The organism is Halorhabdus rudnickae (assembly GCF_900880625.1).
GTDB classification, from domain to species: domain Archaea; phylum Halobacteriota; class Halobacteria; order Halobacteriales; family Haloarculaceae; genus Halorhabdus; species Halorhabdus rudnickae.
The window spans coordinates 1,462,143-1,572,992 of record NZ_CAAHFB010000001.1 but is presented as its reverse complement, the minus strand read 5'-3'; the positions used below and the strand labels follow the sequence as shown (position 1 = coordinate 1,572,992).

The following is a 110,850-nucleotide window of genomic DNA, read 5'->3' as shown; positions in this document are numbered from 1 at the left end:
GTGCCGGCACGAGTTCACCGGTCGTTCTTTCCGTCTCTCGTGATCGGTTTTGCGACCACCAGAACAGCCGGCTCACTCTTCGAGACACGCCGCCACAACGCGCAGCAACTGCTCACCGCGGACCTCGTCGGCGAATAGTGGCACCCGACGGACGTCGTGACCCCGGAAGACGTCCTGGGAGCGTTCGAGTGCCGTCTGTTGGACGTCCCAGCGGCGCTGGCAGAACTCACACGTTTCGAGGTTCGGCGAGACGTACCAGTCGGTCTCGACGTCGGCCACGTCCGCCAGATCCTCCATCACACGGTTGACCACGATCGTCCCAACGGGGATATCGAAGGCGGCCAGCCGCTCCAGCAGGCGTTCGGACTCCATGACGCTCAACTCTTCGGGGACCATAACGACGCGAAAGTCCGTCTTTTCGGGGTCTTGGAGGATCGTCCGCAAGCGCTCGATGCGCTCGCGGAGGACGCGCAGGTCGTCCAGTCCCTCCTCTAGGTCTTCCTCGTCGGAGTCGCCGAACATGCTGGTGATCGTGCCCATCATGCCGCTCATTCGCTCGCGCAAGGAGAGCAGTTTCCCGACCATCGTGTCCATGACTTCGGGGAGTTCGAGCAACCGGAGCGTGTGGCCGGTCGGTGCGGTGTCGATGACGACGCGGTCGAAGCGCTCGTCGTCCAGGTACCGGATGAGCAGCCGGATTGCCGCAGCCTCGTCGGTACCCGGCATCGCGTTCGTGAAGGGGTCGGTGACGTCCTCGCCCAGCAGTTGGCCGAGGCCGCCGAGTCCGCCGTCCTCCAATCCAAGCGGATCGTCGCCCAGCGCGGCCTCGGGATCGATCTCGGCGGCATAGAGGGGCATGTCCTCGCGGATCTGTGCCGGCTCGGCGGGAATCTCGCTCTCTAAGGTGTCCGATAGCGAGTGGGCGGGGTCGGTCGAGACGACCAGCGTCGCAGTCCCGTCACGGGCGCTCGCCAGCGCGGTTGCGGCGGCCATCGTCGTCTTGCCGACGCCACCCTTCCCGCCGTAGAGGACGTACTCCGACCCTTCGATCCCCGTCGGGACGACCGACTCGTCGATGTCTTCGACGGCCTCGACGTCGATGTCGTTCATGGACGCGCCTTCCCGGCCCGGCCTTGAGAACTTCTCGGTCGTGGCACGCAGGGGTTCGGGTCGTCTCTGTCCGCTGTCGGTCCCTCTCCCCCGTGCTTGCGACGGCTGGAGTCGCATGCGGACTCGGGTAGACGGGAATTGCTTGAATCGGGTGGATGGGGATCGATCGAATCCGAAGCGTTATGGGTATGAATATGATATGGATATGTATGGCCGAAGGCGAACACAGGAAAGTCGGGGAGCGCGGACAGGTAACGATCCCTAAAGCACTCCGTGAGCGGTTCGACATTACAGGTGGGGACGAGGTCGTGATTTACGAGGATGAGGGCAAACTCGTCATCGAACGGCCAGTCTCGGAGGCAGAGCTGGCGGAGGGGTATCGGCAGCGAGCGAAGCGAGATCGAGAGATCGCGTCGGAACTGCGTGGGGTCTCGACGGAGGCCGACGAGACCCTCGGCGACGTCCCGGAGTGGTAAGCGATGCGTGTCCAACGGGGTGACATCGTCATCGTGGAACTTGATCCGACACAGGGCTCCGAACAGCGCGGGACCCGTCCGTATCTCGTCGTTCAGAACGATGTCGGGAACGCGAACGCACCAACAACGATCGTCGTGCCGTTCACGACCGCGTTCGACGACCAGCTGTATCCCTTCGAGGTACTTGTTTCAGCTGCAGAGGGGCCACTCCGTGAAGATTCGGTCGCGCTCTGTAGTCAGATTCGGACGATCTCGATCGAGCACCGAATCCGTGAGAACCTCGGGTCGATCCCGGACGAGCGCATGGCGGAGGTGGATACTGCACTCGAATACAGCCTCGGTCTCGTCGAGATCTGATTGCTCGGACGTGGCTGGGTGGGTGAGCGTATCAGTGGACCGTAACGCCGATTTGCCCCGGTGAAATCGGGTAACCACTGCCAAGATAGAGATGGTTGCGACAGGCAGTGCAAGATATAGAGAGTTGGTTCAGCAGGGCTCTTTTCTTTGTTCCAAGTCGAAGTGATGACCCAACTGGCACTGTGGTTGCGAATAGTTCACTTCGTGTGGCTGGTTATCCGTCGTGGTGTTGTTCTTCAAGTTGTTCTGCTTGCACTTCTATTTGGGCAAGTTCTCGCTCGGCACCGGAATCACTCTTGCCATGTGCATATCGTACCGATGCGTCAAGTACTGACGGAACAAACCGGGAGTCTTGCCTCTGTTCGTCATCGTTGCCCTTGCGATGGATGTGGGAAGCGAGCCATTTCAGGGCAGCCCGGAACATGCTTGTGATACGGACTCTTGTGGGATAAGCGTTCAGCCAATCGTCTTACTAACCGATTCACGATCCTCCTTTTCAGCGCAAGACCCCTGCCGATATATGCTGTGTACCTCGCACGGGACTCTTCTGAAGGGTCGGGTAGACAGTCCGTGTGAACTGCGCTCGCATACAGCCTCGGTCTCGTTGAACTCTGACTGATTGGCTGTGGTTTGGGGGAGCGTAGCAGAGAACTGTAACGCCGATTTGCCACGGTGCAACTGGGGAGAAATGCTTCAAAGATTGTTACGAAAAGCAGTGCGAGATCTAGAGGATGCAGTCAGTAACGTTTCAAGCCAGAAAGAACGTCTCTACATTACCCCCGGGTTCCGGTCGACCGAACAGTCTCGTTGTAACAACCTGGATCACCGCCACAGGTTACGATTGGCCCACCGAGAACGAGTAGCGTCGCTCCCGTTCCACTCGCATCAGTCTCGTCGCGAACTGTTGTCCGTTCTGTGGAAGCGACCATCGTATAGCCACCCTCCAGGGCAGATACGTTTCGTGTCGTGACGATCCACTGTCCGTCGGGCGTCAATCGACGAGATTCGTTGATGATTGGGCCGTCTCCATGTATGTCGATTGTCACGGTGACGTTCTGTGTCTCACCGTACCCGTTCTCCACGACGAACCGGTACTGACCGTGGTCGTCGGGTGTCGTGTCTGTGATTCCAACACACCCTGAACAAAGAACGAAAGCAGCGACAAGTATGGAAAGCGGTGGTGGATTTGACATATTTGGCGTATGCCTGGCTTGTGCATTAACCCTTCCGCGCGCCAGAGGTCGTCAGTGTGCCTCAAAATTTGTCACCCTCGCCCTGTAGCGCGCACGAAATTCTTAATAAAATACGGATTGTATCCTTGTGGAAAATATCGGCTGATACGCTTTGGCTTGGAACGCTTTGTGAGTACAGCGACCAATGAGTCACCGCTCCGCCCAGAACCGATCGATCTGGTCGGGCAGAAACTCCGGGCTCATCGTGACGAACTCCTCGCGTTCGGCCGGCGAGAGATAGCCATAAACCGAGTGACGCGCGTCGGGCGTGTAGCGTGCGCCGACCAGCGCCCGAACCCCAACCTCGTCGGCCCCGCGAATCACCCGCCCGATCGCCTGGCGGGCGCGCCTGACCGCCGGGATCGTCAGCGCGTACTCGAAGGCGTGGTCCTCGCCGAAGACGTCGCCGTAGGCGCGCTGGACGGCCCGGACGCGCGGCGAGCCGATGTTGACCAGCGGAACTCCCACGACCGCCGCAGCCCGGAGCTTCGCGCCGTCGTAGTCGACGCCCTCGGTGAGCGTCCCACGCGTACTCGTGACCAGGACTTTCCCCTCGCCGCCGAAAAAGTCCCGTTTGAGTTCCTCGGTTGCCTCATTACTCGAGGACTCGTCGACGAGGACGGGTTTTTCGACGATATCATCGAGATATGCGCCGGCCCAGGTCGCCTCGCGGTAGTTTGGCATCGCGATCAGGACGTTCCCCGGGTTGCGCGCGATCGCCCGGAGGACGTGAGCGTACTCGTCGCGGGTCGGGTTCCACTCGCTGCCGAGGGGATCCATCGACGCCGGATCCCCCCGGTTGCGGGCAGTGAAGGGGGTCGCGTCGACGATCCAGCTCGCGCGATTCTCCGGCGGAAAGGAGAGCCCATACGAGCGGGTGAGGACGGGGCGACCTTCGCCGTGCTCGGCTTGCCCGTCTCCATCGTCGCCGTCGGCCAGCGCGTCCAGTCCCGCGACGCGGGTGAACACGTCGAGTGGCTCCAGGGTCGCGCTCATCAGGATGCCGCCGCCCACGTCGTCGAAGATCCGGGCCAGCGGTTCGGCCGGCAGGCAGTCGAACAGCGTCAGCCCGGCTGTGTACGTGCCGCGCCAGCCCTCGATTCGCTGGTCGTCCCGCGGGGCGTGTTCGAGTTCGATCTCCCGGAACGCCGTCGCGTGATCGGCCTCCCACCACCGGCGGGTGATCGCCCCCGCGGCTGCGACGACGGGCGTCCGCGAAATCTCGAGGTCTTCCAGCGTCTCCTCGACGGCAAGCCCGACCGTATCGAGCTGTCGCCAGAACCCGCCGTCGTAGCCCGCCCGCTCGGCCCACCGGGTGAGTTCGTCGGGTTCGGGCGTCTCGGGATCCCGGAGCGGAACCTCTAGGTCGTGTTCGGGCAGGACGCTCTTGTCGGTCCGCCAGGAGCGACCGACCTCCGCGTCGAGATGCTCGGCGACGCGGTCGTCCAGCCAGCCCAGTAGATCATCGAAGAAGTCCTGTGCCTGATCAACGACGTCGAGGGGAACGTCGTGATCGCCCAGTCTGGCCCGGACCTCGCGTTTGTGATCTTGGCTCTGGCGTGCTCGGGAGAGCAACTGGTGGCAATCGTTGCGGGCCTGGACGATCGTCTGTCGTCCGAGACGATCCGACAGCAGGTCCCGGACGCGCCCTTCTAGTCGGTGGGCTTCGTCGACGATCACGAACGTCCGTTCGTCGAGGATCGATTCGATCAGCGGCCGCGAAGCGGGATCGAAGAGGTGGTTGTAGTTGCCGATCACGACGTCGGCGGCCTCGGTCAAGACTTTCATCGCGCGGTGGGGGCAAGTCCCCCGTTCGACCGCGCCCGGGAGGTACTCCTCGGCCGTCAAGACGTGGTTTTCGCCGGCGGCGAATCCGATCGGCGAGCCCTTGTTCCGGGCGAACCAGTCGGCTTCGAAGGGACAGTAGAGTGGCGGATCTTCGCCGCCGATGTCCTCGGGGGCAGTCGGTTGCGTCCGGCGATAGGGTGACTCGATGCCAGCCGTCGAAAGCGCCCCGGCGACGGCCTGCTGGCCGATCCCACCGGACCGGGCCGCCTTCGCCAGGTCGCTGGCGACCTGTGGGTCCCACCATACGTCGTCGATCTTCGGGCTGACGGCCGCTTGGGCGACCGGCCGATCGTCGCTCGAGCCGTCGCTCTCGACCAGATCGGCGGTGTTCTCCCGGAGGTCCTCGCACCGATTCTGGACGCTCACGTCGGGCGGGAAGACCTCCTCGCGGCCGTACGGACAGAGATCGCGCTTGCCGACGAGGGCGACGCCCGGGAGGGGGATATCGAGGCCCGCGTTCAGCCGCCGGAGGTCGGAAACGAACTGGCGGCGCTGTTGTTTGACCGGCGTCACGACGAGGACCCGTTCGTAGTCTCCGTCGCGGACGAGCGTCGCCCCCGCTGTCAGGGCGGCCATCGTCTTGCCGGTCCCGCAGGGTCCTTCCATCGCCAGGAATCCATGGCTGTGACCCGCACGTAGTGCAGACTCGATCGCGTCGGCCTGGGCGTCGTATGGCTCCTCGAAGCCGAACACTTCTCGCCAGGCGGGCGCGGCCGACTCGGAGGACTCCGCCATCGGTACCGACTGTGTCCCCGGTGGGTTTGAACGCACGGGTTCCGAACCGTGACAGTTTCCGATAAGGATATGAAGTGCTGTGGCGATCTACCGGATACGAGTGTCCACGTCTGCCGACGCCGTCCGAGCGGTCCTCGAGGAATCGGGGCCGGACTACGAGTCGTTCTCCTATCAAGAATTGACGGGTGGGACGCGGTCTGACGTCTACTTCGTCACGCTCGAGTACGAGGGGCGCGACTACGAGGTCGTCGTCAAGTTCGCGCCGGAGACCGGCGATACCTTCGCCGTCGAACCGTTTCTCCACGAGTTCGTCGCCGAGCGCACTGACGTTCCGCTGCCAGGTATTCTTGTCTTCGAGGCGGATCCCGATCGGGACATCCCGCCGTACTTCGTCACTGAGCGGATACAGGGCGCCAACCTCGATGAGTCATTCGAGATGCTCTCTATCGAGGAACGCGGCCATATCATGGAACAGGTCGGGACGATTCTGGGGGACCTCCACTCGACGATCGCCTTCGAGGGCTATGGCCGCCTGGACCGCTCTCAGGGTCGTCTCGTCGTCAGTAACCTCTCGGCCGACTGGCGGGAGTACTTCGGGGCGATGACCCGCGATCACATCGATCGACTGGGCGAGACCATCTTCGAAGACCTTCGGGACACTGCGCGGGAGTGTCTCGAGGCGAACCTCGAGTCGGTCCCCCGTCAGGGGGTACCCCGCCTGGTCCACGACGACTTCCGGCCGGGGAATCTCCTGTTTGATGCCGGCGAGCAGCCCTCGATCACCGCCGTCCTCGACTGGGAGCAGACGCTGGCTGGCGATCCCCTGTACAACCTCGCCCAGGTCGAGTTCCTGTTCGTCGACTCGGTCATCCGCGATCCCGATGAATGTGAGCGAATGCGCAAGCGCCTTTATCAGGGTTACCGGAGCGAACGGCCGTTCGAACCCGACACGACCTACGCCGCCTGCAAACCGCTCTATCAGTTCTCCACCCTCGTCTGGCGGATGGCGGGATTCGAGGCCCTCTACGGCGAGGAAAACGACCTCACACAGTCCCGTGCCGAGGCCTATTACCGCCAACAGTTCGACCAGCTTGCCTCGTCGCTGAGGGCGGATCCCTGACACTCAGCCGTCGAGATATTCCCGGAGACGTTGGATGCCGACATCGACCCGTGGCGTAAACATCGAGAACCTGAGCCACTCGGCCCGCGCTTGGCCGAGGGCGACTCCTGGCATCGCCGCGACGCCGGCCGAGTCGATCAACTCGAAGGCCCCCCGACATCGTCGAAACGCGCCAACACGTAGAACGCCCCGTCAGGGTCGTGATACTCCGCCCCGATGGCGTCTGGCCCGTCCGTGAACCGGTCGATCCGCTCGCGGACGCGCTGTCGGTTGCTCGCGTACCACTCCGGGGTCGTCGTCTCCAGCGCGTGGGCAACGGCGTACTGGGCCGGCCGGCTCACCACCACGTTCGTCAGCAGGTGCCGAGTACGCGCCCGTTCCCGGAGGTCATCGTCTGCGAGGACGGCGTACCCGATCCACAGGCCCGTTGCGGCGAGCGTCTTCGAGAACGAGTTCGTGCCTCGTCTCTGCCGGATAGGCCGCGCCGGTCGGGTTGTTCGGCGTCGTGACGACGATCGCGGCCGTCTCCTCGCTGGCCGCTTCACGGACAGCGGTCGGATCGAGCTGACCGTCTTCGGAAACGGGGACCAGCCGTGGTTCTGCACCGAGCACGCTCACACGCCCGGCGTAGTACGGATAGACTGGGTCGGTCAGTAGCACCTCCTCGCCGTCCATTGCGTCCAGAGCGGTGGCGGTCGCGACGCGATTGGCCTCTTCCCGCACCGCTGGTGACCAACACTTGCTCGGGCCGGACATCGCGGCGCTTGGCGATTGTTTCCCGGAGCGCCGCGATCCCCTCGCTGGGCGGATAGCTGTAGGCGCTCGCGTCCCTGTTCGTGAACGCTCGCAGTCCGTCCCTGAGTCCCGGTGGCGGCCCCCAGTCCGGGCTCCCCCATGTCTACAACGTCCCGGTCAGCACCCGCCGCGTACTCCATGACGCGGTAGAACTGCGGCGTCTCGTAGTCCATGGACGAGTTGCACGCCGCCGGGTTTGTCTTTTCGTTCGGGACCGGGTGGTCTTTTGGGCGGGGGCGACCCATCCCCAGACATGACCGATACCGAGTCACCGATCGAGGAACGCGTCGGCGACGTACTGCGAGACCGCGAGGCGACCGTCGCCGTCGCCGAGTCCTGTACCGGTGGGCTGATCGGCTCGCTGCTGACTGACGTTCCCGGTTCCTCCGAGTATTTCGACCGCTCGCTGGTGACCTACTCTTACGACGCTAAACTCGAGGAACTGGCGGTCACCCGCGAGGCTCTCGACAGTGAGGGGGCCGTCAGCGAACCGGTTGCTCGCCAGATGGCCAGAGGCGTCCGCGACCGGGCCGGGACGACCTGGGGCGTCTCCACGACGGGGATCGCCGGGCCGACGGGCGGGACAGACGTCAAGCCCGCCGGGACAGTTTTCATCGGGATCGCCCGCGCCGGACCGTGGGACAGCGGCCAGTCCGCGGCGGCCGTCCGGCGCTACGAGTTCGACGGGTCCAGAACGGAGATCAAACGGCGGATCGCCGAGCAAGCACTGCTCGATCTCCTGGCGGCTATCGAGGACGGTGCGCCGTGATCAGCGAGGCCGAACGTAGTGAGGCCTCGAAACAAGCGAGCGGTGACGAGAGGAACCGTGATCAGCGAGGCCGAACGTAGTGAGGCCTCGAAACAAGCGAGCGGTGACGAGAGGAACCGTGATCAGCGAGGCCGAACGTAGTGAGGCCTCGGGACAGCGGAGCGGGGAGGAACGACCCGTGATCAGCGAGGTCGACCGCAGGGAGGCCTCAGAACGGAGAGCGGGAAGCATGACCCGCTTGCCGCGCTCACGAGTGAGAAACTCTTAGGTCCCTGCCGCCGTCCGATCGAACGATGAACAAGCGCGGGCACGTGCTGAACGCCTTGCTGTTGAGCCTCGGGATCGGCTATCTGCTGGAACCGTCAGGCGACGTCGCGACCGTCGAGATGATCGCGAAAGTGTCGGTGCCGATGGTCCTCGGCGCGCTGTTCCCCGACGTGGATACGGCCTTCGGCCCGCATCGGAAAGCCTTGCATAACCTCTTTGTCCTGGGCGTGATCGCGGCCTATCCGGTGTACTTCGAAAACCTCCAGTACGTCTGGATCGGCGTCCTCTCGCATTTCGGTCTTGATCTGTTTGGGACGCGCCGTGGACTCGCGTTGCTGTACCCGTTGTGGGACAAGGAGTTCGACGTGCCGATCGGTGTGCGGGTCGACAGTAAGTATTCGACGGCAATGATGCTCGCGGTGACGGGCTTCGAACTCGTCGTCGCCGCGGCTATCATCTATCGGGTGCCACAGTTTGTACTTGCGGAGGGCGCTCGAATGGTCGGGCTGTTCTGAAAGCGATGTCCACTTGCCAGTCGGGAACGATCCCGTGTCCGGCGATCAGTGGTCGCCCGCCTCGAGTGCGCGCTCGAAGGCGGGCGATCCCTCGATCGCGCTGAACGGCTCGGGCGGTGTCGGGTCCTCCGGTCGCTCCGCCAACTGCCGGTACCACCACTGGACATCGTGCCACTCTCCGTCCTTGTTGCCGACGGCTGGGAATGTTCCGACCGGCTCGAACCCGTGTTTCGCGTGTAATCGCACGCTCGCGGGGTTCGGGAGCGTCACTGCCGCGGACGCGTTGTAATAGCCCTGTTCGGTCAGCAACGCCAGGAGGGCGGTGTACAGCGCAGTCCCGATACCCGAGCGTCGTGCGTCCTCGGCGACGTAGACTGTCAGTTCAGCCGTCCAGGCGTAGGCTCCCATCGACCGCCGGGGGCTGGCCGTCGCGTATCCCAGTATCGTGCCGTCATCGGACTCGTAGACGAGCCAGGGATACTGCTCGCGAGTCGTTTCGATGCGGTCGGCCATCTCCGCGGTCGTCGGCGTTTCGGTTTCGAAGGAAATGGGCGTCGATTCGACGTATGGCGCGTAGATGGAACAGATCGCGGACGCGTCCGTTGGCGTGGCAACGCGGAGGGAACCCTGCATGTACGATTGGTTCCGGGCAAAGCTTGTATGGCTCTCGATCGACGGATCGTCCGGAAGCGTTCGGGGCGCCGGTCCGTCCCCACAGGCAGCCCGCCTGCCGTCAGTAGACTGCTGCATCGTCGAACCGTCCATCGTAGGCCGGATCGTCCGGATGGGTCGCCTCCCGGCCCGAGAGCAAGAGGCGGTCGGCCTTCTTCCAGGAGTTCTCCCACCCCAGGTGGGCGAACTCCAGGGCACACCGACCGTGGTGGGCGAGATCCGGGCGGTGACGTGGCGTTCGCCAGACACCGTTCTGGAGTGTCTCGACCAGTTCCCGTTCGTCGTGGATCGACCGGTCGAAAGTCGTCCAGGCTTCACCGACAGTTCCCCGAAGATGTGCGTACGAGGAGGCGTACTGCGGCAGATCGGTTTCGACTGCGATGGTCCGTGCCCGGCGGTTGTGGGAGGGCCAGTGCTTCGGATTATACGTCTCGACGGCGTCGATCACGTCTCGATAGCGATCGACCACCTCGGCGTCGAGGCTCACGTTCAGAAACGTCGGGTGGGGGACGAGGACGGCCGCATCTTGACGTTCGAACTCCCGCATGGCGGCCTCAAGCGTGATGAAATCCGGGACTGGCTCTGCCAGACCGATCGCGAGGACGTGCCGGCGTTCGCGCCAGGAACCCGTGAACACCTCGCGACCGGGGACGACCAGCAACTCCTCGTCGGAGAAGCGCTCTGCTGTTTCCCTGATCGCCGGTAGTCGCTCGAAGTGCGGGGCGTAGACCAGGACGTCGAGCCCGCTGGCTTTCGCCTGTCGAACGACCGACTCGTCGAGTATCTTTACGTGGGGATCGACCGCCGTCGTTGTCACGTCCCGTGGTATCCCGCCGTCACCAATAGCCGTTCTGATTCTTGTCGGTGTGGATGACCCTGGAGCCCGGCGAATGTCGGGTCTCCCTCCCGAGAAAGGGTTTTCCGCTCGTCGACCCGAACGGTATCATGACCCACGACTGTCCCGCAGTGGGGCGTCGACGCTTCATCGCGGCGGTCGACGGCACGCTGACGGCCTCCCTGGCTGGATGCCCGACCGGCAGCGAGACGACTGACGCACAGACGCGCTCGTCGCCCACGGACAGAGAGTGCCGCCAAAGAGGCGAAACCAGTTGCTCACAGCTATCGACGACCACTTTTCCGATCCATTCGATGTCGAACGAACGACCGAGGCGTTCCTGGACACAGTCGGTAGTCGATCGGGACGGCCGGGGTGAGTACCCCACTCAGGACGGACTCGTTCTGGTGACGATGTTCGCCAATCGATAGGTGGGTTTTTTACGCTTGGTAGCGCGTACCCCCGGGTATGACAAGCTGGGAATGTGCGCTCGAAGGTTGCGGTGAAGGCTTCGACCGGGTCGAAGACCTGATCGTCCACCAGTCGACGAGCCACGAGCGCATCGAGTGTTCGGTCTGCGGGACGGTTCTCCCAGACGGGTACTTCGCAATCCGTCATGCCTTCGAGGAACACTCCCGAGCGGAGTACGTCCGCGCCTACGACGCCAGTGCCGCCGAGGTGCGCCGACGTGAAAAGGTCAAAGATAGCATCGAGACTTCCGCGGACATCCGTGAGATCGTCGATCGCCTCGAGGACGGGGACGACAGTCTGTGAGGGTGCCTGCAAATACTTTTCCCGAGGGCCGCGCTACCTCGTAGTATGTACGTTCGTGACGCGCGAAACCGCGACGAGGCCTGGTTGCTCGATCGCATCGAGGAGATGGAACTGGACGAGACGGCCTTCCGTTCGCGGGACTACGTCATCGCGGTCGACGAACGCAGTGACGAACGGACGGGTTTCGGCCGGATCCGTATCCACAAGGACGACGACGGCGACGTCTGTGAGCTGACGAGCATCGGCGTCCTCCCGGAGTGGCGCGGTCAGGGCGTCGGTGCTCACGTCGTCGAACGCCTCATCCAGGAAGCTGGCGACCAGGACTTCGAGATCGTCTACTCGCTGTCCGGCGAACCGGAGTATCTCGGGCAATTCGGCTTCGAACCGATCGACGAGGACCGACTCCCACCGAGCTTGACCGACCGTCTGGAGACGAAGCGAGACTCTCTGGAACCCGATGCCGTCCCGATGCGTCTCGCGACTGAGGACTTCGAGATGCCCGGTCGCCTTCGGGAAGTGTTCAAGTCCGCGGACGCCCGAGAGGGCGACGACGAACCCGAAGAATCCGCCGAGGACTTCGGCATCGACCCCGACGAAGCCACCTACAAGTACGATACCGGTAGCTGACACCGTTCTCCGTTTCCCTGTCTTCTTTCTGGCCCGACCAATTGCAATAGTGCTCTCCAGGAACGGTTCACGACTAAACGACATCCGTAATCACTAGGTTATATAACCCAGTAGTACATCGTGACGATCGACGATGACAACACAACTCCAGCGCGCACGCGACGGACAGATCACGCCAGCCATGCAGCGAGTCGCCGAGCGGGAGAATCACGACCCGGAATTCGTCCGTGAGAAGGTTGCAGACGGTGAGGCAGTGATCCCCAACAATCACGAACACGACTCTCTGGACCCGATGATCATCGGGACGGACTTCTCGACGAAGATCAACGCCAACATCGGCAACAGCGAACCGGAGAGTGACATCGAGACCGAACGGGAGAAACTCCACACCGCAATCGAGTACGGTGCCGATACAGTGATGGATCTCTCGACGGGCGGGGACATTCCGGAACTCCGGGCCGGTCAGATCGAACACTCGCCGGTCCCGCTCGGGACGGTTCCGATCTACGAGGCATTGAAGCAGGCCGGATCGCCGGAAGACCTCACTGCGGAGCTCCTCTGCAACGTGATCGAGTCCCAAGCTCGGCAGGGCACCGACTACCAGACCATCCACGCGGGCATCCTCCGGGAGCATCTGGCGTTGACCGACGGGCGGATCACTGGCATCGTCTCGCGTGGGGGGTCGATCCTCGCCGAGTGGATGGAAACCTACGGTGAACAGAACCCGCTGTATACACACTTCGATGAGATCTGTTCGATCCTCGCCGAATACGACGTGACGATCAGTCTGGGGGATGGCTTGCGGCCGGGCTCGCTTGCCGATGCCAACGACGACGCCCAACTGGCCGAACTGCGGACGCTGGGCGAACTCACCGAGCGCGCTCAAGAGCACGGCGTCCAGGTCATGGTCGAGGGGCCGGGCCACGTCCCGCTTGACGAGATCGGCGAGCACGTCCAGTATCAACAGGAGGTCTGCAACGGTGCGCCCTTCTACCTGCTCGGGCCGCTGGTGACCGACGTCGCGCCGGGGTATGACCACATCACGAGCGCGATCGGCGCGACGGAGGCCGCCCGCCACGGCGCGGCGATGCTGTGTTACGTCACGCCAAAAGAGCACCTCGGATTGCCCGATTCCGAGGACGTCCGGGACGGCCTGGCGGCCTACCGGATCGCCGCCCACGCGGGTGACGTTGCGGCGGGTACGCCAGGCGCGCGCGACTGGGACGACGCTATCTCCCAGGCCCGATACGACTTCGACTGGCGCGAGCAGTTCCGGCTGGCGCTGGATCCCGATCGCGCCAAGGACTATCACGACCAGACCCTGCCCGAGGACAACTACAAGGACGCCCGCTACTGCTCGATGTGTGGCGCGGAGTTCTGCTCGATGCGGATCGATCAAGATGCGAGAGACGGTGGCGAGATGGACGACCTCGATGCGGGCGTCGACCTCGCTGATTCCCCGGCCGCCGAGGTGAATCTCCCGCCGACGGGCACACACGACACCAGCGGCTTGCCGACGGTGCCCGAGGCGCTGTGTGACCACGCCGAGGATGTAGCGAGCGACGACTGAGCGAATCACGGCAAAACCCGTCCCGAAACCAACTGTTACCCGCCACTCGCAGTAACCGGCGGTATGTCCCAAAGCGACCCCGACGCCCAGCGAAACGTCCTGGGCGACCCACTCGAACCGTGCAGCAACACGCTCTCGACGGGCTATCAGCGCGACGGCCACTGCACGGCGGTTCCAGGTGACCGCGGAGAGCACCACCTCTGTGCGAAGATGACCCAGGACTTCCTGGAGTTTTCCCGCGAGCAGGGCAACGACCTGATCACGCCGCGACCGGAACTGGACTTCCCGGGACTCAATCCCAAAGACCACTGGTGTCTCTGTGTGGGTCGGTGGTTGGAGGCCCACGACGCTGGCGTCGCGCCGCCGGTCGTCCTCGAAGCGACCAACGAGACGGTCCTCGAAGAGATCGACTTGGAGACACTCCAATCTCACGCGGTCGAGGAGTAACTGCTCGCATCGAGGGGAAACACACTGTGGGTTTCGATCAGTGTCGTCGGCGTATTACTTCTCTTCCAGTAACGAGCGGGCCCGCTGTACGTAGCTGTTCGCCTCCCAGCTACGGGTTCCACTGATTTCTTCGAGTAGTGTCCGTGCCTCGTCACTCGACAGTTCGCCGGTTCGAACGAGCACTGAAAGCAGGGTCGGCGTCGTCACGAGCCGAGTATCGGCGAGCGACGCGTGAATCAGGCCGAGCTGATTGAACTCGTCACAGAGCAACAGCGCGGCGTCGCGATCGTTCGCGAGGGTGACGGCGGCGTTCTCACCGTCGTCGAGCGGAAACGTGGCGTCGAGATCGATCGACTGCGTCTCGAACTCCGCAGCCTGGTTGAGCACGGCGGTCGCTCCACGTCCGTGAACGTCGTCGTACGAGGCAATGTCCCGGAGTTCCGTGAGAACGACTGTCGGGACTACAACTTCGTAGCGAGTGAGACACAGTGTTAGGGGATCGACATCCCTGTCAGCGACGATGCCGAGACTGACCAGGGCAGAGGCGTCGGCGACGAGCATCGACATCTATACGTCGGCAACCTCGTCGATGAAATCTTCGTCCAGTTGCTGTTTCAACACGCGGAGGTTCGCCGCTTCCTCGGCACCGACGAGTGATTTGAGCTGTTCGAACGTGATCTCGTCGTCGTAGTAGGCGGCTGCGATCTCCTGGGTGAGCGCGTCATCGTGGGTTGCCTCCTGAAGGTATTCCCGGAGCGCAGTCACGAGGACGTCCGTCCGATCCTCCCCGAGGACATCCGCGAGTGCGTCGGTCCGGTCGACGAGCCGGACCGGCGCCCGGAACTGGACACGCTTCCTATCTGTACTCATCGTGTGTACATTGTGAGCCATCTTACTTAGCCCTTGGGAGCATAGGGGTCTCTGGGCGAGCCTGGATTGTCAGCGGGCAGCCCCACCTTCCCAACTAGTCAGTCAAATCGGGAACGTCTCTTCTCGCTCCCGACTGACCGCCTCAGGTTCGACCGTTTCACCGTCGACCTCAACGGCTTGCCCGTTCGCCAGTTTTCCGAACTTCGGCCCTTCCGGGACGCCTGCCTTTGCCGCGAGTTCGGGATCGAACGCTTCCTTGTGCGCGAGGACACGATCGTCTTCGACGATAACCTCGTCGTAGTCCGTCCGTAACACGTCGGCGAGCGCCTCGACTAGTTGTTCGCGGTCTTCGCTGTCGGCGACGACGGCTCGATCCCCGACGAGCGTCGCACTCTGTTCGGTGGTGAACGCGAGCGCGCCGCTCTCGACGGCCTCCCGGGTCGCCTCGCGGTCGATCCCCTGTGCTTCGTCCAGTAACTCATCCGGCATCTCGACGACCTCGAAAGTCCCATCGTCGCTCCGGGACTGATCGCCGAATCGTAGCCCGTCCGCGACAGAGACCACTCGGTTTTCGATGCGACGAGCAATGGGCAGCGGGACACCGTCGACTGCCCGGAGCCACGTTTCGCCGACGGTTTCGTACCCCAGCTCGTCGATCGCTCGTTCGAGGCGTGGACGGTTGCCGTCGATCAGGGCGTACTCGGCCGCGCTCTCTTCGAAGGCCGCTTGGAGGATGTCTTCGCTTTCGAGCGGATCGCCCATCTCGTCGAGGCCCCAGTCGGCCGCGATGTGGCCGACCGCCCAGTCGGTTTCGCGGACGATGCGCTCGAAGCGGGGGACGTAGTGGTTCCCGTCGAACCCGATGAGGTGCCGGCGGGCGCTATCTTCGCCGTCTTTCTGGGGGGCGTCGGCCGCGACGCCACGCAGATCGAGGATCGCCCGCGCGACCGCTCGGGCGGCGTCGGGGTCGTCCCACTGGTCGGGGCCACTGCCGACTTCGACGAACAGCGAGGGGACGCCCACGTCGGTTGGGCCGTGGTGAGTACACTCCATCCCGACTTCGTATCCTTCTGGGGCGTGTTCGGCCAGCGCGTCGAGAACGCGGCTGTGAGCGTTCGGAGCAGCGCGGGCAAGATCACGGTTTGCGCCGCCGTACTCGGCCGCTCCGAAGTTGCCCGTGTGGTGGGCGGTCAGCAGTGGGCCGGTCTCCCCCGAGTGCCGGGACGCAAAGACGACGAGATCCGGATCGTCGAAGACCGCGGCGACCCCGTCAACTTCGAGGTGCCACTTCTCGAAGACCCGCATCTCGAACCCGTCGGTGCGATAGATCTCACCACCGCCCGCGGCCGGCGCTCGCTCGTCGTCGTGCTCGATTGTCCAGTCCGCCACGTCGAGGAGGTGATCGTAGATGTGTTCGGAGGCGCGATCTTCGGTCGAGACGACGATGCCGACGGTTCGCGTGGCACGTCCGGTCATCGTTCCTCGATCTCGAAGTCACTCCGGCGACCGAACGCCGTCTGGATCACCTCGTATGTCATGGCGAGCATCTCTTTGACTGCCTGACGGCGGTAGAGGAACATCGCGAGACCGATGAGGACGTACACGGCCGTATAGCCGAGCAGGATCTGGTGGCTGACGGCCTCGGGATTCGGTAGCGAGAGTACGTTCAACACCACGAACTCGGCTACCACCTGTGAGACGAACAAGACGAGCAATCCGACCGCCTCACGGAGGCTGATGTTGAAGTTGACCAGGATCGCCAGCGCGAAGAACGACTGGGCGGCCGTAATCCAGATTTCCAGACTCTGTTTGTAGTCGAACGCGAGCGTTCCGAGTCCCCCCTGTGCGACGCTATAGACGACCGCCAGCGTCCCGATCAGCAGCGTCCACTGGTTGAGCTTCGAGGAAATCAGGGCGTTGAATCCGGCCGAGGACCGGGCCTTGTTGACGAGATAGACGACCACGATCAACTCGGGGGATTCGCTGGCCAGCGGTGCGATCCACTGGATCATGAAGAACTTCGGGACGCCGTACTGGAGCCCGAGTTCTTCGAGCCCGTGGGCGAAGGGCTCGACGGCGATCAGGATCATGATGCCCGAGTAGATGAACAGCCCCATCACGGTCGCGATCCGCTTTGGCTTTCGGTAGGCTTGGAGGTAGCCGGGCACGCCGATCTGTTCTTCCTCTGTTTCGATGCCCGAGCGAATGATGATCAGGATGTAACTCACGTACAACCCGACGAGGACGACGGTGTCGATCAAGTCGATCCCGCCGCCCAGCGGGACGAGAAACGCCCACAACGTCGCCAGCCAGAGAAACGTGATCTCGGTCGTCAGCGCCTTGTCCAGGGTCACGATGTCGGCGAGAAATCCGTCCCGGAATTCGACGGATTCGTCCCGGACTCTGTAAGCTCGATAGACAGTGAACAGCGCGATCCCGGACCAGCCCAGGCCGATCAGGATCCGGTTGGCTCCGGTCATGTTGGCGATAGCGAGATTCCCGGCTTCGGCACCTGCCGCCGTTCCGGACTGTGCGCCAGCGTTCCAGGCGTAGAAGGCGTCGACGGCGTACTCCGGAGCCACGGCCAGCACCGCGAGGACCGCGAGTGCGAACGCCCGGGGGACGTCTTTCTCGGCTGTTTCGGCACCCCACGCGAGCAGGAACGACGCGCCGACGACGGCCAGCCCGGTCACCAGCACGGTCAGCTCCGTCGAGAGGGCAATCCCGGAATCGATCGGCATCCATTCGAGTGTCGCCGCGATCCGCGACAGCTCGACGACGACCCACGGGATCGTCAATGCGACTGCGGCGGCGACTGCCGTTAGTGGATGGCGTAGACGAGACACACTGAGTGGTTACCCCTCCGAAAATAATGTCTTGCGGAGTTGCTCTTCCCGTGCTAACGGCTCACATACTGTCGGACGCCCGAGCGAGCACGGTATCGGTTCTCGGTGACAACCGCCGCGGTTTTGACGATCCCGGCCGTCACCCGGTTCATGGACGTCTATGGACTCATTGGGAATCCCGTCGAACATTCTCTCTCGCCGCCCATGCACGAAGCCGCCTACGACGAGCTGGGAATCGACGCTCGCTACGTCACCTTCGAGCCGGCCGAAGGCGCAGCCGGCGAGGCAGTCGACGCGGCGGCGACGCTCGGACTTGCCGGCCTGAACGTCACCATCCCGTTCAAACAGGCCGTCCTCGAGGCGGTCGAGCCGGACGATCTGGCGGCCCGGATCGGCGCAGTCAACACGATCGACTTCTCCGGTGATCGACCGACGGGCCACAACACCGATGCGATCGGTGCCGTGCGCGCACTCGAGGCCCACGACGTCGATTTGGAGCGGGATGCGGTCGTCGTCGGTGCTGGCGGGGCCGGCCGGGCGGTCGCGTTCGGTCTGGCTACGGAAGGGATGGACGTCGCGATCGCCAATCGAACCGTACAGAAGGCCCACGACCTCGCGGCGGACGTACCCGGCGCGAGCGGTCACGGCCTCGACGCCCTCCCCGAACTGCTTTCGGGGGCGGACGTGCTGGTGAACGCGACCAGCGTGGGGATGGACGAGGATCGCTCGCCGGTCCCGACCGACGCACTCCACGGAAATCTTGCCGTGCTCGATGCGGTCTACAGCCCCATTCAAACTCGCCTCCTCCGGGAGGCTGCTGAGACGGGCGCGACGACGGTCGACGGCGCCTGGATGTTGCTCTTCCAGGGCGTCGAGGCGTTCGAGCGCTGGACCGGACGGGACGCACCTGTCGATGTGATGAATCGAGCGCTACGTGGACGCCTTTAAGTCCCGGCGCTCGTATCACCGCACATGGGACTCATCGAACGGATCAAAGTCGCCCTCGGGCTGGCGCCCCGTGAGCCCACACGTGCTCGCCAAGAGGGAGGGTCGACTGGCCAGGACGTCGCTGTCACGGTCGAACACGAACCCAACACCGAGACTGAGGACGCGGTGAAGGGAACCGGAACGGACGTGGAGGGATCCGCCGAGGGGACGGCCGAACCGGCCGCACAACCGAACGAGTCGACCGAAGACGACGAATCGGCGACTATTGGGACTGGCGACGACGAATCGGCGACCACTGCAACTACCGACGACGAGAGTACCTCGACAGCGACTGCCGATACCGACGAACGTGCGTCGGTAGCCACCGATGACGACAGTGAGCCGACGAGCACGGACGACACTGAAACCGAGGCGGAGGATGAAGATGAGAGTGAAGGGACGGCGGAATCGTCCGAAGAAGCCGTCGACGTCCAGTCGATCGACGGGATCGGCCCGGCCTACGCCGAACGGCTCGGCGAGGCCGGTATCGAGGCCGTCGCGGACCTGCGCGAGGCCGACGCCGCGACCGTCGCCGAGGACAGTGGGATCGCGGAGGGGCGCGTCTCGACCTGGATCGAGCGGGCAAGCGAATAACGCAGCGACCGCAACACGATTGTTCTCTCGATCCGTCTGGGCGTCCAATGAGTGAGCCGCGAGTGGTGACCGACCGGTCGACGTTCCGCGAGGTGGCGGCCGATGCGGGTCCGGCCGATCGCGTCCCCGTCGAGGCCCGTGTGACAGTCCCCGACCCCTTCGACGCCTACCGACGCGCACGTTCGAATGAGGGTGGTGCGTTCCTCGAGGCGAGCGGCGGCGCCGAGGGATGGAGCTATTTCGGTGTCGATCCCGTCGAGTGGCTGACCGTCGGTCCGGACGGGGACGCGATCGACGCGCTCGTTGATCGACTCGACGGAGCGGGCCTTGTCAGGGGCAATTGTGGGGTTCCCTACCCCTGTGGTGCGATCGGGTGGCTCTCCTACGATGCCGCCCGCGAGATCGAGGACTTGCCGGCCGATGCCGAGCGCGACCGGGATCTGCCGCGTTTGCAGGTCGCCTTCTACGATGCGCTCGTCGCCTGGCGCGAACCTGCCGACTCGCCGGTCGAACTCCGCGTGACGGCCTGTCCGCGCCTCGGCGACGGGTCGGCCGCTGACGGGGACTGGCATCGCAATGTCAGCGGGACGGATCCCGACGCCGCCTTCGAGCGCGGTCACGAGCGGGCGCTGGAACTCGCCCGGCGAGCCCTCGATGGCGATCGCGCTGCGACGGAACCACCCGATGACGGACCGGTCCGGTTCCAGAGCGACTGCGGGCGGGCGGCGTTCACCGACCGCGTCGAGCGGGTCAAACAGTACGTCCGCGACGGCGACACCTTCCAGGCAAACGTCTCCCATCGGCTCCGGGCGCCGGCCGCGGTCCATCCGGTCGAGACCTTCGCCGCGCTCCGCGAGGTGAACCCGGCGCCGTACTCGGGCCTGCTGGAGTTCCCCGACGTCGATCTCGTAAGCGCGAGCCCCGAACTCCTGCTCCACCGGGACGGCGATCGACTGGTGACCGAACCGATCGCGGGGACCCGACCGCGAGGCGAGACGCCCGCTGCAGACCGCACACTCGAAGCCGATCTCACCAGCGACGAGAAGGAACGCGCCGAACACGCCATGCTGGTCGACTTAGAGCGCAACGATCTCGGGAAAGTCAGCGTGTTCGGGAGCGTCGACGTCCGGGAGTACCGACGGGTCGACCGCTACTCGGCGGTGATGCACCTGGTCTCGCTGGTCGAGGGGCGACTCCGTCCGGAACGGGACCTGGCTGACGCGATCCGGGCGGTCTTCCCCGGCGGGACGATCACCGGCGCGCCCAAGCCCCGGACGATGGAAATTATCGATGAGGTCGAGGCCACGCGACGGGGTCCGTACACCGGGAGTATTGGCATCTTCGGGTTCGACGACCGAGCGACGCTCAACATCGTCATCCGGACGCTGGTCCGCTACGACGAGGAGTACCACCTCCGGGTCGGGGCGGGAATCGTTCACGACTCCGTGCCCGACCGCGAGTACGACGAAACCCTCGATAAGGCACGTGCGCTGGTGAACGCCGTCGGGGACGCGCTGGATAGCGAGGTCAGTGTCGTCGACGCGGGCGACGGTCCCGGGGTGGATCGGACGTGACCGGGCCGATTCTCGTAATCGACAACTACGATTCGTTCGCGTACAACCTCGTCCAGTACGTCGGCGAGGCCCTGTCCGACCGGATCGATCTCGAACTGCGACCGGCTGACCCCCGAGAGGCAGTCGTCGTCCGGCGAAACGACGCGATCGACGCGCCGGAGATTCGGAATCTCGACCCCGCCGGGATCGTCGTCTCACCGGGGCCGGGCACACCAGCCGAGGCGGGGGTCTCGCAGGCGGTCTTCGAACTCGACTATCCGGCGCTTGGGGTCTGTCTCGGCCACCAGGCGCTGTGTTCGGCAAACGGCGCGGCGGTCGGCCACGCACCGTCGGTCGTCCACGGCAAGCCCTCGACGGTGACTCACGACGGCCGGGGACTGTTCGCGTCGCTGCCCGATCCGATGGACGTCGGTCGGTACCACTCGCTGGCGATCGACCACGAGGCGTTGCCGCCAGTGCTCGAAGAGACGGCTTGGACCGACGACGAGGCCCGCGTCGTCATGGGCGTCCGCCACCGCGAGCACCCTCACGTCGGCGTGCAGTTCCACCCCGAGAGCATCCTGACCGACGCCGGCAAGCGACTCGTCACGTCGTTTTGCGAGCGGTCACTGCGAGGTGACTTGGCGTGACCGACGACTGGTACTCCCACGTCGACGGCGAGATCGTCCCGGCCGAGGAGGCGACCGTCAACGTGCGCGATCGCGGGTTCGCCTACGGCGACGCGGCCTTCGAGACGCTGCGGGCGTACGGCGGCGAGGTCTTCGCCTGGGACGCCCACGCCGATCGACTCGAACAGACCTGCGAAACCTTGGGCTTCGCGGAGGCGATCCCGCCCAGGGAGGACCTCCGCGAGCGGATCGAAGAGACGCTTGCGGCCAACGACCTCGCGGATGCCTACGTGAAGCTCTCGATAACCAGGGGAGTCCAGCCCGGGAAACTGACACCCGAGCCACGGGTCGACCCCACGATCGTCGTCACGGTGTCGGAACTTCCCCGGGGCGGCGTCGACGGGACACCCGTCCACGACGGTCCGGCGACTGTTGTCACCGTCGATCGGCGACGGGTTCCCGACGCCGCGATCCCGGCCGACGCCAAGACCCACAACTACCTGAACGGGATCCTCGCGCGGCTGGATCTTCGCCGTGGCGGCGAGGGGGCCGACAGTGGACCGGCTGACGAGCCAACGGCGGACGAGGCACTCTTGCTGGACGAAGGGGGCTCGCTAACGGAAGGCGCGACGAGCAACCTCTTTTTCGTCGCGGACGGCGTTCTCCACACGCCCAGTACCGACCTGCCCATCCTCCCTGGCGTGACCCGCTCGATCGTTCTCGAACTCGCCCGCACAGAGGGTCTGCCAGTCGAAGAAGGGTTCTATCGGCCGGAGCGACTCCGATCGGCCGACGAGGCGTTCCTGACGAACACGACCTGGGAAGTTCGTCCCGTCGAAACGATCGACGGCGAGGCAGTCGGTGGTGGCCCGATCACCGAGTTGCTCGGGCGACTGTACGACCGACGCGTCGAGCGCACGTGTTACTGACGCCGTACGGCCCCGCTACTCGATCCGGAACGCCGGCGGTGTCACGTCCTCGCTGTGACAGTCCGGACATCGACTCGGAACGTTCAACCGGTCGTCGAAGTCGGTGAACCCACAGTCAGCGCACTCTGGCGGGGCGACCAGCAACTGCTCGTCGGTCTCCTCCAGAGATGCGGCGATGTGCTCGATGTGTTCCAGGGTGGTTGGCGTCGAAAGGGCAAATTCCGCGGCCAGCGCGGTCGCCGATAGCGCCTCCTCGCGCAACTGGTCGGTGATCCGCTCGCGAGTCGTCCGTTCCATGCCGGGGGGTCGGGGCGCGCGGTCAAATCCGTTCGGTTCGACGGCGAACCCCGGTGTCGGGGCGTTCCGACGGGCTTTTTAAGCGCGCCCGGTTTCGAACGTGTATGGCAGATTTCACCGTCGCCGTGGCCGACCCGGAGGCCGGCGACACCTACCAGGTCGAAGTTGAGGGACAGGACGCCAACCGATTTGTGGGCCGCGAACTCGGCGACGAAGTCGAGGGCGACGCGGTCGGGCTCGGCGGGTTCACGCTCGAACTCACCGGCGGCTCCGACGACGCCGGCCGCCCGCTGCGCGAAGACGTCCGCGGCACGGATCTCAAGTCGATCCTGCTTGAGGGCGGAACTGGTTTCAACCCCGAGCGCGACGGCCAGCGCAAGCGCGTCACTGTCCGTGGCCGGGAGGTCAGTGATGCGGTCCGCCAGCTCAACGCCCGGATCGTCGAGTACGGTGACGGCGACGTCGACGAACTCCTCGGCGCGGAATAGCCCTGCGGGCGTTTTCTCGATTGATATTCGCGCGAAACCCTCAATACTTGGCCGTTCGTATCGACGGGCAGACAGGCCCAAGTCATGTCGGAGTCAGTCATCGCCGATTTCGTCGCTAAATTCAACTCGGAGAAGACTGCGCGGGCTGAACCGACGACCGGACGGGTCCTTCTGAGTCAGAAACGGCTGGTACTGGCTGCAGACGAGTCCAAGACGACGATCCCACTCTCGAACGTCTTCGATGTCGCTGTCGGGCACGTCCCGCCGGGCCTGGGTGATTTCTTCGATTCGACGGTCACGATCGCCTTCGAGAAGGGCGACCGGCGGCTCGTCGCCGTGATCGAATCCGACGACGCGAAAATCGAGAAGTTCTCGACGGTACTGTTCAAGGCGCTGCTCAACGGCACGGACACGACCGTCAAACATCCCGCCGAACTCGGCGGGCGCGTCACCGACGCGGAGTACACACCGGCTAAACTCGCTTTGGAGCCCAAGGGCGTGCGGTTCAACCGCTCGTCGGATTCCTTTACGATCTCGCTGTCGGCTGTTACCGAATTCAGCAGAGATACCAGGGAAATCGCCGGTTCCAGCCGGGCGACCATCGTCGTCAGGCACATGCCCGACGGGCAGGCGATGACGACGGTCGCCGCCCTCCCCTCGTCGCGGAAGCTCTCCTTGCTGGGTCGGTACCTCCGGCTCGAGTATTCGGACTTGATGGGCGAACTCAAGGACATCGAGCTTACCAACGCCGAGAAAGAGTTGTTGATCGCCGTCTACTCCGCCGGCGACATGGGGGGCGTCTCGCTGGCGAACGTCGTCGATCGGGACGCAAGCGAAGTGACCATGCTCGTAAACGACCTCGAAGCCGATGACTTGGTCACGACGACCGACGACGGGCCGGTGCTGACATCGAAAGGGCGGGTCGTCGTCAACCGGCACCTCGATGATGTTAACGACTGACCTCACGTCGCAGTGGGTACGTTTCAGACGGGGGTGAGGCGTGTCTGCCGGACGACAACCTTACTGATCGGCGCTGGCCTCGCTGGCGATCGAGCGCCCGCGTGGTTTGAGATCGACTTCTCGGCGCGTTCGTACTTTCTCGACGACGCCTTGCTCGGCGAGCCGTTCGAAGACGTTCTCGACTTCCCCCACCTCGAGCCCGACGAAGTCCGGGATCTCGAACGGCGAGACACCTGTATAAAGCGCCATCAGCACCTCGCGTTCTGCCTCGGAGAGATCGATGTCCGACTCGACGTGCTGGTCACCCGACCGCAACAGCGACGCCAGGACCGAACAGTCAGTTGGGGACCCCGAGAGGTAGGTCTTCACACTGGTCCCCTCGATTGCGTGTTCGGCCTCGAGGACGGACCGTTCGTTCCCCCTGACTGTCCGCTCAGTTTCGTCGACAGTCCCGACGTCGTCGAGTTCGATCTCGACGAACTCGCCGCTGGAGATCGCCAGTTCGACGGCGTCCTCGCCCACTTTGATCCGGGCCTTCTCCCAGTCGGTGTCCTGTACGACGCCACCTTTTACCGCGGGGTGTTTCGCCAGTACTACTTGCTGGTCCAGACGCGCACCGAACAGTGCCTCCGCAAAGGCCTCCTCGTCGGCCGGCGCGAGCAACAGGACGTTCCGGCCCGCCTGGATCGAGATGTAGCCCGAAACCTGTGCGATCGCCTCGGTGACGTTCTGGCGAGTCCTGATGCTCTGGATGTCCGAGACGGGGATGGTCTGCTTGCCTTCGTTGCTCGCCAAGACGAGTCGCTTATTCGAGAGGACCAATCGTCCAGGGATCCACTCAACGTCGTTGCGTTTCCGCCCGTCTTTGACGACCTGGACGAACCGGCCCTTCGTGTCGGCGAGCGTGTGTTCGCCTTCGCTCATCGATCTCCCGGCCCTTTCCCGATCGTTGGCACCCTGCCGTATTAACCTCTCGGCCGGCGACGGAGTTTCTATCTGATACGGATACCTCGATCCGGGGCGATCAGATCAGCGTCGTTCCGACGAGAGCGGATTCGATCTATATCTGGCCGCTTCGGCGTGGAGACGATGGCGGAGATCGACGACGCGTTGACGTTTGGCCCAAACTCGACAACATCCAGCCGGAGTGTGAGTGAAAGCGACCGTCGGGCTAGGGATCCGCGGGGTTTTTGCACGGACCGGGCGAATCTGCGAACAGTGAGCGACCCGATCTCGACCGGCTGTGACGCTGTCGACGACCTGCTCGGCGGTGGACTCGAACGCGGTGCCGTCACGCAGATCTACGGCCAACCCGCTGCCGGGAAGACGAACTTGGCACTGAGTGGGGCCGTCGAGACCGCTGTGGCAGGTGCGTCGTCGCTGTATCTCGACACCGAGGGCGTCTCGATCGATCGCCTGGAACAACTCGCCGACGCCCGCGGCGATGTTGAGGACCTCGCTTCGCGGATCATTCTCACCGAGGCCCATACCTTCGAAGAACAGCAGGAGGCCGTCCGGGACGCCGAGGAACTCGCCACACAGGTCGATCTGATCGTCCTGGACAGTGCGACGGGATTCTATCGGCTGGAACGCACTGAACAGGAAGACGGCGAGGCCTTGCGGGCGGTCGCCCGCCAGATCACGCACCTCCTCAGCTTGGCCCGCAAGCACGACCTCGCCGTCGCCTTTACCAACCAGGTGTTCAGCGATCCCGACGGCGACCGGGCGCGCCCCCTCGGCGGCCACACGCTCAACCACTGGTCGTCGGTCGTCCTCCGACTGGATCGGTTCCGTGGGGGCAAGCGTCGCGCCACGCTGGAGAAACACCACGCGAAGGCCACTGGCGACACCGCACGCTTTCAGATCACGGACACGGGGATGGCCGGCGTCGAGGACGGCTAATCGCGTCCGTCTCCCATCGGATTTTTGTGTGAACCGCCTGAGAACAGTGCATGGATCCCCACGAGGATGCCTATGGACAGTCAATCCGTGACTACCACGAGCACGGAACGGGGTTCGAAATCATCGAGCGCGACGACGGGCATATCGCGCCGTCGCGGGGACCGGCGATGTACTTCGGTGACTACGATGACTGGGGTACGGACGAACAAACTGCCCTCGGCCACCTCCGGGAGTCAGTCCTCGACGTCGGTTGCGGTGCGGGACGACACACCCTCTACGCAAAGCAGCAAGGCCACGAAGTAGCCGGCATCGACGTTTCGCCTGGCGCCGTCGCGGTAAGTCGTGACCGCGGCCTCGACCGTGTCGAGCAATGTGACGTGAGCGACGTCGACGAAGCGTTCGATTCTGACGCCTTCGAGACAGTACTCATGCTCGGAGTCAATTTTGGACTGGTTGGGACGGGGGAGACTGCACCAACGGTTCTGTCCGCTCTCGCGACGGTGACAACGCCCGACGGCTGGATCCTCGCACAGAGCCGGGATCCACACGACACCGACGAGCCACAGTATCAGGAGTATCACGCGTTCAACCGGGATCGCGGTCGACTCCCTGGTGCGCTCAGGATACGAGCGCGCTACAAAACCTATGCGACGCCGTGGTTCGACTACCTGCTCGTCTCGCCGACAGAGATGGACAGGGTTCTCGCGGAGACCGATTGGGCGCGGACGGAGACCTGGCAGGGCGAAGGCGGGCTGTACACTGCGATGCTGGAGAAAGAGAAGTAACGGGAGGGCATACGCGGCGCTCCGTGCCGCGCCGCGTTTCGCCGAGCGCCTGTGGCGCTCGGATGTTTTTGGCCGAGCTTTTTGCGAGGCGGGTTCCCGCAGGCTCGCTTTGCGAGCCGAGGAAACCCGCCGACGTAAAAAGGTCGTCTCTAGTAGATCAGGGCATCGTCGTTGTCGACCATGTACAGCGTCCGGGCGGCGATGTTGACGGCGTGGTCGCCGACGCGTTCGAGGTCCCGGATCGTCAACAGAAGTCGGGAGACGTCGCGCATCAGACCCTCGATCTCGGCCTCGCTGGTCTCGTCGTCGATCTCGCGTTCGATGAGGTTCCGCATGACCGTGTCGGAGGCGTCTTGACACATCATGTCGACCTCGTCGTCACGCTCACCGATCGTATAACAGAGCTCGGTGTCCTCCTCGGCGTAGGCCTCGATGGCCTGTTTGTTCATCTCGACGACGCTGTCACCGATCGATTGCACGTCGACGTCAGGAGCGAGATCCTGTTCGGCCTCGATAGCGTACTCGCCGAGATTGACGGCGAGGTCACCGACACGCTCCAGATCAGTGATGATCTTGAAGCTGGCGGCAATAAAGCGGAGGTCGCCGGCAACCGGCTGCTGGAGTGCGAGCAAGTTAACACACTCGCGTTCGAGATCGAGATAGAGCTGATTGATTTCGTCGTCACCGTCGATGACGTTGCGAGCGAGGTCGTCGTCTTTCTTCTCTAAGGCATCCAGGCCCGTCTGCAGACGGTCGCAAACGACCTCACTCATGTAGAGGACGTCTTCCCGCAGTTCGTCGAGTTGTTCCTGATATCCTTCACGTGGCATGCTTTGAGTTGTGTGAGTCGATCCTAAATATGTTGTTCTTTTTTAAACGATTCGCGCCGGGTCGGTCACAGCCGACGAGAACGCATGTTACCCAAACTTGCCGGTAATGTAGTCTTCGACGCGCTGGCTGTCGGGATTCTCGAAGATCTTCTCGGTATCGTCGTACTCGACGAGTTCGCCGCCGGTGAGGAACACGGCGGTTCGATCGGAAATCCGGGCGGCCTGCTGCATGTTGTGGGTGACGATGACGACGGTGTAAGACTCGGCAAGTTCTTCGATGAGGTCTTCGATTTTCGAGGTGGCGATCGGATCGAGGGCACTGGCGGGCTCGTCCATCAGAATCACTTCGGGATCGACGGCGATGGCGCGCGCGATGCACAGACGCTGTTGTTGCCCGCCGGAGAGATCCAGCGCCGATTCGTCGAGTTGGCCTTCGACCTCATCCCACAGCGCGGCCCGTTTCAGTGCTGTCTCGACTCGCTCGTCCAGGTTTTCGGTGTCGTCCTGGATACGAAGCCCGTAGGCGACGTTATCGTAGATCGACTTTGGGAACGGGTTGGGGTGCTGGAAGACCATCCCGATCTTTCGGCGGAGCGCGACGGAGTCGACGTCGTCGTCGTAGACGTTTTTCCCCCGGAAGCGCAACTCACCCTCGACGCGGGCGGCGTCGATGAGGTCGTTCATCCGGTTGATACACCGGAGGAAGGTCGACTTGCCACAGCCCGAGGGTCCGATCAGAGCCGTGACGCGGTTCTCCGCGATCTCGAAACTGATGTCGTCGAGGGCCTGGACATCGTTGTAATAGACGTCGAGGTGCCGCGATTCGAGGACAGTCTCGGCAGTGCCGGCAGTGGTCGTCGCCTCAGTCGCGATCGAGCGAGAGAGGTGATCGTCGCTGGTCGGGTCGGCCGTTTCACTCTCCGCGAAATCGCCGGTCCCGTCGCCGGAACCGACGATCGTCGATTGATCGGTGCGATCGTCCGCGTCGCTCACATTGTTTTGTGTCATGGATTCACGCTCGCTCGAACTTGTTTCGCAAGATGATCGCGGTCGCGTTCATCACCAGCAACACGACCAGCAACGTCACGACGCCGGCGGCTACTACACCGTAGCGGAAGTCAGCTTTCGGCTCGAACGCCCAGGTGTAGATCTGCCGGGGCATCGCACTCCCGAGGTCGAAGAAACTGTTCGGGGCTATCCGAACAGAGGCCGCGATCCCGACCAGGAGGAGCGGAGCTGTTTCGCCGATCGCCCGGCCGAGCGCCAGGATCGTCCCCGTGAGGATACCGGGGATCGCCTCGGGCAAGACGACGTTTCGGACTGTCTGCCAGCGGGTCGACCCCATTCCGTAGGCGGCCTGGCGCTGTGAATCCGGGACCGCCTCGATGGCTTCCTGAGCAGAGATGATCACGATCGGCAGGATGAGCAGCCCAACTGTCAACCCACCGACGATGATCGAGCCATTCGGCAAGTGCACGTAGCGGACGAACACGGCCAACCCGAGCAGGCCGTAGACGACAGATGGAACGCCCGCGAGATTCGCGATGTTGATCTCGATCACGGTCACGAACTTCCCCATCGGCCCACTCGAAGGGGCATACTCCTCCAGGTAGATTGCCGCCCCCACGCCGATGGGGAACGTCGCCACGATGACGACGAGCAACAGCATGATCGACCCGACCAGGGCCGGGTAGATCCCCGCGAGTGTCGGCTCGGTGTTGGGCACACTGGTGAGATATGCCCAGTCGAGCCATACTTCCGGCCCGGCGAAACTCAGCGCGTCAGTGAGGACCACGCCCAACAGTGCCCCGGCAATCAGGACGACCGGGAATACGAGGCCGGATACTCCTCGACCCCGGCGATAGATCCCTTCGACGTAGACCCCGACCGGGACAGCCGTCGTCGTGTAGACGATGACCCAGGTCGTGGCTGCGATCCCGGTCAGCAGTTCGAGCGTGAGCGTGCCTAGCCCGCCAGCGAGGATCAGTCCCCCGGCGAACGCCCCGTCCCGCCGGCTCTCACGTCGGCGGCCGACGAACCACCCCGCCAGGGCAGCGACTGGCAGCGTCAGTGTCCCGAGCAGCTGCAGCGACGGCAGCGGGAGCAGGGGCGACTTCAGAATCAATTCGGGAAGGCTGACAACTCGCCGGGTGAGACCGACCAGCCGGGCGACCTGCGTCGGCGGCGTCCCGAACAGGATGGCGACCCCGAGCAGCGGCGCGAGGAGTAGTCGTTCGAGGCCGGCGTTCGGTCGCACTCTGGTGTGTGCGACAAGGGCGACGACCAGCGCGGCGACCCCGATCGCGAGCGCGAAGTACTCCTTGATCGTCAGCAGTTCCGCGAAGACGACGCCTAGTCCGCCGGCGAGTAGCAGCCCGACAATCGGGAGCCCGGTCGTCGTATAAGCGACCTCGCCCGCCGGGCCCTCTGCCCGAAAATAATAGTACGCGCCGAGCGCGACCGCCGGGAGACCGACCGTCGCGAGGAAGACGAGATGCCAGCCCGGGTCGGCCGACAGCGGTCTAAACGCGTCGTTGGCGACGTACAGCAGGAGAACGAACACCGAGAGGAGCCCGATCGAGGTCGCTGTCAGACACAGCGCTTCGAAGACTCGGCCGCGAGTCTGGCTCACTTCACTGTCTTCACCGTACCAGCCGACATCGGTGGTCGCCATCAGACGATCACCTCCACGGGTGCCTTCCGGTGTCCGATCATTCGTATTCCTCCCGATAGTGTGCGGCGATACGGTTGCTCACGAGGTTCATTGCGAACGTGATAACGAACAGCGTCAGGCCGATGGCGAACATGCTCCGGTAGATCGGCCCCGCGGCGTTCTCGGCGTTGACAAGATGGATCATCGCGGCCGTCATCGGTTGGTTGGACTCAAAGAGGTTCGCCAGCGGATCGGCGAGATCGAGCAGTTGTGGGCTCTGACCCATCGCAACGGCGACGATCATGGTTTCGCCGATGGCCCGCGAGAGCGCGAGGATGAACGACGAGAAGATACCCGAGACGGCCGCCGGAATCACGATCCCCGTCGAGACCTCGTACTTCGTCGCTCCCAGGCCGTAACCTGCTTGCCGAAGCGAATCCGGGACAGCGCTCATCGCGTCCTCGCTCAGACTCGAGACCATCGGGACGATCATGATCCCGACCATGATCGAGGCGCTGAGCACGTTAAACGTGCCGACTGGGAGGCCAAACGCGGCGAGGAAGGGAGTCACGTACACCAGCGCGAAGTACCCGTAAACCACCGTCGGAATCCCGGCCAGTATCTCCAGGGCGGGTTTGAGAACAGATCGCATCCGCGAGCTGGCGTATTCAGAGAGGTAGGTCGCTGCGGCCAGGCCGATCGGGATCGCCACCATCGCCGAGAGGACCGTCACGAGGAGCGTCCCGGTGAGCAGCGGCAACACACCGAGTTTTTCCTGGTCGATAATCCATTCTGTCCCGAAGAAGAACGCGGCGGGATCGTAGCCGGCGAAGAACTCCAGGGCCCCACTCGTCAGCACGACGACGATTCCGATGGTCACAAGAATCGAGACTGACGCACAGGCAAAGAGGAGATAGCGGTAGATCCGTTCACGACTTGCCTCGTCGGGTGGCGTCGTGATCGCCGTCGCGGTGTCGGTATTGCCCGTCCCCGTCGTCACGTCCGTGCTCATCGATCCACACCTCCCGTGGGTGGGCGATGGACGGCGATCATGGTGTCTGGAGAACGAGTTTCGCGAGGTTGTCGTCTCTGGTTGCTTCGCCGATCGGGACGTAGCCGACCTCACTCACGAGGTCGGTCGCGGCGTTTTTCAGATAGAAGGAAACGAAATCAAACACTTCGTCCCGCGCGAGGGCGTCCCGGTTAACGTAGATGAACAGCGGCCGAGTCATCGGATATGACCCGGTCGTGGCATTTTCCAAGGTCGGCGCCACGCACCCCTCGTTCGATCCATCGTCGACCGGGACCGCCTTCACCCGGTCGCTGTTCTCGCTGTAGTAGGCGTATCCGAAGTATCCCATCGCGTAGGGATCGTTCTCGATGCCCTGGATGATGATGTTGTCCTCCTCGGTCTGCTCGTGGTCCGGCGTGTGGTTGTATTCCTCGCCCACGACGTGGTTGTTAAACCAGTCGTACGTTCCCGAGGTCGGGGCTGGGCCGAACAGTTTGATCGGCTCGCTCGGCCATTCCTCGCGCACGTCCGACCATTGTTCGACACCGCCGTCCCGCCAGATTTGGGACAGTTCCTCGTAGGTCAGGCAGTCGACCCAGTCGGCATCGTTGTTGACCGCGACGGTCAGGGCGTCCCGACCGACCTGGAACTCGATCGGCTCGACGTCGTTGTTCCCACACGAGGTCCTCTCTTCGTCAGTGATCGGCCGGGAGGCACCGTTGATGTCCGAGGCTCCCGGGCAGAAGTGGTTCTTGAACCCGCCGCCAGTCCCTGTCGGGTCGACGGTGACGTTGACGTCGTGTTCGATCATGAATTCCTGGGCCATCAGGTCCGAGATCAGATAGACCGTACTCGAGCCCTTGACTATCACTTGGCCACCGCCACTGTCGGGTTCCGAACGGACGTTCTCCACGCAACCGGAGAGGGACGCGACGCCTACTCCACCGGCTCCGAGGAGGAAATCCCGTCGAGAAACCGTACACGCGACATCGCGTGCCATTATTAGTCGAAGGCTCCGGAGTAGATAAATATGCTACTATTATCGCTATGATCTATATATAGGTATATATAGTCCAATGGCGTCTGGTACGCTACGCACTGGTCGACGGGTCAACAGCAGCCCTCTTCCGGATTTGATCGACAGCTGTCCCGGACCTTCGGCCCCTAGCCCCCGCTCGGACTGACGCCGGATCGGATCGGGAAACGGGCCAACAGACAGTGTTTTTGTACTTTGGCAGCACTCATTGTACTTCCGGCGCGGTTCCGTTGTAGATGTCGGCGGAACGGTAACCGAAGTCTCCAGCAGCCATGGCCGTTCGCATTCGGCCGGTCGTCACACGACTCATAGCAGCATATATTGATATATAGTAGTTAATAGCAAAAATATATAGATATGGAATGATTTATTGCTCTCCTCCGGTTCACTACAGCGTATGGAGACCCGCAAGGTCCAGGTCACGGGTGGCTCCACGTACACGGTGTCACTACCGAAAAACTGGGCGACAGACAACGAAGTAAGCGCAGGCAGTATCGTCGAGTTCCACTCCGAGGAGGATTTCTTGTTACTCTCACCGAAGGACGAGGAGGAGCGGACACAGGGGACCCTCGACGTGAGCGGGCTGACCGAGGAGACGGAGTTGACCCGCGCGGTGATGACGATGTACGTCAGCGGGTTCGACATCATCGAACTAGAGGCGAGTCGGATCACGGCGGCCCAGCGTCGCGTCATCCGGGACGCCACGCAGGGGCTCGTCGGTCTGGAAGTAATCGAGGAGACGGGCGAGCGCGTCGTCCTCCAGGATCTGCTGGACTCTTCGGAACTGTCGGTCCACAACGCTATCACGCGGATGCGGCTGGTTTCGCTGACCATGTCTGCCGACGCGGTGACGGCGCTCGTCGAGAACGACGCCGACCTCGCCCAGGACGTCATGGAACGCGACGACGATGTCGACCGGCTTTGGTACATGGTCTCGCGGGTATTTCGAACCGTGCTCCGGGACCCGACCACGGCTACCGAGATCGGGTTCCCGCGGGAGACGGTCTTTGACTACCAGTCCGGTGCCCGGCAACTCGAACGCATCGCCGACCACGCGAACAAGATCGCCGGTATCGCGAGCGAGGTCGGCTCAGTCCCCAAAGAAGAGGCGGCGGCCCTTCGAGAACTCCAGGAGATCGCGATCTCTGTCCCCGAGACTGCCATGGACGCCCTGTTGAGCGAGGACCCAGATGAGGCAGTCGAACTCGCCAACGAGGCGCGAGGGCGCATCGACGAGGTCGATCGAAAGGCCCGTGAGGTGGACAACCTCATTCTGGAGTTCGACGACCCACAGCGTGCCCAGCGGCTCGGGCTCGTCGTCGACTCGTTGACCCGGACCGCCGATTATGGGAGCAATATCGCCGAGAGCGCCCTTCAAAAGGCCGCACCGAAACCATCGTAAGCGCCCATATCGGTTCTCTATTACCGGAAAATCAGGCGTAAAGCCCCACCCTCAACGAGCGCCGGGCGTCCGATGCATCGGACGCACAAGCGAGTAGGGTGGGGATACGCGCCGTAAGCTTACTTTGGCTTTCACCGGACTGTGCCTGGCCGGATATTCCACCGAGATGGAAATACTTTTGTTTGTGAGATAACATAGATTACGCATGGCGAATAAGGTCGCCACACGCACCTTTCGGGCGAGGATTCTCAATCACTCGCAAGTGCGTGACGATCTCGATTCGCTCGGGTTCGCCGCCAGCAAGCTCTGGAACGTTGGTCGCTGGACCGCCCAACGTGTCTGGGACGCTTGCGGCCAGATTCCCGGCGCTAACGCGCTCACGGCCTACCTCAAAAAGCACGAACGCTATGCGGACTTGCATTCACAATCCAGTCAACGAGTTCTCCAGGAACTCGGTGAGGCGTTCACCAGTTGGGTCGGCAAGCGCGAAAACGGGGACACGAAAGCGAACCCGCCCGGATACCGCAAACGCAACGGCGACCACCCACGCTCGACGGTCACGTTCAAGCAGGCGGGCTTCAAACACGACGCCGCGAACAACCGTCTCAGGCTCTCGAAGGGCAAGAACCTGAAGGACGGGTGGTCAGACTTCGTCCTCTGTGAGTACGAGGTCATTGGACCGCCCGAGACGGCCATCGAGAACGTCCAGCAGGTTCGTGCCGTGTACGAGCACGGCGAGTGGCGATTGCACGTCGTTTGCCAGGTCGAAATTGACTCCCCAGACGCACCCGGTGACGATGTGGCCGGGATCGATCTCGGCATCTGTAACGTCGCCGCCGTATCGTTTGGCGATGAATCCCTGCTGTACCCCGGTGGGGCGCTCAAAGAGAACGAATACTATTTCGCCAAGAAGAAAGCCAAATGCGACGATTCTTCGTCCCGTGAAGCTACCCGTCTTGACCGCAAACGAACGGGTCGCCGGACGCACTTCTTGCACACGCTTTCGAAAGCAATCGTCGAGGAGTGCATCGAGCGTGGCGTTGAAATGATTGTCGTGGGCGACCTCGCGAGCATCCGCGAAGACGACGAGAACGGCGAGCCTCGCAACTGGGGCGACCACGGCAATCTCGATTTGCACGGCTGGGCGTTCGACCGCTTCACGTCGATGCTCACCTACAAGGCCGAAGAACGGGGCATTGAGGTCGAACTTGTCTCCGAGCGAGACACGTCGAAGTCGTGTTCGGCGTGCGGTCGAAGCGCCGACAGCCAGCGCGTCGAGCGTGGGCTGTACGTCTGTGAGGAATGTGGGCTGGTCGCCAATGCTGATAGTAACGGGGCAGAGAATATCCGACAAAAGGTACTCCCGAATCCTCAACAGGATAGGGATAACGGCTGGTTGGCACAGCCAGCGGTTCGCCTGTTCGACCGTAGCGAGGGTCGTTTCGCCCCGCGAGAACAGGTCATGAACCGCGAACCGTAATATCCCAACTGCGGTCGGGAATCCCCGTCCTCAGCGAGCGCCCGAATGGGCGCGAGCAGGGCGGGGAGGATGTCAAACCCTCCTGCACCCGGAAGTATGCAACGCCGGACCGATATGTAGTGGAGTTGATCCGACTGGCGCGTTCCGATACCCATTAGAGCGTCCCGTTATTGCCAGTGTCATGGCGTTGCGTGCTGTCTACGAAATCACCTGTGAGCACTTGCCGTTCGTCTCGGTCGCAGCCAGCGTTCCTGAGACGACACTCCAGGTACAGCTGGTCGCCAGCCAGGACGAGTACACGCCGTTCGTCGTCACGGTGACGGCGGGGGCGGCGTCGGCCGTCGAGGCAGCCTTCGACAGTAGCTCCTTCGTTGCCGGGTATACGCGAATCGACCACGCCGAAGATCGGCCACGGTACAAGGTGCTCCCGGCTGTGAGCATGAGCGAGCAGTTCCCAGCGGCGTTCGACGTTGGCGGCCTGCAAGCGCTGGCGGACAACGGTTCCGTGATCGACTGCAATCGCGTGACTTCGACCGGCTGGATCCAGTCCGGTCGGTTCGCGAGCCGGGAGACTGTCACCGAGATTCGTGATTTCTGGGAGCACAACGGTGCCTTCGAGTTACGGAAGCTGGAGAGGGTGTCCGACGACCGAGCAGCTGATGCCGTGACCGAGCGCCAGCGCGAGGCGCTGCTGGCGGCACGGGAGATGGGGTACTTCGACGTGCCACGAGACGCAGCATTGGCTGATGTCGCAGCCAAACTCGACATCAGCGCGTCCTCACTCTCCGAACGGCTCCGCCGTGGGCACCGCTCGTTGATCGCGGCGTCTCTCGACGACCCGGACGGGTGATCGTCGGCGCAGCTTCCGTCCCCGACTTGAACGGCCGCATGACTGAGAGTTAACGGTTACTCTGCTCGCCCCTGACTGGTCGATCCATGCAGACTGTCAGATCCGCAGACGGCACACCCATTGCATACGAACGACACGGCGAGGGGTCGCCGCTCATCCTCCTGCACGGATCAAGCGCCGACCGCCACAGTTTCCGACCGCTGCTCCCACATCTCGCCGACGAACACACACTCGTCGTTCCCGACCGCCGTGGCCGGGGCGACAGCGGCGATGGAGACGACTACAGTCTCGACCGTGAGGTTGCGGATCTCCAGGCCATCGTTGCCGATCTCGACGAAGCCCCTGCCGTCTTCGGCCATTCATTCGGCGGGCTTGTCGCGCTGGCGGCCGCACCGAAACTCGACATCCGTCGGCTCGTTCTGTATGAACCGGCCCTCCTCGTCGGAGAGTATCGCGACGACGATCTGGCTGATCGCCTGCAGGCCCACGTCGACGCGGGCGAACGCCGCGACGCACTCAAGCTGTTTATCGAGGCAGGTAGTGGAGTTCCCGACGCGACTCTCCTCCCGTGGTGGCCGGAGGACGCACCGTTCGATCGTGTCGAGACCATCGTCCGGGAGAGTCGAGCTGTCGAGGACTACCGACTGGCTGAAGACCATGGGATTGAGATGCCGACTCTGCTCTTGAGGGGGGACCGTGGCCCGGAACACCTCCGGAACGCGGTGTCGACACTCGCCGATCGACTACCCGACGCTCGAACGACGACACTCGACGGCGTCGGGCACATGGGCCTCGAATCGGCACCTGAACGGGTCGGCGATGCTGTCGCTTCCTTCCTCGATACGTGACGCCAGGACCATGCTGCCCTCGACCCGCCTGTCGGACCTATCGCTATCCGGCTCGATCGTCTCGAAAATGTCGAAATCGGGTTACTCGAGGCGTTCGGCGTTGACCTGCCCGTCCTGTCCGGGACGGGAGGTCACGCGGGCCTCGCCCTCGCTCGTCTCGATGACTGCGCCTTTGGTGATGATGTTTCGCCGGACGTAATTTGGATTGGCGGGGTTCTCGACGACGTTCTCGATCTCGGCGGCGACAGTGCCCTCGTCCGTGGCGACGCTGGCGACGTCGGTTGCGACGGCCCGGACCTTCTCGGTGCCGCCGCGTGCGTCGACGACCTTGAGTTTCCGCTCGCCGACCTGGGTTTCCGTCGGTTCGTCACCGAGTTCGTACTTGCGCTTGTTTCGGGAGTGTCGGCGTCGACCGCCGGTTCGCTTGCGCGTCGAGCGTCCCTGGAATTTCATACCCAAGAGAAGTGCCAGGATATACTTCAACCCCTCGAATCCAGGCCGCGATCGCCAGGTTTAGGAGCGAAAGCGGCCCATCTCCGGGCGATGAGTCTCCGGACAGCCGTCGCAGCCCCGTTCGTCGGGGACGGGACCGATACGTTGCCGCGTAGCGACTTCGTCGTCGACCTCTCGCTCGATCGAGACTGGTTTTCCCCCGAACAGGCCAAACGGCTGATCGACGTCGCCGCCAGCGAGGGATTGCTCGCCATCGAGGAAGACACGCTCGAACTCCAGTTCGACCACGCTTCGGTGACGGTCCCTCCGGAATACGCCCCCGACGAGTCGATCCTGCGGGAGCGTTCGACCTTCGAGCGCGTGCTTGATTCGGTCGTCGCCGAAGGGGTCGACAAACAGGAAGCGGTCGCCGCGATCAACGCCCTCCAATCCGAACTAGCGATCACCCTGGAGGCCGCGGCCGTCCTCTACGCCCGGCGGCGCGGAATTGACGTGGGATCGGCTACCGAACGGGCAATCGAGGAGATTTGAGATGGTCGAGGATCGCATCACTGACGGGGAGCGGATCGCAGAGGTGTTTCGTGCGGAGATCGCGGGCCGTGAGACGGGCGGACTGGATCGACTGTCGATCACCGAGGACGGCACGACGACTGTCCTCCTCGATGGGGCACCGCTGGCGACGGTCGAACCGGGGGAAAACGGTCTCGAGATTCGGTTCCAGCGGGCAAAGGAGATGGTCCGAACGACTGCCGGGGACGCGGGACTCGAAACGCGGTCGGAGAATGGGCCGGTTACGATCGTCGTCGAATCCGCGGCGGCGACCAAACGCGCGACGGATCTGCTTGCGACGATCGCCGAGCGGATCGAGTAGCCGCCGCGGGCGACTGAGAGCTACAACGTTTCGAGTACGTCGAGGAGTTCTTCGTGGAGTCGATCCCGCTCGATGTGTGCGTCTGCACGTGGGTGTGGATCCGGACCGCCCGGGTAGAGGATCTGGACGGCGCGCATACCGGCCGCGAGCGCACCCTCGATATCCGCCTCCGGTTTGTCGCCGACGTAGACTGCCTCTCCAGATTCGACGCCCAGCGCCGCGAGGACCGCTTCGAAGGTCGCCGGGTCCGGCTTGCGGGTCTCCATCGTTCCGGTCACGACGGTCGCGTCGACGAGGTCGGTCCACCCCAGCGCGTCGAGTTTCGAGCACTGGGCGCGTTCGGGGCCGTCGGTCAGGACGCCGACGCGGTAGCCGGCACCGTTCGCGAGGGTCGACAGCAGTTTCTCGGCCCCCTCGACAGGTTCTAAGTGTTCGTTGACGATGCCACGGTAGGTCTCGGCCAGGTCGTGGGGGTCGACGGGTTCGTCCTCGTATATTGTCTCGAAAATGCGCGCGCGTGTCTCGCCCGTTACGGCCTCGCGGTGGGCGTCTTCGTAGGTCCCGTACTCGATCGGTTCTAGTCCGGCCTCGCCGACCGTGTCCGCAAGCAGTGTCTGGCGATCGCGCGCGGTCACGGCAAGCGTCTCGTCGAGGTCGAACACCACCGCCGCGAGTGTCATCAGGTGTTCCTAACCCGACGGGCCTAATTGAGTCTTCCCGTTCGTGGCGATCGGCCAACTGTTCGCTAGCGGTCCACACGACCGATGGGCTCCCTGCCTCGCGACCGACGGGAGTGCGCCCCTCGGGACCGATGGAAATACTTGAGTCGACCGCGCCGGTGGCCCCAGGTATGGACTTCTTCGAGCGATTGGCCGCCCGGATCGACGCGACCGAAAGCGTCGTCTCGGTCGGACTGGACCCCGATCCCGACCGCCTGCCCGAGCATCTCTCCGAGAAGGACCTCCCGCGGTGGGCGTTCAACCGCCGGGTCATCGACGCGACCCACGAACACGCCGCCGCCTACAAGCCCAACGCTGCCTTCTACGAGGGACCGGACGGCTGGCGTGCCCTCCAAGAGACGATCGCCTACGCCCACGGCAAGGGCGTGCCCGTTCTGCTGGACGCCAAACGCGCGGACATCGGTAATACGGCCCGCCAGTACGCCACGGCACTGGACGAGGACGGACTCGACGCCGACGCGATCACGGTCAACCCCTACCTCGGTCGGGACTCTCTTGAGCCCTTCTTGCAGCGCGAGGACGCGGGCGTGTTCGTCCTCTGTCGGACCTCGAACCCCGGTGGCTCTGACCTTCAGGACCTCGAACTCGCCGACGGTGAAGCGCTCTACGAGCGGGTGGCCGCGCTGGCCGATCTCTGGAACCGCAACGACAACGTCGGGCTGGTCGTCGGCGCGACCGCGCCCGAAGAACTCGAAGCACTCCGCGAGCAGGTTCCCGACCTGCCGTTCCTGGTGCCCGGCGTCGGCGCCCAGGGCGGTGACAGCGAGGCGGCGGTCGAACACGGACTCGCCGAGCGACCGGACCTCGCCACGCGCGTCGGACTGGTCAATTCTTCCCGTGGGATCATCTTCGCCGGCGAGGAAGCGGGCGGGCCGGGTGAGACAGATCCGGACGCCTACTATCGGGCCGCGGGAGACGCTGCCAAGCGTCTCAAACGCCGGCTGAACCGCCACCGGGACACCTAAAAGCGTCACGACGAGTTGCCGATATTGCAGTCTATCACACCCATCGGTGTTCTGGAGGGTCATTGGACTGGTCGATGACAACCGTCTCCACTCGGTCGGTGCCGCGACGGATCGTCGGCGTCGTGGCGACGGAGCGAACGTATCGCAACCTGGCGTATCTGTTCTTGCGGTTTCCACTGGGGATCGCGTACTTCTCGCTGTTCCTCACTGGGATCGTTCTCGGGATCGTCTTGCTCCCGCTGCTCGTCGGGATTCCGATACTGATCGGCGTCCTCGGGGCCGCCGATTACGCGGGCGTGATCGAGGCGCAGATTGCCACGGCACTGCTGGAGGTTGAGGCGACCTGGGAGCCGACCGACGTCGGTGAATTATCAGTCGTCAAGTACGCTAAGACGGTCGCGACGACGCCCCGAAACTACGCCCTCGTGGTGTACTTCCTGGCGCAGTTCCTCGTCGGCATGGTCGCGTTCATCGCGCTCACGACGGGACTGGTGCTTCCGCTGGCGTTGCTGGTCGCGCCCCTGGTCTACTGGCTGCCGGGCGTGCGTTACCAGTTGCTGGGCGGCGACGGTTCCATGGTCACGCTCGGTCCGATGTCGATGGAGACATCCGTCGGATCCGGCGGGTTCGATATGGTGGTCATTGACACGTTGCCGGAAGCACTCATCGCGTCGGTCGTCGGCGCGCTGGTCTTGCTGGTCGCGCTGCACCTGTTCAACGCCCTCGCCCGCCTGTTGGGGCGGCTCACGGTCGTGCTCTTCGACTCTGTCGATCAGGGCCAGTAGGTGTGACCGTCTTCAGACACGATCAGAACTGGTATGTGTCGCCGTTTTCCGGCTGGTCGTTTCCGTTCGTCTGTCTGCCACCGCCGACTTCGCCGGCACACTCGACGCAGTACCCGAGTGAGGGCTCATAGTGGCGCTCACAGACGAGTGAGCCACACCGATCGCAGGTGTACTCGGCGTTTCCCTCTCCACAGACCGCACAGAGGCCGGTGGCGCTCATATTGGGTGTTCGACACCGGGACGTTTCAATACTCGGGGCTTACGACACGGTCTCCAGTGCGGCACCGAGCACAAGCCCGACCCCGCCGAGCGCGGTGAGATAGAGACCAATACCCGGCGACAGTGCCTGTCGTGCGAGTTCGGCCCCCGCGCCGCCACCCTTGACTCCCATCGCCGGATCGACGATGTAGTACAGCGCTACGGCCGCAGTGAGGCCGCCCAGAATGCCCACGGCAATCTTGTTGATCCGATCCCAGGGCCGTGCCACCACGAGCGCGGCCGCGATGATCGCAAACGCCAGGGTGAAGACCCCGTCGCCGTCGATCCCGCTGACAGTCACGCTCGTCCCCAGGATCGACGCAGTAATCCAGGGCAGAAAGGCCGCGATCACGACGACGACCGCGCTCCCGATCGAAAGCTGTTCGCCACGCGAAAACTGGAATCTGGAATTCGTTCGTGTCTGTGACATTGGTCCTGTTATTGACCGGCGTTCTCGCCAATCACGTATATAGCTGGGGTATTCTCCCGGTATCGTCCGTGCACAACCGTCTTCGACGATCACTCACGGATCGAATAGCCATCGCTTAAGCGTCGCCACGCGAAGCCATCGACAGAATGTCTTGGCTCGCTGTGATCGCGACGGCACTCTGGGCGATGTTGCCTGCCTACGTCCCGAACAACGCCGCAGTGCTGGCTGGCGGCGGCCGGCCCATCGACGGTGGTCGATCCTGGGGCGGGCGGCGGGTACTCGGCGACGGCAAGACCTGGCGCGGGACGGCCGCAGGGACGGGTGCGGGGACCGTCCTGGCGCTCGCCCTCGACGCGCTTGCCCCGGCTGCGAGCGATGCACTGGGAATGCCCCTCCCGGGATTTCCCCTCTCAGCGGCCGTCGCCCTGGCGCTGGGCGCCATGCTCGGCGACGTCGCCGCCTCGTTCATCAAACGCCGCCTGGACAGGGACCGCGGCGCGCCGGTCCCCGGACTTGACCAGCTCGACTTCGTCGTCGGTGCGCTGGTGGCCGCGGCGCTCGCCACCCCCGGCTGGTTCGCCGATACGTTCACGTTCCCGGTGATTGCCGTCGTGATCGTCGCGACGCCGCTGTTGCACGTCGGGACGAATGCCATCGCCTACGGTCTCGGACTGAAGGACGAGCCGTATTGAGTAGCTGGCAGGGGAGTGTTCTGCCGCCTACACCTCTGAGGGTCGAGCGGTGGGGTTATCCCGCTCGACCGTGGAGACCGATCCAATGAGTAGCCGAGCCAGCACGCTGACTCTGGCGACACGGGGATCGGATCTCGCGCTCCGGCAGGCCGCGACCGTCCGGGACGCCCTCGCCGGTCGCCGGCGCGAGGTCGAACTCCACGAGGTCGAGACCGCCGGCGACCGGATCGACGACGAACTCATCCACCGCCTGGGCAAGACGGGCGCGTTCGTCCACAGTCTCGACGAGCGCGTCCTCGCAGGTGAAGCTGATGCGGCCGTCCACTCCCTGAAGGACGTGCCCACCGAGGACCGCGAGGGCCTGATCGTCGCCGCGGTTCCCGAACGCGGTCCCGCCGGCGACCTCCTGGTCTCTCCGGATGGAGTCTCGCTATCCGACCTCTCGGAGGGCGCGACTGTTGGCACGTCAAGCCTGCGCCGGCGCGCCCAGTTGCTGGCCGAACGGCCCGACCTGGACGTCCAGCCGCTCCGGGGTAATGTGGACACCCGCGTCGAGAAACTCCTCGCGCCGACCCTCCACGCGGAGCACGAGGCCCGCGTCGAGGCCGAAGAAGCCGAGAACGGGGACGACACAGACGACGAAGGCGACGCGGACGAAGAACCTCAGTTCGAACGGACCGTCGAGGAGTGGTTCTCCGATCTCGCCGAGGTCGAACGCCGGGCACTGGAACGCGATGTCGACACCGAGTACGACGCGATCGTCCTCGCCGAGGCCGGGATGGAACGGCTTGGGCTGATCCATCACGTCGAGTACGAGCGGCTCCCGCCCGAACAGTTCGTTCCCGCGCCGGGACAGGGGACTCTCGCCGTCGTCGCGAGCGACGAGGCAGTCGTCGAGCGGATTCACGAGACGCTCGACGACCCCCGAACGCGCGTCGAGGCGACCGTCGAGCGGACCATCCTCGAGGAACTGGGCGGGGGCTGTGTCGCCCCGATCGGCGTCCGGGCTCTCTTCCAGGGCCGAGTCGTCACGACGACCGCTCGGATCCTTTCGCCGGACGGCGAGGAGGAAGTGGCCGATCGCCGGACGCTGCCAGTCGAGAATCATCCGGAGGCGGCCCGCGAGATGGCGGCGGACCTCGCCGACCGCGGCGCAGCCGAGTTGATCGAACGTGCCCGTGAGGACGCGGCGGGGGATTCGACGTGACTGGCGACGTCGGGACGGTCTACCTGGTCGGCAGCGGCCCCGGCGACCCCGAACTGTTGACGGTCAAGGCCCGCCGGTTGCTCGAAGAGGCCGACCTCGTCATGCACGATAAGTTGCCCGGCGAGGACATCATCGAACTCGTCCCCGCCGAGGCCCGCGTCGACGTGGGCAAGCGCGCCCACGGCGACCGGACGCCCCAGTCCGAGATCAACCGCCGGCTGGTCGAACGCGCCCGGGAGGGCAAGACGGTCGTCCGACTGAAGGGCGGCGACCCGACTGTCTTCGCCCGCGGTGGCGAAGAGATGGCCTATCTCGCCGACCACGACGTCCCCTTCGAGGTCGTGCCCGGTGTCACCTCGGCGACCGGCGGCCCCGCAGTCGCGGGCATCCCGCTGACCCACCGCGAGTTCGCTTCCAGCGTCACGGTCGTCACCGGTCACGAGGACCCGACCAAGGCGGAGTCGGCTGTCGACTGGGAGGCGCTGGCCGCGACCGGCGGGACGATCGTCGTATTGATGGGTGTCACCCGGCTGCCCGAGTACACCCGCGCGCTGATCGACGCCGGGATGGATCCCGACACGCCCGCGGCGCTGGTCGAGCGCGCGACCTGGGACGGCCAGCAGGTCGCCACCGGGACCGTCGAGACCATCGTCGATGCCCGCGATTTGGTCGGGATCGAACCGCCGGCTGTGACGGTCATCGGCGAAGTGGCGGGCGTCCGCGAGGACGTCCTGGAGTGGCTGGGGGGATACGAGTGACTGCCCAACGATCTGGAGCGGGCGCAAACGACGGTTCGACTCACCGACCGCGCGTCGCCGTCTTCCGGCCCGACGACGACCGGCTCCGGGACGCAGTCGCGCTGCTGGACTCGCTCGGTGTCAAGCCGGTCGCCGACTCCATGCTGGCCGTCGAGCCGACCGGGGCACTGCCCAGAGACGACGCGGCGTTCGTCGTGTTCACGAGCAAGACCGGGGCCGAACTCGTCGCCGAGGAGTGGACGGCCGGCGAGGAGACGGTGTGTGCGATCGGTGAGCCGACGGCCGCAGCGCTCCGGGAGCACGGGATCAGCGTCGATGTCGTCCCAGAAACGTTCTCCTCGACGGGGCTGGTCGACGCGCTGGGTGACAGCGTCGACGGATCGCGGGTCGAGATCGCCCGGAGCGATCACGGCAGCGACGTGCTTCCCGAGGGGCTGTGGGACGCAGGTGCCTACGTACACGAGACGGTCCTCTACCGACTGGTCCGGCCGGACGACGCGGGCGAGTCCGTGCGGCTGGCCGCCGAGGGCGATCTCGACGCGGCGCTGTTCACCTCCTCGCTGACCGTCGAGCACTTCCTGGCGATCGCCGACGAGCGCGGTCAACGTGAGGCCGCGATCGAGGGGTTGCGTGCGGCGGTCGTGGGAACCATCGGCGAGCCGACCCGCGAGACGGCGACCGACCACGGGATCGACGTCGACGTGGTTCCCCACACGGCTGACTTCGAAGCGCTGACCGAGGCAGTCCTCGATCGGCTGGAAGGGGAATAAGCGTCCGTTTTCGGTCACCTCACGGCCCAACAGTTAATCTACCACCGTCTGAAGGGGCTCCCATGGCGGACGAGATCGACGACATCGACGAATTACCGGATGCGCCCGCGGCACTGGCCAGGACTACCCCGACGTGTGGGACGCCTACGCCGACCTCGGGGAAACCTGTTCTGCGGCCGGCGGGATCGACGGGGAGACCAAACGGCTCGTAAAACTCGCCCTGGCGGTCGGCACCCAATCGGAGGGCGCCGTTCACTCACACGTCCGGCGGGGCCTCGAGGAAGATGTCGATCCCGAGACCCTTCGACAGGTTGCGATCCTCGCGATCCCGACGATCGGCTTCCCGAAGGCCATGGCTGCCCTCACCTGGATCGACGACCTCGCGGAGTAAGGTCCCGACCGCGAAACTGTGAGTGTTCCCGATAGCGAGACAGATCTAGACGGTGTTCCCGCCGAGGACGATTGAGTCGGCTTATCGTAACTCAATGTTCTCTGATACGATGACGGCTACTGATCGTTTCATCCCGGCCTGAGAGAGTCCTGATCACTCCGTTTCTTTTTGACATACAATCACATTTTGTTGTCCTTGTATTCTTCTTACGATTAATATTTAAGGATAGACGATGAGCATTCGACCATGCCACATGGCCAAGACGTCGAAGCGGAAAACGACCCGACGAGTAGTTCTACCTACGAGTGCCTCCAGTGTGGTGACATCGTCGAAGCCAAGACCCATCCTGGAGCCTGTGACTGCGGTGGCGACTATCAAAACCGGGCGAAATCCCTGGAGTAATTTTTCTTGCGCTCCGTCCGGCATCGGATACCTACCCAGGAGAGCGCAGTCCGCGATCGGACAGTGGCGTCACGCCAGACATGTCTTGAGCCGACGAGGGCATCTCCGGAACGATGTGGTTCGAGGACCGGTGTCGGTGAGACAGTCGATACGGCGATCGCGAGCGGGAGTGACCGGGCGGTAGTTGGCCGACCCACGAGATCGGTGACGACAGATACAACCGAATACGGGCAGCAGCGTCAGCATTCGAAACAGGGGTCGGACAATCAGGCAACCCCGGACGGGCCTAGCTGTGGATGCCCATCGCCTCGATCTGCTCCTGGTAGCGGTTACGGATCGTGACTTCCGTCACCTGAGCGACGTCGGCGACTTCACGCTGAGTTTTCTTCTCGTTGCACAACAGAGAGGCGGCGTAGATCGCGGCGGCGGCGTAGCCCGTCGGGGACTTCCCCGAGAGCAGGCCCTTCTCGGCGGTCGTCTCGATGATCTCGTTGGCTTTCGACTGGACTTCCTCGCTCAGTTCGAGTTCGGAGCAAAAGCGGGGGACGTACTTCTTGGGATCGACTGGTTCCATCTCGAGGCCGAGTTCCTGTGAGATGTATCGATAGGTTCGGCCGATCTCCTTGCGCTCGACGCGGGAAACCTCGCTGATCTCCTCTAGACTCCGCGGGATACCTTCCTTCCGACAGGCCGCGTACAGCGCAGAGGTGGCGACGCCCTCGATCGAGCGCCCGCGGATGAGGTCTTCGTCCAGCGCCCGGCGGTAGATGACGGATGCGACCTCCCGGACAGATCGGGGGACGCCCAGCGCGGAAGCCATCCGGTCGATCTCACTCAGAGCGAACTGGAGATTGCGCTCGCCCGCGTCCTTGGTCCGGATGCGTTCCTGCCACTTTCGCAGTCGGTGCATCTGGCTGCGCTTCTTCGAGGAGATAGAACGGCCGTAGGCGTCTTTGTCTTTCCAGTCGATGGTCGTCGTCAGTCCCTTGTCGTGCATCGTCTGGGTCGTCGGCGCGCCCACGCGGGACTTCTCTTGGCGCTCTTGGTGGTTGAACGCCCGCCACTCCGGTCCCGGGTCGATGCTCTCCTCCTCGACGACCAGCCCGCAGTCCTCGCAGATGATCTCGCCCCGATCCCCGTCTTTCACCAGGTTCTCAGAGTTACACTCCGGACATTCCCGCACCCCCTCTTGTTCGTCTTGCTCGGTCTCGGATTCACGCTCGCGCTCCCGCTGGCGGGTGGACCGTGTCATCGCACTTTTATAGTAGCATCTTCACCTAACTTAAATGCTTGGTGTTTTTGTCGCCACTTGTCATATACTGCTGGTCGGAGGGGGCGACCGGGCCACCGGCTTGGATGCAAGGATGCATGCGGCGATCTTATCGGGCGTCCCGACCGGAAACGTCTAACCCGTCGACAGAATAAGCCCGGCCGATGCCGGTCATCGAGTGCGACCCATCGGCCGCCCGCGATCGCCTCCGGGACGGGGGGGTCGAGATCGAACCAGGCAACACTGATCACGAGCGCTGGCGCGCGAGTCACGCGGGTGCGACTGCCGTCGCCTACGACGGGAAGGTCGTCGTCCAGGGTGGCGATCCCGAACGTCTCGTGGGACTGCTGTCCGACGACGGGGGACGCGCCCACGTCTACGTCGACGGCGCATCCCGGGGCAACCCTGGCCCCGCGGCGATCGGCTGGGTGGTCCTCACCGGCGAGGGGGGGATCGTCACCGAAGGGGGCAAGCGGATCGGCCGCGCCACCAACAACCGGGCGGAGTACGCGGCGCTGATCCACGCCCTGGAAGTGGCCGCCGAGTACGGCTTCGACGCCGTCGAGGTCCGTAGCGACTCCGAACTCGTCGTCCGACAGGTTCGCGGCGAGTGGAACACGAACGACCCCGACTTGCGCGAACGGCGGGTTCGCGTCCGGGAGTTGCTCGATGGCTTCGAGTCCTGGTCGCTCGAGCACGTCCCGCGGGAGGTCAACGAACGGGCCGATCGGTTGGCCAACGAGGCGTTCGAGGATGACTGAACCGGGTGAACACTCGAGTACGGACGAACTCCCAGTCAACGTGGTCGAGACGGCAGAGCGACTCACGCGCCAGGCTCGGCGGGCCGACGCCGAGCGAGCCGAAGCCTACCGCAAGCGCCGTGACGAGACCCTCACACGGTACGGTTTCGAGGCGCGTGTCCGTGACGGTGTGGACGGGGATGTCCTCGTCTGCTACCCCGCCGAGTGGCTCGCGGACGGCGAGGTCGTCCTCGAGCGGATCGACGACCGTTCGCGCGCAATCGAGCGCCCGCTGGAAGGCGGTGACGATGACTGGGAAGCCGTCGAACGGGACAACAGCGCCCTCGTCGAGCAAGTCGCTGACCAGCACGGTCCCGTCCACGGGGCCAACGTCCGTGCGTTTGCCGACTTCATGGGAAACCACCACGCCACCCGGATCGCCCGTGCAACCCCCGAACACGTCGTGGAGTTCCGCACGGAGTATTACCCACGTAACGTCTGGCCGAGCGACCAGCAGCGCACCGTCCTGGTGGAGTCGCTCCGGTTGGCCTTCGATGTAGCGGGCGTCGATCGGCCACCGATCGAGTGATGCTGGGTCGTGGGGAGATGAAGTCGTACCGACGGCTGGTCGTGCGAAATCATTACCACGGTCTGATGGCGAAAACGCCACTCAAACCGTTGTCAGAACGTCTTATCGGGCCGCTTCGAGAAGGTCTTCGAAGTCTTCGGCTCGATCTTCAGTCTGGATAATCTTCGCAAGTTCCCACTCGATCTGCTCGAGGAGGACCTCGTAGCCCTTCTCGGTGAGACCGTACTCGTTGGTCCGCTTGTCAAGTTCGCTTTTCTCCACCAGATCCATCTCGACGAGGTCGTCGAGGTTGGGATAGAGCCGCCCGTGGTTGACGTCCGAATCGTAGTAGGTCTCGAGTTCACGCTTGACCGCGAGCCCGTAGCGGGCCTCTTCGGCCAGGATGACCAAGATATTCTGCTGGAACGCGGTCAGTTCTCGTGCGATACTCGGAGCTTCTATTTCGCTTTGCGCCTCTGACATGGTTGGATGAATGTCATCACGACATTTAACCTTTGTCAACTGTACCGACAGTACGCGAAATTTCTCTTCTGGTATTTTGTCGTTATGACCTCGGTGGCTGGGCCCCATTTCGGGACTCGAAAGGCATTTTTTTCGGCCTGCCGGAGGGGGATGTGATGACGAATCTTTGGACCGATCTCGAGACCGGACCGAACCCGCCAGAGGAGATTTACGCAGTCGTTGAGTGCCTGAAAGGCGAGCGCAACAAGTACGAGTACGACAAAGACGTGCCTGGCGTCGTGTTGGACCGTGTCCTGCACAGCAACGTCCATTATCCCAGCGACTACGGGTTCATTCCCCAGTCGTATTACGACGACGAGGACCCCTTCGACGTGCTCGTCCTCGTCGAAGACCAGACGTTCCCGGGCTGTGTCATCGAGGCTCGCCCAGTCGCACTGATGAAGATGGACGACGACGGCGAACAAGACGATAAGGTCATCGCTGTCCCGACCGAGGATCCACGGTACGACCACATCGAGGACCTCGAAGACATCCCCCAGCAGACGCTGGACGAAATCGACGAGTTCTTCGCGACCTACAAGAACCTAGAGGAAGGCAAAGAAGTCGAGACGCAGGGCTTCGAGGACAAGCAGGCTGCGATGGACGCGATCGAACACGCCCAGGACCTTTACGAGGACAACTTCGCCTAACGCGAACGCTGTACGGTCGTCGCAGTGTTTTTTCCGGCCCGTGATGTTCCCCGGTTATTGCTTCCCGCTCTACGCATGCGGTATGATTATGGGTAATTATTTGGGTAGTGCGACCGTGGGTATGAGTGTGATGGCAGCAGAACGCCCCACGGTCGGGATCGCCCACTTCACCGTCGTCCCGGAAAACTTCAGACCGGCCGAACCGGCGCCCACCTCGGACGGCGAGCGAACGGACCGAGACGACTGATCGCGCGATATTTGCCGGTGTCGCGGTGAGCCGTTGCCTTCGTCCCCTAGAAGAACCTTCTTGTGTCACTCTCGTGTACCGCGGGGTATGGGTCTGTTCGATCGGATACGCGGCGACGACGATCCCCGGGTCGCCTTTATCGGTATCGACGGCGTCCCCTACAGTCTGATCGCCGACAACGAGGAGCGCTTCGAGAACCTTACTGCGATCGCCCAGGAGGGCGCCGGGGGGGCCATCGACAGCATCGTCCCACCGGAATCGTCCGCCTGCTGGCCGTCGCTGACGACCGGCGTCAACCCCGGTCAGACCGGCGTCTACGGCTTCCAGGATCGCGAGATCGGGTCCGCCGAGACGTACGTCCCCATGGGGCAAGACGTGCAGGCGACCCGGTTGTGGGACCGTGTCCAGTCGGCCGGCCGCGACGCGACAGTGCTGAACGTCCCGGTCACGTTCCCGCCCCAGCGGGACGTCCAGCGGATGGTCTCGGGCTTTCTCTCCCCCGGCGTCGAGAAAGCGGCTTACCCCGACGAACTCCGGGATACTCTCAAAGACAACGACTACCGAATCGACGTCAACGCCAAACTCGGCCACGACGACGACAAGACGGACTTTCTCGATGACGCTTACGAGACGATCGAGAAGCGCTACGAGGCCTTCGAGCAGTATATCGACGCCGACGATTGGGACCTCTTTTTCGGCGTCTTCATGACGACCGACCGGGTCAACCACTTCTTGTTCGAAGACTACGAGACGGAAGACGAGTACTACGAGGAGTTCCTAGCGTTCTACGAGACGGTCGACGACTACATCGGTCGCCTGCGCGAGCAGTTGTCCGACGACGTGACGCTGATCGTTGCGAGCGACCACGGGTTCACCACGCTCGAACACGAGGTCCACTGCAACGAGTGGCTCCGAGAGGAGGGCTGGCTCGAGTTCGATGCCGACGACCCCGAGGAACTGGCCGACCTGGACGAGTCGACGAAGGCTTACTCGCTGATTCCGGGGCGGTTCTACGTAAATCTCGAGGGCCGGGAGGCCAACGGCGGCGTCGCCGAGGAGGAGTACGACGAGGTCCGGAACGAACTCAAGGCGAAACTCGAGGCCTGGGAAGGGCCCGACGGGACCCCCGTCGCCGATCGCGTCGTCACCAAGGAGGACGCCTTCCGTGGCGATCACGCCGACATCGCACCTGACCTCGTCGTGATCCCGAATCACGGTTTCGACCTGAAAGCTGGGTTCAAGGGGAGCGAGGCGGTCTTCGACGTCGGCCCGCGGAACGGGATGCACAGCTTCGACAACGCCTGCTTGTTCGTCGACGACGATGACGTCCGGATCAACGACGTGGATCTGTACGATGTCGCGCCGACCATCCTCTCGCTACTCGAGGTCGAGTACGACCGGACGGAGTTCGACGGGGCCAGCCTCGTCTGAGAGTGAGTACTGACGCTCTGTACCGCTTCGACAGTGCGAATGCGTGCGGTCGATGTGGAACTGATCTACAGTAATCACTACGAGGGCGGCGGCTGCCGAGAGACGGTCGATCCCGATCACGGGGGGCAGTTTTTTGCAGTGAGGCGTCCTATCAGGGCCAAGATGGAGATCGATCTGGACCCCGAGACGGTCGACTCGCTGGCCGAGGAAGCCGCCGAACGCGGGTTCGAGTCACCCGAGGCCTACGCCAGGTGGTTGCTGGAACATCGGCAGTCTATCCTCCGGCCGCCCGGCGAACAGCTGGAGTCCCGACTCCAGCGCGTCGAGGGCGAACTCGAACGAATGCGCCGGACACTCGAGGACGGCTTTGCGTCCGAGATAACGGTCGAGTCCGGTACGAACGGCCTCTCGGATACCACTGAGGAGGGCGAGTGGTTCGACGAGGGACGCACGGCCGGAGATGAGAGTAGTCAGGCGTCCGCCGACGAGTTCGGTGAGACGTCTGCCGAGGATTCCCCTGTTGAATTCGGTGAGACGTCTGCCGAGGATTCTCCTGCTGAATTCGGTGAGACACCTGCCGAGGACCCCGCCGACGAGTCCGATGACGCGGCGGACGGGTCCGTCTCGGAGTTCGCGTACTCGGACCAGCTGGAGCCGCCAGCCGACGAGCCGGCGGCGGAGGCGTCGGTCGAGGAAGAACCCGAAGACGCGGCCGACGACGACGAGATTGCAGAGGCGCTCGCGGAGGTCGAACTCGAGGACGAGGAGCAGGCCTCTGGGGAGGAACCGGGTGAGGGCGGCGAAGACGGGAGCGATAGCAGATCCGACGCGTGAGCGTCGGTCAGAAGAGGTCCTCGAGTTCTTCGTTGCGGAAGTCGGTCTCCTCCTGTGGTTCCTGTGACGCTTTGGCAGCCTCCGCCGCGCGGTCCATGAACTGTTGCATTCGCTCGGATCGTTCGACGCCGCCAAGTAGTACGAGTGCCGCCAGTCGATCGGTCTCGAGCGGAAAGTCCCCGCCACGGACCTCCAGGCTGCCGGTCTCGTCCTCGATCCACCGACGGGCTCGCTCGACGCCCTTCCGGGAGATCCGATCCGGTTCCCCGGCGATGACTAGCAGTGCCGTCTCGGCTTTGACGGCGTTGGGTAAGCTCGTTCCCGTCAGCAGGGCGTTGCGCGTCAGGCTCGTGATCGTGTTGACGTTGTTGGCGCCGTCCGTGCTCGCCTCGGCGCTGGCGTAGCCAAGCGCCGCGACTCCGCCCGGTTTGAGGGTGTTGATTATCTCGCTGGAGTCGACGACGCTCTCGCCGACCCCTTCGACGACCTCTCCCGAGGCGAGCAACAGCCCCACACGCTGGGCGATGTGATCGTTGATCGTCTCGAAGCCTTCGCCGATACTCTCTCCGGAGCTTTTCCAGGCGTCGTTGTCGATCAGCAGCGTCGCGTCGGCCTCTCGTGCGACGGTCTTCAGCGACCGACCGGCGTTGGCCTGGTAGATGGCTCCTTCGCCGCGACCTGGGAGCACACCGAGGACGTAGACCGGGACGTCGTAGATACGCTTGAGTTCCTTCGCCAGGACCGGCGCGCCGCCACTGCCCGTCCCCCCGCCGAGGCCGGCGACGATCATGATCGCCTCAGCCTGGGACGTGACCCGGCCGTCGAGACCGTCGAGAACTTCGTTGGCTTCCGACTGCATTATCTCGGCGCCGAGTTCGTTGTCGCCGCCAACGCCGTGGCCTTTCACGCGATCCTGTCCGATCATCATCGTGTCGATGTCGAGAGACTGGAGGTCAGCGTTGGCCGTGTTGACTGCCATTGCGTCCTGGACAGCACCGAAGTCCAGTTCGTAATCGTGGGTTGCGAGCGCCTGGGTAATCTTCCCCCCGGCCTGCCCGAGACCAATCGGGACGACCTTCATAGGAGCATGGTTGGGACAATCTATATTCAAACCTGGGTCTCGGTTTCTTTCGTCCCAGATGTCCCCGGCCCGATTGCGGTGTGCCCACGACGGCAGGGCGAGCGTCTTCTGGATCTCGGGGACATCTCATCGGCCACCGGATCGCGCGGCCCTGTTCCATCAGACACACTGGAGTGCCCTCTCGAGTGCGTCTAATGCCGCGGGGGCCCGCTCAGCGATCGCGGGGGACAACCCTTCCCCGAACCCCGTCTCAGCCGGCTGGATACCGACGACGCGGATCGCCGTCTCCGTCTCCGCCAGCCCGTCACCGAGTTCGAAGAGTTCGAAGAGATCCGTGGCGTGTGTGCCCCGTCGATCGACCATCTCCGTCGCGTCTGCGGGATCGAACACGTCAATCTCACCCGCGTCACCGCCGAAGTCCACGGCGTCGACGATCACGACGCCCTCGTAGTCCATCACAACGTGGACCAGATCGAACCCCGCGTCCCCGAGGTCGAGACAGTCCACCGACGGGAGATCGCGATCGCGGAGGCGCGCGAGGAGCGCGGGACCAACGCCGTCGTCACGGCGGTACGGGTTCCCCAGCGCGACGACAGCGCGATCGGCACTCATGGTCGATCGTGTCGCGTCTGGACTACGACAGCCCTCATGTCTCGTCACCGACGAACTCGACGTCGAGGTAGTGCGTCGAGCAGGAGATACACGGATCGTAGGCCCGAACGAGCATCTCCAGGGTCAGTTCGATGTCGTCGTCGGGCTGATCGATGATCTCCGGTACGAGTTTCTCCATGTCTTTCTGGATGTTGGCGTGGTTCTGGTTGGTGGGGATGACGCAGTTGGCCTCCGTGACGTCACCTGCGTCGTCGTAAGTGTAATCGTGGAAGAGGATGCCACGCGGCACCTCGACGGCGCCGATGCCGCGACCCGCTTTCACATCGATATCGGGCGTATGGTAATCCGACTGCGGGGCGAGCCCATCGGCAAGCAGTTCGTCGAGTAGCCGGATCGACTCCTCGACGAGGTGGGCCGTCTCGACCAGCTGGGCCACGTTGTTCATGTAGGGGTTGTGGCAACCCGGTTCTAGCCCGACGGACTCGGCGACAGCCGTGGCTTTCGGCGAGAGCTGCTCGTAGTTATTGTTCACCCGGGCCAGCGCTCCGACCATGTAGGAATCACGGGCGTGGCTGGTGAACTTCGCCGTCGATTGCTTGGAGACGTGCTCGTTGACGATCGACTCGTACTCGGCGAGCGCGAGTTCGCCCTCGTCCGAGGAGTAGGGCACGCCGTCGTAGAAGGCGTACTCGTCGGGATGGGTCAGCGAGATGAACTCCGTCTCGCGAGTGAAGTCGGGCAGTTCGTCGGCCAGGCTGACCAGCAGGTCCGTGACCGCCTCGACGTCCTCCCAGGACGCTTCCAGGCCGTTCCTGACCGTTTCGAGTTCGGTCTCGGTCGGGAGTTTCGAGAACCCGCCCGGGATCGGTCGCTGGGCGTGGACCGACCGTCCGCCAACGACTTCGGTCAGGTCGTTGCCCAGCCGGTGGAGCCGGACGACTGTCTCGACTTCCTCTTCGTGGGTCTCGGCCATGGGAACGACCGACTTCTGGCCCACCAGATCGGGCAGTGCGAGATAGCCGAGGTGCAGCACGTGGCTCTGGAGCATCTCGCCGTAGAGGCCGAGCTTCCGGAGTTTGACGTCCTGTTCGGAGACTTCGATGTCCATCGCGTCCTCGGTCGCTTTCAGCGCGGTCAGCGTGTGACTGACCGAGCAGATCGCACAGATCCGCGAGACGATGTGGTGGGTCTCCTCGTAGCTTCGGTCGACCACCATCGACTCGAAGAAGCGTGGTGATTCGACGACCTGCCACTCGCAATCTTGTACGTCACCGTCGGTTGCATCGACGACGATCTTGCCGTGGCCTTCGACGCGAGTCACCAGATCACCGTCGATCGAGACGTTCTTGCTCATTGTTCGACCTCCTGGGCCACCGGTTTGCCGGTCTGCTCGCGTTGCCAGCCCCAGTAGAGCTGGTAGTCCTCGACGATGTCCTCGGCCGTCAGGCCGTGCTCTTCGAGGACCTTCGTGTAGGCGTCCTTGCTCGGGTCGGCGACCATGCCGCGGCATCCCCAGCAGTGAGTTCCCTGTGAGACACAGGTCGCACCACACCCGCCGCGCGTGATCGGGCCGAGACAAGTGTCGCCGCGCTCGAAGGCACAGGTGTTCTCCTCGAACTTGCACTCGACGCAAACGGGGTGGTTCGGCAGCGTCGGCTCGGCCCCGTTCAACAGCGCCGTGACCGCCTGGATGAATTCCTCGCCGTCGATCGGACAGCCCGGGATTTCGTACTCGATGTCGACGAACGCACTAGCCGGTTGGGCCGCCTCAAATGAGTCGAACAGCTCGGCATCGGGGTCGTCGAACAACGTCGCATCATCGCCGTAGACACGCTCTTTGGCCGTCTCGAGTTCCTGGTGGTTCCGCAGCGCGTTGATCCCTCCGAAGGCAGCACACGATCCGATCGCGATGAGGATGTCGGCGTTCTCGCGCACGTCGCGCAGGCGCTCGGCGTCGTGAGGTGTCGTGATCGAGCCTTCGACGAACGCGATGTCGTAATCATCGGAGTGTTCGGACATCGCTTCACGGAAGCTGACGACCTCGACGACATCGACCAGGTCCAGCAGTCGTTCTTCGAGGTTGATGACCTGTAACTGGTCGCCCTCACAGCCCGCGAAGTCGAAGAAGGCGACGCGTGGCTTCTCGCTCATAGGCCTGCCTCCTCCTTGTCGCGAACTTCCGGGTAGTTGAACACCGGGCCGTCCAGACAGACATACAGTTCGTTGATCTGGCAGTGACCACAGAGTCCACGACCACAGTGCATATTGCGCTCCAGCGAAAGATAGACGTTCTCGTCGGGGACGCCCATGTCGTCGAGTTCCTCGAGGACGAACTGGTACATGACCGGCGGCCCACAGACTAGTACGTTCGTGGACTCGACATCGATGTCCACGTCGGGGATGACTGTCGTGATGACGCCAGTGTTGCCGTCCCACTCTACGTCATCGGGACACTGATCGACGGTCTCGAGGTACGCCATGTTGTCGGACTCAGCCCACTTCTGTAATTCGTTCGGATAGAGCTGTTCGGTCGGCTCCTTGCAGCCGTAGACTGTTGTCAACTCGCCGAACTTATCGCGTTCGTCCAGCGCGTAGTTGATCATCGACCGGAGCGGCGCGAGGCCGATCCCTCCGGCGATAAAGAGCAGATCCGAGCCCTTGAGTTCCTCAGGATCAAAACCCGAGCCGTATGGCCCGCGTATTCCGACCATGTCGCCGGTCTCCATCGCGTGCAGCGCGTTGGTCACGTTCCCCACAGCACGGATACACAACTCGAAGGGACCGCCCTTGGTCGGCGAGGACGTGATCGAGAACGGCGCTTCGCCGACGCCGGGGACGAATACCTGGACGAACTGTCCAGGCTGATGCCCGAGTTCCTGGCCCTCGGGGAGGTCGATGACAAACAGTTTATCGTCGTCAGTAACCTCGTCGATCCAGACGATCCGTCCCTCGATCGGCTGGAATTCGTTGCGGCCGATTTCGAAGCTCGGTTGCGTACTACTGTGCATGGGCCTGGGCCTCCTGGTAGAGCTCGTTGTAGACCTCACAGGGATCGGCCACGTCGGCGACGCAGTGGCGGGTACATCGCCCACAGCCAACGCAGGCGATGTCGCCGTAGCGTTCGTATATGTACCATCCTTTGCGCATGAATCGATGGCGGTGGCGCTGGGCGATCTCTTCCCGGAAGTTCTCACCCTGGGCGACCGTCGCGAAGTCTTCGAGGAGACACCCATCCCAGCGGCGCTCCTGTCGACCGCTATCGCCCTTGAGGTCCCGAACCATGTCTACACTGAAACAAAAGCAGGTCGGACAGACCACGTTGCAGGTGCCACATGAGAGACACTGTTCAGCGTAGTCTTCCCAGAAATCCATGTCGTCGTAGCTGTCTTCGAGCAGCGTCGGGAGTTCCGCCGGGGGGAACTCCAGTTCTCGGTCGAACGCTTCCTGAAGGTCTGCCTCGATCTCCGCGACGCGCTCGATCTCTCGGGCGGTTGCGTTCCTGGTCGGGACCGACTCCAGCAACTGATCGCCCTCGAAGGTCCCGATGTCCACGGCAAAGGAGTCACCCAGCTCGGTGAGCATGAGGTCGTACCCACTCTCAACTGTCGCCGTGCCCATACTCGCGGCAAAGCAGGTGTCGGCCACGTCTTGCATCGTTAGCCCGATGAGGACGGTGTTCTCGCGTTTGCGGCGGTACGGTTCGTCCTGTAGGGTGTCGATGAAAATCTTGTCGAGTTGTCTGATGGCCTCTAGATCGTAGGGATGAACGCCGACGACGATGTGGCCCGTCGGATCCGCTTTTGCCCGCATCTCGTGGTCGTCGTCTGTCCGGTCGTAGGTCAATAGCGTCTCTCGCTGTGGCATGACGTACTTCTTCGGCGAGAGTGCCGTCAGATCATACTCCAGGGCGAGGTCCTCGGCCGATTCCAAGTGGTCGAAGACATACTGTTCGCCATCTTCCTGTACCCCAACCACGTCCCGCGGATCGGCCGCGACCAACTCCTCGATCAGGGCTGTGAAGTGTGGTCGATCGATTACTTTCATGCTCGTACGTCCCGAGACGGGGTGAGGTCGTCGCTCACTCGTCTCTTGGCTGTCAAGACACCAACCAGCGGAGTAAGTCTCCCGGCCGTTCTCAATATATGAGAATCTATCATTATAATGGTCGTTGATTTGGAATTGCAGGTGGTCGCCGGCCCCGAACGACGGACTTTACTTGCCGCTCGCCCGATTTCCGGGCGATGGGAACAATACGGATTGTCACGGGTTCGGGACGCGGCCCGACGCCGACGGCCGCCTACGACGCGGCCCTGGCCGCGGCCGGCGTCCACAACTACAACCTTGTGACGCTGTCGTCGGTTATTCCTGCCGACGCGAAGATCGAACGCGTCGGGACGGCTCCGGATCTCGGTCCGGCTGGACAGGGCCTGTACGTCGTCGAGGCTGCGGAGACGACCGATGCCGGCGAGGCGGCAGCAGCGATCGGCTGGACGCGCGAGTCCGACGGCCCAGGTATCTTCTATGAAGTCTCCGGTGCGAACGACGAACGCGTCAGGGCGGACGTCCGGGCGGGACTGGCGGCCGGCCGGGACCTCCGGGAATGGGATTTCGGCGACGAACATCTCGAGGTCGCGACCGCGGACGCGGACGAAGACGAGGCGGAGTACGCCTGTGCGGTCGTCCTGGCGGTCTTCGGTCGGAGTCAGGTTCTGGTCTGAGTGTGTGACCGTTCAGCGGGACCTCCACCGAGTGTGTTTCACATACTCATGTCGCGGGCAGCGCCTTTATTAGGGTCTATCGCCTATCTCCGGAGACATCGCATGTACGGAAACACGTCGTTCGCGGGACAGTCGGGAAATGAAGTCGATCTCTCGCCGGACGAACGTCGGGCACTCCGGAGCGACCTCACCCGTGTAGCTGCCAGAACGCGCGAACTCCTCCCCGCGGACTTCGTAGTCGGCTCGGAACTCACGACCGGCAACGACGGCCCGCAGGCGATGATCGCCGTCCAGCCTCCGATCGGATCGCCCGTCAGCGCCGGCTATACGCCCGACTCCGCGGCGGAACTCCGTATCGACGAGGGCGAGTGTACGGAACTCGCACAGGGGCTTGCCGCAAGCGCCGCTCTGCAGGTCAAACAGGCGATGGGCGACAACAACTCGCCAGCCGCGCAGTAACGCGTCTCCTCCGCGGATAGGTATTTAAAGAACAGTGTTTTTGAGAGAACCTGGCTCGACAACGGCTAAGCATCCCCAGGTCGTAGTCGGCGCTACGATGGCAACGGATCAGACGCGGATGGCCGGCAGTGATGTCCCGGACGATCCGGGGGACTTGCTGCCCGAGGATAGCGTCCTCACGCTCGAGGAGTACCTCGACATGCACGCCGCCGTCGGCCACCGAACCCGCTACGAGATCCTCTATCGGCTCGTTCACGGCGGGGAGATGAGTCCGAAAGAACTCGACGCGGCACTCGACGTTGACGACAGTACGCTCCATTACCACCTCAATGAACTGCTCGATGTCGACCTCGTCGAGAAACGACAGCGTACCGAACGGGGCCAGGACGGGCTGTACACGTACTATCAGGCGACCGTCTTCGGCGAGGTCACGCTCACTGATGGGGTCGAGGCGTTGATCCTCGGTGAAAGAGAGTTCGACGCGATGTACGACAGTTCGAGCAACTGACCGTTGGCTGTCCCGAAACACCGATCAAAACGTCTACTTGCCCCAGAAGGGATCGCGCTTGCGATGCTTATCCAGGTACATCGATAGCGCCTCGCGCTCGTCGGCAGGGATCTCCTCGAGGAGTTCCTGTTCGAGAATTTTGGCGTGTTTCTCCGGAAGTTCCGTCCAGAGTTCGTCTCCCTCCTCGATATCCCGCCCGACCGTCGGGCCGTCGATCGAGACGGCGACGCGATCGCCCGCCCGCGCCTCGTCGACATCCTCGCCCTCATCCTGAATGCCTTTGAGCCCCCCGACGCGCTCGGGTTCGGATCCCTCGAAGCGGACGGCATTGGAATTGCGGGTAATCGTCCCCGAGAGGATCTCGACGCCGACGACTGCCGGGTCGGACTGGCGGAACGTGTGGTCCTTGAGGATACGGAAGCGCGCCGGGCGGGTGATGTTTTCGAGGATCTGCTCCTGCTGGGACTCCTCGATCGCCGTGACGTGCTCTTGGTAGTCCTCAACGAGCTGGTAGATCACGTCGTGTTCGAAGATCCGGACCTCTTCTTGTTCGGCCAGCCTGACGGCGTCGTCCAGGATGTCGACGCCGAACGCCAGGATCGCCTGATGGATCGATTCGTTGGCGGTCTCGGCAACTCGGATGTCCCGCGGCGCGACATCGCCGACTTCTGCGCGCATGATTGGGATCTCTTCTTCCTCGAGCGTCCCCGAGAGCGCTTCGAGACTGCCCAGCGTGTCGGCTTTGACGACCACGCCTTCCTCTTCGGTCCCGACCTCGATCTCGGCGAGTTCGGCCTCGACCTCGGCGATGACTTCCCCGACCGGCCGGTCGCGCACGACGCGGACCGGCGCGCCGGCCATCGCGTCGTCAAGATCTGGCGCGGCGATCTTCACGCCCGCAGCGGCCGCCACGGAGTCGACCTTCTCGAACTCCTTTTCGGTCCGGATCTCAGCGAGCGGGCGGGGCTGGAGCAGCGCACGGACGTCGGTGACGATCGACTCCTCCAGCCCACCGACGACGATCTGATCGTCCGCCCGGATCGTCCCGTCGTAGACGACGGCGTCGATAGTCGCCCCGAACCCGCGTTCGTCAGTGACTTCGAGGACGGTCCCCGCGCCCGGTCCCGTTACGTCGATGGCCATCTCCTCTTTGAGGTAGCGCTGAGAGAGGCCCATCAGCACCGTCAACAGGTCGGGGACGCCCTCGCCGGTCAGCGCCGATAGCGGGACGACGCCGATGTTGTTCTGGAAGTCCTGGACGCGCCAGTAGAAGTCCGCCGAGAAGCCCTCGTCGCTCAACTGGCCGATAAGTTCGTAGAGCCGTTCGTCGAGATCCGACTGGACGCGGTCGGGCTGGCGTTCCTTGGTCACCTGGATGGGCTGGTCGTCGTTGGGGTTCCAGCCCGGAATCGTGTCGACCTTATTGGCCGCGACGATGAACGGCGTCTGCGTCCGCTTGAGGATGTTTAGCGCCTCTTCCGTCTGTGGCTGGAAGCCGTCGGTGACGTCGACGACGACGATTGCGATGTCCGCGAGTGCCCCCCCGCGCGACCGGAGCGTCGAGAAGGAGTGATGGCCTGGCGTGTCGATGAACAGCAGGCCAGGCAGATCGAAATCGTCGGGATCGACCAGATCGCCGGCCATCTCGCCGATCACGGACAGCGGCACCGCGGTCGATCCGATGTGCTGGGTGATCGCGCCGGCTTCGCCCTCGGTGACCGCCGAGCCGCGGATCGTGTCCAGTAGCGTCGTCTTGCCGTGGTCGACGTGGCCCAGGACCGCCACGATGGGGGTCCGGAGCGACGGCGACTCCTCGGTATCGTGTGGTGTATCTTCGGCCATCCCGTCTCACCCTGAGAAGTGGTTGCCGGATTTGGGCGTTCTCGCCATTTAAGAAGTTCGTATCGGCTGCGGGGCAGATCCGGGAAAACAGGAGGCTGGGAACTCGGGGGCGTGACGAGACGGAGTTACCCGATCACGTCACTCGTCGATACCGACCATCTCGTAGAGGGCGACCCCGTCCGGACCGACGGCGTCTTCGATCAGGTCCAGTTCGACGGTGAACGACCCTGCGGCGGTGAGTTTCCGGTCGTGGTCGTTGTCTGCATCAGTCCGGTTTCCCGTCGCTTCAAACTCGGCTGTTCCGTCGTCGCCTTCGTCTGTCGCGTCGACGACTTCGATCTCGTAGCCGTCGAGTTCGACGGTTTTCATCTCGGAAGCGGTGACCGTGATCGGTTCCTCGATGTCCTTTACGACGCCGCTATCCAGGTCAACGGTGGCGTCTACCCGATCGTCACTCGCATTGGACGAGGGGCCGGCCGAGACGTGGACTGGCTCGTCCGGTCCCAGCACCCACACGTCAAAGTGGACGTATTCATCCGTCTCGAAGTGACTGTGGAATGTCTCGTTGCCCCAGGCCATCTCGATAGCGCGGTCGACGTCCCCGTCACTCAGGACATCTTCAGGGTCGGTCACTTCGACCCCGTAATCGTCGGGATACTGTGCCGCTGACTGCTCGCCGGAGCCCGCATCCGCGGCGACGACGCCGCCGGCAGTGACTGCCAGGGCCGCCGCGAGTGCGAGCGCGAGTAGCTTGCTTCGCATAGCCGTTCCGGAGCGTCGGGGCAATCCCCGATCGCTCCGTCCGATCAATATTCGAAAACCCACTTAGATATCCGTTGAGGCGCCATTCGAAACGCGTTTCGGCCTACAGTAATAGGATCATGTTCCCCATCCCCCGGCGCTTGCGCTCGAGCAGATTCTTGGTCTCCAGACTGTCGAGCGTCCGGCTGACCGTCGCCTTCGAGAGGTCAGTCGCCTCGACGATGTCGCTTTGGGCCATGACGCCGTCGGCCTCCAGAACTGTCTCGTAGATCTCTCGTTCGTTGTTCGCCAGCCGATCGGCCGTTTCCTCCCATTCGGCACGACGCGATTCGAGTAGATCGTCGCTGGGCGGGAGGTCGTCATTCCCGTCGTCGCGAACGGGATCACCCGTCGGCGTCGGCGACCGCCGGTCGGTCGTCGGCGATCCAGCGGTCGCTCGTGACCAGTCGCGGGTCACGAGGTACGTCCCGCTCGCACCCAGCAGCGCCGCAGCGACGCCGATGATTGCCACGTCTCTGTACTGGAAGTATCCGCCGAGTTCCGCCACTTCGGCCCCGTTCCCGCCGATCGAGACCACAACGGGCGTCGGGGTTATCAACTGCACCGCGAGGACCACCGTGGCGGCGACGAACGCGACTGCGGCGAGGAGTTGCTTGCCGTGGAGGGCCCGCAGATCCATGGGCCGACCTACCGAAGCCACTCCCTAATGTGCGTCGATATCACCGAGCAAAACCGGCGTGAAACGGGTGTGAAACGCCCGTGAAATGCGTTCCGAACGAATTTCAGCGCAGAGCTAATGAAGGCTTTCACCCAAGGGAGACCCATGAACCCTGACGCCCGAACCCGTCTCGCTGTTCTGGTCGTGCTGGCGGCGGTCGGCGTCACCCTCGCCGGGGCAGGCGTCGCGCTCGGGAGTGCAGATCCCCTCGCGAGCAACGACCGGATGGGAGAGGTCAGCATTGCCGGCACCAACGTGACGGTCGCCGGCAGCGACGGCGACGTCGTGCTGACAGAGACGGTCCCAAAGACGCACGACCTCGAAGTCTCCGAGGACAGTGGCGAGATCTCGGTTGTGGAGCAGATCGAGACGGCCGACCCGTTCACCCGGAGCGAACGTGAGCGTGCCATCGAAATCGCCCGGAACGACGAGACGATCGAGTCATACCTTGAGACGATCCCGGATCCGGCGTTGACGGTCCAGCCCGTCGAGATACTGAATACGACTGAGATGCAGACGGTCTCGTTCAACGCGAGCGACAGGGACGACCTCGATGTGTCGGGCGAGGACGCTCAGGTGCTGGAATTTACGAACGCCACGGTCGAGGAGTCGGCCGACTCCGTGACCATAGACCGAGAGCCGTCCTACCTTGAGGGCGTGGCGGTCGTCCACGTCGGTCGCTCTGACCGGGAGCGGGCTAGGTACTGGGTCCGAGTGGATCTCGAAAACGGGACCGTCACGGACGTGACCGACTGGGACGCCGTGGGGTCCGATCAGTCGTCTTGAGCCACTGGGCACGGTCCGGTCGGTATTTCCGTCACTTCGTTGCGTTCGACTACACTCCGGTTGGTCGTCCCATCCCGGCTTGCCAATGCCTTGCCTTGGAACTCTGTAGAGCCCGGTCGTTCGCCGGTTCTCTTCGTGCTAGACCTTTCGATTGATGTCCGTTTACCAGAAAATTTTTCATATATAATTTCAATTTAGAATCATATGAGGTCAACACGTCTCTCCTCCCTCGCGATTGGAATCGGTGCCCTCCTGGTCGGCGTCGCGACCGTGGCAGGGTGGATATTCGTACTTTCGACGCCATGGGCCGAAGGTGCAGGATTCGCCGCAGGGATGCGGATCATGTTCGCGATGTTCGGCATCATTTCGGGCATCGTTACTGTCGGGTCCGGGACTTCACTGCTCGCAGTCGAACGATTCCTTTCACCGTCCAGTACGGAGCGAAAATTCCTCGCTGGCGGTGCAGGGTTACTGGCTGGCGGTCTCGTGGCCGCCAATATCGGTCTCTTGGTTCTGTGGTACACTCCGTATGGGTCTCTCTGGATGCAGCTCGGATCGGTGCTGGTAAACATCGCGGAGGTAGTCCAGCCGGTCGGATTCATTCTCACCGTTGACGGCCTCATTCTGGTCGCGGTATCGACGCGAAGAGACGGATACGCGTCGCCAGGACGGACCCTCCTCCGGGCAAGCACCGTCATGGTCCTTCTCGGGATTGCCTCGCTGGTGCTGTCGAACGTGCTTGGGTTGTCTAGGACGGTGACGATCGTCAGTCCGTTCTCGCTTGGCTGGCTACTGCTTTCGATCGGCGTTCCGACCCTATTATTGGGCGGTCTCCTCGCAGTGAACACGCGGTGGCGTAGGTCGCCAGCGGCATGAGTACGGGGTCACCGCGGCAATCAGGGATGAGGACGGAAATCGAACGTCAGATGGCGTTGTCGCTGATGGCTTCGCCCTCGTCTGTCCGCTGCAGAAGTAATGCGGTTCCGAGTACGACTACTGACATGCTTAACGTGACAATCGCCAATTCGCCGTCAAAAAACGCTCCAAGCGCCAAGAATCCGAATCCTGTGGCCCCAATGAGGTGATATCCGATTCGCTCTTCCGATCGAAACGCTCTCACGAGATTGATCACCACAAGAGAAAGGGCCGCAACGACCAAGATTAGATCAGCCATGCTGTCTAATCTAATATCATATACATGAATCTTTGGATTGTATATTTGTCATTCACTTTTGGCCGGCCAGCGCCTCTTCTCTCGGCGTCTCGGTCCTGTTTCGGTGGACTGCTCGCCGTAAGCGCGAGGTGGCGAATGTCGCCAGCGCAATGAGCAGGGACCCCTCCATCGTTGATTGCAGGTGAAAACGACGGTCACGTGTCAGACAGCCCCGTGGAGTTTATGTAACAGGACCGGGTACACGGCGATATGGCCGAAATACTCGCCGAGAACCTCTCCGGGAAAGCCGTCATGGGATCGGATGGGGCCGAGATTGGCATGCTGTACAATATCACGATGGACATCGAATCGGGCAAACTCGACGATCTCGTCATCGAACCCGACGAGACCCTCGGGGAGACGTCCTTCGATGTCGACGACGCTGGACGTGTCCACGTCCCCGTCGGTCGCGTACAGGCCGTCAAAGACCACATGATCATTCAGCGTTAAATGAACGTTCTCGACGCTTCGGCTTTCATCAACGAGTATCACACCGACGAGAAGATCTCGACGATCCCGCTCGTCCGCGAAGAACTCGAAGACGAGAGCGCCTATCGCTTCGACGCCCTCGAGGGGTCGGGGATGCACCTGCACATCCCCGACGAGGAGACCGTCGAACAGATCCGCCGGGCCGCCGGGGAGACCGGCGATCTCGACGGGCTTTCGACGACGGATATCAGGCTCGTGGCTGCGGCCTTCGAACTCGATGGGCGGCTGGTCACTGACGACTACGCGATGCAGAACGTCGCCGAGAAACTCGACATCGAGGTCGAGGTGATCGCCAGAGAGGGCATCGAAGAACAGCGCGAGTGGCACTTCCAGTGTCAGGGCTGTGGCCGGGAGTTCGACGAGAACCACGATCGCTGTCCGATCTGTGGCAGTCCACTCTCGAAAAAGAACCCCTCGAGTGCGTAGGGCCGAGCTGCGGCCCCTCTCTTCGCCATCGGACAATACCGACGCTTCGATGGCTGAACTTCGACGCCTAGATCTGGGTCTCGTCGCTCCGCGGTGTTTGGCCCTCGCCGTCTTCGAGCACGTCTAAGCCCAGATCCAGCAACTGCCGGAGTACCTCCTCTTCGGTCAACTCGTACTGCCGGGCGAGGTCCTCAATCTCGCGCGCCCGGTCGTCGTCGAAAACGACCGAGAAACGAGTCGGCATGCGTTATGGATGCTCTTATCAGTTCATAAAACCACGTCAGACTTTCGTCGGACAGGATCGCGCTTGCGTAGCGATGGGGCGAGCTGCTCACTCAGGGGGATATAATCGCTGCGATGTCTCTCGTTTCAACGAGGTACTGGGCGAGAAACTGAAAAGCATTGAACGCGCCGTGGACGAGAATCGGCACAGTGAGGTTCCGGGTTCGACGGTAGCTTTCTCCCAGAACCAGTGCGAGGACGAACAGGATCGGGATCGTCGTCACCAGTGGGCCGAGGCCGCTCGTGAGGTACGCTGGGATGTGAATGAGTGCGAAAAGTGAGCTGGCGATGAGCACTGCGTGACTGCGCTCAAATCGGTCATACAAGGACTTTTGGACTATATTCCGGTAGAAGACCTCCTCAGTCGGTGCGATCACGAGAAAAGAGAGCGGGATGAGTGCCAGGTAGAGTTCCGCGTTCCCAGTCCGATCGACCGTTTCGAAGATGCTATGCTGGGCGGTCTGTACGGATAGGGCCTGAAGTACGAGACTGATCCCCATCAGTCCACCAAGCAAGAGGATGAATCCGAGAATACTGTATCCCAGATCTCGAAGACTCGGGATCCTGATGTCGAGGTATGTTCGACTGCGATCGTAAATGTGGAAGTAGACACCGGCGAGAATGACCATCCCGATCCCGCTGGCGACCATCACGGCGGCATATTCGAACGTGGGGGACACCGACCCGGTCAGGAGAAATACGACTGAAACGATCGGTATCGCAAGTAATTGACTCCCGAACAGGCCGACGATCGCCCACAGTCCCGCCTCCCCGATCGCCGAGATGTCCGCTCGTTCGGTCCAAGGTATCGCTCTCATGGGCCGATCGAAGATCGGTACGCCCAAAGGAGCTACGCTTCTTGCGCTTCTGAGATGATCCTGGTGTTTATCACTTCGACGTGCACTATACCGCGGCGTGACCGATACGATGACCGACGACGCCTACGGCGGGTTCTTCGGTGCGATCCGCTACGCGTTCGGCGCGACCGACTCGAGACTTTGCCGGCTGTACGTGGTCGTCGGTACCCTGGTCGCGGCCCTGGTGACGCTGGTGTTTGCTCTCGGCGTCGTGACGCTCATTGGACGGAGTGTCGGCAACCCCGGCGGACTCCTGATGAGTGCCCGGACGTTCTACGTGGTCGTTGCGTTGTTCGCCGTTGTGCCGCTGCTCGCCCCGACACTGTCGGTGGCCCGCCGGCATCGTCACGGTCGTGACGACGCCCGATACGATCGGGCGATGGCCGCCACCGGATTCCTGTTCGTCCTCTCGCTGTACCTTGGATTGGTCGCCTCGATGCCACCCAGTTTCAAACTGGACGGCGAGACCGTCACCCGGCCGGCGGCCGAGGGACTGTTCGCGCCCGCGATCGAACTACTCTACGCGATGCCAGAGCCCGCCTGGCCGATCATCCCGATCGCCGCCGCGGCGATCATGTTACTCGTTCATCGCCGCTACCGGTGAAAGCACTCACCACGTACGATCGCCGCCGCTACCGGTGAAACAAAGGGAGTCGAGCTCCTCTCGACGGGTATGAGCGAGAAGACGGGGACGTTCGTCGTGACGAACGTCGACGCGGAGTCGGCCGTGCTGACGGACACCACGGACGCGCAGGTCCACACGCTCGCTGCCCATCCCGACCTCTCCGTCGGCGAGGTCCTGGAGGCGACGATCGCGCCCGAACCGCCACTGGAGGTGACCTGGGAACTACGCTCGGTCGAGAGCCGTCGGGAGATTCCGATCGAGCGCAGCCCCGAGCGGCCGACGAAACAGGCCCGGGAGATCGCCGCCGAGCAGGACACCGGCGAGGTGACGACCCGCGAACGGGCCGGCGAGGGCGAACTGCACGTACTGACAGTCCCCGAAGCACAGACCGAGCAGGCGGTCGCTGACGTCCAGGATGACGACGCCACCTTGCGTCGGGCCGCCAGGCTGGGTGTCGATCGTGTCGAGATCCGGACCGCAGAGGGGGTCCTCAGCGTCCGGTACTTACCGTAGAGCGCTCGTCAGCGTTCGGTACTTCGGGAGATCGTTGCGGGGCCGCAAGACGGCGTCACTCGTTGCCGTCGCCGACGACACTCTCCCAGTCGTGGTCGAAATGTGCGCCTTCGCGCTCGCGGGCGCTGGCTTCGACGGCGACGAACTCGGCGTTCTCGCGCGCCTCGGGGATCGTGTGCCCGCCACAGTAACTCAGCCCCGAACGGATCCCGGCGGCGAAGCCGTCGGCAACGTCCGTGACCGGTCCGCTGTAGGGCGTCATCGCCTCGACGCCTTCGTCGGCCGCGGGGCCGTCGGTCTCCTTGTCGGTGCGATCCTCCGCGGCGGCGGTCGTCGCCATCCCGCGCGAGCGTTTGTAGCGCTCGCCGTCGACCTCGATGACCTCACCGGGGGATTCGGCGGTCCCGGCGAAGAGGCTCCCCATCATGACCGTGTCAGCGCCGGCCATCAGTGCCTTGACGGCGTCCCCGGAGCTGCGGATCCCGCCGTCGGCGATCACCGGAACGTCGAGGGAATCGGCGGCGTCGGCACACTGATCGACGGCCGTCAGTTGCGGGACGCCAGCGCCGGCGACCTTCCGGGTCGTGCAGTGTGATCCCGGACCGACGCCGACCTTTACTGCGTCGGCACCGACGGCGTAGAGGTCTTCGACCCCGTCGGCGGTCGCGACGTTGCCCACGACGAGATTCTCGGGGTCGTACTCGTCGACGAGGGTCTCTACGGCGGAGAGACAGCGTTCGAGGTGGGCGTGGGCCACGTCCAGAACGATGGCGTCGGCACCCGCTTCGAGCGCACGCTGGGTCCGTTCGAGATACCCCTCACTGATCCCGACGGCCGCACCGACGCGTTCGCCAGCCTCGACGACGGCCCGGATTTCGGCGGCCTGTTCGTCGATCGAAAGAAAGCGGTGGATCGTCCCGAAGCCGCCCGACTGCGAGAGGGCGATCGCCGTCTCGCGTTCGGTGACGGTGTCCATCGGCGCCGAGAGCAGCGGCCGATCCAGTTCGATCCCAGGAGTCAGCCGCGTCGAGAGGTCGACGTCGTCGCGACTGTCGACAGGCGAGCGCTGTGGCACGAGCAGGACGTCCCCGTACGAACGTCCGGTGGTGAGGTCATTCATCCCTGGCGAAGCATGGACCGGTGACCTTTAACTCCGTCGGGTTACCTGCGGGCCAGAAATCGACCCCACGGGACTGTCACGAGCGAACAGCCGGGACGCTTTAGGAAGGCTTATTCAGGGGCGTGCCACACTCCCGTTCATGGTTGAGTTCGAGGTCCCGGAAGTCGATTACACCCGGTATTCCAACCGCCAGCTGCTCGCGGTTCCGCTGGCGGTCCTGGGGATCGCACTGGCGATCATCGCCGGTGTGTACCTCCTCACCGGCACACCCGTGACGCCGGGGGTCGAGTTCACGGGCGGGACGGAGTTCCACGTCGCAACTGAAGACACGCAGGCCACGCTTCAAGGACTCGCCGGCGAGGGGGCGGAGATACGTCCTGTCGGTCTCGGTGGCCAGGAGTACATCATCACGGTCCAGCCCGACAGGACCGAAACTGTCGAATCGGCGCTCCGTGACGAGGGGTATACTGAGAGTCAGACGTGTTCGGCAGCTGGGGGACCGTCGCTGTGCTCGGTCAGTGAGCGCTCGGCGGCGTTCGGGGAGCGCGCCCAGCAGACGGCACTGCTTGGCGTTGCCGCTGCGTTCGTCGGCATGAGCATCCTCATCTTCATCGTCTTTCGATCGTTCGTACCGTCGATTGCGGTCGTCGCCTCGGCGTTTTCCGACATCATGATCCCCGTCGCGTTGATGAACGTCTTCGGGATCAACCTCACCCTGGGTGCGGTCGCCGCACTGCTGATGTTGATCGGGTACTCCGTTGACTCGGATATCCTGTTGAACAACCACATCCTGCGACGGCGGGGTGGGTTCTACGAGAGTACCTACCGGGCGATGCGGACCGGTGTGACGATGACGCTCACCTCGCTCGTGGCGATGATCGTGATGACGATCGTCGCAACGGTCCTCGGCATTCCGCTGTTGCCCGACATCGCGTTGATCCTCGTCTTCGGGCTTGCGGCCGACCTGATGAACACCTACATGATGAACGTCAGCCTGCTACGCTGGTACAAGTACGAGGGGGTGGCCCGATAACCATGGATCTGAAATTCAGAGAGAACTGGCGGGTCTGGATGCTCGTCGCCCTGCTGATACTCAGTACGATCGCGATCTTCCCGTTCGGGTCGTTACTCGCTGGCGGCGACGGCGGCAATGGCGGACCCACGGCCGTCAACGACACCGACGTGGCGACGACCAACGAGACGTACGGGACCCAGCCAGGCGGTGACTTCACGAACCTCAATTACGGTCTCGACCTGGCGGGCGGGACCCGTATCCGGGCGCCATTCGTTGGTGTGACTGCCGACGGGATCCCGATCGACGCTAAAGAGGCCGACGCGCTCGAACGGTCGCTCGCATCGACGCTTGATGTCGACCCGATCGACGTCAGCGTGACGGCCTACCAGAACGCATCGGGGACCGTCGAGGTGTTCGCCGGTGACGTGGGGACTGACGAACTCGAGACGACTCTTCAGGACGCCGGCTACGATCCCGAGACCGTCCGGGAGGGCGTGACCGAGCAGACGCGTAGCGAGGTCATCGACGTCCTCAACAACAAGATCAACGAAGGTGGCCTGACCGGCGGGACTGCGAGCGTCATCTCCACGGCCGGCGGTGAAGAATACTTCGCCGTCGTCGAGGTGCCGGGCGCAAACCAGTCCGAGGTCGAGGAACTCATCGGCACACGGGGCGTCGTCGAAGTGATCGCCCAGCGTCGCGTCGGCAACGAGACGACCAACGAGACAGTGCTGTACGGCGAGGACTTCACCAACATCGGGATCGCCCAGGAGGCGAACCCCTCACAGGGTGTTCGGCGACCGAACGTCCCGGCGAACGTCAAACCTGACCCGGCACGGAACTTCACCGACGCCATGAACCGGCTGGACTTCTCGACGCAAGGGGTCGGCAACTGTGACTACGGCGCCTCGACCGGCGGCGACGGGAGTTACTGTCTGGTCACGGAGCTGGACGGCGAGGTGATCTACACGGCACCGCTGGGTGACGGACTCGCCCAGGAGTTCCGCCAGGAGACGTTCGCCGACAATCCGGGTTTCGTCATGGAGACGGGCAACTACTCCGACGCCCGCCAGCTCTCGATCAGCCTCCGGGTCGGGACGATGCCGACGAACGTGAACCTCACCGCGGGGACGACGTATTACCTCCAGCCCAGCCTGGCTGAACGATTCAAGGGACTCGCGCTGGTGACCGGCCTCGTCACCTGGCTGGCGGTCAGTATCGTCGTCTTCATCCGCTACCGGCGCAAGGAGGTCGCGATCCCGATGCTCGCGACTGCGACCGCCGAGGTGTACCTGCTGCTCGGCTTCGCGGCTTCGATCGGGCTGGCGCTCGATCTCTCGCACATCGCCGGGTTCATCGCCGTGATCGGGACCGGGGTCGACGACCTCGTGATAATCGCCGACGAGATCTTACAACGGGGTGAGATCGCCACCGGCAGGGTCTTCCAGGATCGCTTCCGGAAGGCCTTCTGGGTGATCGGCGTCGCTGCCGTCACCACGATCATCGCGATGAGCCCGCTGACGGTCCTCTCGCTGGGCGACCTGACCGGGTTCGCCATCGTGACGATCGTCGGCGTGTTGATCGGCGTGCTCATCACCCGCCCGGCCTACGGGGACATCCTCCGGAGCCTCGTTCTCGAAGAATAGCCCGTCCGGCGACCTTTTTACGAACGGCCACGAACGGCCGCCGATGGCAGATCGCGACAGCGATGAGTTCTACTGTGAGACCTGCGAGCAAACAGTCGCCCGCGAGGACGTGATCCGCACGGAGACGATTGGCGGGCTCGACCCGAAGAAGTGGCAGACTTTCTGCTGTCCGGACTGTGGCAACCGTCTGGAGACGGTCTTTGTGGGTGAGGAGTGAGCGCGAATCGTTCCGAGGTAATCAGAAGTCGTCCAGGGCAGCCTGGCCCTCGTCTTCGTTATCGTCGAGAGAATCCCGATCGTCTCCGTTCTCGAAATCCACGAGTGCAGCCTGGTCGGCTTGTCGACGGACATCCCGGCTGGTCTGCCAGCTCTCACGGGCACAGGCGGGAAGGCGGCCCTGTTCGGCGACGTACTCCTCTAAGAACTCCCTGGTCGTCGCGTCGCCCGGATACCCGCTGCCGACATCGCCGTACTCGGTGGCCAGTTCCGCGACGTGAGCGTCCCGGGCGACCTTGGCGAGGATGCTTGCGGCCCCCACGATCGGATAGGATTCGTCCGCGCCGTGTTCGGCCCTGAGATCGAGGTCGGCATCGATCCGATCGGCGACCCGACGCTCGAACCGGACGGCGTTCGTATCGCCAGCGTCGAGGTACGTCGCCAGGCTGTCCCGGGCGACCGTCTCGAGGGCCTCCGCATGAGCGACGACCGTCAGTGTGTTCATGTCCGTCTCCGGATCGTCGATCCGTTCGACGCTGACTTCGCTGACGGCGACTGCCGCCGCACACTCCCTGATCGCCGTCGCCAGTTCCTCGCGTCGCGTCGGGGCGATGTCTTTCGAGTCACCGACGTCTTCGGGGAGATCGGCGGGATCGGCGACCACGCAGGCCGCGAACATCGACCCCAGTACCGGCCCCTTGCCGGCCTCGTCGACGCCTGCGCGGAGGCTATCTCTCCCCACGTCTCCATCGTTCGTCATGTCTCGTCTACGTCCCGGAAGTACGCCTCGTCCGTGAACGGTTCGTCCTCGCCCTCGACCGCGAGCACATCCAGGGCTGTCACCTCGGCGCTGACTCCGAGCAATCCGGTGAGGCTGGGTTCGGTCCGGCCCTCGTCGCCCGAGACGAGTTCCTTCACGTAGAGCCCGCCCTCGCCGTGGACTTCGATCGTGGCTCGGCTCGCCTTCTCGACGTTGGCTTGTTCGCCCGCATCGGCCTCGAGTTGGCCACTCGCTTCGTAGACCTCTCGCGTGCGGACGATGTCACCACGGCGATGGGCGACGCGGTTTGGCGTGCGCTGCTCGATCGTCTCGCCTTCGAGTTCCTCGAGTCCGGCCGTCAGATCGGCGGCTTCGACCGGGCTCTCGAAGGCGACGGTCATTCGGTAGGTCTTGCTCGCGTCGTGTTCCTTGACGCGTTCGACCATGTCGTGAGTCGCCAGGCGGAGCCCCTCGACCTCGACTTTCCCGTCGGCGAAGTCGTTTATGTCCGTCTCTAGGCGATCGACGTCCACGTCTCGCGTCCGTGGTTCCTTGACCTCGATGACGAACGGCCGGCCGGTTCCGAGCATCAGGGCGTCGACATCCTCGCGGCCGGCGCCGTGAAAGACCGCCTCCGTCCCGTCCATGGCTTTCCGGACGACCGGCGCAGTGAGTTCCTCGACGCTCTCGTCGTAGCGATACCCCGTCCCGTCACACCCCGGACAGGGCTCGCCGTCGATCGTTCCCGTCTCGTTGCAGTCGTTACAGGGCCACTCAGTCTGTGGAATGTCCCGCTGTAACTTCCGGTAGCGACCGTAGACGAACGCGGAGTTGATCTGGATGTCGACCGCGTCGGCGTCGAGATCCAGTGTGACCTGGACGTCCGGGCGTTCGAAGTCCACGTCGGCGTCGACGTGGGCACCCACGCGTTTGCCGACCTCGCGGTTGAGTTCCCGCTTGAGCGGCTCACCGGCATCTGCATTGAGACCGGCGTCTTCCCGGAGTAGCCGTCCGTTCTCCTCGAGTAGGGCCGGCACTCGTGTTCCGACCTGGTAGGTGTCGAACTCGTAGCCAGCGAGGGCCTCGACGACGCGCTCGGCCCACGCATCGAAGCCGTCACAGACCCCCTCACAGACCCAGCACTCCCCGGCGTCGGCCGTCTCGAAGGACTCGTCGTCTTCGAGCGCGATTGTCGTCCGGAGTGCGCGACCACGCTCGCCGTTGCCCAGTCCGAAGCTTCGGTCGCCAAGGGGACGACCGAGACAGGCGTCACACAGCGGGCCGGTCGACAGCGCGTCTCGGGCGTACGTAAGCACGTTCATACGCGACGTGTGGCGAGGGGGCCGTAATTCCCTTTCGAGTCACTCACAGCGTCCGGACAGTCGACGCGATCGTCGATGAGCTTCCGCTGTGAGAAGCCGGCACGCCCCGGTTCCCGCCGACGGACGGTGAGAACATATATGCACCTCTCTCTCGAATGTTCGGGCACGCACGGGGTATGAGCGAGGAGGAACGGAAACTGCTGGATGCGGCCGGGGACTACCGCTACGCCGTCAGGGATGGCGAGCGCGTCGCCGAAAGCGACTGGCAGTCCTGTCGGGTGGTCTTGACCGACAAGCGCCTGGTGCTGGCCGCCGACGGATCGAACCGCTCGATCCCGCACGGGAAAGTCATCATTCCCGACGATCCGGGGGAGTTCGTCGACGACACGGCCGGGGAGATCCCGATTCGGATCGGATCGAACGTGATCGTCGTCTCGACGCCCGACGCCGAGGACATCACTCTGGCGTACTGCCGGGCGAACCTCGCCGGCGCTGTATTGCTTGTTCGCCACCCCGCCGTCGTCGGCGGCGTCGTCCAAGACGACGCGGAGTGGACGAAGGCCCGCTTTCTGGTCGACGACGAGTCGTTCTCCCTGCAGTACCCAGACGGACAGCAGGTCGCCTGTGCGTTCGAGGACGTCGGGACCGTCGACGTCGAGTCTCGGACGGTCATGGATTCCCAGCGTCGGGTTGTCGAGATCGAACACACCGACCCCGAGGGACGGAGCGTCGAGACCTATCTGTCCGGGACCGAGCGCCACACGTCCGTCCTCGGGACGCTCTTCGAACAGATCGTCGACGCGCGCGACGGCGAGTACGAACTGAGCGAGACCGAAAGCCAGGTCCTGATGGCGCTGTATTCCGGCGTTTCACCGTTCGAGATGGCCGACTTCGTCGGTATCAGCGTCGATGAGGTCGAGGAGATCTACCAGCGGCTGCTGACGCTCGGTGCCGTCGACGAGGTCCGGACTCGGACTGAAGTCACGCTCAACGCACAGGGTCGAAACATGGCCAGCGAAGCGATGAGCGAACAGTGAGTCAGATGGCCTGGTTACTGGATCGCCTCCGCTATGCGCATCCCGAATCGATACGTTCGATCCCGGCCCGGACGAGTTTCGCCTCCGCCTTCTGTAGATGTTCACTGGCGGTGTTGGTCACACACTCCAGTTCCGCAGCGATATCCCCCTGGGTCGCCGCCCGAGAGTTCTCGTCGTATCCCAGGTCAAGAGTAACGGTGACGGCCTCGCGCTGGCGCTCGCCCGACGTGCTGGCGGGATTCGTCCGCCCGCAGGGGAACCGCCCGATCTCGTCTATCCGGCAATCGATCTCGTCGGGCAACGCGTCGAGAGCCCCTTGGAGCGCTTCTGGATCGCCGCTGACGTGACAGTGTATCTTTCCATCCTGCCAGACGATTGGTCGGTGGACGATCACCCCGGCGCGAGCGATCGTCTCGAAGATCTGATCCATCACCGGAATCAGGCGTTCGCGTGCCGTCAAGAAGACGTACGACACTGTTTCCTCCGAGCCGACGAGCCGAACCGGTTCGATGGCGTCCGTCGCTTGGGCCGCCGCGACGAACGCTTCGGTGTCTCCTTCGATCGCGTAGCGGAACGTCGATATCTCCCGTGGTGCCCGGTTCCAGCCGATCACTCTGTTTCCCCGAGTACAGACGGATCGCCGAGTCGGGTGAGTAGCTTCGGCGTCGTCTCGCTGTCGAAACCCAACGTGACCCGCGTGTGTTTCATGCGGGGCGAGCACGCCAGCGCCTCTTAAAACCCCGACTATATCCTGCGGGAAGTACTCCTTCGTTCAGCGTTTACCCCTGCCTGATGGCATTCCACGGATGGACGGATTCAGTTCACCGGCGTGATACCGTTCCCCGTTTCGAACAGTCGCCGGACCGAACTGAGCAGCCGTGGGGTCGCTGGATCAAAAGATTCTTAATCCAGGACCGGTGCTCACTAAACGTTCAGTCAAACACCGCGAACAGCAAGTCGAACACCATGCACTACCAATCCTTATTGACAGATAAACCCTCGTTCAAGCAATGATACCGAGTATCCGTTCACGATCGAATCGCTTCTGGACCCTCCTGGTGACGGCCCTCGTGGTGGGATCGAGCGTTGCAGCGATCCCCGCGGCTGTCTCCGCGCAGGCTCAACCGACCCAGAGCGTGGTTGGCCAACCCGACATCACGTTCAGCACGGCAAGCGGCGCCGTCACCGCTGGTAGCGCCAGTAAACTCTCCGTTTCCATCACGAACCGCGGGGAAGTCTCCCGGACCGGTCCGCCAGACTACGAAGACCTGGTTTCAACCGCCCGGGCGATGACGCTCCGGTTCAAAGACGGCAACGTGCCGATCGACGTCAAATCGGGTGAAGTCACCGCGGGACAATCCGGAGCGGTCCCCGTGGGAAGTCTGACCCAGCCCGTCCCGATCACGGTCGCCGAGAGTGCCGATCCCGGTACGTACAAGATCCCCATCGAGTACGAGTATCTCTACACTCGCCAGATCACGTACGACCGTTCGGGCAGCGTTGATCGGACGGAGTACACCGTCACGAAAACCGGCTCAATCACCGTCAGAGTCGAAGAGGACGCCCGCTTCGAAATCCTCAAAACAACCGGGACTGCACAGGTCGGCGACACCAGTGAGGTCACCGTCTCCCTACGCAACACCGGCACCCAGACCGCCCACAGCGCCACTGTCGTCGCAAACTCCCAGAGCGGGTCGATGGGCTTCGATTCCGGCTCACCCAGCGCTAGCAGCCACATCGGCAAGTGGGTACCTGGCGAAACTCGCAGCGTCACCTACGACGTGTCGCTGGCACCCGGCGCCAGCGTCCGGGAGTACACGATGGGCCTCACCGTCAACTACGAGGACGGTGACGGTATCCCACAGCAATCTTCCTCGATGACGGCTGGGATCGAAACGCTCCCCGAACAGTCGTTCGCGCTTTCGAACATCGAATCGACGCTGCGCGTGGGTGAAGACGGCCAGATCAGCGGCACCATCGAGAACACCGGTCCTCAAGCGGCCGGGAGCGTGGTCGTCCAGTATGCCGACGACGCCCCGACGGTGATCCCGATCGAGCAGTCCGCGGCCGTCGGATCGCTCGATCCCGGCGAATCGGCCTCGTTCACGCTGCCGATCGAGGTCAACAGCGAGGCCGAGCCCGGCCAGAAGTCGATCGACGTGGCGGTCAGCTACCGCAACACGGACGACGAGAAACGGCTCTACGAGAAACTCGACGTCCAGGCTGATGTCGCCGAAGAGCGCGACCAGTTCGAGGTCGCGCTGGCCGAGCGGACGATCGAGTCGGGCGGATCGACCATGCTGTCGGTCGAAGTCACGAACAACCTCGACGAGACGGTTAGTGACGTCGAGGGGCGACTGTTCGCCGATGACCCGCTAGATACCGGGGATACGGACACAGGCTACGCCGAGTCCATCGAACCTGGTGAGACAACAACGATGACCTTCGAGCTCACTGCCGGGAGTTCCGCGGTGACGGAGAAGACCTATCCGATCTCGCTGGACTTCCGATATGACGACGCTGATGGCGACAGCAAGCTCTCAGACACGACCCGCGTGGCGGTGACGGTCGTCGAACCCGCCGACGATGGCGGTGGGCTGCCGATCCCGCTGATCGGGGGCGGTATCGTCCTGCTGGTCGCGCTCGGAGGCGGTTACTACTACCTGCGTGATCAATAGATGAGCCAGCTTGGCGAGTGGATCGAAGAGTCCGTCCGGTGGACCAACGAGCGGATCGTCTCCCATCCTGGACCGGTCGTGGTAGCCTTCCTCGTCATGACGGTCGTGTTGGCCGCTGGGATGCCGCTGATCCAGACGTCATCGGACGTCGAGGACACGTTCACCGAGGGAATCCCCCAACAGCAAGCCTACGACTCGATCCAAGAGGAATTCGAGGACCCCTTCTCCAACGGCGAGGAAACGACCCAGCTCATTCACACGGGGTCTGACGTTCTCACTCGCCAGGCACTCCTCGATGAACTCCGGTTGCTGGAACGTATCGACGATAGAGATAACCTCCGGATGGATTCGGCGAACGGGCCTGCGACCAGTGTCGCCCAGGCACTCGACCCCGAGGCCGAAACGATCGCCCAGCAGCGACGCGCAATCGAACGGGCGACCGACCGGCAGGTCAGACGGACGATCCAAAAACTCGCAAACAACCCCCAGTTTTCCCGGGCCCTCTCGAACGACTTCAACAGTGGAGAGGCTACCGCTTCTGCCTCGATAACCCTCGTCTCACACGACGTCCCGTCGTCGTTCGGTGACGACGAACTGCAGGACATCCAGGTGTCGATCGATGCGCTCACCGAGGATGCGAGCGGGGACATCCGGGCATACGGGACCGGCATTATGAGCTCCGAGCTGAACAACATCATCGGCGACTCGATGACGATGGTCATGCCGGTCGTACTCCTGTTGTTGCTCGCCTTCCTCGTCGTTGCGTACCGGGATCCGTTCGATCTGGTGCTTGGGCTGGTCGGGCTCGTCATGACGATCATCTGGACGTTCGGATTCCTTGGATACTCCGGGATCCCGTTCAGTCAACAGATGATTATCGTCCCGGTGTTATTGCTCGCAGTCGGTGTCGACTTCGGTATTCACGTCGTCAACCGCTACCGTGAGGAGACCATCGAGGGAGTCAAACCGATTCCGGCGATGGAGACTGCGACGAACCAGCTCGCGATCGCGTTCCTCATCGTCACCGTGACCGCGGTGATCGGCTTCGGGGCCAATCTGGTCTCGGACCTCCAGCCGATTCGCCAACTCGGGATCGCCCTGTCAGTGGGGATCGTGTTCACGTACTTCATCTTCGGCTGGTTCCTGCCGGCCGCAAAGCTCCTGGTCGATCGCTTCCGGGAGAAATACGGCATCCCGGAGTTCGGGTCCGACCCGATCTCCTCCGAGGAATCGGTGCTGGGACGCATACTCGCAGGGTCGGCGACTGTCGGCCAGTACGCACCGCTCCTCTTGATCGTCGCTGTTATCTTACTCAGTGCCGGGGCTGGGGCGTACGGCTCGGGCGTCGACACGACCTTCGATCAGAAGAGTTTCCTCCCGCCGGAGGAGGAGGCCGGCTACGTCGAGTACTTCCCGGCCGCGCTCCAGCCCGGCGATTACACCGTTACCGAGACCCTCAACCTGCTGGAGGATCGCTTCGAGACGAACCTCGGCCAGTCCTTGCTGATATATGTCGAGGGTCCATTCGAGGAGTCCCATGCCCTCGAAGCACTGACTGCACCCGATGATAGCCCGCCGAGTAGCCTCGCTGTTGGAGAGGGCAGCCAGGCCAACGCCGAGAGTATCGTCACGGTGATCCAGTCCTACGCCGATCGGAACCCCGAGTTTGCCGCGCTCGTCGAGCGCAACGACCGGAACGGCGACGGCGTCCCCGACCGTAACCTCGATCGGATCTACGACGAACTGTTCGCCTCGCCGATGGGTGACCGTGCGAGCCAGTACCTCGCCGACGACCGGCGGGGTGCCAAGATCGAGTACTCGGTGAAAGCTGACGCGAGTCAGGAAGAGGTCTCCGCGGATGGCGCTGAACACGCCGAGAGCTTCCGGTACACCGCGACCGCCACCGGACAGACGGTTATCTTCGCCGCGATCTCGGACATCCTCTTTCAGTCTGCCATCCAGGGGATGATTCTGGCGTTGCTACTGACGGCGATCTTCCTCGTCGTCGCCTACGGCATCCTTGAGGGCAAACCCGGGCTCGGCGTCGTCAACGTGCTCCCGATCGGCGTCGCCGTCACGTTCCTCCTCGGGACGATGCGTGCACTCGGCATGTCGCTGAACGGACTGACCACGATGATCCTCTCGATCGCCATCGGGCTCGGGGTTGCCTACTCGGTACACATCACCCACCGGTTCACCGACGAGTACAACCAGAAGGCAGACGCGAAGTCGGCACTCATGCCGACGCTGTCGGGAACCGGCGGAGCGCTCGCCGGCAGCATGCTCACGACGTCGATCGGGACGGGGGCACTCGCACTCGCGATCACGCCCGTCCTCGGGGACTTCGGTCTGCTGATCGCGCTGAGCGTGTTCTACTCGTTCGTCGCGTCGATCCTCGTGTTGCCCCCCGGACTGTTCCTCTGGGACCGGTTCAACACGACCGACCGGACGGGTCTCGCGCGCTTCGTCGCCATCGTCATCCCCTAACGCCGTCCGTTCGCCCGCTTTCGGTCTGTCTCTACTGCATTGTGTCGTCTCCGGTGATTTCTCGTCAGTGTCGACATCTCGATCTCTCCAATCGTCTCGGTGTCGGGCAGAACGTGACGCCGGATCAGACCGCCAGCAGAGTGCTTCATCCCAGTTTCGTCCGTGTGGCAACCATGCTCTCCCCCCCTAACTGATCGGTGGACCGGATTGAATGGCCGAATGTGGACCGGATTGAAGGGCCGCATGTTCGTCGTTTCATCTCTCATTTCGTAGGATACGCTCCGACCGATTGTGCCCTCGTCATCGGTGGCGGTGCCTCGCCCTCCCCCACCGTCCTCGTGCTTTTCGTCTTCCGAGGGTTCTCGCGACGGGTTCGACATCCGCTCCGCTCTCGATTCGATGGTCGTCCGGGGGTGGTCGAACTCGCCTACTGCGACAGTCTTGGCGCTGTTCGCTCAGGAGGCTTCGGCAAGCGTGAATCGATAGCTCGTCCCTTGCAGGTCGTCCGCTTGGGGCGTTACACGCACGGTCGTGTCATCTCGGAGGTCGCTGACGTCGACGCTCGTCTGAAAACCTCTCTGTTCGTTGACGACCGCACGCACGTCGTATAGCCTGGACGTGAACTGGTTCTCGGCGTGCATGTATAGCTCGACGTCGCTCCCGGGTGCGAGCGTACTCGACCCGAAGACCGTCAACTTGCCGTCTTCGAGGTCGTGATCGTCGAACGAGATCGAGCGCGGGACGACCTCGACGCTCGTCGACAGCGAATCAGTCGCCCCGTCCGTCGGGTTCGGCTTGCTTAGACGCACGTCCATCGTGTCTGGCTCGTCCGTGGGCAGCGTGACGTAAAGCGTGTCGACCTCGCCGTCAAGGACGTACTCGAACGGCATTGGATCGACGAACATCCCGGCCTCGTCCGCGACGGTCACGTCGACGCCGTTGCCGAAGACGCCGTCGCCGGCCGGCCCGTAGGCAACCTCACCCGTGTGCGTGTGCTCACCGACTGTAACGGAGACTGCATACGTCCCGTCCGTCGACGGGTTTGTGAGCCCGTCGTACTCAAGGTACAGCGTCTCGTTGGCCCCGAGCGTGTGCCGGTCAGTGAACGAGACGGTCGCCGTTCCGGCTTCGCCCACAGTCGTACCGGTTACTGATCCGGTCAGGGTACGGTCTGGGCGACCGTCACCGTCGCTGTCGATACTCACGCGCTGGACATTCATCCCCGTCAACTGCCTGGGAACGGCGCCGCTCTCCGTCGCGTAGGTTATTTTGACAGTCTTGAACGTCTCGTTTCGGTCGCCAGCCTCGACACGGGCGGTGTGTCGAGTCGGTTCTTTCGGCGTGGCCGGGTCGGCGTACACGAGATTTTCGCCCGGCGGGTTTTCGACGTTCATCGGACCCGTTAGGCCGTCGGCATCGAAGGCCACGACGCCCAAGTCTCCAGTCGCGACGGATTCGACGGTCGGGAGCGAACCGAAGAGCGTGCCGTCCGTGACGTTGAAGTCGCCTGGCGCGGCGACTGTCCGGGCGCTCCGGGCTTCTGCCTCGACGATCCGGAGGAGAGACGTATCCCGATGGGTGCCGTCGATCGAGAGTTCGAGCATGTGGTTGCCGGTCGTCATCCCACCGGTCCGCTCGGTGCGCGTGAGGACCCTATCGGGTGCGACGGCCGTATAACCGGCTCCGCGACCGGTGCGTTCGGCGTGCGTGTTTAGTTTGACCACGACTTCTCCGTCCCCGTTAGTGTCGGCGACGGTGACCGACCGCTCGTAGGTCCCACCCGTGGCCGTCAGTGTCGCCTTACCGCCGTCGGAGATGTCGATCGGGATCTCGACGACGTCATCGATATTCTCCCGGAAAACGCTCTGCTGAATCTCGCCGTCGCCCGGCGCCGCCAGGGCGGGTGTAGCCCCCGCCAAAACACACGTGACGGCGGCCACAACGACGAGGATCCGCTTGGATCTGCTCATATCCAACGGTAGGAATACACGGGGGTATAGGCTTTGTGTCCATCCTCACTTGTTGTCCGGTTTCCGACAGCAGCCGCCATTCTCGCAATGTAGTACAGCTGTTTTTTTATTCCATGGCGTGGGCAGCATTGTGTGACACGTCAATACAATGTGTCAGGTATATTGGCAGAGTGGAAAGGGTTAGGATACCGGTGGGATAAGATGGAGTAATGTCACACCGGGGTATCGGGACGACAGTCTTGGTAGCTATAGTTATAATTGTCGCCGCATTGGTGGTTCCACCGGCTGTCGGAGCAGTCGGACTCGCCGATGGACCTGCCTCCGTGGCAGCGGACGCGAGTGCTTCACAGGACAACGAGACGAACGGGGTCGAACACGTCGCGAAGATCGTCGAATTCAAAGACAAGTCTGTCCGGGATACGATGGTGATGCCGGACGGGATCGAAGTGACCGGCGGTACCGATGTCGACTTCATTCCAGTAGCGTTCGCCGAGGGGCCGCCGGCCGCCTTTGAGACGCTCGAACGCCGGCCAGGCGTCGTCCGGGTTCTCGACGACGGTCGCGTCAGGATCGAACCGCCGAACGAGACAGAGTCGACGGTCTCGACATCCGACGAAGCCACCACGGCCAGTCAGCTGGTCCCATGGGGGATCGACCGGATCTCGGCACCGTCAGCATGGGGATCTGTCTCGAATGATGCCGTGGGACAGGTCGACGTTGCGGTACTCGATACTGGGATCGACTTCAGGCACGATGATCTAGATGTGGCGTGGGGAGCGAACTTCGCCAACGGGGTTGAAGAGTACGGTCGGTACGCTGGACTGGACAATCAGGGCCACGGGACCGCTGTGGCCGGCGTTGTCGCCGCTGCTGACGACGGGAATGGCGTCGTAGGTGTTTCTCCCGGGGTCGACGTGTACTCGGTGAAAGTTCTGAACGAGAGCGGAGTGGGGCGCCTCAGCTGGATCATCGACGGTATTGACGCATCGTTGAAGGGCCAAGACGGGACGCTCGGGACCGACGACGACGCCGATGTCCTGTCGCTCAGTCTGGGATCCTTTGGTGGGTATTCCTCCTACCAAAACTGGATAAACGACGCGAGTGATCACGCTGTCGTCGTCGCCGCGGCGGGCAATTCCGGCGACGACGATGTGTCCACTGATGAAGTCACGTATCCAGCTCGGTACGACGGGGCGATCGCCGTCGCAGCCACCGATCAGTTGAACGAAACGTGGGACTACAGTGCTGAAGGTGATACGGTCGAACTGGCTGCGCCCGGGGTCGATATCACCACGACCGGGAGAGGTGGTGGGCTTGTCAGCGTTTCGGGTACCTCTCTGGCTACTCCGCACGTGTCCGGCGTAGCCGCTCTCGTGATCGCACAGGATCTCGAAGATGGGAGCCAGGACTTGTCACCGGCCGAGGTCCGGACCCGGTTGCAGGACGCCGCGGTCGACATTGAGGCTGACGGGATCGACAGGCGCAGCGGCCACGGCCTGGTCGTCGCGACTGAGGCGGTGGAGGGCAGCCCGGCCGATGGTGCTACGTTCTCGATCGAGGGTCTTTCCCCCGGCGGGACGTCTGTCGTCCAGGGTGAGATGGTGACTGTTTCCGGGATCGTCACAAACACCGGCTCGGAAACCGGCACGGAGACGGTCGAACTCCGTCTCGATGGGCAGACGATCGATAGCGAGTCCGTCTCCCTTGCGCCCGGAGGCAGTACGACAGTCTCCTTTCCTGGGTTCCACACGACCAATCTGAATCCGGGGACACACTCGTATTCGGTTACTAGTCCCCACGACGAGCGGACGAGCACGCTGACGGTCCTCGAACCGGCTACGTTCGAGCTGTCGGCCCTCGAACCCGGAAACATCACGGTGACTGCCGGTGAATCTGTCGACATCTCGGCGACTGTGACCAATACCGGTGACGTCTCGGATACGAAAACGGCCGAGGTACGCGTCGACGGAGAGACAGTCGACAGCGAATCGGTCTCGCTCGGGGCCGGTACCAGCGAGTCGGTATCGTTCACGATTTCGACCGACGGAAACGAGGTCGGGACGGTCGAATACGGTGTCTACACCCCCGACGGCGAGGTAGTCGGGTCGTTGACGGTCGGTGCCTCCGAGACGCTTTCGATCGAGGGGCCGAAACAGGTTCATGCCCCAGCGGGGACGACCGCGAACCTGACTTACACAGTGGTTAACGAAGGGGTTACCCAGCCGAGTTCCGGGTCGGTTCAGCTCACGTCCATCCCGGATTCCCTTGAGGTCATTGGCAGTAACTTCTCTCTGCTGGGCGTTTCAGAGCCGGTCCCAGGACCGGGCGAATCGGCCGACGTGACGTTCCGTCTCGACGTGCCGGAGGTGGCCAATGGCTCCTATCCTGTGACCGTTAACGCGTCGTTGGGATCAGTGTCTATCTCGACCGTCACAGAGATAACCACGAACGAGCAATGGTACGTGCCCTACGTCACTGACAAGAACGTGGTCGACGCCAACGGGATCAACGCGGCGATCAAGGACTATCTCGAAGGGGATCTCACCGATCGACGGCTCAATACCGTCGTGACGTCGTACCTCAATGGGACGCCCATCGAGTAAGCGCCGGGCGATCGTTTTTCGTGGAGACGCATAATCTGAGAGCGCTTGGGAGTGTGGATGGAAGATATCTATATTATTGTCTCTCCAATACGAAATCCACATACTACTTAAAGTCTTTCTGGTAGCGGAGTGTTTCAGTATCGCTCAAACGGTCGAAATCACGGACTGGAGTACCTATATATCGATTTGCGCCCCGTTGTCAAATCCGGGGTGAACCAGAAAGCATTTACCTCATTCGGCAGATTGGTTCGAACGTGAACCGTCAGTACCCAGTCGCCCAATCCAAACTCGCGGCGAGCGAGTGGGTCGGACTGAGGGACCTGACGGTCCAAAACATGGACACGAGCACTACTACAACAACAATCGACCAGGTGTATTGTTCACCAAATGACACACAATCATAGATAATACATGACAGGAAATTCAACACCATATGAGAAGGCGAGAGCAGCCTTCCTCGCTACCCTCATGGTGCTGTCGGTCTTTGCCGGAGTGGTAGCCATCTCCGGATCGGCCGCAGCAGCCGCTAACAGCGTCTCTCTTGACAACGACCCAGTTGCCGAGGGAGATGCTGTCAGTGGGACCGTGGTGGTAGATAGTGGAAGTCCAGACCTACACGTCTGGATTGACACAGACGATAGCGGCACATTCAATTCAGGCGAACCGAACACGACGATAGCCAATGGGCAGTTCTCGGCAGGCGATAACGTCCCATTCAGTGGCCTTGACACAACTGGTCTGAGTGCAGGCAGCTACGATGTTGCAGCCGCTCAGAGCAGTTCCTTGACCTCCGGCAGCACTGCTGAGGCTGCCACTGCGTCTGTCGAGGTCCAGACAGTCGTCGTGACGAACGTCGACGCACCGCGCGTCGCGCCGAACGCGACGGGCGTTACCGTCGAGGTGACGGTCGAGAACGTCGGCTCGTCCGCTCAGAACACGGACATCAGCTTCCTTGCGGACGGTACTGAATCCAATGTACTGGGCGATTCGGCGACCACGACGGTCGCCAGCCAGATGAACACGTCGCTGGCTGGTGGTGCGTCTACAACGCTGACGTTCACGCCGAACACCTACGATGACTACCTCAACGCTGGGATTTCCGCGAATACGGACACTTACCACGGTGTCTACCTCGCGGACAACATCTCGGGTGACAAACAGGACGCTGCGGCGACCGAGTTCTACGTCAGTGGTCAGAGCACGGAAGGCGCCGTCACTGCGGAAGTCCGCAACACCCAAGGCTTCCCGATCGACAACGCCAATACGACGCTGTACGTCGGCTCCGTTGATTCGACGAACGTCGTCGCAACTGGCGTCGCCGACGGTGGGCCGAACGACAACCGGATCCGATACGAGGATCTGGCAGTCGGTACCTCCGGCAGTCCCGTCGAGTACATCGTTGTGGCCAACAAAGATCGGTTCCAGGCTGACAACCGTGCTGCGGAGCTCACGGTCAACAACAACGAGGAGACGGTCTTCCCTGAACTGCAGTCCAACCTCGATGCCCAGCACCTCGAAATCGTTCGCGTGAACGATAACGGTCAGCCGGTCGACAGCGACCAGGGATCGTTGCTGGCCGACGGCGAGTCTGAGAACACTCAGACGTTCGCTGTGGTCACCCAGAACCAGGCCAACGATGGCATCTCCGGCACGCTCGATGTCTCCCTTGACATTTCCGGTGATGCGTACGACTTGACTGGTGGGACGCACGGCGTCTCTGTGGGTGACTTCATCGACAACGAGACGCTTGACCGCGGTACGTCCGTCACGATCAACGGGTCGGACACCTGGCAACTCGACAGTGACTACGACAAGGTCAGCGCTGGTACCGTCAGCTACGCCACCTTCGAGGTGACGGCTGACAACGCTACGCGTGACCGGCTGGAATCCAACAACCTCGATCCGATCGCGGATCAGCCGCTCACCGCGTCCGCGCAGAACGAGACGTCCCCTCTGACGGACAGCGGCAACGTCACGTACTTCCTGAAGGGCGACAAGGCCACCCAGCACCAGGTCGTTGGCACCGACAGTGAGCCAATCGAGAATGCGACCGTGTGGGTTGCCTACCAGAACGCTTCCCAGAACCTCGACGCAGCGGAGAGCATCACCGACCTGTCTGGTGACGCTTTCCTCGTCGACGAGACGAACGAGAACGGTATGGCCGTCATCGACGGCATTATCGGCAGCGCTGACAGCGACAGTCCGCGCTTCAACGTCTACGTCCAGAAGGACGACTACGACGTCTTCAACTCGTCCGAGGCTACACTCTCGAACGGCAACACGCTGAGTGCTCAGACTGGCCTGGCAGGCGACACCTACGTGGCCGACTTCGACGTCAACAACACCATCGCAGGTGACGAAGGCAGCGGCGAGGACGACGTCTACTCGCACGTCCTCTACGAGACAGCGCAGGCCTACGACCTCAACGTGACCGTCGCTGACGCGGAGGGTGACTTTGTGAAGTCGACCACTCTCCCCGACACGGAGAGTCGTCAGGTCCAGATCGAAGTCGCCTCCGGCGAGGTCGGCCAGGATCCGGCTGACTTCACGTCCGCCGCGAATGAGGAGATCGACCTCGAACTGATCCGTGATTCCGGTGTGGCCAACTTGGTCAACACCACCGTTGAGACGAACTCGAACGGAGTCGCCTACACGGCGATCGAAGGCGTTGAGACGCAGACCGGCATCGTCAACATCACGGCGTCGATCACGAACTCTGAAAACACCCAGTACCGGACTGACGGCTCCACTGACAGCATCAACGCTATCGCTGATCAGGCAGAGGTCGAACTTGTCACTACCGGTAACATCGAAGGTGACGTCATCGACGCGAATCAGGAGCAGGTTCCGGGCGCTACGATCGAATTGCAGATCGAAAACTCGACCGGTGCCTTCGTGTCCTTCGAGAATCGGTCGGTGACCACCGGTACGGACGGCTCGTTCACCTTCCAGAACGTCCCGACAGGCGAGGACTACCGCGTCGTTGCGACCTTCGTGGACGCTGATGGGAATGAATACACTGGCTTCAACGAGGGCCAGCTTGAGAACCTGGTGTCCGGGACGACTACGGCCGGTATCAGCCTCCAAGAGCTGGAACTCGATGATGTCCCGACTGACTGGTACACGGGTTACGTCGACAGCAACGATGTCGTCGGGGACGACGGCCTCAACGATGCTGTCAACGACTACCTCAACGACGATCTGTCGGACGACCAGATCAACGACGTCATCGCGTCGTACCTCAACGACGCCCCTATCACGGACTACATGGGTTAAATTCCAAACGAGAGTCGCCTAATGAATAATACACAAAGCATATACCAATCGCAAAACGCAGACACAAACGCACACAACTATGACAACTGACACAGCGGAAAAAGTGCGTGGCATATTCCTTGCCGCGCTAATGGTGTTCTCCGTGTTTGCCGGTACAGTCGCCTTCTCTGGCGCTGTTGCCGCGCAGGAGGTCACCAATGCCGATCGGACCATTGCCAGCAGCACAGCTCAACCGGGCGATACGGTTGAAGTAACGGTCGACGTCACGCTTGACGAAGCCGCCGGCGTCCAGATCTCAGACACCTTCGACTCGGCGCTCGATGCCCAGATCATCGATGGTCTTGGGAGTCTGGACAACGTCGACGACGGTGAAGTGACATTTAACCAGCCCACCGGATCCGAGACCTCGTATACAGTCACCTATGAGGTGACTGTTCCCGAGAGTGCCTCGGACGGTGACACGTACACGTTCGACGGCACGGCTTCGCCCGGTGACCTCACGATCACCGGCGATAGCCAGATCACCGTCGCAACCGACGGCGACGACGGCGACGACGGCGACGACGGCGACACGACCCCGTCCGATCGCTTCCCGAGTCCGGACAGCCCGCCCCACGTCGTCTACGTGGATGAGTCGGCTGACCTCACCGGTCTGGCCCTTACCGACGGCGGCGTAATCCAGGACGACCAGAGCGTCGGTCTCACCGGCCTCGCCGGTGACGCTGACGGCAACTTTGAGGAAGACGACGCTGCTGACTTCGACTTCGGCGGTGTCGCAACCGGTTCCTACGACGTTGACGATGACGAGCGGGCTGACATCTTCGTCCGCGCGCCGGACGTTGGTGTCGACGAACTGTATCTCGGCTCGGGCACTGATGGTGCCGAAATCACCGGTGAGACGATCCCGTCCGATTCAGACATTGTCACGGCCCAAGTCGACTTCAACTTCGAAGACGTTGAGGGCGTTTCCCTGATCGTCGAAGAAGGTGACAGTGGTCTTGAGATCACTGACAGCGTGGCCGACGTTACCAGCCTCGACGCGGACGGCGCATCCATCGAGATCGACGTTAGTGATCTTGACGCCGGTGCGTACGACGTCACCTTCGAGGGCGCAGACCAGCTCGATGATTACAGCGGCACGGAGTCGTTCACGATTCGGAGTACGGACACGACTCTCTCGCTCGGTGAGGAAGAAGTCACGCAGGGTCAGCGCGTGACCGGCACTGCTGAAGGAACGCCGGGTACGCTCGCCCACGTCCGCGTCGATACGGACGACTCGATCGACGACGCTACCGCGCTTGACGTCTTCCGCAACACTGCCGATGTCGAAGATCGTGGTACTGCCAACGATTACCACTATGCTGTCGTCGACCTCGGTGACGACGGTGCAGCGGACTTCCAGATCCAGACGCAGTATCTCGACGACGATAGCACTGTGACGGTCGAAGTCGCTGAAGGGGACGACCCAACTGTCGACTCCGACGACGAGGTCGACTTGCGTGTGAACGCAAAGGCGATCTCGATCGATAATGCGACGTCCGTCGTCAGTATTGGCGAAGAGTTCACGCTTTCCGGTAGTGCACCGGAAGCCGACGACGTGAAAGCCTACGCCCGGATCGACAATCGTTACGTCCCACTTCAAGACGATAGCGGTTCAGCTTCGACCGACAGCGTCGACAGTGACGGTTCCTGGTCAGTCGACATTGCCTCGGGAGCCCACCTCAATCTGGCAGACGCCTATCGGATTTCCGTAGTCGCTAATCCGACGGACGACGTGCCAGGTGTCGACCTAGAGGATACCGGGACTGATAACAGCCTCTCGACTGACGCCTACAGCGAATTCGACACGACCGCGACAGTGACTGTTCGGACCGTCGAGGGTGATCTCACTGCCGAACTCAGCACCCAGCGGATGGCTGTAGACGTCGGTGACGAACTCACCGTCTCCGGCACTGGGACCGGTACCGACGAAGTCAAGATGTTCATCGTTGGTCCGCGTGGTGACTTGTATACCGACGGTCTCTACACCGACGAGGGTACCGAGATCTCGGTCGATGATGACGATACTTGGGAGGAAGACTTCAGTAACTTCAACCGCCGCGGTACGTACGAAGTCATCGTGATCGGTCAAGGCCGTGACGGAAGATTTGCCGTCACCGGTGACAATGACGCTACGAACCTTGGCGATGGGATCAGCCGAACGCAGCAGCAGGCCGTCGACATCATTCTCGACGACTACAGTGGTGCCGCTTCGGACGATCAAATCGTCGAATTGAGCTTCACCGGAGAGAATCCGTCTCTCTCGATCGACGACTTCACGAGTGACGGGCAGGCCGCCCAGGAAGAAGTGACGATCACGGGCGAATCCAACCGTGAGGGCGGGACGCTCGTCTTCGTTGAAGTCCTCGACGAGGAAGACAATGTGGTTGTGAGCTCCGAGGCCGAAGTCGACGGCTCGACCAGCACGTGGGAAACCACGCTCGACATGTCCGACGTCGAGACTGGTTCCTACACGCTCCGCGCTGACGACGACGAAGCCACGGACACGATGGAGTTCGAACTCGCCGAGTCCGTGACGACGCCAACGGAGACGATGACCGCAACGGAAACCGCAACGGAAACCGCAACTGAGACGGAAACCGCAACGGCAACCGAAACGGCAACCCAGACGGACACTGGCACGGCAACCGAAACCACCGAGACCAGCGGACCCGGCTTCACGGCCGTGCTCGCTGTGCTCGCGCTGATCGGTGCTGCGCTGCTCGCGGTCCGCCGCGACCAGTAACGCACTGATCGGTGATCCGTCTACTCGAACCACGACTGACCGCCGAAAGCGGTTCTGACGTGCGGTTTTTCATTCTTTCACGTCGAACAGCGGTGGCTCTACCGTCGGGGATCGCCGCCGGCCGTAACTCCTAATCGTCTGGCGCGAGTACTCGGCAATAAGGATCGCCGGAATGAGCGAGGACGAGCGCAAGTTGATGGACGATCGCGGGCAGTTCCTTCAGGCAGTCCGTGGCGGCCGGGAGGTACAGGACGCTGACTGGACGCAGTGTCGGATCGTCCTCACGACGGCACGGATCGTCCTTCTCGCGGAGGAAAAGCAGACGATCCCACTCGAGACAATCACCGACGTCGGTGGCCGCTACGACGTCAATCAGAACGCGGCGGGCGTCGCCAGCTACGTCACGCTCCACGTCGAGGAAGAGGACGTCCTGCTGTTGCGAGCGCCCGAACAGGACGAGTTCGAGACGGATCTCTACCGGGCGTTCGTCGACAACACGATCGTCTACGTCCAGCATCCCGCGGTGAAAGGCGGCGTCGTTCAGGGTGCCGACTGGCAGCGGGCGAAGATAAAGCTCACAGACGAGGCACTCCAACTGGCGCTCTCGGATGGGCAGTACGTGACGATCGACCGGGACGACATCGGGGACGTCGAGACCGACCAACAGACTGTCGATGGCACCGAACGCCGTGTTTTCGAGGTAGAACATACCGACGAGGCGGGGACGAGCGTCGAGACCAACCTGACGGGCGAGGACAAACAGGTGACCATCTTAGAGGAGATACTTCAGGAGGGGGCCGAGCGCAATCGCGCGAATCTGGATCTTTCACCAATCGAACAGCAGATCGTCATGGCACTGCACTCGGGCGTCTCGCCGTTTGACCTGCCCGAGTTCGTCGACAGCGACGTCGAGGAGATCGAGGAGATATTCGATCGGCTGATCGAACTCGACGTCATCGAGACGATCAGAGAACGGACTGAAGTCGAGATGACCTCCCGCGGTCGACAGGTCGCCAGCGAGGAGATGGGCAACCAGTAGGTCGAGACCGGGCGAGCGAGAGCGGATTGGGGGCCCAGAACGTTCAAGCGCGTGCCACGCTTGCCACCCACATGAGCATTCAGACGGCAGTAGTCCTCGCGGCGGGCGAGGGGACCCGGTTGCGGCCGTTGACGCGCAACCGGCCAAAGCCCATGCTTCCGGCGGCCACCCGGCCGATCTTAGAGCACGTTCTGGACGCACTCGTCGAGACTGGTATCGAGGAACTCGTCCTTGTCGTGGGGTACGAGCGTGATCGCGTCCAGAACTACTTCGGTCCATCCTACCGGGACCGACCGATCACGTACGTCCGCCAGGACAAGCAACTGGGAACCGGTCATGCCCTGCTGGAAGCCCGCGACGCCGTCGACGGGTCGATGCTGGTCGTCAACGGCGACACGCTAATCGACCCGACGATCGTCGGCGATGTCGCCGACCGCTTCGCTGAGGGTGACGTGGCGGCCACGCTGGCGGTCCTGGACGGCCCAGATCCCCAAGAGTACGGTGCCGTCGATGTCGAGAGGGACGTCGTCACCGATCTCGTCGAGAAACCGGATGCCGACGACTATCGATTAATTAACGCCGGGGTCTATGCTTTCGAGGGGTCTATCTTCGCGAGGATCGAGGCGACGCCACGAGAACGTGGTGAACTTGCGTTGACTGACGCGCTGGTGGGCTTGATCGACGATCGGCAGGTGGGGGCCGCCGAGACCGATGGCACGTGGGTCGACGCAACCTATCCCTGGGACCTTCTGGAGTTGACTCGCGAAGTCCTTGCTGACGGCGTCCCGACCGTCGGCGAGCGCGAGCGTGGCGTCTGGATCGCCGAGAGCGCACGGGTTCACGAGACGGCAACCGTCCAGCGACCGACCGTTGTCGGCCCGGACAGCGAGGTCGGGCCAGGTGCGGTCGTCGGTCCGGATGTCGCGCTCGGACGGAACGTTACTGTCGGCGCGAATGCGACGGTCACTACCGCAGTGCTGGACGACGATACGCGAATCGGGCCAGGCTCAACGCTCGTCGAGGCGGTCACCGGACAGGACGTTCGCGTGGGTGCGGGCAGCGTCGTCCCGGGCGGACCGGCCGAAGTCCGGGTCGACAACCGGATCCTCGAAGGGCGGCCGCTGGGTGCGTTACTGGCCGATCGGGTGCGTGCCGAAGGGAACGTGTCGTTTGCTCCCGGAACGCTGGTTGGCCCGAACGCCAGGATCGGTACGGGCGTCCACGTGAGCGGCTCCGTTCCGGGAGACGCGGAGGTGCGGCGCTGATGTGTGGCATCATCGGCTGTGTCGGCCACGGGCCTGAGACGACCGATGTCCTCCTCGAGGGACTGTCGACGTTGGAGTATCGCGGGTACGATTCGGCCGGCGTCGCGCTGGGAAACGGGGCCCTCAAGGTAGTCAAACAGTCGGGTTCGATCGACGACCTCAGGACGGCCGTCGAGACGGTCGCTCCCGAGGGGGCGCTCGGGATCGGGCACACGCGCTGGAGCACCCACGGCCCGCCGACCGACGAGAACGCCCATCCCCACGCTGACTGTACCGGCGAGGTCGCCGTCGTCCACAACGGCATCATCGAGAACTACCAGACGCTTCGAGACGAACTCCGCGAGACGGGCCATACGTTCCGGAGCGACACCGACACGGAGGTCGTCCCGCACCTGATCGAAGCGGCACTGGCGGACGGGGCCGATCCCGAATCGGCTGTCAGAGAAGCAGTCTCCCGACTAGAGGGGAGTTTCGCCGTCGCTGCCGTGATCGGCGGGTGTGAGGCGATCTTCGCCGCCCGCAACGACTCGCCGCTGGTGCTCGGGATCGGTGACGAGACTGACGGCGTCGGGCAGTACTACCTGGCGAGTGACGTTCCGGCGTTCCGTGAACACACCGACCGCGTGGTCTATCTGGAGGACGGCCAGTTCGTCAGGGTGTCGTCGGCGAGCTGGACCGTCACGGACCTCGCGGGCGAGCCTGCCGATCCCGAAGTCGATACCGTCGAGTGGGACCCAGAAGAGACAGGCAAGGCCGGCTACGATCATTTCATGCAGAAAGAGATCAACGAACAGCCCCGGGCGTTGCGGCAGTGTCTCTCCGAGCGGGTCGACGAACTCGCGGGCGAGGTCGAGATCGGGGATCTGGCGTATCTCCATCCGCGTGGCGTCCACCTGGTCGCCTGCGGGACGAGCTATCACGCGGCGCTGTACGGCGCCCAGCTGTTTCGCGCTGCCGGGATCCCCGCTCAGGCGTTCCTTGCGAGTGAGTACGCCAGCGCACCGCCGCCGATCGGCGACGAACTCGTCGTCGGCGTTACCCAGAGCGGCGAGACCGCTGATACGCTCTCGGCGCTCCGGGCGGCCCGCTCTCGTGGCGCTCGGACGCTCGCCGTGACCAACGTCGTCGGGTCGACGGTTGCCCGCGAGTGCGACGACGTTTTCTACATCAAGGCGGGACCGGAGATCGGCGTCGCCGCGACCAAGACTTTCGCCTCCCAGCTGGCGTCGCTGAATCTGCTCTCGATCGGGATGGCCCCGAGCAAGGACGACCGGGAGGCTATCGCCTCGTTGCGTGACCTCCCCGCGAACGTCCAGGCAGTGCTCGATGACTCGGCGGCCGAGGCGATCGCTACGGCGTATCTCGACAGCGACGCCTACTTCTTCATCGGTCGTGGCCTGCAGTATCCCGTCGCCCTGGAAGGTGCTCTAAAGATGAAAGAGATCACGTACAAACACGCCGAAGGCTTCGCCGCCGGCGAGTTGAAACACGGACCCCTCGCTCTCGTGACGAGCAATACACCCGTCTTCGCTATCGTGACCGGCGACGACGAGCAGGCCAGCAAAACCATCGGCAACGTCAAGGAGGTCGAGGCCAGAGACGCGCCGGTCGTGGCGGTGACCGACGGCCAGAGCGATGTTTCCCGGTACGCCGATCACGTCCTCTCGATCCCCGAAAGTTCGCCCCGGACCGCTGCCGTGCTGGCGAATGTCCAACTCCAGCTTGCGGCCTATCACACCGCCGCGAAACTCGACCGCCCGATCGACAAACCGCGGAACCTCGCCAAGAGCGTCACCGTGGAGTAACTGCCGAGACGCCACTGGTCGCGGCCTGTAGGTCCGCCAGTCGACGACGTCATGATCTGTTCCGAACGGAAGACTTATTGAGGTAGTTACTCACGGCGTGAGTAACACATGACGATCATCGTCACCGGGGGTGACGGCCACATCGGCTGGCCGACCGCCCTGCGCATCGCCACGCGCACCGACGACCGCGTGATCTTGGTGGACAACTTCGCCCGGCGGGAGTGGGTCGAGGAAGTCGGCTCCGTCAGCGGCGTCCCGATCGCCTCGGTCGACGAACGCATCGAGGCCGCCGAGGCGGTCCACGGCGTCAGGAACCTCTCCTTCGTCGAGGGCGACCTCGTCGAGAAGGCCTTCGTCGAGGAACTGCTCGCGGTCCACGAACCCGACACGATCGTCCATACGGCCGCCCAGCCCTCCGCCCCCTATTCGCAGATCAACGGCGAGCGGGCCAACTACACCCAGCACAACAACATGCAGGCCACCCGGAACCTGCTGTGGGGACTTGAGGAACACGATCTGACGGACACCCACTTCATCGAGACGACCACGACCGGCGTCTACGGCGCCCCCGAATTCCCGATCCCGGAGGGCGGCGCGACGATGGAAAACCAGGGCGAGGACGACGAGGTGCCGTTCCCGGCGATGGCGGGCAGCTGGTATCACCAATGTTACGACGACGAGACGGAGATTCTAACGAAGGAAGGGTGGAAACGTTTCCCCGACCTGACCGCACAGGACGAGGTTATGTCGATGGATGTCGATACAGGCGAGACGAGGTGGACGACGCCCACCGACGTCCAAGCGTACGATTACTCCGGCGAGATGGTGACCGTTTCCAACCGCCGTGTCGACTTGCGGGTGACGCCAAATCACCGGATGCTTATCGGGACAAGTTGGGCGCAGGGTGGTCACGAAACCTTCGAGGATCGACGGGAAGTCGTCGAAGCTGACCGACTCGGTGACGAGTACCAGCATCCGTGCATTTTCACGTCGTTCCCGGATTGGAACGGTACTGATCTCGAATCTTTCGAACTCCCCGGGTGTGATCGTGAGGTTAACCACGCGAAAGTCATCAGACTGCAGCAGCGCGAAATTGAAATCGACGCGTGGCTCCGTTTCTTCGGCTGGTGGGTGACGGAAGGTACCGTTGGCAAGGCCGGACAGACGAGTAACGTCCGACTCTATCAATCGGAGGGCGAACATCTGGCTGAGTTGTTCGAGGAAATTGGATTTGACCGAGAAAAGGTCCGCCATCACGTTGATCACAAGCAGGAATACGTCGAGCTCTCTGACCACCAGTTAGCGACCTATCTGCGGCAGTTCAAGGACGACAAACGTATCCCCGAGTGGATGCGGAATCTGTCGCGTGATCGTCTGGAAGTACTTCTCGAAGCTCTCATCGAGGGTGACGGAAGCGAAAACGGTCGTGGGTGGACGTTCTACACGTCAAACGAAAGGCTGGCTGACGACGTACAGGAAATCGCACTTAAACTCGGATACGGTGCGACGATCCACCATCTCGACCGAAGCGACCAAGACAACTATCAAACGAAACGCGAGTACCGGGTGGCTATCAGTCCGTCTTGGTGTGTACAGACGAACCAGGGTGGCGACGCGTTTGGTCGTGAACAGTACGATGGTTCCGTGTATTGCTGCACGGTCGATGGTGGAATTATTCTGGTTCGCCGTGATGGGAACCCGGTCTGGTGTGGGAACTCTAAATCACACGACGCGGCGAACATGCGCCTCGCGCACTCGCAGTTCGACATCCCTATCAGCGACGTGCGGACGGCGATCACCTACGGCACGGGAACCGAGGAGACCGAGGCCGATCCGCGACTCGCGACGCGCTTTGACTTCGATTATTACTTCGGCGTCGTCGCCCACCGCTTTGCCGCTCAGGCCGTCGCGGGCTATCCGATGACCGTCTACGGCAAGGGCGAGCAGCGCAAGCCCTTCATCGCCATGGAGGACGCTGTCGAAGGGCTGGCACGACTGGCCCTCGGTGATCCCGAGGATCGACCGGCCGATCACGTCGTCTACAACCAGGTCACCCGGGCCATCTCCATCGTCGAAGTTGCCGAGACCATCGCCGACGTCGCCGGTGAGTTCGATCTCGACGTCGCGGTCGAACACTACGAGAACCCCCGGGACGAGGACGAGACTCACCAGATGGAGATCGAGAACGACCGCTACGCCGCCCTCATCGACGGCCAGGGAACGACATTCGAGGCGGGAGTCCGGTCGATCTTGGACACCCTCCTCGGGTACGAGGATCGGATCACGGCCCACGAGGATCGGTTCCTCCCCGGCGTGCTGACTGCGGACGAGGAGTGATCTGTCGGTCATGGACGTCCTCGTAACGGGCGGGATGGGCTACATCGGTAGCGCCCTCCTCCCGCAACTCGCCGACGCCGACGACGTCAGCCGGATCGTCGTGCTCGACTCGCTTGCGAGCGGCTCGCCCCGACATCTCCTGGAAGCCCGCGTCGATGGCGATCTCCAGTTCCGGCGCGGCGACGTCCGGGAGTACGGTGACGTCGAGAACGCTATGCGCGGTATCGACACCGTGATCCACCTCGCGGCGATCACCGGTGCGGCGAGTACCCACGATCGCCGCGAAGAGACGATGGCGGTCAATCGCGAGGGGACGGAGAACGTCGTCAATGCGGCCCGGAAACTCGACGTCGAGAACCTTGTCTTCGCTTCGTCGTGTAACAACTACGGCCGCACAGCGACCACCGATATTGACGAGGACACCGAGCCCGATCCGTTGAACCCGTATGCCGAGGCGAAAGTGCAGGCCGAGACGGTCGTCGCCGAGTTTGCCGACGAGACCGGCGCGAACGCGACCGCCCTCCGGATGAGTACGAACTACGGCCACGCCCCGGGGGTACGGTTCAACCTCGTGGTCAATCACTTCGTCTTCCGGGCGTTGACCGGCCGACCCCTGACGGTCTATGGCGACGGCTCGAACTGGCGGCCGTTCATCCACGTCCGGGACGCTGCCCGTGCGTTCGACCACGCCGCCCGCGACCCCGGATCGTGGCCCCAACCGGTCTACAACGTCGGTAGCGACGCCGACAACTATCGCATCAGCGAGATCGCCGAGATCGTCAGCGAGGAGGTCGCCCCCGTGGACGTGACCTACCTCGAGGACGAACATCCCGGCCCCTCCTATCACGTTAACTTCGATCGCCTCGACGAGACCGGCTTCGAGACCGAGTGGACCCTCCGGGAGGGCATCCGCGACCTCGCAGCCGTTCTCCGCGAACGACAGGAAATCGATACATGACAGGTAATGGCTCCAATTCCGACGACCCGCTTTCGATCGCCGTCACTGGCGCGGCGGGCTTCATCGGCTCGCGCGTGGTCGATCGCTTACAGCACGCCCACCCCGACTGGGAACTGACGGCGATCGACAACTTCTATCTCGGCGACGTCCGTGAGATCGGTGACGTTACCGTCGAACACGTCGACGTCCGGGATCGCGACCGCCTCGCAGACGCCCTCGCGGGTGCCGACATCGTGATGCACCTGGCAGCCATCAGCGGCGTCGACGATGCAGCGGACAATCCTGATCTCACCTACGAGACCAACGTCGTCGGGACGAACAACGTCGCGTGGTTCTGCCGGACGACCGGTGCGGCGATGGTGTTCCCGTTCAGCATGACCGTGCTGGGGGATCCCGACTCGTTCCCGATCACCGCCGAGCAGCCCCGCGATCCGATGAACTGGTACGGCCGGACGAAAGTGCTCGGCGAACAGGCCGTCGAGACCTACGCCGACGGTGCGTTCCCGGCTCACCTGTTCCTGAAGTCGAACCTCTATGGCAGCCACGAGGTCGGGGACCGAACCGTCTCGAAGGGGACGGTCATCAACTTCTTCCTGGGTCGACTTTTCGCCGACGAACCGCTGACCGTCTACGAACCAGGCACTCAAGCGCGCAACTACATCCACGTCAAGGACGTCGCCCGGGCGTACGTCCGGAGCGCCGAACGCCTCGCCGAACAACTCGCGGCGGGTGAGACTGGTGTCGAACGATACGAGATCGCCAGCGACGAGGATCCGAGCGTCATGACCGTCGCCGAGCGGATCCAGTCCATCGCCGGGGAGTACGGTATCGACGCCGACGTCGAACTGGTCGAGAATCCCCGAGCCGGAGACGAGACGCTCGTCTCGGAGTTCAGTGTCGACACCGCAGCCGCCCGTGAGACGCTCGGCTGGGAGGTTCGCCACTCGATCGAGGCGACGGTCCGTGACCGTCTCGACCGTCACCTGGACTGATTGAGTAGGCAGTCCACTGTCGGTATCGACCAATTCGAGCTCGTTAGCGCTTCTCACCTCGAAAGCGACGAACCAGTCACTCTGTGCGGTCTACAGCGTCCCGCTCGGAGGCCGCTCAAGTCGAATTGAGCGTGTCACTCGACAGGCGAACTCTCGTGTGCCCAGATCAACTCGAAGTACCGGCCAAGTCCGGCGACGAACGACCCGTTCTCGGTGACGGCGGCCTGTCGCATCGACAGCGGGATGTCTTTCTCTTCGACCAGGACGATCGCCTTTCCCGTCTCGTAGTCCATGCTCGGATCGACGATCGTTCCGCGCCACGGGAGGCGTTCGTTGCTGAAGCGCAGTTCGACGTCCGGGAACTCCGTGTTGAGTGTTTCGACGACATCGGTCTGGATCGAACGATTGTGATCCGAGAGGTGTGACGGATCGAGCAGGAGAACGCGGATCGAGACGCCGCGCTCGTCGGCGTCGGCGAAGGCCGGCCGGATCGACTCGAAGTACTCGAAGGACTTGGTCAGGACTTCGATCTCGCGGTCGGCACTCCGATAGAGCGTTCGGGTCTCTGTCTCGCTCGGCTCGCCGACGTCCACCACGTGAAAGAGGTCCTCGGTCGGCGTGACGTCCTCGTTGGCGCGCTCGTACAGTGGCCCGAACTGCGCGAGGAACTCCGTCCGGGCCGACTCGACGTCGGTCCGGAAGGACTCGAAGGACTGTCGGCGGTTCTCGATCGCCCGATCGACGATCTCCTCGGGATGTCTGGCCTCGTACTCCTTCGGTCGCCCGGGAATTTCTTTGACGTATCCGACGTTTGCGAGCGTCCCGAGAACGTCGTAGATCCGGGCCCGCGGGATCCCCGTCGCTTCGGCGAGGTTCGGCGCCGTCGTCCGCCCGAGCGTGAGCAACTGCGTCAGCGCCGTCGACTCGTACTCCCCGAGATCGAGGTGCTCGAGTAGCGCCGCCGCGCTGTCGTCGGTCATCGTCGGCCCTTCACGCCGCCGGTCCATTAAGGATGTGCAACCGCCGGTTTCCCGTTGCACCGCCCGGAGGCTCCCGAACGCGCAAGCGCTGAGTACGAGCCGCGAGGCCGAACGAGGTTCGGCCTCGACGGGTGCACAGGACAAAGTGGACAACCCAACGAGTGCTGCGGGTTCGCGGCGGCTTTATTTCCCGGGCCACATAACCACAATCAGTGATCGTCGTCGCCACCGCGGACTTCGAGCTGTACCACGGTGTGGTCACGGAGCTACGCGACCGCGGCGTGACGTTCACGACGATCGAACCCGACGACCCACTCCCCGAGCGGACCGAGGCGGTCGTCGTGGGTCCAGAGGACTCGATCGACGGACTCGAAGACGTGACAGTCGTCGAAGCCGATCCAGCCGAACCTCGCCGGGCCGTCGAGGACCTGCTCGCGACTCTGCGGGGCGGGGAAGGGCAGGTGATCGTCGGCGTCGACCCTGGCGAGAAGCCGGGGATCGCGGTGCTCGCTGGCGACGTGGTGATCGGGGCCTTCCAGGTCCCTGCGGCACAGGTGGGTGATGTGGTGCGCCGGGAGATCGAGGGGGCGACCGACCCGCTGGTCCGGATCGGCGATGGCGCGCGGCTGGTCGGTTCACGGATCGTCGACGACCTGGCAGATGTCCCCGTCGAAGTCGTCGACGAGACCGGGACGACCCCCTACCTCGGCACGGGTGCCCGGGGGATGGGCGACGTCCTCGCAGCGGTCAACATCGCCCGGATCGAGGGCAAGCGCGTCGATTCGATCGACATCGAGCCAACCGCTGGCGAGCTCCAGCGTATCAAGGACCGCTCGCGTGAGGCCGGGGCCGACAACCGGGCGATCGACGAACGGCTGGCCCGTCGGGTCGCGGCCGGCGAGTTGAGCATCGAAGAAGCGTTGGCCCAACACCGTGGTAGCGAGGAGTGACCGTCGCAGTCGCCTATTCGCCGAGTGCCCGCTCGGCCCGCTCGATGATTTTGCGGACGGGATGATCGGTCTCCCGGGCGATCGCCAGGGCATCCTCGTATTCGGCGCTGGCGTCCAGCCACGCGCCATCGCGGTCGGTTGCGACCTTCACGTCGACGTGGTAGGATTCGCCCTCGACTTCGATCTTGACAGTACGAGTCTCCCGGTCTGCGATCCAGCGATGCCCAGCCCCGTGTTCACGAACGCCCAGCGTGCCGGTCTCTTCGGCCAGCCGTCGGGCCACGCGATCGGCATCTTCGGGTTTGACCACGACCTTGATCAGGTGACCGGGCCGGGCCTTCTTCATCGTCGCGGGGACGATCGAGACGTCCCGCGCGCCAGCCTCGACGAGGGTCTCCTGGAGGCCGCCCAGCACTTCCGGCGTCGCGTCGTCGACGTTCGTCTCCAGGACCGTGATCGCCTCGCGACGGAGGTCGCCGGTCGTCTCACCGACGAGTACCCGGAGGACGTTCGCCCGGTCGTCGGTGTCGTGATCCCCCGCCCCGTAGCCCGAGGCTGTCACGTCCATGGCCGGCAGCGACTCGACGCCTTCGGCTACTTCGGCGAGGATGGCCGCTCCGGTTGGCGTCAGGAGTTCGCGCTGGACGGGGCCGCCCTGGATCGTGTAGTCGGCGTCGGCAGCGATCTCGACGACGGCCGGTGCGGGCACCGTCGTCGTCCCGTGAGCCATCTCGACCTCGCCGTCGCCCGTCGACAGTGGCGTCGTGACGACTCGGTCGGGATCGAGGTCTTCGAGCAAGAGCGCAGCACCGACCACGTCAGCGATGGCGTCGTCGGCCCCGACCTCGTGGAAGTGCGTCGCTTCGAGGTCGGTCCCGTGAACGGCCGCCTCGGCCGTGCCCAGGCGTTCGAATATCGAAAGCGCCCGCGTTTGGACTGTCTCGGGCAGACCCATTGCTTCGACGGTGTCGACGACCTCGGTATATGTCCGCGTCGGTCCGTGTCCTTCGACCGGGTGGCCATGAGATCGGTCGTGGGAGTGCCCACTGTCGTGCTCGTGAGCTTCGTCGTGCTCGTGAGCGCCTTCGTCGTGATTGTGTCCGGTTTCGTCGCCCTCGCCCGCGGGTATACCGGCGTCACCGCCCGAATCGTCCGCGTACCGAACGTCGACCGTCGCCGCCTGGATGCCGCCTGTCGTCGTGTGGCCGCGGACGTATTCGACGTCCAGTGTGTCCGCGACGGGTTTCAGAACGGTCGGATCGGCCCCGGCGTCGAGCAGCGCCGCCAGGATCATGTCACCGCTGGCGCCCATCCGGCCGTCGAACGCGATCGTCTGCATGGGGAGACGGTGACGCCACGGAGACAAAAACGGCCGGTTCCCTGGTGGCGACGACACCGACGGTGGGGCCGGCTTCCGGCTGGCTCTGTTCCCGGTAGCAAAAAGCATATCTCTCGGGATGCCCGAGTGTGACACACTCCCCTCATGAACGAAGTCCAGCTAGAGGTCGCGAAAGCCTACCCGAACGACTCGGGCCGGGGTATCGCGCGCCTCGACCCCGACACGCTGTTGCACCTGAAGCTCTCCCCTGGTGATATCATCGAGATCGAGGGCGGCGAGACGACCGCCGCGAAGGTCTGGCGCGCGGACCGCCAGGACTGGAATACTGATACTGTGCGTATCGACGGTTTCACGCGCCAGAACGCCGACGTGGGGATCGGCGAACGAGTCGAGATTCGCAAAGCCGAGGCCGAAAAGGCCGACTCACTGGTGCTTGCGCCACCCGAAGAAGCCAGCGTCCAGTTCGGTAGCGACGCCGCTGGGATGGTCAAACGCCAGATCCTGAAGCGTCCAGTCGTCGAGCGCGACATCGTCCCCGTGATGTCCTCGACGAACCATCCCTTCATGCGTTCGCCGGGCCAGGCGATCCCGCTGATCGCCGTCGAGACCGAGCCCGAAGGCGTCGTGCTCATCACCGAGGATACCGACGTCGAGCTGCGCGAAGAGCCGATCTCGGGCTACGAGAAGACCGGCGGCGGCATCACCTACGAGGACATCGGGGGCTTGGAGAAGGAGATCCAGCGGGTCCGGGAGATGGTCGAGCTGCCGATGAAACACCCCCAGATCTTCAAGAAACTGGGGATCGAGCCCCCCTCGGGCGTCCTCCTGCACGGTCCGCCCGGGACGGGCAAGACGCTGCTGGCGAAGGCCGTCGCCAACGAAACCTCTGCGAGTTTCTTCTCCATTGCGGGCCCGGAGATCATCTCGAAGTACTACGGGGAAAGCGAACAGCAGTTGCGGGAGATCTTCGAGGATGCTACCGAAGAAGCTCCCTCGATCATCTTCATCGACGAACTCGACTCGATCGCGCCCAAGCGCGAGGACGTCACCGGCGAAGTGGAACGGCGTGTCGTCGCTCAGTTGCTGACGATGATGGACGGCCTGGAATCGCGCGGCCAGGTCGTCGTCATTGCGGCGACCAACCGCGTCGATTCGGTCGATCCCGCCCTCCGTCGCCCGGGTCGCTTCGATCGGGAGATCGAGATCGGCGTCCCCGACGAGATGGGCCGCGAGGAGATCCTCCAGATCCACACCCGCGGGATGCCACTCAGCGACGACGTGGATCTGGGCCGGATGGCCGAAGACACCCACGGCTTCGTCGGCGCTGACATCGAGAGCCTCACGAAGGAGGCCGCGATGAAGGCCCTCCGGCGGTACCTCCCCGAGATCGACTTAGACGAGGAAGAGGTTCCGCCGAGCTTGATCGACCGGATGATCATCAAGCGCGACGACTTCAAGGGCGCGCTGAACGAGGTCTCCCCGTCGGCGATGCGGGAGGTCCTCGTCGAGTTGCCCAAAGTGTCGTGGGACGACGTCGGCGGCCTCCAGACGGCCAAAAGTGAAGTCCAGGAGTCCGTCGAGTGGCCCATGTCCAGTCCGGAGAAGTTCACGCGCATGGGCGTCTCCCCACCCAGTGGCGTCCTCCTCTACGGGCCACCCGGCACGGGCAAGACGCTGATGGCCAAGGCCGTCGCCAACGAGACCGACGCCAACTTCATCTCCGTGCGCGGCCCCCAGCTGTTGAGCAAGTGGGTCGGTGAGAGTGAGAAGGCCATCCGCCAGACCTTCCGGAAGGCAAAGCAGGTCGCCCCGACGGTCGTGTTCTTCGACGAACTCGACTCGCTGGCCCCCGGCCGTGGCGGGCAGGGCACGGGTTCGAACGTCTCCGAACGCGTCGTCAACCAGTTGCTGACCGAGATGGACGGCCTCGAAGACATGGAGGACGTCATGATCATCGGCGCGACCAACCGCCCGGACATGATCGATCCCGCACTGATCCGTTCAGGTCGCTTCGACCGGCTCGTCTACATCGGCGAACCCGACGTCGAGGGCCGCGAGGAAATCTTGCGGATTCACACCGCCGACTCGCCGCTGTCGCCGGACGTCTCGCTGCGTGAACTCGCCGAGGTCACCGACGGCTACGTCGGCAGCGATCTGGAGTCGATCAGCCGTGAGGCGGCGATCCGCGCCCTCCGGGAGAACGAGGACGCCGAGGAGATCGGCATGAGCCACTTCCGGACTGCCCTTGAGGACGTCCGCCCGACGATCGACGACGACATCCGCGAGTACTTCGAGCAGATGGCAGACGAGTTCAAGGGCGGCGCCCCGGAACCTGACCGCCGCCGTGGGTCCGACCGTATCGGCTTCCAGTGATCCGTTTCCTGCCTCGGGTGTGAACGGCCCGCGCTCACACTCCTTACAAACCGTCACGGGACCGTCCTGCGCTGTCGCTTCACGCGCAGTGAACCGCGGGCTTCGACCGCCGGATGCTACCGATTGGTCGCCGACCTCTCTCACCTTTTACTGGGCGAGACGAAACGTGATGCCCGATCGAACTTCCGGAGACCTCCCAACTGGCCCCACACTACTTCCGGGAAATCAGTAGCCCCCGACACCGAGACGAAAACGGGGACTTACAGCTCGCCGAGTTTCCGCAGTACCTGGCCGCGGTACTCCTCGTCGCTCTCGACGCCTTTCAGTTCGAGGACGTTGCGCTGGAGCTTGTCTAGGGCGACGTTGAAAGCGGTCTTTGCGCCGTAACCCTCACCGCTGCCGGCGACCTGGCCTTTGTTGGTTCGGAGCCGGATCTTGCAGCTGATCAGGGGCGTTCCGCGGAGCTTCTCTTTGTGTTCTTGGAAGCGGACGTGGGCATGCTGGACTTGCATCGCCTGGTACTTGTCAGCGACCTCCTCGATTTCGACGCGGACGTCCTGGCGGGAGATCGTATCCAGCAACTTGATGTTGGTGATCTGGACGTCCATGTGCTCCTCTTCGGTAAAGGTGAGTGCCCGGAGAACGTCCGTCTTGGTGACGATGCCGGCTACCAGCGAGTCGTCCCGTTGGGGCGTGACGACGAGGCCGGCGTAGTCGTTCTCCAGCATCTGCCGGACAGCGTCCTCGACGCTCTCCTCGACGGTGGTCGTCGTGACGGGGTTGGACATCACGTCGTAGACGGGGAGATCGAGGATACGGTCGACGTCCCCGGCGCGTTCACCGGTGGTTGCCTTGTCCATGTCGCGGACGACCACGTCGACGATATCGTGACGGGTCACCATCCCGGTGAGAGAGCCGTCCTCGTCGAGGACAGGCAGCCTGGAGATGCCGTGCTTGCGCAACTGGTTGATCGCTTGGCCGACCTCGGTGTCCTCGGTGGCAGTGGTCACGTCGGCCGTGTAGATGTCACCGACCGAGAGGGCGTCTAAGTTGTCCAAGACCGCCGTGAGGATGTCGTCGTCGGTGATGACCCCCCAGAGCTTGTTGGCCTCAAAGACGGGTGCGATCTTGGTCCCGCTCTCGACGAGGACGCGGGCGGTCTCCCGGACGTCGGCCGTCCGCTCGACTTTGGGGGCGTGCTGCATCAGGGCAGACGCTTTCGCTCGGTCCTCGACGTGTGACTGGACGAGCTGTTTTTGGGTAATCACGCCAGCGTAGCTCCCGTCGTCAGTGACGATGACTCCTTTGGGGTTCTTGCGCTCGAAGATGGACCGGACCTTCCCCAGGCGTTCATCGGCGTCGACTTCCACGTATTCGCGGGTAGCTATATCGGCAATATCCATCGTACCAGTGGTACTTGGATGGCAAGGGTTATCAAACTTGGTTCGCGCCGCCACCCCCGCACTGTCCTCGAGACCATCACTCGGACGATCGGGTCCCCCAGGTTTCCGATGGCGACGCCCCCTTGTGGGTGCCACGCGTAAGGCGACCATGCTTGCTGACGTCGATCCGGCCGACCACTCCCCCGGGTCGTTGCGAGAGGCGTACGGACGCACGCTCCGGGACGCGATCGAGGCGACCGGCGTCTCCGAGATCGCGGAGGCGACTGACCTGGATCCCGCCATTGTCGAGGAGGTCGCTGCCGGCGAGAACGACGGAATCACGCTGACCGAGGCGACGGCGATCCTCGCCATCGTCGATGACCGGACCGCCGACGCCATCGCCGCCGATGCGCGCGACCGGCTGTTGCTCGGGATGTCGAGTGCTGTCCTCGATGTCGACGCCCTCGCCAGGCGTCTCGACGGGGACGTCCAGGCCAAGGAACTCCAGGCGAAGATCGAGGGCCGCCATCCGCTGACGCTGGCGGAGTACGCCCGGATTCAGGCGGCGATCGCGGGGGAATCGTGACCCACGTCGTCGTCCTTGGCTGTGGATACGTGGGCTGTGAACTGGCCCGACAGCTGGACGATCACCACGTCGTCGGCGTCCGTCGCTCGGCGGACGGACTGGCGGCCGTCGAGGCGGCAGGTGCCGAACCCGTCCGGGCGGACGTCACGGATCCGGATTCCCTGGCGAGCGTGCCGGACGCCGACTGGCTCGTCTTCGCAGCCAGCGCGGGCGGGCGGGACGTTGCGGCCGCCCGCGAGACGTACGTCACGGGGCTCCGGACGGCGATCGAACATTTCGACGGACGCGACGACTCGCCAGACCGGCTCGTCTACACCTCCAGTACGGGCGTCTACGGCGATCACGACGGCGCGTGGGTCGCGGAGGATACGCCGCTGTCGCCGGCCACCGAGAAGACGCGTGTGCTTGCAGAGGCCGAACAGATCGCTCTGGATATCCCGGACGGGATCGACGGGACGGTGGCGCGCTTCGGTGGGCTCTATGGTCCTGACCGGTACCGCCTGGAACGCTATCTCGAGGGCCCCGTCACTGCGGGCTATCTGAACATGGTCCACCGGGACGACGCGGCGGGTGCGATCGCGTTCCTGCTGCAGTCGGATGCAGGGCGAGACGCCGTCGTCAACGTCGTCGACGACGAACCGGTCGAGAAGTGGGGTTTCGCCGATTGGCTGGCCGAGCAGTGTGATGAGCCGTTCCCGCCGAAACAAACCATCGAGGAGCGGCTGACTGGCGAGGACGACGAATCGAGCCGCCGTATCAGCGCGAACAAGCGTGTCAGTAACGACCGGCTGGCAACGCTGGGCTATGAATTCGCATACCCGACCTACCGAGAGGGGTACCGAGCGGCGATAGAGGCCTACAAAACGGGCGAACTGGACGATTGAGGTCGGGTATTCTTTTCCGTTGGCGAACATTCTTAACAGATCGGAGAGACAGTTGTCCGTATGTCGGTACCGGGCCCCGCTGGCGCCGGCACGGTTGCACAGGCGGGTGTTGGCGAACTCCTCGATCGTGTCGCCGCCGATTCGCTGCTCGCCGCGGCCGTGTTCGTTGCGGCCCTTGCTGCTCTCGTCGTCCTCGCCCTCGTCGTTCGTCGAACGACTCGCTCACCCGGGGAGCGACTTGGCCGCGTTCTCGCGGAGTACGACCATATCAGCGTCCTGATGCACCCGAATCCCGATCCCGACGCGATGGCGGCCGCCCAGGGGGTGGCTGAACTCGCCGCGACGGTTGATACGGAGACGACACTCCAGCATCCCGGACTGATCCGCCACCAGGAGAATCGGGCGTTCGAGACCGTCCTCGATCTGGATCTGGATCGGATCCAGGCCGCGGCGGGACTCGATGGTGACGCCGTCGTGCTCGTCGATCACAACGAACCCCGCGGGTTCACGGGCGACGAGCAGGTCTCCCCGGTCGCCGTGATCGATCACCATCCCGGTGGCGGGACAGGATCGTCGTTCACGGACGTCAGACCTGATTACGGCGCCGCTGCGACTATCGTCACGGAGTACGCCGAGGACGTCGGGCTCGACCCGATCGACCCGGAGAATCACGACGGACACGAAACCGGCGAGACGCTCCCGCCCGCGGTCGCGACGGGCCTGCTGTACGGCATCCAGGCCGATACGAAGAACCTGACGAAGGGGTGTTCACCGGCCGAGTTCGATGCTGCGGCCTATCTCTATTGTGGGATCGACGAGGAATCGCTCGACCGGATCGCCAACCCGGAGGTCGACACAGAGGTCTTGGAGGTCAAAGCGCGGGCGATCATCGAGCGTGACGTCCGCGGCGCGTTCGCCTGCAGCGACGTGGGGACGATCTCGAACGTCGACGCCGTCCCGCAGGCAGCCGACGAACTCCTCCGGCTGGAGGGAGTGACGGCTGTCGTCGTGTTCGGAGACACCGACGGTACCGTTCACCTCTCGGGTCGGTCCCGGGACGATCGCGTCCATATGGGCAAGGCGTTACAGGCGACCATCGAAGACATCCCGATGGCCGAGGCCGGCGGACACGCCCGGATGGGTGGGGGCCAGGTCCAGATCGACCACATGGAAGGGATCGGTCCGGGTGACGGTATTACCCGTGAGGAGCTACACGAACGGTTGTTCGACGCGATGACCGGCGACAGACAGTGACCGACGGCAGGAAGTTATCGGCGAAGGTAGATCGGCATCAGAGCGAAAACGAGTTCTCTCCGGGATCGACGACCGGCTCCGACTGCTCGAACGGTTTCGACGTGTGAGTGCCGACTGCTCGCTGTCGGTGTCACTGCCGGCTATCCGACTTGTTTCCACTCTCCGCCACATTCCGGACAGACGCGCACCGACCCGATCGCATCGGGGTCGTTCTCGGTCTTCAGCTCTTCACCGCAGGCGGTACAGCGCAGGCGCTCGTAGGTATCCTTCTCGAGGTCGCCCGCCCGGAGACCCTTCCTGACGGATTGCATACGTCGTAGTATGTGAGCACCTGACAAAAAGCCCGCGCCCGATACAGTGGATGGTCACGTCCCGCCCGTCGCTACGGAGTGATGCTTGGCCCCAGCCGTAACCTTTCTGCCCGTCCCGCCCGGAGTTCCCTCGGATGGAGTACGTCCAAGAGCGGATCGCGACCCTCCACGACTTCGGTGGTGCCACACCGACAGCACCGACCGATCGTGCCGCCGTGGTCGTTCCCATGACGGGCCGGGACGGGACCACGCTGGCGGCCGAACGCGTTCTCTCGAAATTAGCTGCAGTCGAACCACGGGAGGTGATCGTGGCCTTACGGGCCGCTCCAGACCGCCTGCCGGCGATCACGGACTGGCTGTCGACGTTCGACCTGCCGCTGACGACGCTTTGGTGTTCGGCTCCGGCCGTCGAGTCGGTTCTCGCCGAGGTGGGACTCGATGGTTCGGGCGGGAAGGGTCGTGACGTCTGGCTCGCACTGGGTCTGGCCGCTGCCCGCACGGAGTATGTCGTCGTCCACGACGCCGACGCCCGGAGTTACGCCGAGACGCACGTCCCGCGACTGCTGTTCCCGCTCGCGAACGGCTATGAGTTCACGAAGGGCTACTACGCCCGCGTCGAGAACCAGCGCCTGTACGGCCGGCTGTTTCGGCTGCTGTACGCACCGCTGGTTCGCACACTCGCCGACGCCCACGACGCGCCGATCCTCGCATACCTCGGTGCGTTCCGGTACGCCCTGGCAGGGGAGTTCGCCGCAACTGCTGATCTCGCCCGTCAGTTGGCCACTCCCCGCGGCTGGGGACTCGAGGTCGGGACGCTCGGGGACGCTTACGATGTCGCCGGATTCGACGGGACGTCCCAGGTCGATCTCGGCATTCACGAGCACGATCATCGTTCGGTCGCCGGTCCCGCAGGGTTGAGCGACATGGCGACGGAGGTCACCGCCGCAGTCGCTCGTGCGGCCGAGAGCCACGGCGTCACACCGGATTACGAGACGCTCCCCGATCGGTATCGGCAGACAGCATCGTCGTTCGTCGATCGCTACGCCGCCGACGCGGCGTTCAACGGGCTCGAATACGACCGGGCCGACGAACGCGATCAGGTCGAGACCTACGCCGAGGCCGTCGTCGCCCCCAACTCCGATGATCGACTGCCGGCCTGGGAACGGACGGAACTGGATCCCGAACGGATCGCGACGGTGGCCACGGACGCTCTCGAACGGGCGCTTGTCTGAGGGTGCGGTGTGCTCCGGACGCGATGATTGAAGGGACGGGGGCCCGGATGCTCGGCCATGGATATCACTCCCGACGAGATCGCCGGGGTGGTCGATCTCTTCGGCGCGCTCCCGCCGGCGACGCTCCGGCAGGCACTCGCCGAACTCGCTTACAAGCGCGGCATCGAGCGTGACCCCGCGTTTTTCGGGGATATCGTCGCGGACGCAGTCGACTCCTATCACTTGATCGAACTTCAGGACGACACCCCACCACTGTTCGTCGCGGGGCCGGTC

Annotated in this window: 110 protein-coding genes and 5 pseudogenes (1 of these 115 cut by a window edge); 71 read left to right on the top strand and 44 right to left on the bottom strand. The window is 63.3% G+C overall.

The annotated features are described in order from the left end of the window. Positions 1–72 precede the first annotated feature (72 nt). Positions 73–1,110 (bottom strand): ArsA family ATPase, encoded by a 1,038-nt coding sequence (locus tag BN2694_RS07845; RefSeq protein ID WP_135663884.1) that lies wholly within the window; start codon positions 1,108–1,110, stop codon positions 73–75. Between the two features lie 209 nt (positions 1,111–1,319). Here BN2694_RS07845 and BN2694_RS07840 point away from each other — a divergent pair, with 209 nt between their 5' ends. Both BN2694_RS07840 and BN2694_RS07835 read left to right on the top strand, forming a co-directional pair. Beyond that, positions 1,320–1,586: an AbrB/MazE/SpoVT family DNA-binding domain-containing protein gene (locus BN2694_RS07840; RefSeq protein WP_135663883.1), complete on the top strand. Its 267-nt coding sequence runs from the start codon at positions 1,320–1,322 to the stop codon at positions 1,584–1,586. A gap of 3 nt (positions 1,587–1,589) precedes the next feature. Further along, positions 1,590–1,943 (top strand): type II toxin-antitoxin system PemK/MazF family toxin, encoded by a 354-nt coding sequence (locus BN2694_RS07835; RefSeq protein ID WP_135663882.1) that lies wholly within the window; start codon positions 1,590–1,592, stop codon positions 1,941–1,943. A 773-nt stretch (positions 1,944–2,716) separates the two neighbouring features. Here the strand turns inward: BN2694_RS07835 and BN2694_RS07830 are convergent. After that, entirely contained in the window at positions 2,717–3,136 is a 420-nt protein-coding gene (locus tag BN2694_RS07830) for a hypothetical protein (protein WP_135663881.1), read from the bottom strand. A 189-nt stretch (positions 3,137–3,325) separates the two neighbouring features. Then, on the bottom strand, positions 3,326–5,758 hold the full coding sequence (locus tag BN2694_RS07825; protein WP_135663880.1) for an ATP-dependent DNA helicase: 2,433 nt from the start codon (positions 5,756–5,758) through the stop codon (positions 3,326–3,328). Between the two features lie 100 nt (positions 5,759–5,858). On the opposite strand from BN2694_RS07825, the gene BN2694_RS07820 reads away from it, so the two are divergent. Continuing rightward, the gene (locus BN2694_RS07820; protein WP_135663879.1) at positions 5,859–6,878 is read left to right on the top strand and encodes a phosphotransferase family protein; all 1,020 of its coding nucleotides are present in this window, start codon (positions 5,859–5,861) and stop codon (positions 6,876–6,878) included. Between the two features lie 3 nt (positions 6,879–6,881). On the opposite strand, the pseudogene BN2694_RS07815 reads toward BN2694_RS07820, so the two are convergent. After that, positions 6,882–7,846: pseudogene (locus BN2694_RS07815) on the bottom strand (pyridoxal phosphate-dependent aminotransferase). Between the two features lie 80 nt (positions 7,847–7,926). On the opposite strand from BN2694_RS07815, the gene BN2694_RS07810 reads away from it, so the two are divergent. Both BN2694_RS07810 and BN2694_RS07805 read left to right on the top strand, forming a co-directional pair. After that, positions 7,927–8,442, top strand: a complete 516-nt coding sequence (locus BN2694_RS07810; RefSeq protein WP_135663878.1) for a CinA family protein — start codon at positions 7,927–7,929, stop codon at positions 8,440–8,442. Positions 8,443–8,735: 293 nt separating this feature from the next. Beyond that, positions 8,736–9,224, top strand: coding sequence for a metal-dependent hydrolase (locus tag BN2694_RS07805; protein ID WP_135663877.1), 489 nt, complete (start codon positions 8,736–8,738; stop codon positions 9,222–9,224). A 45-nt stretch (positions 9,225–9,269) separates the two neighbouring features. Here the strand turns inward: BN2694_RS07805 and BN2694_RS07800 are convergent, their stop codons facing one another. Then, entirely contained in the window at positions 9,270–9,974 is a 705-nt protein-coding gene (locus BN2694_RS07800) for a GNAT family N-acetyltransferase (protein WP_342210800.1), read from the bottom strand. After that, a complete protein-coding gene (locus BN2694_RS07795) occupies positions 9,958–10,713 on the bottom strand; it encodes a PHP-associated domain-containing protein (RefSeq protein WP_135663876.1) in 756 nt (251 codons plus the stop codon). Before BN2694_RS07795 ends, BN2694_RS07800 begins: the two co-directional genes overlap by 17 nt. 128 nt (positions 10,714–10,841) lie before the next feature. Between BN2694_RS07795 and BN2694_RS07790 the strand changes: the two genes are divergently transcribed. The 5 genes from BN2694_RS07790 (at position 10,842) to BN2694_RS07770 (ending at position 14,149) form a co-directional block, all read left to right on the top strand. Continuing rightward, a complete protein-coding gene (locus BN2694_RS07790) occupies positions 10,842–11,162 on the top strand; it encodes a hypothetical protein (protein WP_135663875.1) in 321 nt (106 codons plus the stop codon). A gap of 37 nt (positions 11,163–11,199) precedes the next feature. Further along, positions 11,200–11,505: a DUF7565 family protein gene (locus BN2694_RS07785; protein WP_135663874.1), complete on the top strand. Its 306-nt coding sequence runs from the start codon at positions 11,200–11,202 to the stop codon at positions 11,503–11,505. 45 nt (positions 11,506–11,550) lie between these two features. Further along, positions 11,551–12,132, top strand: a complete 582-nt coding sequence (locus tag BN2694_RS07780) for a GNAT family N-acetyltransferase (protein ID WP_135663873.1) — start codon at positions 11,551–11,553, stop codon at positions 12,130–12,132. Positions 12,133–12,265: 133 nt separating this feature from the next. After that, entirely contained in the window at positions 12,266–13,702 is a 1,437-nt protein-coding gene (thiC, locus tag BN2694_RS07775) for a phosphomethylpyrimidine synthase ThiC (protein WP_135663872.1), read from the top strand. Positions 13,703–13,765: 63 nt separating this feature from the next. Next, a complete protein-coding gene (locus tag BN2694_RS07770) occupies positions 13,766–14,149 on the top strand; it encodes a DUF2237 family protein (RefSeq protein WP_135663871.1) in 384 nt (127 codons plus the stop codon). A gap of 54 nt (positions 14,150–14,203) precedes the next feature. Here the strand turns inward: BN2694_RS07770 and BN2694_RS07765 are convergent, their stop codons facing one another. The 4 genes from BN2694_RS07765 to BN2694_RS07750 all read right to left on the bottom strand — a co-directional run bounded on the left by BN2694_RS07765 (position 14,204) and on the right by BN2694_RS07750 (position 17,865). After that, entirely contained in the window at positions 14,204–14,716 is a 513-nt protein-coding gene (locus BN2694_RS07765) for a hypothetical protein (protein WP_135663870.1), read from the bottom strand. Next, positions 14,717–15,019, bottom strand: a complete 303-nt coding sequence (locus BN2694_RS07760) for a hypothetical protein (protein ID WP_135663869.1) — start codon at positions 15,017–15,019, stop codon at positions 14,717–14,719. It abuts the gene before it with no gap. A gap of 102 nt (positions 15,020–15,121) precedes the next feature. Continuing rightward, on the bottom strand, positions 15,122–16,495 hold the full coding sequence (locus tag BN2694_RS07755) for a D-aminoacyl-tRNA deacylase (RefSeq protein ID WP_135663868.1): 1,374 nt from the start codon (positions 16,493–16,495) through the stop codon (positions 15,122–15,124). After that, a complete protein-coding gene (locus BN2694_RS07750; RefSeq protein ID WP_135663867.1) occupies positions 16,492–17,865 on the bottom strand; it encodes a sodium:calcium antiporter in 1,374 nt (457 codons plus the stop codon). Before BN2694_RS07750 ends, BN2694_RS07755 begins: the two co-directional genes overlap by 4 nt. Positions 17,866–18,015: 150 nt before the next feature. On the opposite strand from BN2694_RS07750, the gene BN2694_RS07745 reads away from it, so the two are divergent. From BN2694_RS07745 to BN2694_RS07725, 5 genes are read left to right on the top strand one after another with little or no spacing between them, the layout of a single operon-like run. Continuing rightward, positions 18,016–18,813, top strand: a complete 798-nt coding sequence (locus tag BN2694_RS07745) for a shikimate dehydrogenase (RefSeq protein ID WP_135663866.1) — start codon at positions 18,016–18,018, stop codon at positions 18,811–18,813. A 24-nt stretch (positions 18,814–18,837) separates the two neighbouring features. Next, the gene (locus tag BN2694_RS07740) at positions 18,838–19,446 is read left to right on the top strand and encodes a helix-hairpin-helix domain-containing protein (RefSeq protein WP_135663865.1); all 609 of its coding nucleotides are present in this window, start codon (positions 18,838–18,840) and stop codon (positions 19,444–19,446) included. A 47-nt stretch (positions 19,447–19,493) separates the two neighbouring features. Next, positions 19,494–21,020: an anthranilate synthase component I family protein gene (locus BN2694_RS07735; protein ID WP_135663864.1), complete on the top strand. Its 1,527-nt coding sequence runs from the start codon at positions 19,494–19,496 to the stop codon at positions 21,018–21,020. After that, entirely contained in the window at positions 21,017–21,649 is a 633-nt protein-coding gene (locus BN2694_RS07730) for an anthranilate synthase component II (protein WP_135663863.1), read from the top strand. The genes BN2694_RS07735 and BN2694_RS07730 overlap by 4 nt, the downstream gene beginning before the upstream one ends. Next, complete coding sequence (locus tag BN2694_RS07725; protein ID WP_135663862.1) at positions 21,646–22,557, top strand: aminotransferase class IV; 912 nt, start codon at positions 21,646–21,648, stop codon at positions 22,555–22,557. The genes BN2694_RS07730 and BN2694_RS07725 overlap by 4 nt, the downstream gene beginning before the upstream one ends. A 15-nt stretch (positions 22,558–22,572) precedes the next feature. Here the strand turns inward: BN2694_RS07725 and BN2694_RS07720 are convergent, their stop codons facing one another. After that, a complete protein-coding gene (locus BN2694_RS07720; protein ID WP_135663861.1) occupies positions 22,573–22,854 on the bottom strand; it encodes a transcriptional regulator in 282 nt (93 codons plus the stop codon). A 104-nt stretch (positions 22,855–22,958) separates the two neighbouring features. Here BN2694_RS07720 and BN2694_RS07715 point away from each other — a divergent pair, with 104 nt between their 5' ends. Both BN2694_RS07715 and BN2694_RS07710 read left to right on the top strand, forming a co-directional pair. After that, positions 22,959–23,342 carry a 30S ribosomal protein S6e gene (locus tag BN2694_RS07715; RefSeq protein WP_135663860.1) on the top strand — a complete coding sequence of 128 codons (384 nt, stop codon included), beginning with the start codon at positions 22,959–22,961 and terminating at the stop codon, positions 23,340–23,342. Positions 23,343–23,426: 84 nt separating this feature from the next. After that, the gene (locus tag BN2694_RS07710) at positions 23,427–24,302 is read left to right on the top strand and encodes a CheF family chemotaxis protein (RefSeq protein WP_135663859.1); all 876 of its coding nucleotides are present in this window, start codon (positions 23,427–23,429) and stop codon (positions 24,300–24,302) included. A 60-nt stretch (positions 24,303–24,362) separates the two neighbouring features. On the opposite strand, the gene BN2694_RS07705 is transcribed toward BN2694_RS07710, so the two are convergent. Further along, entirely contained in the window at positions 24,363–25,226 is an 864-nt protein-coding gene (locus tag BN2694_RS07705; RefSeq protein ID WP_135663858.1) for a CheF family chemotaxis protein, read from the bottom strand. Positions 25,227–25,520: 294 nt separating this feature from the next. Between BN2694_RS07705 and radB the strand changes: the two genes are divergently transcribed. Together radB and BN2694_RS07695 are read left to right on the top strand one after the other, a co-directional pair. Continuing rightward, positions 25,521–26,204, top strand: a complete 684-nt coding sequence (gene radB / locus BN2694_RS07700; RefSeq protein ID WP_135663857.1) for a DNA repair and recombination protein RadB — start codon at positions 25,521–25,523, stop codon at positions 26,202–26,204. A 50-nt stretch (positions 26,205–26,254) separates the two neighbouring features. Then, the gene (locus BN2694_RS07695; protein ID WP_135663856.1) at positions 26,255–26,989 is read left to right on the top strand and encodes a class I SAM-dependent methyltransferase; all 735 of its coding nucleotides are present in this window, start codon (positions 26,255–26,257) and stop codon (positions 26,987–26,989) included. Between the two features lie 149 nt (positions 26,990–27,138). Here the strand turns inward: BN2694_RS07695 and phoU are convergent, their stop codons facing one another. The 5 genes from phoU to BN2694_RS07670 form a co-directional block, all read right to left on the bottom strand. After that, complete coding sequence (gene phoU, locus BN2694_RS07690; RefSeq protein WP_135663855.1) at positions 27,139–27,819, bottom strand: phosphate signaling complex protein PhoU; 681 nt, start codon at positions 27,817–27,819, stop codon at positions 27,139–27,141. Positions 27,820–27,906: 87 nt separating this feature from the next. Continuing rightward, positions 27,907–28,827 (bottom strand): phosphate ABC transporter ATP-binding protein PstB, encoded by a 921-nt coding sequence (pstB, locus tag BN2694_RS07685; protein WP_135663854.1) that lies wholly within the window; start codon positions 28,825–28,827, stop codon positions 27,907–27,909. Between the two features lie 4 nt (positions 28,828–28,831). Beyond that, a complete protein-coding gene (pstA, locus tag BN2694_RS07680; protein WP_135663853.1) occupies positions 28,832–30,493 on the bottom strand; it encodes a phosphate ABC transporter permease PstA in 1,662 nt (553 codons plus the stop codon). Positions 30,494–30,530: 37 nt separating this feature from the next. After that, positions 30,531–31,484 carry a phosphate ABC transporter permease subunit PstC gene (pstC, locus tag BN2694_RS07675; RefSeq protein WP_135663852.1) on the bottom strand — a complete coding sequence of 318 codons (954 nt, stop codon included), beginning with the start codon at positions 31,482–31,484 and terminating at the stop codon, positions 30,531–30,533. 37 nt (positions 31,485–31,521) lie between these two features. Beyond that, the gene (locus BN2694_RS07670) at positions 31,522–32,484 is read right to left on the bottom strand and encodes a PstS family phosphate ABC transporter substrate-binding protein (RefSeq protein WP_135663851.1); all 963 of its coding nucleotides are present in this window, start codon (positions 32,482–32,484) and stop codon (positions 31,522–31,524) included. A gap of 433 nt (positions 32,485–32,917) precedes the next feature. Here BN2694_RS07670 and BN2694_RS07665 point away from each other — a divergent pair, with 433 nt between their 5' ends. The 4 genes from BN2694_RS07665 (at position 32,918) to BN2694_RS07650 (ending at position 37,100) form a co-directional block, all read left to right on the top strand. Further along, complete coding sequence (locus BN2694_RS07665) at positions 32,918–33,922, top strand: phosphate uptake regulator PhoU (RefSeq protein ID WP_135663850.1); 1,005 nt, start codon at positions 32,918–32,920, stop codon at positions 33,920–33,922. A gap of 205 nt (positions 33,923–34,127) precedes the next feature. Continuing rightward, positions 34,128–35,402: an RNA-guided endonuclease InsQ/TnpB family protein gene (locus BN2694_RS07660; RefSeq protein WP_135663849.1), complete on the top strand. Its 1,275-nt coding sequence runs from the start codon at positions 34,128–34,130 to the stop codon at positions 35,400–35,402. 181 nt (positions 35,403–35,583) lie between these two features. Then, on the top strand, positions 35,584–36,252 hold the full coding sequence (locus BN2694_RS07655) for a helix-turn-helix domain-containing protein (RefSeq protein ID WP_135663848.1): 669 nt from the start codon (positions 35,584–35,586) through the stop codon (positions 36,250–36,252). An 86-nt stretch (positions 36,253–36,338) separates the two neighbouring features. Then, positions 36,339–37,100 (top strand): alpha/beta fold hydrolase, encoded by a 762-nt coding sequence (locus BN2694_RS07650; RefSeq protein WP_135663847.1) that lies wholly within the window; start codon positions 36,339–36,341, stop codon positions 37,098–37,100. 81 nt (positions 37,101–37,181) lie between these two features. Here BN2694_RS07650 and BN2694_RS07645 read toward each other — a convergent pair whose 3' ends face one another. Beyond that, positions 37,182–37,553 carry a 30S ribosomal protein S8e gene (locus tag BN2694_RS07645; RefSeq protein WP_135663846.1) on the bottom strand — a complete coding sequence of 124 codons (372 nt, stop codon included), beginning with the start codon at positions 37,551–37,553 and terminating at the stop codon, positions 37,182–37,184. A 90-nt stretch (positions 37,554–37,643) separates the two neighbouring features. Between BN2694_RS07645 and BN2694_RS07640 the strand changes: the two genes are divergently transcribed. Beyond that, positions 37,644–38,084 carry a DUF2240 family protein gene (locus tag BN2694_RS07640; RefSeq protein WP_135663845.1) on the top strand — a complete coding sequence of 147 codons (441 nt, stop codon included), beginning with the start codon at positions 37,644–37,646 and terminating at the stop codon, positions 38,082–38,084. 1 nt (position 38,085) lies between these two features. Further along, entirely contained in the window at positions 38,086–38,424 is a 339-nt protein-coding gene (locus BN2694_RS07635; protein ID WP_135663844.1) for a hypothetical protein, read from the top strand. 20 nt (positions 38,425–38,444) lie between these two features. Here BN2694_RS07635 and BN2694_RS07630 read toward each other — a convergent pair whose 3' ends face one another. After that, a complete protein-coding gene (locus BN2694_RS07630) occupies positions 38,445–39,104 on the bottom strand; it encodes an HAD family hydrolase (protein WP_135663843.1) in 660 nt (219 codons plus the stop codon). A gap of 170 nt (positions 39,105–39,274) precedes the next feature. Here BN2694_RS07630 and pyrF point away from each other — a divergent pair, with 170 nt between their 5' ends. Together pyrF and BN2694_RS07620 are read left to right on the top strand one after the other, a co-directional pair. Further along, entirely contained in the window at positions 39,275–40,129 is an 855-nt protein-coding gene (pyrF, locus tag BN2694_RS07625) for an orotidine-5'-phosphate decarboxylase (protein WP_135663842.1), read from the top strand. Between the two features lie 74 nt (positions 40,130–40,203). Continuing rightward, entirely contained in the window at positions 40,204–40,914 is a 711-nt protein-coding gene (locus tag BN2694_RS07620) for a sensor domain-containing protein (protein WP_135663841.1), read from the top strand. Positions 40,915–40,936: 22 nt separating this feature from the next. Here the strand turns inward: BN2694_RS07620 and BN2694_RS07615 are convergent, their stop codons facing one another. Then, complete coding sequence (locus tag BN2694_RS07615) at positions 40,937–41,134, bottom strand: zinc finger HIT domain-containing protein (RefSeq protein ID WP_135663840.1); 198 nt, start codon at positions 41,132–41,134, stop codon at positions 40,937–40,939. Positions 41,135–41,173: 39 nt separating this feature from the next. Then, positions 41,174–41,602: a hypothetical protein gene (locus BN2694_RS07610; RefSeq protein ID WP_135663839.1), complete on the bottom strand. Its 429-nt coding sequence runs from the start codon at positions 41,600–41,602 to the stop codon at positions 41,174–41,176. 146 nt (positions 41,603–41,748) lie between these two features. On the opposite strand from BN2694_RS07610, the gene BN2694_RS07605 reads away from it, so the two are divergent. The 6 genes and pseudogenes from BN2694_RS07605 to BN2694_RS07580 all read left to right on the top strand — a co-directional run bounded on the left by BN2694_RS07605 (position 41,749) and on the right by BN2694_RS07580 (position 45,822). After that, entirely contained in the window at positions 41,749–42,294 is a 546-nt protein-coding gene (locus BN2694_RS07605) for a CDP-2,3-bis-(O-geranylgeranyl)-sn-glycerol synthase (RefSeq protein ID WP_135663838.1), read from the top strand. An 85-nt stretch (positions 42,295–42,379) separates the two neighbouring features. Continuing rightward, positions 42,380–43,501: a hydroxymethylbilane synthase gene (gene hemC, locus BN2694_RS07600; protein ID WP_135663837.1), complete on the top strand. Its 1,122-nt coding sequence runs from the start codon at positions 42,380–42,382 to the stop codon at positions 43,499–43,501. Then, on the top strand, positions 43,498–44,259 hold the full coding sequence (cobA, locus tag BN2694_RS07595) for a uroporphyrinogen-III C-methyltransferase (protein WP_135663836.1): 762 nt from the start codon (positions 43,498–43,500) through the stop codon (positions 44,257–44,259). Before hemC ends, cobA begins: the two co-directional genes overlap by 4 nt. Further along, a complete protein-coding gene (locus BN2694_RS07590) occupies positions 44,256–45,029 on the top strand; it encodes a uroporphyrinogen-III synthase (protein WP_135663835.1) in 774 nt (257 codons plus the stop codon). Before cobA ends, BN2694_RS07590 begins: the two co-directional genes overlap by 4 nt. A gap of 62 nt (positions 45,030–45,091) precedes the next feature. After that, positions 45,092–45,420: pseudogene (locus BN2694_RS07585) on the top strand (carboxymuconolactone decarboxylase family protein). Between the two features lie 246 nt (positions 45,421–45,666). Then, positions 45,667–45,822 (top strand): rubrerythrin-like domain-containing protein, encoded by a 156-nt coding sequence (locus BN2694_RS07580; protein WP_135663834.1) that lies wholly within the window; start codon positions 45,667–45,669, stop codon positions 45,820–45,822. A 286-nt stretch (positions 45,823–46,108) separates the two neighbouring features. Here the strand turns inward: BN2694_RS07580 and BN2694_RS07575 are convergent, their stop codons facing one another. After that, positions 46,109–47,074 carry a transcription initiation factor IIB gene (locus tag BN2694_RS07575; protein ID WP_135663833.1) on the bottom strand — a complete coding sequence of 322 codons (966 nt, stop codon included), beginning with the start codon at positions 47,072–47,074 and terminating at the stop codon, positions 46,109–46,111. Positions 47,075–47,256: 182 nt separating this feature from the next. On the opposite strand from BN2694_RS07575, the gene rnhA reads away from it, so the two are divergent. After that, a complete protein-coding gene (rnhA, locus tag BN2694_RS07570) occupies positions 47,257–47,853 on the top strand; it encodes a ribonuclease HI (RefSeq protein ID WP_135663832.1) in 597 nt (198 codons plus the stop codon). Beyond that, a complete protein-coding gene (locus BN2694_RS07565) occupies positions 47,846–48,421 on the top strand; it encodes a DUF7108 family protein (RefSeq protein ID WP_135663831.1) in 576 nt (191 codons plus the stop codon). The genes rnhA and BN2694_RS07565 overlap by 8 nt, the downstream gene beginning before the upstream one ends. A gap of 102 nt (positions 48,422–48,523) precedes the next feature. Here BN2694_RS07565 and BN2694_RS07560 read toward each other — a convergent pair whose 3' ends face one another. Further along, positions 48,524–48,883: a PadR family transcriptional regulator gene (locus BN2694_RS07560; RefSeq protein ID WP_135663830.1), complete on the bottom strand. Its 360-nt coding sequence runs from the start codon at positions 48,881–48,883 to the stop codon at positions 48,524–48,526. Positions 48,884–49,038: 155 nt separating this feature from the next. Here BN2694_RS07560 and BN2694_RS07555 point away from each other — a divergent pair, with 155 nt between their 5' ends. From BN2694_RS07555 to BN2694_RS07545, 3 genes are all read left to right on the top strand, one after another. Beyond that, the gene (locus tag BN2694_RS07555) at positions 49,039–49,572 is read left to right on the top strand and encodes an inorganic diphosphatase (protein ID WP_135663829.1); all 534 of its coding nucleotides are present in this window, start codon (positions 49,039–49,041) and stop codon (positions 49,570–49,572) included. Positions 49,573–49,906: 334 nt separating this feature from the next. After that, entirely contained in the window at positions 49,907–51,250 is a 1,344-nt protein-coding gene (locus tag BN2694_RS07550; protein WP_135663828.1) for an alkaline phosphatase family protein, read from the top strand. A 162-nt stretch (positions 51,251–51,412) separates the two neighbouring features. Continuing rightward, on the top strand, positions 51,413–52,084 hold the full coding sequence (locus BN2694_RS07545) for a hypothetical protein (protein WP_135663827.1): 672 nt from the start codon (positions 51,413–51,415) through the stop codon (positions 52,082–52,084). A gap of 7 nt (positions 52,085–52,091) precedes the next feature. Here BN2694_RS07545 and BN2694_RS07540 read toward each other — a convergent pair whose 3' ends face one another. The 6 genes from BN2694_RS07540 to BN2694_RS07515 form a co-directional block, all read right to left on the bottom strand. Next, complete coding sequence (locus BN2694_RS07540) at positions 52,092–53,165, bottom strand: tubulin/FtsZ family protein (protein WP_135663826.1); 1,074 nt, start codon at positions 53,163–53,165, stop codon at positions 52,092–52,094. Positions 53,166–53,324: 159 nt separating this feature from the next. After that, positions 53,325–53,777 (bottom strand): hydrogenase maturation protease, encoded by a 453-nt coding sequence (locus BN2694_RS07535; protein ID WP_135663825.1) that lies wholly within the window; start codon positions 53,775–53,777, stop codon positions 53,325–53,327. Between the two features lie 34 nt (positions 53,778–53,811). Then, a complete protein-coding gene (locus BN2694_RS07530) occupies positions 53,812–55,131 on the bottom strand; it encodes a Ni/Fe hydrogenase subunit alpha (protein ID WP_135663824.1) in 1,320 nt (439 codons plus the stop codon). Further along, positions 55,128–55,928, bottom strand: a complete 801-nt coding sequence (locus tag BN2694_RS07525) for an NADH-quinone oxidoreductase subunit B family protein (protein WP_135663823.1) — start codon at positions 55,926–55,928, stop codon at positions 55,128–55,130. Before BN2694_RS07525 ends, BN2694_RS07530 begins: the two co-directional genes overlap by 4 nt. Beyond that, the gene (locus tag BN2694_RS07520) at positions 55,925–56,785 is read right to left on the bottom strand and encodes an FAD/NAD(P)-binding protein (protein WP_135663822.1); all 861 of its coding nucleotides are present in this window, start codon (positions 56,783–56,785) and stop codon (positions 55,925–55,927) included. Before BN2694_RS07520 ends, BN2694_RS07525 begins: the two co-directional genes overlap by 4 nt. Further along, positions 56,775–57,821: a 4Fe-4S dicluster domain-containing protein gene (locus BN2694_RS07515; RefSeq protein ID WP_135663821.1), complete on the bottom strand. Its 1,047-nt coding sequence runs from the start codon at positions 57,819–57,821 to the stop codon at positions 56,775–56,777. The genes BN2694_RS07520 and BN2694_RS07515 overlap by 11 nt, the downstream gene beginning before the upstream one ends. A gap of 197 nt (positions 57,822–58,018) precedes the next feature. Between BN2694_RS07515 and BN2694_RS07510 the strand changes: the two genes are divergently transcribed. From BN2694_RS07510 to BN2694_RS07500, 3 genes are all read left to right on the top strand, one after another. Beyond that, positions 58,019–58,495: a pyruvoyl-dependent arginine decarboxylase gene (locus BN2694_RS07510; protein WP_135663820.1), complete on the top strand. Its 477-nt coding sequence runs from the start codon at positions 58,019–58,021 to the stop codon at positions 58,493–58,495. A 102-nt stretch (positions 58,496–58,597) separates the two neighbouring features. Further along, positions 58,598–58,954, top strand: coding sequence for a DUF5811 family protein (locus BN2694_RS07505; protein WP_135663819.1), 357 nt, complete (start codon positions 58,598–58,600; stop codon positions 58,952–58,954). A gap of 97 nt (positions 58,955–59,051) precedes the next feature. Beyond that, positions 59,052–59,462 carry a winged helix-turn-helix domain-containing protein gene (locus BN2694_RS07500; RefSeq protein ID WP_135663818.1) on the top strand — a complete coding sequence of 137 codons (411 nt, stop codon included), beginning with the start codon at positions 59,052–59,054 and terminating at the stop codon, positions 59,460–59,462. 33 nt (positions 59,463–59,495) lie between these two features. Here the strand turns inward: BN2694_RS07500 and infB are convergent, their stop codons facing one another. From infB to BN2694_RS07485, 3 genes are all read right to left on the bottom strand, one after another. Then, positions 59,496–61,304 carry a translation initiation factor IF-2 gene (gene infB, locus BN2694_RS07495; RefSeq protein WP_135663817.1) on the bottom strand — a complete coding sequence of 603 codons (1,809 nt, stop codon included), beginning with the start codon at positions 61,302–61,304 and terminating at the stop codon, positions 59,496–59,498. A 138-nt stretch (positions 61,305–61,442) separates the two neighbouring features. Next, positions 61,443–62,066 (bottom strand): hypothetical protein, encoded by a 624-nt coding sequence (locus tag BN2694_RS07490; RefSeq protein WP_135663816.1) that lies wholly within the window; start codon positions 62,064–62,066, stop codon positions 61,443–61,445. A gap of 103 nt (positions 62,067–62,169) precedes the next feature. Continuing rightward, entirely contained in the window at positions 62,170–62,745 is a 576-nt protein-coding gene (locus tag BN2694_RS07485) for a helix-turn-helix transcriptional regulator (RefSeq protein ID WP_135663815.1), read from the bottom strand. Between the two features lie 144 nt (positions 62,746–62,889). On the opposite strand from BN2694_RS07485, the gene BN2694_RS07480 reads away from it, so the two are divergent. Together BN2694_RS07480 and BN2694_RS07475 are read left to right on the top strand one after the other, a co-directional pair. Beyond that, positions 62,890–63,570: a hypothetical protein gene (locus BN2694_RS07480; protein WP_135663814.1), complete on the top strand. Its 681-nt coding sequence runs from the start codon at positions 62,890–62,892 to the stop codon at positions 63,568–63,570. Positions 63,571–63,774: 204 nt separating this feature from the next. Further along, positions 63,775–64,446 (top strand): hypothetical protein, encoded by a 672-nt coding sequence (locus tag BN2694_RS07475; protein WP_135663813.1) that lies wholly within the window; start codon positions 63,775–63,777, stop codon positions 64,444–64,446. Between the two features lie 46 nt (positions 64,447–64,492). On the opposite strand, the gene BN2694_RS07470 is transcribed toward BN2694_RS07475, so the two are convergent. After that, entirely contained in the window at positions 64,493–64,744 is a 252-nt protein-coding gene (locus tag BN2694_RS07470; RefSeq protein WP_135663812.1) for a hypothetical protein, read from the bottom strand. Between the two features lie 249 nt (positions 64,745–64,993). On the opposite strand from BN2694_RS07470, the gene BN2694_RS07465 reads away from it, so the two are divergent. Both BN2694_RS07465 and BN2694_RS07460 read left to right on the top strand, forming a co-directional pair. Then, a complete protein-coding gene (locus BN2694_RS07465; protein WP_135663811.1) occupies positions 64,994–65,233 on the top strand; it encodes a PRC-barrel domain-containing protein in 240 nt (79 codons plus the stop codon). Next, a complete protein-coding gene (locus BN2694_RS07460) occupies positions 65,234–65,698 on the top strand; it encodes an NOB1 family endonuclease (RefSeq protein WP_135663810.1) in 465 nt (154 codons plus the stop codon). Positions 65,699–65,765: 67 nt separating this feature from the next. Here the strand turns inward: BN2694_RS07460 and BN2694_RS07455 are convergent, their stop codons facing one another. Beyond that, a complete protein-coding gene (locus tag BN2694_RS07455; protein WP_135663809.1) occupies positions 65,766–65,942 on the bottom strand; it encodes a CopG family transcriptional regulator in 177 nt (58 codons plus the stop codon). A 91-nt stretch (positions 65,943–66,033) separates the two neighbouring features. Continuing rightward, entirely contained in the window at positions 66,034–66,798 is a 765-nt protein-coding gene (locus tag BN2694_RS07450; protein ID WP_135663808.1) for a CPBP family intramembrane glutamic endopeptidase, read from the bottom strand. A 97-nt stretch (positions 66,799–66,895) separates the two neighbouring features. Between BN2694_RS07450 and BN2694_RS07445 the strand changes: the two genes are divergently transcribed. Both BN2694_RS07445 and BN2694_RS07440 read left to right on the top strand, forming a co-directional pair. Continuing rightward, positions 66,896–67,441 carry a hypothetical protein gene (locus BN2694_RS07445; protein WP_135663807.1) on the top strand — a complete coding sequence of 182 codons (546 nt, stop codon included), beginning with the start codon at positions 66,896–66,898 and terminating at the stop codon, positions 67,439–67,441. A gap of 69 nt (positions 67,442–67,510) precedes the next feature. After that, positions 67,511–67,975, top strand: coding sequence for a DUF5812 family protein (locus BN2694_RS07440; protein WP_135663806.1), 465 nt, complete (start codon positions 67,511–67,513; stop codon positions 67,973–67,975). 55 nt (positions 67,976–68,030) lie between these two features. Here BN2694_RS07440 and BN2694_RS07435 read toward each other — a convergent pair whose 3' ends face one another. After that, positions 68,031–69,095, bottom strand: a complete 1,065-nt coding sequence (locus tag BN2694_RS07435) for a guanosine monophosphate reductase (RefSeq protein WP_135663805.1) — start codon at positions 69,093–69,095, stop codon at positions 68,031–68,033. Positions 69,096–69,234: 139 nt separating this feature from the next. On the opposite strand from BN2694_RS07435, the gene secF reads away from it, so the two are divergent. Genes secF through BN2694_RS17050 form a run of 3 tightly spaced genes read left to right on the top strand, consistent with a single transcriptional unit; the run spans position 69,235 to position 71,973 of the window. Next, the gene (gene secF / locus BN2694_RS07430) at positions 69,235–70,128 is read left to right on the top strand and encodes a protein translocase subunit SecF (protein WP_135663804.1); all 894 of its coding nucleotides are present in this window, start codon (positions 69,235–69,237) and stop codon (positions 70,126–70,128) included. Positions 70,129–70,130: 2 nt separating this feature from the next. Continuing rightward, positions 70,131–71,756: a preprotein translocase subunit SecD gene (locus BN2694_RS07425; RefSeq protein ID WP_135663803.1), complete on the top strand. Its 1,626-nt coding sequence runs from the start codon at positions 70,131–70,133 to the stop codon at positions 71,754–71,756. A gap of 43 nt (positions 71,757–71,799) precedes the next feature. Beyond that, complete coding sequence (locus tag BN2694_RS17050) at positions 71,800–71,973, top strand: hypothetical protein (RefSeq protein WP_167879982.1); 174 nt, start codon at positions 71,800–71,802, stop codon at positions 71,971–71,973. Positions 71,974–71,994: 21 nt separating this feature from the next. Here the strand turns inward: BN2694_RS17050 and rnhB are convergent, their stop codons facing one another. Both rnhB and BN2694_RS07415 read right to left on the bottom strand, forming a co-directional pair. Continuing rightward, on the bottom strand, positions 71,995–72,732 hold the full coding sequence (rnhB, locus tag BN2694_RS07420; protein ID WP_135663802.1) for a ribonuclease HII: 738 nt from the start codon (positions 72,730–72,732) through the stop codon (positions 71,995–71,997). Beyond that, positions 72,729–74,054: a tRNA pseudouridine(54/55) synthase Pus10 gene (locus BN2694_RS07415; RefSeq protein WP_135663801.1), complete on the bottom strand. Its 1,326-nt coding sequence runs from the start codon at positions 74,052–74,054 to the stop codon at positions 72,729–72,731. Before BN2694_RS07415 ends, rnhB begins: the two co-directional genes overlap by 4 nt. Positions 74,055–74,230: 176 nt before the next feature. Between BN2694_RS07415 and BN2694_RS07410 the strand changes: the two genes are divergently transcribed. Continuing rightward, positions 74,231–75,091 carry a CheF family chemotaxis protein gene (locus BN2694_RS07410; protein ID WP_135663800.1) on the top strand — a complete coding sequence of 287 codons (861 nt, stop codon included), beginning with the start codon at positions 74,231–74,233 and terminating at the stop codon, positions 75,089–75,091. Positions 75,092–75,122: 31 nt separating this feature from the next. Here BN2694_RS07410 and BN2694_RS07405 read toward each other — a convergent pair whose 3' ends face one another. Beyond that, positions 75,123–75,704: a helix-turn-helix domain-containing protein gene (locus BN2694_RS07405; protein ID WP_135663799.1), complete on the bottom strand. Its 582-nt coding sequence runs from the start codon at positions 75,702–75,704 to the stop codon at positions 75,123–75,125. A 397-nt stretch (positions 75,705–76,101) separates the two neighbouring features. Here BN2694_RS07405 and BN2694_RS07400 point away from each other — a divergent pair, with 397 nt between their 5' ends. Further along, positions 76,102–77,769 (top strand): COG1361 S-layer family protein, encoded by a 1,668-nt coding sequence (locus tag BN2694_RS07400; RefSeq protein WP_135663798.1) that lies wholly within the window; start codon positions 76,102–76,104, stop codon positions 77,767–77,769. Then, complete coding sequence (locus BN2694_RS07395) at positions 77,770–80,256, top strand: efflux RND transporter permease subunit (RefSeq protein WP_135663797.1); 2,487 nt, start codon at positions 77,770–77,772, stop codon at positions 80,254–80,256. It begins immediately after the preceding gene. A 455-nt stretch (positions 80,257–80,711) separates the two neighbouring features. Here BN2694_RS07395 and BN2694_RS07390 read toward each other — a convergent pair whose 3' ends face one another. Continuing rightward, the gene (locus BN2694_RS07390) at positions 80,712–82,226 is read right to left on the bottom strand and encodes a DUF7827 domain-containing protein (RefSeq protein ID WP_135663796.1); all 1,515 of its coding nucleotides are present in this window, start codon (positions 82,224–82,226) and stop codon (positions 80,712–80,714) included. A 209-nt stretch (positions 82,227–82,435) separates the two neighbouring features. On the opposite strand from BN2694_RS07390, the gene BN2694_RS07385 reads away from it, so the two are divergent. The 11 genes and pseudogenes from BN2694_RS07385 to BN2694_RS07345 all read left to right on the top strand — a co-directional run bounded on the left by BN2694_RS07385 (position 82,436) and on the right by BN2694_RS07345 (position 99,286). After that, positions 82,436–84,829, top strand: coding sequence for a S8 family serine peptidase (locus tag BN2694_RS07385; RefSeq protein ID WP_135663795.1), 2,394 nt, complete (start codon positions 82,436–82,438; stop codon positions 84,827–84,829). 411 nt (positions 84,830–85,240) lie between these two features. Further along, positions 85,241–88,105: a carboxypeptidase regulatory-like domain-containing protein gene (locus BN2694_RS07380; protein ID WP_135663794.1), complete on the top strand. Its 2,865-nt coding sequence runs from the start codon at positions 85,241–85,243 to the stop codon at positions 88,103–88,105. A gap of 79 nt (positions 88,106–88,184) precedes the next feature. Continuing rightward, complete coding sequence (locus BN2694_RS07375) at positions 88,185–90,890, top strand: surface glycoprotein (RefSeq protein WP_135663793.1); 2,706 nt, start codon at positions 88,185–88,187, stop codon at positions 90,888–90,890. A gap of 172 nt (positions 90,891–91,062) precedes the next feature. After that, positions 91,063–91,929, top strand: coding sequence for a CheF family chemotaxis protein (locus tag BN2694_RS07370; RefSeq protein ID WP_135663792.1), 867 nt, complete (start codon positions 91,063–91,065; stop codon positions 91,927–91,929). Positions 91,930–92,000: 71 nt separating this feature from the next. Next, complete coding sequence (gene glmU, locus BN2694_RS07365) at positions 92,001–93,194, top strand: bifunctional sugar-1-phosphate nucleotidylyltransferase/acetyltransferase (protein ID WP_135663791.1); 1,194 nt, start codon at positions 92,001–92,003, stop codon at positions 93,192–93,194. Then, positions 93,194–94,999 carry a glutamine--fructose-6-phosphate transaminase (isomerizing) gene (gene glmS / locus BN2694_RS07360; protein ID WP_135663790.1) on the top strand — a complete coding sequence of 602 codons (1,806 nt, stop codon included), beginning with the start codon at positions 93,194–93,196 and terminating at the stop codon, positions 94,997–94,999. The genes glmU and glmS overlap by 1 nt, the downstream gene beginning before the upstream one ends. Before the next feature lie 108 nt (positions 95,000–95,107). Further along, positions 95,108–95,662, top strand: a pseudogene (locus BN2694_RS17655) (NAD-dependent epimerase/dehydratase family protein); the annotation flags it as partial. After that, a pseudogene (locus tag BN2694_RS18010) lies at positions 95,642–96,529 on the top strand (LAGLIDADG family homing endonuclease); the annotation flags it as partial. The pseudogenes BN2694_RS17655 and BN2694_RS18010, both read left to right, overlap by 21 nt. A gap of 189 nt (positions 96,530–96,718) precedes the next feature. Then, positions 96,719–97,336: pseudogene (locus BN2694_RS17645) on the top strand (NAD-dependent epimerase/dehydratase family protein); the annotation flags it as partial. Positions 97,337–97,346: 10 nt separating this feature from the next. Next, entirely contained in the window at positions 97,347–98,294 is a 948-nt protein-coding gene (locus tag BN2694_RS07350; RefSeq protein WP_135663788.1) for an NAD-dependent epimerase/dehydratase family protein, read from the top strand. Further along, positions 98,291–99,286, top strand: coding sequence for an NAD-dependent epimerase/dehydratase family protein (locus BN2694_RS07345; RefSeq protein ID WP_135663787.1), 996 nt, complete (start codon positions 98,291–98,293; stop codon positions 99,284–99,286). Before BN2694_RS07350 ends, BN2694_RS07345 begins: the two co-directional genes overlap by 4 nt. A 134-nt stretch (positions 99,287–99,420) precedes the next feature. On the opposite strand, the gene BN2694_RS07340 is transcribed toward BN2694_RS07345, so the two are convergent. Further along, positions 99,421–100,266, bottom strand: coding sequence for a TrmB family transcriptional regulator (locus tag BN2694_RS07340; RefSeq protein WP_135663786.1), 846 nt, complete (start codon positions 100,264–100,266; stop codon positions 99,421–99,423). 212 nt (positions 100,267–100,478) lie between these two features. Between BN2694_RS07340 and BN2694_RS07335 the strand changes: the two genes are divergently transcribed. Then, positions 100,479–101,216: a hypothetical protein gene (locus tag BN2694_RS07335; RefSeq protein WP_135663785.1), complete on the top strand. Its 738-nt coding sequence runs from the start codon at positions 100,479–100,481 to the stop codon at positions 101,214–101,216. Between the two features lie 13 nt (positions 101,217–101,229). Here BN2694_RS07335 and larC read toward each other — a convergent pair whose 3' ends face one another. Then, the gene (gene larC, locus BN2694_RS07330; protein ID WP_135663784.1) at positions 101,230–102,555 is read right to left on the bottom strand and encodes a nickel pincer cofactor biosynthesis protein LarC; all 1,326 of its coding nucleotides are present in this window, start codon (positions 102,553–102,555) and stop codon (positions 101,230–101,232) included. 144 nt (positions 102,556–102,699) lie between these two features. Here larC and BN2694_RS07325 point away from each other — a divergent pair, with 144 nt between their 5' ends. Further along, the gene (locus BN2694_RS07325) at positions 102,700–104,928 is read left to right on the top strand and encodes a CDC48 family AAA ATPase (protein ID WP_135663783.1); all 2,229 of its coding nucleotides are present in this window, start codon (positions 102,700–102,702) and stop codon (positions 104,926–104,928) included. 260 nt (positions 104,929–105,188) lie between these two features. Here the strand turns inward: BN2694_RS07325 and BN2694_RS07320 are convergent, their stop codons facing one another. Next, positions 105,189–106,331, bottom strand: coding sequence for a CBS domain-containing protein (locus tag BN2694_RS07320; protein ID WP_135663782.1), 1,143 nt, complete (start codon positions 106,329–106,331; stop codon positions 105,189–105,191). 148 nt (positions 106,332–106,479) lie between these two features. On the opposite strand from BN2694_RS07320, the gene BN2694_RS07315 reads away from it, so the two are divergent. The 3 genes from BN2694_RS07315 to BN2694_RS07305 are packed head-to-tail and all read left to right on the top strand — an operon-like array spanning position 106,480 to position 109,034. Continuing rightward, positions 106,480–106,896, top strand: a complete 417-nt coding sequence (locus BN2694_RS07315) for a DUF5791 family protein (RefSeq protein ID WP_135665503.1) — start codon at positions 106,480–106,482, stop codon at positions 106,894–106,896. After that, positions 106,893–107,780: an SDR family oxidoreductase gene (locus tag BN2694_RS07310; protein WP_394346576.1), complete on the top strand. Its 888-nt coding sequence runs from the start codon at positions 106,893–106,895 to the stop codon at positions 107,778–107,780. The genes BN2694_RS07315 and BN2694_RS07310 overlap by 4 nt, the downstream gene beginning before the upstream one ends. Positions 107,781–107,840: 60 nt before the next feature. After that, positions 107,841–109,034 (top strand): DHH family phosphoesterase, encoded by a 1,194-nt coding sequence (locus BN2694_RS07305; protein ID WP_135663780.1) that lies wholly within the window; start codon positions 107,841–107,843, stop codon positions 109,032–109,034. Between the two features lie 140 nt (positions 109,035–109,174). On the opposite strand, the gene BN2694_RS17045 is transcribed toward BN2694_RS07305, so the two are convergent. Next, complete coding sequence (locus tag BN2694_RS17045; protein WP_167879981.1) at positions 109,175–109,345, bottom strand: HVO_0758 family zinc finger protein; 171 nt, start codon at positions 109,343–109,345, stop codon at positions 109,175–109,177. A 134-nt stretch (positions 109,346–109,479) separates the two neighbouring features. Here BN2694_RS17045 and BN2694_RS07300 point away from each other — a divergent pair, with 134 nt between their 5' ends. After that, positions 109,480–110,577, top strand: coding sequence for a glycosyl transferase family 2 (locus BN2694_RS07300; protein ID WP_135663779.1), 1,098 nt, complete (start codon positions 109,480–109,482; stop codon positions 110,575–110,577). Positions 110,578–110,634: 57 nt separating this feature from the next. Continuing rightward, positions 110,635–110,850, top strand: the 5' end (the start) of a protein-coding gene (locus tag BN2694_RS07295; protein ID WP_135663778.1) for a DUF7109 family protein. Its footprint extends 264 nt past the window's final position; the window shows 216 of its 480 coding nt (coding positions 1–216); it begins with the start codon at positions 110,635–110,637; its stop codon lies beyond the right edge, outside the window.

What these genes read in the sequence shown, in the direction of transcription:
- BN2694_RS07845 (WP_135663884.1), bottom strand. Translation starts at nt 1,110, where the DNA reads ATGAACGACATCGACGTCGAGGCCGTCGAAGACATCGACGAGTCGGTC.
- BN2694_RS07840 (WP_135663883.1), top strand. Translation starts at nt 1,320, where the DNA reads ATGGCCGAAGGCGAACACAGGAAAGTCGGGGAGCGCGGACAGGTAACG.
- BN2694_RS07835 (WP_135663882.1), top strand. Translation starts at nt 1,590, where the DNA reads ATGCGTGTCCAACGGGGTGACATCGTCATCGTGGAACTTGATCCGACA.
- BN2694_RS07830 (WP_135663881.1), bottom strand. Translation starts at nt 3,136, where the DNA reads ATGTCAAATCCACCACCGCTTTCCATACTTGTCGCTGCTTTCGTTCTT.
- BN2694_RS07825 (WP_135663880.1), bottom strand. Translation starts at nt 5,758, where the DNA reads ATGGCGGAGTCCTCCGAGTCGGCCGCGCCCGCCTGGCGAGAAGTGTTC.
- BN2694_RS07810 (WP_135663878.1), top strand. Translation starts at nt 7,927, where the DNA reads ATGACCGATACCGAGTCACCGATCGAGGAACGCGTCGGCGACGTACTG.
- BN2694_RS07805 (WP_135663877.1), top strand. Translation starts at nt 8,736, where the DNA reads ATGAACAAGCGCGGGCACGTGCTGAACGCCTTGCTGTTGAGCCTCGGG.
- BN2694_RS07800 (WP_342210800.1), bottom strand. Translation starts at nt 9,974, where the DNA reads ATGCAGCAGTCTACTGACGGCAGGCGGGCTGCCTGTGGGGACGGACCG.
- BN2694_RS07790 (WP_135663875.1), top strand. Translation starts at nt 10,842, where the DNA reads ATGACCCACGACTGTCCCGCAGTGGGGCGTCGACGCTTCATCGCGGCG.
- BN2694_RS07785 (WP_135663874.1), top strand. Translation starts at nt 11,200, where the DNA reads ATGACAAGCTGGGAATGTGCGCTCGAAGGTTGCGGTGAAGGCTTCGAC.
- BN2694_RS07780 (WP_135663873.1), top strand. Translation starts at nt 11,551, where the DNA reads ATGTACGTTCGTGACGCGCGAAACCGCGACGAGGCCTGGTTGCTCGAT.
- thiC (WP_135663872.1), top strand. Translation starts at nt 12,266, where the DNA reads ATGACAACACAACTCCAGCGCGCACGCGACGGACAGATCACGCCAGCC.
- BN2694_RS07770 (WP_135663871.1), top strand. Translation starts at nt 13,766, where the DNA reads ATGTCCCAAAGCGACCCCGACGCCCAGCGAAACGTCCTGGGCGACCCA.
- BN2694_RS07765 (WP_135663870.1), bottom strand. Translation starts at nt 14,716, where the DNA reads ATGTCGATGCTCGTCGCCGACGCCTCTGCCCTGGTCAGTCTCGGCATC.
- BN2694_RS07760 (WP_135663869.1), bottom strand. Translation starts at nt 15,019, where the DNA reads ATGAGTACAGATAGGAAGCGTGTCCAGTTCCGGGCGCCGGTCCGGCTC.
- BN2694_RS07755 (WP_135663868.1), bottom strand. Translation starts at nt 16,495, where the DNA reads ATGACCGGACGTGCCACGCGAACCGTCGGCATCGTCGTCTCGACCGAA.
- BN2694_RS07745 (WP_135663866.1), top strand. Translation starts at nt 18,016, where the DNA reads ATGGACGTCTATGGACTCATTGGGAATCCCGTCGAACATTCTCTCTCG.
- BN2694_RS07740 (WP_135663865.1), top strand. Translation starts at nt 18,838, where the DNA reads ATGGGACTCATCGAACGGATCAAAGTCGCCCTCGGGCTGGCGCCCCGT.
- BN2694_RS07735 (WP_135663864.1), top strand. Translation starts at nt 19,494, where the DNA reads ATGAGTGAGCCGCGAGTGGTGACCGACCGGTCGACGTTCCGCGAGGTG.
- BN2694_RS07720 (WP_135663861.1), bottom strand. Translation starts at nt 22,854, where the DNA reads ATGGAACGGACGACTCGCGAGCGGATCACCGACCAGTTGCGCGAGGAG.
- BN2694_RS07715 (WP_135663860.1), top strand. Translation starts at nt 22,959, where the DNA reads ATGGCAGATTTCACCGTCGCCGTGGCCGACCCGGAGGCCGGCGACACC.
- BN2694_RS07710 (WP_135663859.1), top strand. Translation starts at nt 23,427, where the DNA reads ATGTCGGAGTCAGTCATCGCCGATTTCGTCGCTAAATTCAACTCGGAG.
- BN2694_RS07705 (WP_135663858.1), bottom strand. Translation starts at nt 25,226, where the DNA reads ATGAGCGAAGGCGAACACACGCTCGCCGACACGAAGGGCCGGTTCGTC.
- BN2694_RS07695 (WP_135663856.1), top strand. Translation starts at nt 26,255, where the DNA reads ATGGATCCCCACGAGGATGCCTATGGACAGTCAATCCGTGACTACCAC.
- phoU (WP_135663855.1), bottom strand. Translation starts at nt 27,819, where the DNA reads ATGCCACGTGAAGGATATCAGGAACAACTCGACGAACTGCGGGAAGAC.
- pstB (WP_135663854.1), bottom strand. Translation starts at nt 28,827, where the DNA reads ATGACACAAAACAATGTGAGCGACGCGGACGATCGCACCGATCAATCG.
- pstA (WP_135663853.1), bottom strand. Translation starts at nt 30,493, where the DNA reads ATGGCGACCACCGATGTCGGCTGGTACGGTGAAGACAGTGAAGTGAGC.
- pstC (WP_135663852.1), bottom strand. Translation starts at nt 31,484, where the DNA reads ATGAGCACGGACGTGACGACGGGGACGGGCAATACCGACACCGCGACG.
- BN2694_RS07670 (WP_135663851.1), bottom strand. Translation starts at nt 32,484, where the DNA reads ATGGCACGCGATGTCGCGTGTACGGTTTCTCGACGGGATTTCCTCCTC.
- BN2694_RS07665 (WP_135663850.1), top strand. Translation starts at nt 32,918, where the DNA reads ATGGAGACCCGCAAGGTCCAGGTCACGGGTGGCTCCACGTACACGGTG.
- BN2694_RS07660 (WP_135663849.1), top strand. Translation starts at nt 34,128, where the DNA reads ATGGCGAATAAGGTCGCCACACGCACCTTTCGGGCGAGGATTCTCAAT.
- BN2694_RS07655 (WP_135663848.1), top strand. Translation starts at nt 35,584, where the DNA reads ATGGCGTTGCGTGCTGTCTACGAAATCACCTGTGAGCACTTGCCGTTC.
- BN2694_RS07650 (WP_135663847.1), top strand. Translation starts at nt 36,339, where the DNA reads ATGCAGACTGTCAGATCCGCAGACGGCACACCCATTGCATACGAACGA.
- BN2694_RS07645 (WP_135663846.1), bottom strand. Translation starts at nt 37,553, where the DNA reads ATGAAATTCCAGGGACGCTCGACGCGCAAGCGAACCGGCGGTCGACGC.
- BN2694_RS07640 (WP_135663845.1), top strand. Translation starts at nt 37,644, where the DNA reads ATGAGTCTCCGGACAGCCGTCGCAGCCCCGTTCGTCGGGGACGGGACC.
- BN2694_RS07635 (WP_135663844.1), top strand. Translation starts at nt 38,086, where the DNA reads ATGGTCGAGGATCGCATCACTGACGGGGAGCGGATCGCAGAGGTGTTT.
- BN2694_RS07630 (WP_135663843.1), bottom strand. Translation starts at nt 39,104, where the DNA reads ATGACACTCGCGGCGGTGGTGTTCGACCTCGACGAGACGCTTGCCGTG.
- pyrF (WP_135663842.1), top strand. Translation starts at nt 39,275, where the DNA reads ATGGACTTCTTCGAGCGATTGGCCGCCCGGATCGACGCGACCGAAAGC.
- BN2694_RS07620 (WP_135663841.1), top strand. Translation starts at nt 40,204, where the DNA reads ATGACAACCGTCTCCACTCGGTCGGTGCCGCGACGGATCGTCGGCGTC.
- BN2694_RS07615 (WP_135663840.1), bottom strand. Translation starts at nt 41,134, where the DNA reads ATGAGCGCCACCGGCCTCTGTGCGGTCTGTGGAGAGGGAAACGCCGAG.
- BN2694_RS07610 (WP_135663839.1), bottom strand. Translation starts at nt 41,602, where the DNA reads ATGTCACAGACACGAACGAATTCCAGATTCCAGTTTTCGCGTGGCGAA.
- BN2694_RS07605 (WP_135663838.1), top strand. Translation starts at nt 41,749, where the DNA reads ATGTCTTGGCTCGCTGTGATCGCGACGGCACTCTGGGCGATGTTGCCT.
- hemC (WP_135663837.1), top strand. Translation starts at nt 42,380, where the DNA reads ATGAGTAGCCGAGCCAGCACGCTGACTCTGGCGACACGGGGATCGGAT.
- BN2694_RS07580 (WP_135663834.1), top strand. Translation starts at nt 45,667, where the DNA reads ATGCCACATGGCCAAGACGTCGAAGCGGAAAACGACCCGACGAGTAGT.
- BN2694_RS07575 (WP_135663833.1), bottom strand. Translation starts at nt 47,074, where the DNA reads ATGACACGGTCCACCCGCCAGCGGGAGCGCGAGCGTGAATCCGAGACC.
- rnhA (WP_135663832.1), top strand. Translation starts at nt 47,257, where the DNA reads ATGCCGGTCATCGAGTGCGACCCATCGGCCGCCCGCGATCGCCTCCGG.
- BN2694_RS07565 (WP_135663831.1), top strand. Translation starts at nt 47,846, where the DNA reads ATGACTGAACCGGGTGAACACTCGAGTACGGACGAACTCCCAGTCAAC.
- BN2694_RS07560 (WP_135663830.1), bottom strand. Translation starts at nt 48,883, where the DNA reads ATGTCAGAGGCGCAAAGCGAAATAGAAGCTCCGAGTATCGCACGAGAA.
- BN2694_RS07555 (WP_135663829.1), top strand. Translation starts at nt 49,039, where the DNA reads ATGACGAATCTTTGGACCGATCTCGAGACCGGACCGAACCCGCCAGAG.
- BN2694_RS07550 (WP_135663828.1), top strand. Translation starts at nt 49,907, where the DNA reads ATGGGTCTGTTCGATCGGATACGCGGCGACGACGATCCCCGGGTCGCC.
- BN2694_RS07545 (WP_135663827.1), top strand. Translation starts at nt 51,413, where the DNA reads ATGGAGATCGATCTGGACCCCGAGACGGTCGACTCGCTGGCCGAGGAA.
- BN2694_RS07540 (WP_135663826.1), bottom strand. Translation starts at nt 53,165, where the DNA reads ATGAAGGTCGTCCCGATTGGTCTCGGGCAGGCCGGGGGGAAGATTACC.
- BN2694_RS07535 (WP_135663825.1), bottom strand. Translation starts at nt 53,777, where the DNA reads ATGAGTGCCGATCGCGCTGTCGTCGCGCTGGGGAACCCGTACCGCCGT.
- BN2694_RS07530 (WP_135663824.1), bottom strand. Translation starts at nt 55,131, where the DNA reads ATGAGCAAGAACGTCTCGATCGACGGTGATCTGGTGACTCGCGTCGAA.
- BN2694_RS07525 (WP_135663823.1), bottom strand. Translation starts at nt 55,928, where the DNA reads ATGAGCGAGAAGCCACGCGTCGCCTTCTTCGACTTCGCGGGCTGTGAG.
- BN2694_RS07520 (WP_135663822.1), bottom strand. Translation starts at nt 56,785, where the DNA reads ATGCACAGTAGTACGCAACCGAGCTTCGAAATCGGCCGCAACGAATTC.
- BN2694_RS07515 (WP_135663821.1), bottom strand. Translation starts at nt 57,821, where the DNA reads ATGAAAGTAATCGATCGACCACACTTCACAGCCCTGATCGAGGAGTTG.
- BN2694_RS07510 (WP_135663820.1), top strand. Translation starts at nt 58,019, where the DNA reads ATGGGAACAATACGGATTGTCACGGGTTCGGGACGCGGCCCGACGCCG.
- BN2694_RS07505 (WP_135663819.1), top strand. Translation starts at nt 58,598, where the DNA reads ATGTACGGAAACACGTCGTTCGCGGGACAGTCGGGAAATGAAGTCGAT.
- BN2694_RS07500 (WP_135663818.1), top strand. Translation starts at nt 59,052, where the DNA reads ATGGCAACGGATCAGACGCGGATGGCCGGCAGTGATGTCCCGGACGAT.
- infB (WP_135663817.1), bottom strand. Translation starts at nt 61,304, where the DNA reads ATGGCCGAAGATACACCACACGATACCGAGGAGTCGCCGTCGCTCCGG.
- BN2694_RS07490 (WP_135663816.1), bottom strand. Translation starts at nt 62,066, where the DNA reads ATGCGAAGCAAGCTACTCGCGCTCGCACTCGCGGCGGCCCTGGCAGTC.
- BN2694_RS07485 (WP_135663815.1), bottom strand. Translation starts at nt 62,745, where the DNA reads ATGGATCTGCGGGCCCTCCACGGCAAGCAACTCCTCGCCGCAGTCGCG.
- BN2694_RS07480 (WP_135663814.1), top strand. Translation starts at nt 62,890, where the DNA reads ATGAACCCTGACGCCCGAACCCGTCTCGCTGTTCTGGTCGTGCTGGCG.
- BN2694_RS07475 (WP_135663813.1), top strand. Translation starts at nt 63,775, where the DNA reads ATGAGGTCAACACGTCTCTCCTCCCTCGCGATTGGAATCGGTGCCCTC.
- BN2694_RS07470 (WP_135663812.1), bottom strand. Translation starts at nt 64,744, where the DNA reads ATGGCTGATCTAATCTTGGTCGTTGCGGCCCTTTCTCTTGTGGTGATC.
- BN2694_RS07465 (WP_135663811.1), top strand. Translation starts at nt 64,994, where the DNA reads ATGGCCGAAATACTCGCCGAGAACCTCTCCGGGAAAGCCGTCATGGGA.
- BN2694_RS07460 (WP_135663810.1), top strand. Translation starts at nt 65,234, where the DNA reads ATGAACGTTCTCGACGCTTCGGCTTTCATCAACGAGTATCACACCGAC.
- BN2694_RS07455 (WP_135663809.1), bottom strand. Translation starts at nt 65,942, where the DNA reads ATGCCGACTCGTTTCTCGGTCGTTTTCGACGACGACCGGGCGCGCGAG.
- BN2694_RS07450 (WP_135663808.1), bottom strand. Translation starts at nt 66,798, where the DNA reads ATGAGAGCGATACCTTGGACCGAACGAGCGGACATCTCGGCGATCGGG.
- BN2694_RS07440 (WP_135663806.1), top strand. Translation starts at nt 67,511, where the DNA reads ATGAGCGAGAAGACGGGGACGTTCGTCGTGACGAACGTCGACGCGGAG.
- BN2694_RS07435 (WP_135663805.1), bottom strand. Translation starts at nt 69,095, where the DNA reads ATGAATGACCTCACCACCGGACGTTCGTACGGGGACGTCCTGCTCGTG.
- secF (WP_135663804.1), top strand. Translation starts at nt 69,235, where the DNA reads ATGGTTGAGTTCGAGGTCCCGGAAGTCGATTACACCCGGTATTCCAAC.
- BN2694_RS07425 (WP_135663803.1), top strand. Translation starts at nt 70,131, where the DNA reads ATGGATCTGAAATTCAGAGAGAACTGGCGGGTCTGGATGCTCGTCGCC.
- BN2694_RS17050 (WP_167879982.1), top strand. Translation starts at nt 71,800, where the DNA reads ATGGCAGATCGCGACAGCGATGAGTTCTACTGTGAGACCTGCGAGCAA.
- rnhB (WP_135663802.1), bottom strand. Translation starts at nt 72,732, where the DNA reads ATGACGAACGATGGAGACGTGGGGAGAGATAGCCTCCGCGCAGGCGTC.
- BN2694_RS07415 (WP_135663801.1), bottom strand. Translation starts at nt 74,054, where the DNA reads ATGAACGTGCTTACGTACGCCCGAGACGCGCTGTCGACCGGCCCGCTG.
- BN2694_RS07410 (WP_135663800.1), top strand. Translation starts at nt 74,231, where the DNA reads ATGAGCGAGGAGGAACGGAAACTGCTGGATGCGGCCGGGGACTACCGC.
- BN2694_RS07400 (WP_135663798.1), top strand. Translation starts at nt 76,102, where the DNA reads ATGATACCGAGTATCCGTTCACGATCGAATCGCTTCTGGACCCTCCTG.
- BN2694_RS07395 (WP_135663797.1), top strand. Translation starts at nt 77,770, where the DNA reads ATGAGCCAGCTTGGCGAGTGGATCGAAGAGTCCGTCCGGTGGACCAAC.
- BN2694_RS07390 (WP_135663796.1), bottom strand. Translation starts at nt 82,226, where the DNA reads ATGAGCAGATCCAAGCGGATCCTCGTCGTTGTGGCCGCCGTCACGTGT.
- BN2694_RS07385 (WP_135663795.1), top strand. Translation starts at nt 82,436, where the DNA reads ATGTCACACCGGGGTATCGGGACGACAGTCTTGGTAGCTATAGTTATA.
- BN2694_RS07380 (WP_135663794.1), top strand. Translation starts at nt 85,241, where the DNA reads ATGACAGGAAATTCAACACCATATGAGAAGGCGAGAGCAGCCTTCCTC.
- BN2694_RS07375 (WP_135663793.1), top strand. Translation starts at nt 88,185, where the DNA reads ATGACAACTGACACAGCGGAAAAAGTGCGTGGCATATTCCTTGCCGCG.
- BN2694_RS07370 (WP_135663792.1), top strand. Translation starts at nt 91,063, where the DNA reads ATGAGCGAGGACGAGCGCAAGTTGATGGACGATCGCGGGCAGTTCCTT.
- glmU (WP_135663791.1), top strand. Translation starts at nt 92,001, where the DNA reads ATGAGCATTCAGACGGCAGTAGTCCTCGCGGCGGGCGAGGGGACCCGG.
- glmS (WP_135663790.1), top strand. Translation starts at nt 93,194, where the DNA reads ATGTGTGGCATCATCGGCTGTGTCGGCCACGGGCCTGAGACGACCGAT.
- BN2694_RS07350 (WP_135663788.1), top strand. Translation starts at nt 97,347, where the DNA reads ATGGACGTCCTCGTAACGGGCGGGATGGGCTACATCGGTAGCGCCCTC.
- BN2694_RS07345 (WP_135663787.1), top strand. Translation starts at nt 98,291, where the DNA reads ATGACAGGTAATGGCTCCAATTCCGACGACCCGCTTTCGATCGCCGTC.
- BN2694_RS07340 (WP_135663786.1), bottom strand. Translation starts at nt 100,266, where the DNA reads ATGACCGACGACAGCGCGGCGGCGCTACTCGAGCACCTCGATCTCGGG.
- larC (WP_135663784.1), bottom strand. Translation starts at nt 102,555, where the DNA reads ATGCAGACGATCGCGTTCGACGGCCGGATGGGCGCCAGCGGTGACATG.
- BN2694_RS07325 (WP_135663783.1), top strand. Translation starts at nt 102,700, where the DNA reads ATGAACGAAGTCCAGCTAGAGGTCGCGAAAGCCTACCCGAACGACTCG.
- BN2694_RS07320 (WP_135663782.1), bottom strand. Translation starts at nt 106,331, where the DNA reads ATGGATATTGCCGATATAGCTACCCGCGAATACGTGGAAGTCGACGCC.
- BN2694_RS07315 (WP_135665503.1), top strand. Translation starts at nt 106,480, where the DNA reads ATGCTTGCTGACGTCGATCCGGCCGACCACTCCCCCGGGTCGTTGCGA.
- BN2694_RS07305 (WP_135663780.1), top strand. Translation starts at nt 107,841, where the DNA reads ATGTCGGTACCGGGCCCCGCTGGCGCCGGCACGGTTGCACAGGCGGGT.
- BN2694_RS17045 (WP_167879981.1), bottom strand. Translation starts at nt 109,345, where the DNA reads ATGCAATCCGTCAGGAAGGGTCTCCGGGCGGGCGACCTCGAGAAGGAT.
- BN2694_RS07300 (WP_135663779.1), top strand. Translation starts at nt 109,480, where the DNA reads ATGGAGTACGTCCAAGAGCGGATCGCGACCCTCCACGACTTCGGTGGT.